Below are 115,343 nucleotides of genomic sequence, written 5' to 3' on the forward strand. Positions count from 1 at the left end.
GTAGTGGTTCGCCGTGCCCATCACCACGAACACGGTGACCAGCGGATAGAGGATCCCGATGGCCCGCACGGCCGGACGGCGGCCGTAGCGCCACAGCAGGATCCCGCACCACACGGCCCACCCGACGTGCAGGCTGGGCATCGCCGCGTACTGGTTGGTCATCCCGCTGAGCCCCCGCGGGGCGCTCGCGCCCGCGCCCCACCAGCCGTACTGGCTGTACTGGGCCATGGTGTCGACGAAGCCGTGCGGGGCGTCGAGCAGCCGGGGCGGGCACGTCGGCATCAGCGTGAAGCCGATCAGGCCGAGGAGCGTGGACGTCATCAGCCAGGTCCTGGCCGCCCGGTAGGCGCCCGGCCTGCGGCGGAAGAGCCACACCAGGACGGCGGGGGTGACCAGGTAGTGCAGGGAGGCGTAGGCGAAGTCGGCCGGTATCCCCAGCCAGGCGTGCTCGGTCAGCAGCCGGTTGAGGGGGTGCTCCGCGTTGAGGTGCAGCGCCTTCTCCAGGCGGAGGATGGCCAGGCCGTTCTCCACGGCCGCCGGGACGTTCTCGTGGACCAGGAGCCGGCCCAGCGAGTACAGCCCGTACACCACGGCGATCAGCGGCAGTTCCGTCCACCAGCGGGGCCGGGGGCCGGAAGAGCGGGTCGCGGCGGTGGCGTGCGGCATCCGGTGGCTCTCCCCTGTTCATGCGGTCGACGGCGGGCGTTCAACCGTACGGTGGACGTGGGCCTGGCGGCCCGGCGGGGCGGGCCGCCCGCGGACAGGCGCGGACCGTGCCCCGCTAAGGGACGTCGGCGGCGCCCCGTGGGTTGCCCGTGAGGGCGGTGAGAGATGATGGAACGGGCCGTGCCGCACCGGCGTCCCGGCCGGTGGCCGCCACGGCCGCCCCTCCTCGCAGTCCAGGACACCGCTGTCCCGGACCCACCAGATCCTAGGGTCCCCCGATTTTCGGATCTCAGTACTTTTCAGGGAGAGCCGTCATGGCACCGCGAATCCTGCTGGCCCGGCACGGCCAGACGCAGTGGTCGCTCCAGGGCAACCACACCGGCAGGACAGACATCCCCCTTCTCGACGCGGGCCGGGAGGGCGCGAAGCTCCTCGGCGAACGGCTGCACCGGGAGCCCTGGGCCGGGCTGACCGGGGTGGAGGTGCGGACCAGCCCCCTCGTCCGGGCGGCGGAGACCTGCGCCATCGCCGGTTTCGGCGACCGGGCCGAACCGTGGGACGCGCTGATGGAGTGGGACTACGGGGACTACGAGGGGCTGACCCCGGCGCAGATCAAGGACGGCCGGCCCGACTGGCTGATCTGGCGCGACGGGGTCCCCGGCGGGGAGTCCATGGCCGGCATCACCGCCCGGGCGGACGCGATCGTGGAATGGGCGCGCTCGGCCGACCGGGACGTCCTGGTCTTCGCCCACGGGCACATCCTGCGGGTGCTGGGGGCGCGCTGGCTCGGCGAGGACATCGCGTTCGGCGCCCGGCTCCGGCTCGACCCGACCTCGCTGTCGGTGCTGGGGTGGGCGTACGGCCTGCCGGCCCTGGAGCGCTGGAACGACACGGGACACCTGGACGGCTGAACGGGCGGGCCGCCCGGCGGGCGGCGCGGGGCACGCCGTCCCGCGCGCTCATCCGCCGGGCGCCGGCCGTCCCGGCCGTCCCGGCCGTCGCGGTGGTCACACCGGCACGGCCGCGTAGCGGTCCAGCAGCGCCGTCACCTGGGGGCCGCCCTGCGGGGCCAGTGCCCGCACCGTGTCCGCCAGCATGATCCGGATGCGCGAGGAGTGGACCCGTTCCAGCAGGTCCAGCACCTGGTGGCAGGCGTCCGCGGCCTCGTCCGCCGTCCCCGCGCGGGTGAGGTCCCCGGCCAGCTGGGCCTGGTACAGCGCGAGGTTCCGGGTGAAGTGCGGGTCCTGCAGACGGGCGGCCCGCCGCGCGTGCCAGCACGCCTTCGGCCAGTCGCCCAGCGCCGACCAGCACTGGGCGATCAGGAACTCCAGCTCCGCCTCCCGGAAGAAGCTCATCCACTCCAGGTCGGTGCCCGCGGCCCCCCGCTCGAACGCCGTACGCGCCCTGCCGATCGCCTGCTCGCAGCCCGAACGGTCCCCGAGCACCGCCCGGCCGCCCGCCTCCCGCAGCGAGAGCAGGGCCAGCAGCCTCGGCGAGCCCAGCGGACGGGCCACCCGCAGTCCGGCCTCCGCCGCCCGTACCGCCTCGCGGGCGCGCCCCATGTCCCGGGCCAGGAACGACGTGTTGCAGAAGGCGTGGGCCTCCAGCGCCGCGTCCCCGGCCAGCCGGGCCGTCGCGAGGGCTTCCGCGTAGTGCGAGCGGGCGTCGTCGAGGTGGCCCGAGTCGTGCGCGAGCCAGCCCACCGAGATCGCCAGCTCACCGGCGCTGGAGTACAGCCGGTCCACCGTGCTGCGGCGGGCCGTGGTGCCCGCGTCGAGCAGGGCGAAGGCGACCCGCAGCGGTTCGACCGCCTTGAGGTAGAGGCCGTCGGCACCGTGCCGGTCGTCCAGCAGCCGGATCTCCCGGACCGCCTTCTCCACCGCACCGACCTCGGCCTCACCCACCCGCCGCTGGACGGGCACGGTGAGCGGGCCGGCCGCGGCGGACGGCCCGCCCAGGCCCAGGGAAGCGGCCGCCACCGTGGCGGTTCCGCTGGTCATGAACACGCGACGCAGCACGTCGCACTCCTCGTCGGTATCGCTGTCGAGCGTGGGGGAAAGGGACAGCTCGTACGGGACCAGCCGGGCTGCCGTGCGCGCCCCCCGCCCGCGCACGCTCTCGCGGGCCGAGAATCCCAGGTCCACCAGGGTCGCCCCGGGGAACATGTGCAGGAACACCCGTTCGTACGCGTAGTTGGGGCAGCGGATCTCGCCGGCCTCCACGCGTCCGATGTACCGGGCGTCGCACGCGACCTGTTCACCGATCTCGCGCGCGGCTCTGCGGACGGCCGCCGCGAACTCCCCCGCGGAGCGCCGGCCGCGCAGCCGACGGAAGACGAGGTTGGGAACTGCCCGTGTCGACACCATGGCGGGGCCCTCTCTGGTGCAGCCGGGCTCCTGCTTCCGGTGTCCCGGCGGAGCAAGAACGTACCTGTCATGGCAGGACACACATACGGCAATTAGTCATAAAGGAGACATCTCTCCTGCAATCCGCCATGAACTGCCACCCTTTGCGGCGGTGTGCCGCCGTAGCCCTTGACGCGGCAGGCACGTTGGTCCATGCGGAGACGGGGTGCGGTTCCCGTCCCGAGACGAGAAGGAGGGGGTTCCCATGACGCACTTCGGACCGGACACCACCCCGTGCGACCTGGTGACCGTCCCGGCACGTCAGGGCCTGGAGGCCGTGGACATCCTGCGCAGGGGCGTCGACCACGCGGCCGTCGGGCCCGTCCTGCACGACGGTGCCTGCTCCACGCTCGGCTTCCTGGTGCCGCCGGGCACCGCGGACGGCTGGGACGTCCCCGGCAGCGCCTGTACGCGCACGGACGGCCGCGGGCTCCGCATCCCCGCCGAGCCGCCCGTCGCCGGGGGCGGCTGGCTCCTGCCCCCCGGAGCCGACGCCCCCGTCACCGACCCGGACGCGCTGCGGGCCGCGCTGGACCAGGCGGCCCTGCTCATCGAGGCGGCCGACAACCGGCGGTGAGGCGATAATGGCCGGGCAGGCGGAATCCCGCCGCCGGTCCGCCCCCGGGCGGTCCGTCCCACAGGAACACCGGCCGTACGGGCCCGGACGCACCGGCCGCGCCGGCCCCGGCGCACCGGCCGGCCCGGTCAGCGAGGACGAGCGCACGTGGCACGCCGAGAGACATCCGCCAAGGGCGCCGGAGCCCGTAAACGGTCCGAGCGGCCCTCCGCGCACACCCGGGAGACCGTCTCGGCCCCGGTGGACGGCGGCCTCGCCGAACTCGTCCCCGACCGCGAACGCCCCCGGGCCCGCACCCTGCTGCTGGACGGCGCCCCGCAGTCCCATGTGGACCTCGACGACCCGGCGTACCTCTCCTTCGAGTACCAGCGCAGGCTCGGCCACGTCATCGACCTCGCCGCACCCCCGAAGCAGCCGCTGCACGTCGTGCACCTGGGCGGCGGCGCCTTCACCCTCGCCCGCTACATCGCCGCGACCCGCCCCCGGTCCACCCAGCAGATCGTGGAACTCGACGCACCACTGGTCCAGTTCGTACGCCGGGAACTCCCGCTGGACCCACAGGCCCGGATACGCGTGCGTGCCGCCGACGCCCGCGAGGGCCTCGGCAGGATCCAGGACGGCTGGGCGGACCTGATCGTCGCCGACGTCTTCAGCGGGGCCCGTACGCCCGCGCACCTCACCTCCGCCGAATTCCTCGCCGAGGTCCGCCGGGTGCTCAAACCGGGCGGCCAGTACGCCGCCAACCTCGCCGACGGACCACCGCTCGCCCACCTCCGCGGCCAGATCGCCACCGCCGCCTCGCTCTTCCCCGAACTCGCGCTGGCCGCCGACCCCACCGTCTGGCGGGGCCGCCGCTTCGGCAACGCCGTCCTGGTCGCCTCCGACCTGCCGATCGCCGTCGCCGAGCTGACCCGGCGGGTGGCGGGCGATCCGCACCCCGGCCGTGTCGAACACGGGCGCGCCCTGGCCGACTTCACCGGCGGCGCCGCCGTCGTCACCGACGCGGACGCCCGGCCGTCCCCGCCCCCGCCGCCCGGCACCTTCGGCTGAACCCGCCGCCCGGTACCTGTCCGGTGCCCTCGCCCGGCACCACCGGCCGGGGCCGCCGCACGCGTCTGACCGCGCGCCCGGGTCCGTCACTGCTCGACCACCTCGGTCCGGGGCGGATGGCCGTTCCAGGTGCAGAAGACCGAGACCGTCGCCCCCCGACCCGTCACCGAAGTCCACCCGGATCCACCGGGTGTTCGGCCGCGCCCGCATCGACCAGCCGGGTTCCGGCGTGGCCGGGACGAGCTCCGCCGCGTCGTCCGACAGCTCCAGCACTACACACGTCCGCCCCGTGTCGCGACGCTGCGCACCGCCCCGGAGGGCACGGGCGGCGCGGGACGGGCGCCGTGGGGTCCACAGGGCTGGACCTGGACATCGTCCACCGGGTCGCCGAATCCACCGGCGGGGACCTGCGGATCGGACGCTCGGTGCTCGGCGGCACGGAGGTGCGTCTCCGGATCGCCCTGGACGGGGCGCGCCGGGAGGGGGACCGGCTGGGCCGGCGCGGTGGACGGCGGCGGTACCGGAACGCGGACGGCGCCTTCCGGAAAGGCCGTTCGAGGGCTCTGCGGGCCGCTCCGGGGCCCCCGGAGCCCCGTTGGAGCCGGGACGGCGGACCGAGGCGGAACCGGGCCGCTGAGCGGGTCTGCGCCGCTTTGCGCCCTCCCCGGCGAACCCTCCCCACCGGCGGCGGAGTTCGGGGAAAGAACGCGGAAGCGCTCCCGCACCCCCCAGGAAGCCCCCGGGACGGCTCACCCCGTTCATTTTCCGGCGGGCCTTCCGGCCCGGACCGAAACCTTTGCCGCACCTTGGAATCCGGCACCGCGATCGGCCACCGGACGCGTCCCTCCTGCGGCCCAGGAGCCCCGGTTCGGGCCCAATACCCCTCTGACCTGCGGAAATTGGGAGAACGGCTTCGACGGCATGCAGTATGTGCGCATGAACGCAAGACTGCGGTCGGACACGGTCGCGTGACTTGAAGGACACACTCGGGCAACGGAAGCGTCTTCAAGTCTTGACACCCACCCCCCTGAGGCAGCAATCTTCCGGCATCAGCGCATGGGAGCGCTCCCATATCGAACGAGGTTTTTCGCTCGTACGGGGACGACACCGCCCATGTCCTTCCCGTACCCCTGGCACCCGCACCCACCAGCGCGAATGCCGAGCAGATCGAACGCCAGTCCCACCTTGGAACAAGGAGTAGTGGAATGCGCATCACCCGCACCGTCGCAGGTAGAAGCCGCAGAACCGCCGTCATGGCCACCACCGGTCTCACCGCAGCGGCCCTGCTGCTGACCGGTTGCAGCGATTCGGGTTCGGACTCCGAGGAGGCCGCCGACGCGAACGGCAAGATCACCTTGACCCTGGCCGACTTCGGTCAGTTCGGGTACAAGGAGGCGGGCCTCTACGAGAAGTACGAGAAGGCCAACCCGAACATCAAGATCAAGGTCAACACCACGGCCGACGAGAAGATCTACTACCCCAAGTTCCTCCAGCAGCTCAACACGGGCAGCGGACTGGCCGACGTCCAGGGCATCGAGGTCGGCCGCGTCAAGGAGCTCGTCGACACCAAGGCCGACGCGTTCGCGGACCTGTCCGAGGCCATCGACACCAACCAGTGGGTCAACTGGAAGTCCCTGCAGGCCACCACCGACGAGGGCAAGGTGATCGGCGCCGGTACCGACATCGGCCCGATGTCGCTCTGCTACCGCCGTGACCTGTTCGAGCAGGCCGGTCTGCCGGCCGACCGCGAAGAGGTCGCCGCGAAGGTCGCCGGCGGCTGGGAGGACTACCTCAAGATGGGTGAGGAGTACCAGAAGAAGGCGCCGAAGGACACCTTCTTCATGGACTCCGCCAGCGCCATGTACAACGGCGTGGTCAGCTCCAACGAGGAGCAGTACTACTCCAAGGACGGCAAGGCGATCTACAAGGAGAGCGCCGGCGTCCAGGCGGGCTGGGACCTCGCCGCCGAGGCGGCCGAGAAGAAGCTGACCGCCGGTCTGCCGCAGTTCAGCGACAAGTGGCAGGCGGCCCTGCGCAAGGGCACCGTCGCCACCGTGGCCTGCCCCGCGTGGATGGCCGCGCAGATCTCCACGTACGCCGGTGACGCGTTCAAGGGCAAGTGGGACATCGCCCGCACCCCGGGCCAGACCGCTGCCAACTGGGGCGGCTCCTTCCTGGGTGTGCCCGCCAAGGGCAAGCACGTCAAGGAGGCCATGGCCTTCGTCAAGTGGCTGACCGCCCCCGAGCAGCAGGCCGCCGTGTTCAAGGCCGTCGGTGTCTTCCCGTCGAACAAGGGCGCCTACGAGCTTCCCGAGGTCAAGGAAGCCAAGCTCCCCTACTTCAACGACGCTCCCATCGGTGAGATCTACGCCGAGGAGTCCCAGGTGATCCCGGCCGCGGTGCTCGGCCCGAAGGACGGTGTCATCAAGGACACCATCTCGACCCAGATCAACAACATGGAGACGCGGGGCACCAGCTCCGACGACGCCTGGAAGGCCGCCACGGAGGCCATCGACAAGGTGATCGGCTGACCCTCTCCGCTGCGGGCGGACCCGGACGCCTACCGAGCGTCCCGGTCCGCCCGCACCGGCGCCGGTCCAGGGAAGTGTCCGGCAGATCTTGACCAGGGGTGCGACGCCTGACCCTGATCCACCGGACACCTCCAGCGGCCGACCCCGCGCATGGAACCCGACACCTCCGCCGGACCTGACCAGAATCCGGCCTGCCCCTGCGGTGTCGGCACACCCCAGGGAAGGACTCCCACCTGTGGCAACATCGACCCCCACCCGGGGCGCACACGGCTCGAAGCCGGACCGCCGCGCCCCGAAGGCCATCTCCCCCGGCCGCCAGGCATGGCGCAGCCGGCTGTGGCGCTTCGACGACAAGGCCTCGCCCTACGCGTACATCGCACCCTTCTTCCTCGTCTTCGGGGCCTTCGGGCTCTACCCGCTCATCTACACAGGCTGGATCGCCCTCCACAAGGTGGAGATGACCAACCTCGACCAGATGGAATGGGTCGGCTGGGAGAACTTCAGCACGATCCTCCAGGACTCCGAGTTCTGGACGGCCGTCAGCAACACCTTCATCATCGGTGTCATCTCCACCGTCCCGCAGCTGCTGGTCGCACTGGGCCTGGCCCACCTGCTCAACTACAAGCTGCGCGCCAGCACCTTCTGGCGGACGATCATCCTCACCCCGTACGCCACCTCCGTGGCCTCGGCGGCCCTCGTCTTCGCCCTGGTCTTCCGGGTCGACGGCGGTCTGCTGAACTGGCTGCTGAGCTTCGTCGGACTGGACGGCATCGACTGGGCCAGCGGACACTGGACGTCCAAGATCGCCATCGCGGTCATCGTGATCTGGCGCTGGACCGGCTACAACGCGCTGATCTACCTCGCCGCGATGCAGGCCGTCCCCTCCGACCTCTACGAGGCGGCCTCGATCGACGGAGCCTCGCGCTGGCAGCAGTTCCGCAACGTGACGATCCCCGCTCTGCGGCCCACGATCCTCTTCACGATCGTCATCTCCACCATCGGTTCGATGCAGCTGTTCGGTGAGCCGCTGCTCCTCGAAGGCGGTGCCAACGGAGCGCAGGGCGGCAGCGAGCACCAGTACGAGACACTCAGCATCTACCTCTACAACTACGGCTGGAACCTCCTGCACCTCGGTCCGGCCGCCGCCGTCGCCTGGGCCATGCTCGCCCTGCTGCTGCTGATTGCCGCGATCAACTGGCTCGTCGGGCGCGTCACGCGCAAGTCCGCGGCCTGACCGGGAGCGATAACCATGACCACGACCCATACCGTCACCGCCCCGGACCGCCGCAGCGTGTCCAAGAACGACGTCCCCGGCGCGCCTGCCCGGCGCAACCGGTTCAAGCAGGGCGCGGGCCGCCAGCACCACGCCGGCCCCTTCGCCTACATCGCCCTCGCCGTCGTCGGCTTCGGCTCGCTCTTCCCGCTCTACTGGACGCTCGTCGCGGCCTCCCGGAGCCAGGAGGAGATCCTCGACAGCACCCCGCCGCTCATCCCCGGCGGCAACCTGTTCAGCAACCTGGAAGCCGCCTGGGAACAGGCACAGCTCGGCAAGGCCATCTGGAACACGCTCATCGTCTCGGCCAGCATCACCGCCGCGACGCTGTTCTTCTGCACCCTGGCCGGCTACGCCTTCGCCAAGCTGCGCTTCAAGGGCCGCGGCGCCCTGATGACGATGGTCATCGCCACCCTGACGGTCCCCCCGCAGCTCAGCGTCGTCCCGCTGTTCATGATGATGTCGGACATCGGCTGGGGCGGTCAGCTGGAGTCGGTGATCTTCCCGACCCTGGTCAGCGCGTTCGGTGTGTTCTTCATGCGCCAGTACCTCCTGGAGGCGCTGCCGTACGAACTCATCGAGGCCGGCAAGGTGGACGGGGCGAACAACCTCCGGATCGTGTGGAGCATCGTGCTTCCGGTGGCCCGCCCGGCCATGATGGTGCTCGGTATGCTCACCTTCGTCCAGACGTGGAACGACTTCTTCTGGCCGTACCTCGCGCTGAACCAGGACAACCCCACCCTGCAGGTGGCACTCGGCCAGCTGAGCGCCTCCTACGTACCCGACCAGAGCATCGTGATGGCGGGCGCGCTCATCAGCACGCTCCCGCTGCTCATCGTGTTCGTGATCTTCGGCAAGCAGATCGTCGGAGGCATCATGTCCGGTGCCGTCAAGGGCTGAACCAGGCCCGCCTGTTCCGTCCTGTCCTTCCCGGTCCGACCCCGGCCGTCCCGTACGGCCTGTACCTGACCACAGGCCGTACGGGTACCGGGGTCCCCCGCTCTTCCCGTCCACGTTCGTCAATCCATGGGAGCGCTCCCGCATGACTGCAGTACGATCCGACGCAACCCCCCACCAGGCGCCCGAGGCAACGAACTTCCCCACGGGCTTCATCTGGGGGGCGGCCACCGCCTCCTACCAGGTGGAGGGTGCCGCCGCCGAGGACGGCCGTACGCCGTCCATCTGGGACACCTTCAGCCGCACCCCCGGCAAGGTCCGCAACGGCGACACCGGCGACATCGCCGCCGACCACTACCACCGCTACCGCGACGACGTCGCCCTGATGAAGGAACTCGGCCTCAAGGCCTACCGGTTCTCCATCTCCTGGTCGCGGGTCCAGCCCACCGGGCGCGGCCCCGCCGTCGAACGCGGCCTGGACTTCTACCGCAAGCTGGTCGACGAGCTGCTCGACGCGGGCATCATGCCCGTCGCGACCCTCTACCACTGGGACCTCCCCCAGGAGCTGGAGGACGCCGGCGGCTGGCCCGAGCGCGCCACCGCGGACCGTTTCGCCGACTACGCGGCGATCGTCTCCGGTGCGCTCGGCGACCGCGTCGGCATGTGGACCACCCTCAACGAGCCGTGGTGCTCGGCCTATCTCGGATACGGCTCCGGCGTGCACGCGCCCGGACGCACCGAGCCCGCAGCCGCGCTGCAGGCGGCCCATCACCTCAATCTCGCCCATGGCCGGGCGATCGAGGTTCTGCGCGCCCAACTCCCCGCTGCTGCGCAGACCTCGGTCACCCTCAATCTCCACCAGGTCCGCCCGCTCACCGACAGCCCCGCCGACGTCGACGCCGCCCGCCGCATCGACGCCGTGGGCAACCGCGTCTTCACCGGTCCGATGCTCCGCGGTGAGTACCCCGAGGACCTGATCGCCGACACCTCGCACCTGGTGGACTGGTCGAAGCTGGTCAAGGACGGCGACCTCGCCGCCATCTCCCGCCCGGTGGACGCGCTCGGCATCAACTACTACACGCCGACGCTCGTCTCCGACCCCGTCGAGGGGGCCGACTACGCGCGCAGCGACGCCCACGGCGCCAGCGACCACTCGCCGTGGCCCGGCTCCGAGCACATCGCCTTCCACCTCGCCGAGGGGAAGGAGCGCACCGCGATGGACTGGTCGATCGACCCCAACGGGCTCTACAACCTGCTCATGGACGTCCACCGCGACCACCCCGGCCTGCCGCTGATGGTCACCGAGAACGGTGCCGCCTTCGACGACTACGTCTCGCCCGAGGGCAAGGTCCAGGACCCCGAGCGCATCGCGTACCTGCACGGCCACCTCGACGCCGTACAGCGCGCCATCGCCGACGGCGCGGACGTCCGCGGCTACTTCCTGTGGTCGCTGATGGACAACTTCGAGTGGGCGTACGGCTACTCGAAGCGCTTCGGCGCGGTGTACGTGGACTACGCGTCGCAGCGCCGCATCCCCAAGGAGAGCGCCCACTGGTACGCGGACGTCATCCGCCGCCACGGCCTCCCGCAGGGCGGGGCCGTCTGACCGGAGAAGGAACCGGGGCCGCCTTGTCGGGGACGACGGGCGGCCCCGGGCGAGCGGGACCCGGTCGGGGGGCCGGGTCCCGCTTTTCCGTTCCCGCTCCTCCGCGTCGGCTCCTCCGCGTTCGCTTCTTCGCGCCTGCTTCCCCGCTCCCGCTTCCCCGCTCCCGCTTCTCCGCTTCCGCTTCTCCGCTTCCGCTTTTCCGTGCCCGCCTTACGTGTTCGTCATCCGGACACCGTAGTCTTGGGAGCGCTCCCAAGCGGGGTGGCGCTGCGGCGGGGCCGGTCGGGTCGCACCAGCGTCCAGGCATCGGACAAGCGGGACTTGGCTTGGGTAACCGGCTATGAGAAATTGACCGCGAACGGGAGGCAGCCATGGCGGCAGCGCGAGTACGGAGTGGCGGGCGGCCCACGCTCGAAGAAGTAGCGGCACGGGCCGGAGTGGGGCGTGGCACGGCCTCACGCGTCATCAACGGCTCGCCGCGTGTCAGTGCGCAGACCCGTGAGGCGGTGGAGGCGGCCGTCGCCGAGCTGGGGTACGTACCCAACCGGGCGGCTCGCGCGCTCGCGGGCAACCGCACGGACGCGATCGCCCTGGTCGTCCCCGAGTCGGAGACCCGGTTCTTCTCCGAGCCCTACTTCTCCGACATCGTGCGCGGCGTCGGAGCGGCCTTCGCCGACACGGAGATGCAGCTGCTGCTGACCCTCGCGGGCAACGACCGCGAGCGCCGCCGGCTGGCCCAGTACCTGACGGCGCACCGCGTCGACGGGGTGCTGCTGGTCTCCGTGCACGCCGACGACCCGCTGCCGGACCTGCTCGAACAGCTGGGCATGCCCTCCGTGATCAGCGGCCGGCGGCACGCGGCGGAGACCCTGGCCTCCGTCGACTCCGACAACTTCGAGGGTGCCCGCGCCGCCGTCGACCACTTCATCAGCCGGGGCCGTCGCACCATCGCCACCATCACCGGCCGCCTGGACGTCTACGGCGCCCAGCGCCGCCTCGACGGCTACCGCAAGGCGATCGCCTCGGCCGGCCTCGACCCGGACGAACGCCTCATCGCCCCGGCCGACTTCAGCGAGGAGGGCGGGGCGGCCGCCATGCGCGAGCTGCTGGCCCGGCGCCCGGACGTGGACGCGGTGTTCGCCGCCTCCGACGTCATGGCGGCGGGTGCCCGCCAGGTGCTGCGTGAATCGGGCCGGCGCATCCCGGACGACGTGGCGCTGATCGGCTTCGACGACTCGGCGGTGGCCCGCCACATGGACCCCCCGCTGACCAGCGTCCGGCAGCCGATCGAGGAAATGGGCCGTGTGATGGCCGGAGTCCTCCTCCAGGAGATCGCCGGCCGCCACGAGGGCCGCTCCGGGGAGCGCCCGCGCATCGTGCTGCCCACGGAGCTGGTGGTACGCGAGTCGTCCTGAGCGTGGAACCCCTCCCGGGCGGGTGCGGGCCGCGTTCTACGCGCCTCAACCCGCCTTCCGGGGAGGGGGCTTAGGGCTTTTGGGGCCGGGGCAGGGGCCCGTGTGCGGGCGGACGCGGGGCGCCGGCGGGTGCCAGGCGGTGCTGTCCGGGGCCGTCCGGCTCGTCGTGGTCCACCGGTGCATCCCGTACCCCCTGCCTCCTGTGTCTCGCGCCGTGTGCGGCGCCGTGTGCCGGGAGGCTTCGGGGGTGGTGGCCGGGCAACTCGGACGGGCCGTTGTATTGACAGTACGCCGTCATGTCGGTGTGATGAATGGGAGCGCTCCCACTGCTGAACTGCCCCTATGGTTCCCCCTCCGAGGAGACGCACATGCCGATTCCCTCCCCGCGATTACCGCGCAGAGCCTGGACAGCGGCCGGGGCCGCTCTCGCGCTGGCCCTGTCCCTCTTCGCCGCGGTGCCCGCCAGTGGCTCCGGTACGGCGGCCGGTTGCCAGGTCGACTACACCGTCAACGAATGGTCCGGCGGTTACACCGCCCAGGTGCGTGTCACCAACACCGGTCCCGCGCTCAGCGGCTGGCGGCTGACGTGGACGTACGGCGGCGACCAGCAGGTCACCTCCGCCTGGAACGCGACCGTCACGCAGACCGGCCGTTCCGTGTCCGCCGTCAACACGGACTGGAACGGAGCGCTGGCGGACGGCGGCACCGCCGACTTCGGTCTCCAGGGGACCTGGCGGACGGCCGACCCGGCGCCCACCGACTTCGCCCTCAACGGCGTGTCCTGCGGCGGTGACGGGACTTCACCCCCGACCACCCCGCCCCCGACCACCCCGCCCCCGACCACCCCGCCCCGACCACCCCGCCTCCCACCGCGGAGTGCGGCGACGCCGCCGTCTGCGAGGACTTCGAGGACCAGACCGGCCCGGCCCCCGCCGGGGACTGGAAGTTCACCGCCCCCGACTGCCAGGGCACGGGCACGGCCGCCGTCGACACGCAGATCGCGCACAGCGGTACACGGTCGCTGCGGCTGGACGGACGGGCCGGTTACTGCAACCACGCCTTCGTGGCCACCACCGCGGACCTGTCGACGGTCGGCCCGGTGCTGCACGTCCGTATGTGGGTCCGGCACACCACCGCGCTCCCGGCCGCGCACGTCACCTTCGTGTCGATGCCGGACAGTTCCCAGGGCGGCAAGGCGCTGCGGATCGGCGGACAGAACGGCGCCCTGCAGTGGAACCGGGAGAGCGACGACGCCACGCTCCCGGCACAGAGCCCGACCGGGGTGGGACTGAGCAGGCCGCTGCCGACGGACAGCTGGCAGTGCCTGCGGTTCGCGGTCGACACCTCGGCACCCGGACTCGACACCTGGCTGAACGACGAGCAGGTACCGGGGCTGCACGCCGACGGCGTACCGACGCAGGACATCGACCAGCAGTGGCTCTCCAGGACCACCCCGCCCAGGCCCACCGCCCTGCGGCTGGGCTGGGAGAGCTACGGAACCGGCGACGACACCCTGTGGTTCGACGACGTGGTCGTCGGCTCCTCACCGGTCGGCTGCTGACGGCCTGCCGGAGAGCGGGGGAGCACCGACGAGGCGGGCCGGCACCGGCCCCGCGGGAGCGGGGGCCGTCAGCCCGCCCGTGCCGGCGGGGGGCGAGGGGACGGGTACTCCGCCCCCTCGCCCCAGGGCTTCCTGCCCCTTCCGCTTCCGGTACGCGGTCCGGACGATTCGGCGACACGGTCAGGAGCCGCCCCCCGAGCGTTTCGCCGTCTCCCCTCATCCGTCGTGGACCGCCACCATGCGGTAGGACTTGAAGACGAAGGTGAGGGTGCTGCCGGGGGAGACCGGATTGGCGAGGAGGGCGCAGCTGGTGTCGGTGTAGAGGATGGCTGTGGCGTCGGTCTGGTTGCTGACGCTCGTGCCCAGGATGGACACGAGCTGGCAGGTGTCGAGGGTCGGGTTGACGGCCTGCTGGCTGCCGCCGAGGAGGTCGGTGTAGTAGAAGGTGCCGTTGGCCTGTGCGCTGGTCGTGGCGAACGCCTGTCCGGTGAGAAGCGCCGTGGCGGCCAAGGCCGCCGCTGCGGCCGTGACTCCGCCTCGTCTGGTGAGCATGGAGAACCTCTCTCATGGGTTGCGGACCGGAGGCGGCCGCCTCCCGGGTCGCTGATGCCGGAGCGGACGCGGGCATCTCACGGGGCGGGGCCTCGCAGGTCTCGGTGGGGTGGCGGACGCCTCGTATCCGTACTTCCCGTACAGCCGGAGCCGGGTGGCGCGGTGCGCGAGGAGCGGTGGACCGGTGGCGGCCGCCATGGATCTGTCCTTCACGGGCCGGACGGACCGGTGGCCTTTGGTGCGACCGACCCCGAGCCGGCCGCCGTGCCGCCCTGCGGACACGGCCGTGCCGACGGATCCCTGGATGGTGGAGAGCCCCCTGCCGGGAGCTGACACCAGCGAGACTGCGCCTCTTCGTCAGGCACGTACATAGCTCAGCCGGGGGGCTCGCACTCTCCTCCCGGGCGTACGCGCCCCATGCGGTCCCACACGCACACGTGTGAAGCCGGAGCGGACCGCCGTCCCGGGCGTTCGGCCGCCGGCCGGACAGGGCACCCGGCACCGCTGAATGCTGTGCCGTGGGCTCCCAGCAGGCGCTTCAGGTGTCCTGAGGTGGCCCGAAGGGGCCCGCCCCGGCCGGGGAGCCGCCGGCGCCGGTTCGTGGGCCGCCCCCGCGAGGCCGCACGGCCCACGGGCGCGCCCTGCGCGCTCCTGTGGACGCCGCTACGGCCCCCGCCTGCGGAGTACGCGGGCCTCTCGCGGCTGGAGCGCTGACGTCGGTACGTACAGGGCCACTTCACACGGGGCGCACTCCAGAAGGAGGGGCGCACACACCCTCCATCAGGGCTATGGCCCTCAGGCCGCGCACCGAAAGCAGATCTTGGGCTGTGAATGATCACGGTCCACGGGGCGGGAGCCGCCGGTCCGGCCCCGGCACGAGAAGGACCGGGCTTCCCACGGACACTTTCGGTACGCGCCCTGGACCCCGACAGGCGGAGGGCATCTGCGCCGGGCCGGCGCACAGGTGCCGGACCGGGACACCCTCGCGGCCCTGCCGCTCCGCCACGAGGACGACGAAGAAGCCCCTGATCAGCGTTTCCGCAGATCAGGGGCTTCCCCAGAGAGGGTGAGTAACGGGACTTGAACCCGCGACATCCTGGACCACAACCAGGTGCTCTACCAGCTGAGCTATACCCACCATGTCGTCCGGTCGTTTCCGACCGGCCGAGAAAAAGTGTACAGGGTCTGGGAGGGTGCTCGCGCACCTGTTTCCCCAGGGCCCGGCCACGGCGCCGGAAAGGGCCGTGACCAGGCAGGACGTGCTACTTCCCGGAAGGCCGCGACACGCGTGCCGCGATCTCCTTGGCGCGGGCCGAGTCCGGGCCGGGCTGCGGGACGAAGACCGCCTCCCGGTAGTACCGCAGCTCCGTGATGGAGTCACGGATGTCCGCGAGGGCCCGGTGGTTGCCGTTCTTGTCCGGACTGTTGAAGTACGCCCTCGGGTACCAGCGGCGCGCCAGCTCCTTGACCGAGGACACATCGACGATCCGGTAGTGGAGGTACCCCTCCAGCGACGGCATGTCCCGCGACAGGAAGCCGCGGTCGGTGCCGACCGAGTTCCCGCACAGCGGGGCCTTGCCCGGCTCCTTCACGTGCTCGCGCACATACGCCAGGACCTGCTCCTCGGCGTCCGCCAGGGTCGTGCCCCCGGCGAGCTCGTCGAGGAGGCCCGAGGCGGTGTGCATCTGCCGCACCACCTCGGGCATGGTCTCCAGGGACGCGTCCGGCGGGCGGATCACGATGTCCACCCCGTCACCGAGCACGTTCAGTTCCGAGTCGGTGACCAGTGCGGCCACCTCGATGAGTGCGTCGTCCGTCAGCGAGAGCCCGGTCATCTCGCAGTCGATCCACACCATGCGGTCGTTCATACGCCCCACCCTACGGGGCGCTCCGCTGTCCCGGCAGAGCCGGGCGACCGGCACCGTACGGCTCGGAGACGGGCTTCGGGGCCTGCCCCGGACCCCCGGACGGTGCGGAGGCCGTGATCCCCGCCAGTCCCTGGGAGGCGGCCGCCATCGGCGCCCTGCGGCCCGTGGCGGTGCCCTGTACGGGGACCGCCGTGGACTCCAGCACCGCGGTGACGCCCTCCGGCATCCCGCCCTGCGGGCGCCGGGCCCGGTAGACCGCCCGGTACGCGGCGGGGGAGGAGCCCAGCTGGCGGCGGAAGTGCCCGCGCAGCGCGACCGGCGAGCGGAACCCGCAGCGGCCGGCCACCTCGTCGACCGAGTAGTCGGAGGTCTCCAGCAGCCGCTGTGCCTGGAGCACCCGCTGGGTGATCAGCCACTGCAACGGCGCGCTGCCCGTCAGCGAACGGAACCTCCGGTCGAAGGTCCGCCTGCTCATGTAGGCACGCGCGGCCAGAGTCTCCACGTCGAACTGCTCGTGGAGGTGCTCCAGCGCCCAGGCCACGACCTCGGCGAGCGGGTCGGAGCCGATCTCCTCCGGTAAAGACCTGTCCAGGTAGCGCTCCTGACCACCGCTGCGGCGCGGCGGCACGACCAGCCTGCGGGCCAGGGCCCCGGCCGCTTCCGTGCCATGGTCGGTACGGACTATATGGAGGCACAGGTCGATTCCGGCCGCCGTCCCGGCCGAGGTGAGCACGTCGCCGTCGTCGACGAACAGCTCACGCGGATCGACGGATAGCGCTTGGCGAGCGTCGGCGCGTACATCCAGTGCGTGGTCGCCGGACGCCCGTCCAGCAGGCCGGCGGCCGCCAGTACGAAGGCGCCCGTGCAGAGGCCGACGATCCGCGCGCCCTCCTCGTGGGCGCGGCGCAGGGCGTCCAGCGCCTCGGCCGGCGGCGGCGAGGTGATGGACCGCCAGGCGGGCACCACCACGGTGCCGGCCCTGCTGATCGCCTCCAGGCCGTACGGCGTGGTCAGTTCGAGGCCGCCGGTGGTGCGCAGCGGTCCGTCCTCCCCGCCGCAGACCAGCAGCCGGTAGCGCGGAACTCCCGCGTCCTGGCGGTCGATTCCGAAAACGGAGAGCGGGATGGAGCTCTCGAAGATAGGGCCACCGCTGAACAGCAGCACGGCTACCACCTCCCGGCGTCGCCGGCCGGTCAGTTTCCGTGCAGCCTCCATCACGGTGGCGGAGTCCTGGCTCATGACGCTAAGCCCCCCTCGGTGTTCGCGTCTCCCTGATCCCTACGGGCCTGTCGCACCTGCACGTTTCCCCTCGGTCTCGCACGCGTCCCCAGTCCTCGGTACCCAAGATCGAAATCTACTGCGTTCCGCGGTGCCGGCGTGACACCTTCCCCCACGGCCGCTATGTCGACAAGGCCACTTGGCGCGAAGCATTCGATCACGAAGCGTTCCACCCGCGCGGCCCCCAGGGAAGAGCGCTAGATGATCATGGCGTGTCTCCATCGGTTCAAAGCGTACCGCGCGGTCTATTCCTGCCTGCCCGCACGTGGGTTGGTCGGCCATGACGCCAGGAATCAGAAGGGTCGGTGAAGTTGGCTGAAAACGAGCGGTTGCGTGCGCGGATTCCGGCCATGTGACCGGCGCACGACCTTGGGGGGTGAGAGCTTCAGTGCGCCCCTGCGTTCCCCTGGGCCCGGTATGTCTGCGCGGCGTGGACGAAGCGGAGTCGGACGATGGCGCGTTGTGACAGCCCCCGTGTTCCCCCGCGAAAGGCATTCAGCCGTGAGAACGGTGCCATGATCCCGGTCCGGGCCCCGGTTCGGCTCCGGGCCGGCGGCGGGAACCGGTCTCCGGACGGGTTTCCGGGATGATCGTCCGGTCGGGTTGTCCGTCCGCGGGGCCGTCCCGGCGACGTGATCCGGTCGGCCCGGCCGCCACGGTCCCCGAAACCGCCGGAGGGGCCGGCGGGCCCGGACGGAACGGTTCTTCACGCGGTGGGGGAGAGGGTCCGCGGCCGGGCGGCCGGACCCGAGCCGGATGTACGGCACAACCGGCATTGCCATACGGGGCTCTCTCCGGCATGCTCCCTGCAATGCCGCATGCGCTTCGCGAGGGATGGGCAGTGAAGGAGTGGCGCCGTACCCTTGGGGGTAAGGGGTGGGGAAGACGATTCCCGGACACAGCTTCACCGCACAGCGACACCTCCGAACCGCTCCCTCCTCACGAGGACTCTCTTCGCCGAGACATCGATGGCCGGTCACGAAATCCCTGAACCCGCAGACCGCAAGCAGGTAGCCGACCCCTGGTCGGAGCCCCAGCCGGTCAAAGAGTCGCGCCCGTCCTGCGATCCGGCCTTCCGGCACGGAGTCGTGGTCGGCTTCGACGGCTCCACCTCCAGTGAACGAGCTCTCGCCTACGCCATCGGAATGGCCAGCAGGCTGAGTTCCGGGCTGATCATCGTCCATGTCGCCAACCGGTTGCCCACCACCGTCTGGGCGGGCTGCGAGCCGCCCGTCTTCGTGGACGTGCCCGACCACCGCACCGAGGTGCTCGGGCTGGAGCTGGCCTGCGCGGACTACCTCTCCGAGGTGCCGTGGGTGCTCGTCGAGCGCGGCGGGGACATCTGCCACGAGCTGGAGGAGGTCGGCCGGGAGTACTCGGCGGACGCGATCGTCGTCGGCTCCACACACGGCATCGTGGGGCGCATCTTCGGATCGGTGGCCGGACGCCTCGCCCGGCGCGCCCAGCGCCCGGTCATCGTCATCCCCTGACGGCCCGTCAACACGGCCTGGAAGCCCTGCTGGTGCCCCTGGACGGGCCATCACGCCTTCCCGGCCTGAGGGCCTCACGGGCCTTATGGGAGCTTGGAGGGGCGGCCCCCGCGTCCGCGGTGCCCGTGGCGCGGTGACCGTGGACGCGGGGGCCGCCCCTCTCTTCGTGTGCGGGGCCGTGGGCTACTCGACGGTGACCGACTTCGCCAGGTTGCGCGGCTTGTCGATGTCCCGGCCCATGGCCAGCGCCGTGTGGTAGGCGAGCAGCTGGAGCGGGATGCCCATCAGGATCGGGTCCAGCTCGTTCTCGTTCTTCGGTACGACGATGGTGTGGTCGGCCTTCTCCTGCTCGCGGTGGGCCACGGCGAGGATCCGGCCGCTGCGTGCCTTGATCTCCTCCAGCGCCGCGCGGTTCTTCTCCAGCAGGTCGTCGTCGGGGACGATCGCGACCGTCGGCAGGGCGGGCTCGATCAGGGCCAGCGGGCCGTGCTTCAGCTCCGAGGCGGGGTAGGCCTCGGCGTGGATGTACGAGATCTCCTTGAGCTTCAGCGAGGCCTCCAGCGCGACGGGGTAACCCCGGACCCGGCCGATGAACATCATCGACTGGGCGCCCGCGTACTCCTCGGCCAGCTTCTTGATCTCGTCCTCGGACTCCAGGATCCGGCCGATCTGCTCGGGCAGCTTGCGCAGCCCCTCGATGATCCGCTTGCCGTCGGCGACCGACAGGTCGCGGATGCGGCCCAGGTGCAGGGCGAGCAGCGCGAAGGCGACGACGGTGTTGGTGAAGCACTTGGTGGAGACGACGCAGACCTCGGGCCCGGCGTGGACGTACATCCCGCCGTCCGCCTCGCGGGCGATCGCCGAGCCGACGACGTTCACGACGCCCAGGACGCGGGCGCCCTTGCGCTTGAGCTCCTGCACGGCGGCCAGCACGTCGTAGGTCTCGCCGGACTGCGAGACGGCGACGTACAGCGTGTCCGGGTCCACGACGGGGTTGCGGTAGCGGAACTCGGAGGCGGGCTCGGCGTCCGCGGGGATGCGGGCCAGCTCCTCGATGAGGCCGGCGCCGATCAGCCCCGCGTGGTAGGAGGTGCCGCAGCCGAGGATCTTGATCCGGCGGACCCCGCGGGCCTCGCGGGCGTCCAGGTTGAGGCCGCCCAGGTGGACGGTGGAGAACCGGTCGTCGATCCGGCCGCGCAGCACCCGGTCCACGGCGTCGGCCTGCTCGGAGATCTCCTTGTGCATGTACGTGTCGTGGCCGCCCATGTCGTACGACTCGGCCTCCCACTCCACCGTGGTCGGCGTGGCCGTCGTGGTCGAGCCCTCGGTGGTGTACGTACGGAAGTCGTCGGCCTTGAGGGTGGCCATCTCGCCGTCGTCCAGGGTGACGATCTGGCGGGTGTGCGCGACCAGCGCCGCCACGTCGGAGGCGACGAACATCTCCTTCTCGCCGATGCCCAGGACCACCGGGGAGCCGTTGCGGGCGACGACGATGCGGTCGTTGAAGTCGGCGTGCAGCACGGCGATGCCGTACGTGCCCTCGACGACCTTCAGCGCCTCGCGGACCTTCTCCTCCAGGGTCGCGGACTGCGCCCGGGCGATCAGGTGGACGAGCACCTCGGTGTCGGTCTCGGAGAGGAAGACGACGCCGTCCGCGACCAGCTTCGCGCGGAGCTCGGAGGCGTTGTCGATGATGCCGTTGTGGACGACGGCGACCTTGTTCTCCGTGTCCAGGTGCGGGTGGGCGTTCTCGTCGCTCGGGGCGCCGTGTGTGGCCCAGCGGGTGTGGGCGATGCCGGTGGTGCCGGCGAACCGCTTGGGCACCCGGGCCTCCAGGTCGCGGACCCGGCCCTTGGCCTTGACCGTCTTGAGGGTGCCCGGCCTGCCCGCCGCGGCCTTGCCGGTGATGACGATGCCCGCCGAGTCGTAACCGCGGTACTCCAGCCGCTGCAGGCCCTCCAGCAGCAGCGGAGCCACATCACGCCTGCCGATGTATCCGACGATCCCGCACATAGAGTCTCTGCCCCTTCGACGATGTCACTTCTTCTCCCGCGCTCCGGCCCGCACAGGCCGTTCAGCCGTAGACGATGCGGCGCAGCTGGCGGAGCGAGAGCTCCTGCGGCGCCACCGCGCGGTGCGGCAGCTCGGCCGCGATCCGCTCGAAGATCTCCGTGTTCACCAGGCCGCCGGACTGCAGTTCGCGGTGGCGGCGCCGGACGAAGGCCTCCGTCGTCTCGTTGAAGTACGCCAGCACGTCGAGGACCACCCTGGAGGCTTCCCCGCGCTGGAGCGAGGTGGAGCGTACGAGGTGATCGATCAGGTCGTCATAGGACGGGCGGCGTTCGAGCACCCGTCGATATTGCTCGGAGCGGACGACTTTCGCAAGAAATCTGCCCGATATCGGGCAGGAGTCGCCCGTATTTCATCGTGATCATGCTCAGAGGCGTTTCAGTACGGCCTGCTTGGCGGTGGTGAACTCCTCGTCGGTGAGGATGCCCGCCTCGCGCAGCTCGCCGAGCTCCCTGAGTCTGCGCAGCAGTGCGTCGTGGTCGTCGGCGGCCGAAGCGGCGGCGGGCGCGGGAGAGGCCGCGGCGGGGGCCGGCTCCGGCGCGGCGCCGAGGGCGGCGGGGGCGGCGGGGGCGGTGGGGGCGGTGGGGGCGGTGGGCTGCTCGGGCATCCGTACGAGGACGGCGGCGGCGACCAGCACCGCGGTCCACTCCCGCTTGGAGAGCCCCCACAGATCCAGGGAGTACGGGTCGAACTTCGGCGGGGCGGAGGAGACCGTGCCGAACCGGTCGAAGCGCAGGGAGCCGTTCTCCAGCCCGATGGAGGGCACCCAGCGGACCCCGGACACCTCGGTGACGGGGAACGAGACGGCGCCGCCCGCGGTCTTGGAATCCTCCGCCTTCCAGTTCCACACGAGGCGGATCGTTTCCCCGTCGAAGGAGGCGGTGCCGTCCCCGCCGCCCCCGGAGACCGGCACCGACGGGCCCGGCAGCAGATAGCCCTCCACCGGCCCGTCGGGGACCTGCTCGATCAGCAGGGCGTTCCGGATCTCGTCGACGAGGTACTCGGCCACACCGGTGCGGTCCTTCTCGACCAGCAGCTGATACGGATCGGACGCGTCCTTCAGCCGCCCGTCCGCGGCCCGCAGCACCGGGCACGCGCCCGCCCGCAGCCGCAGCCGGAGGCGGCCGCCCTTGCGGTCCGGCTCGAAGGAGGCCCCGGCCACCGCGCGCAGCGGGACGGCGATCTCGCCGAGCTGCTGCCGCACCGGGTGCACCTTGCTTCCGGGGACGACGCGAAGGGTGTCCCCGTCGAAGCTCCACGTTCCGTCACGCGTGATGATGTCCGCCATACGGCGGATTCTGCCAGCCCCTCCGGTACGGGCGGGGCGGGTCGCCGATGCCGGGCGGGGCGGGCCGCCCAGGCCGGGCGGCGGTGGGTCGCGGGCCGGGCTGCGGCGGTCGTCGGCCGGGCCCGGCACCCGACACGGCCGACCGGTCGTACGTAACCGACTGAACGGTTTGGTTGAACCACGTACGGCTGGTGTCTCCCGGCCGCCCCGGCCGGTTCCACCGCCTTCCGTGGCGCGATGCACCGGGGCCGTCCGGGGCGCCGGGGACGGGAGAGCCCCGGTGCGGGGAGGGGTGCGGTGCGGGGAGGGTCCCGGTACGGCGGCGGCCCCGCCCCCGAGTCGCACGGAGCGTGACTCGGGGACGGGGCCGCCGCAGGAGAGACCGGGCGCTCAGCTGACCTTCTTCGCCTTCTCGATGGCCTCGGCAAGGTCTTCCAGGATCGGGGCGCACTTGTCGTAGGAGTAGATGGGCTCCGTCGTACGCGGGACGACCTGGCCGGCCTTGACCGCGGGCAGCTGGGCCCAGGTCGGCTTGGAGGTCAGGGCGTCGGGCTGGAGGGCCGAGGAACGGTTGTCCATCATGATGATGTCCGCGTCGTACTTGTCGACGTTCTCCCAGCTCAGCTCCTCGAAGAAACCGGCCTCGTTGACCTTCGGCTCGACGAACCGCACGCCGAGCTCCTGGAAGTAGAGGGTGTCGGCCGACATCTTGGCGAGCGAGACGTAGAAGAGGTCCTGGCTGGCGGAGCCGACCATGACCTTGATGTTCGGCTGGGACTTCGCGGCGGCGCGCAGCCGGGCGGCGGCCTTCTCGAAGCGGGCCTTGGCGTCCGTGACCTTCTTGGCCTCGACGTCCGCGCCCAGGGAGGCCGCGAGGTCCTCGTGGCGCTGGATCGCCTTGGGCACGGTGGTCTCGGCCGCCCACAGGGCCACACTGGGGGCCAGCTGGAGGATCTTGTCCTTGGACTGGTCCGGCACGTACCACAGGGCGTCCTTCTCCCACATGGCGGTGACGAGCAGCTCCGGGGCGAGCGAGGTGTACTTCTCGACGTTGAACTCGCCCCAGACGTTGCCCAGCACCTCGACCTTGTCGATGTCGAGGTCGCCGGCCTGCACGTCCGGCTTGCCGTCGGCGGTCTTCGTCGGTCCGAAGACGCCCTTCACCTCGACGCCGTAGTCGTGGAGCGCGGCGGCGACGCCGATGAACGCCACGATGTTCTTCGGGACCGAGTCGGCCTCGGCGGTCCGGCCGCGGTCGTCCTCGAAGCTCCACGGGCCCGACTTCGCCGTACCCGAACCGGACTCCGTGGAGGAGTCGCCGCCGCCGTCACCGCAGGCGGCGAGCACGGCGCCGAGACCGACGGCCCCGCCCGCGGCCAGCAGACCGCGACGGGAGAGGGAGGGTATCCGGACGTGGGGCATGTCAGTCTGCTTTCCTGCGGGTCATGGCGGGCCGCCAACGATTCGAAGGAAAGGTTAGCCTAACCTCACATTCCGGTCTCGCGTGGCTGGAAAGGGCCGCCCTTTCGTTACCGAGGGCGGCCCTTTCCGGGTGAGACCGAGCGGTTGAGCGGTTGAGCGGTTGAGCGGCTGTGTGGCTGTGCCGCCGTGCGGCCGGACTGCCGTGCGGTCACCGCTCACTGTTCACCGCTCACTGTTCACCGGCCCTCCGGCCCCCGGCCCTCAGCCGCCGGTCCTCGGTCAGGCGTTCATCCCCAGCTCGCGGGCGATCAGCATCCGCTGGACCTCGCTGGTGCCCTCACCGATTTCGAGGATCTTGGAGTCGCGCCACATCCGGGCCACCGGGTACTCGTTCATGAAGCCGTACCCGCCGTGGATCTGGGTCGCCTCACGCGCGTTGTCCACGGCCACCGTCGAGGAGTACAGCTTGGCGATCGCGGCCTCCTTCTTGAACGGCTCGCCCGCCACCAGACGGGACGCGGCGTCCCGCCAGCCGACCCGGGCCATGTGCGCCCGCATCTCCATGTCGGCGATCTTGAACTGGATCGCCTGGTTGGCGCCGATCGGCTTCCCGAAAGCGTGACGTTCCTTCGCGTACTTCACGGACTCGTCCACACAGCCCTGGGCGAGCCCGGTGGCCAGTGCGGAGATCGCCACCCGGCCCTCGTCCAGGATCCGCAGGAACTGCGCGTACCCCCGGCCCTCCTGGCCGAGCAGGTTGGCCGCGGGGACGCGGACGTCCGAGAAGGACAGCTCGCGGGTGTCCGAGGCGTTCCAGCCGACCTTGGAGTACGGGGCGGCGACGGTGAAGCCGGGGGTGCCGGAGGGGACGATGATCGAGGAGATGAGCGGGGCGCCGTTCTCCTTGCGGCCGGTCACGGCGGTGACCGTGACCAGCTCGGTGATGTCCGTGCCCGAGTTGGTGATGAAGCACTTGGAGCCGTTGATCACCCACTCGTCCGTCGCCTCGTCCAGTACCGCGGTGGTGCGCGTGCCGCCCGCGTCGGAACCGCCGTCCGGTTCGGTCAGCCCGAAAGCGCCGAGCGCCTCACCCGAGCAGAGCCTCGGCAGCCACCGCCGCTTCTGCTCCTCCGTGCCGAAGAGGTGGACCGGCATGGCGCCCAGCGAGACACCTGCCTCCAGGGTGATCGCCACGGACGAGTCGACCCGGGCCAGCTCCTCCAGGGCGATGCCCAGGGCGAGGTAGTCGCCGCCCATCCCGCCGTACTCCTCCGGGAAGGGCAGCCCGAACAGGCCCATCCGCCCCATCTCGGCCACGATCTCGTACGGGAACTCGTGGCGCTCGTAGAAGTCACCGATCTTCGGGGCGATCACCTCGTGGGCGAACTCCTCGACGGTACGGCGCAGTTCCTCGTGCTCGGCGGTCAGCCGGTGGTCCAGGGACATGGGAGGGATCACTCCTTGTGAGAGAGGGCGCGGACGGTACGGGACGGGCTCGGCCGGCCCAGTTGTTCGGCCATCCACACGCTCGTGGCGGTGAGTGCGCCGAGATCGACCCCGGTCTCGATGCCGAGGCCGTCGAGCATCCACACAAGGTCCTCGGTGGCGAGGTTCCCGGTGGCGCTCCTGGCGTACGGGCAGCCGCCGAGGCCGCCCGCCGAGGCGTCCACCGTCGTCACCCCCTGCTGGAGCGCGGCCAGGGTGTTGGAGAGCGCCTGGCCGTACGTGTCGTGGAAGTGGACCCCGACCGCGGCGGTGGGCACACCCGCCTCGGCCAGCGCGGCGAGCAGGGCCGCCACCTGGCCGGGGGTGGCCACACCGATCGTGTCCCCGAGGGACAGCTCGTCGCAGCCGAGGTCCATCAGGGCCTTCGCGACCCGGACCACCTGGCCGAGCGGCACGGCGCCCTCCCACGGGTCGCCGAAGCACATCGACAGGTAGCCGCGCACCGCGACCCCGTCCGCCCTGGCACGGGCGACGACCGGTTCGAACATGGCCAGCGACTCGTCCACGGTGCGGTTGAGGTTGCGGGCCGCGAACGTCTCCGTCGCCGAGCCGAACACCGCGATACGGCGGACACCCAGCGCCAGCGCCCGGTCCAGGCCGCGCTCGTTGGGCACCAGGACGGGGAGCTCGACGTCCCCGATGTCCGCGATGTCACCGAGCAGGGGGAACAGCCGCTCCGCGTCCGCGAGTTGGGGCACCCACTTCGGGTGCACGAAACTGGTCGCCTCGATCGTGCCCAGCCCCGCTTCGGCGAGCCTGCGGATGAACTGCGCCTTCACCTCGGTCGGGACGACGGTGGACTCGTTCTGCAGGCCGTCGCGGGCCCCGACCTCATGGATACGGACCCGGGCGGGCAGCCCGGACGCGGGCACGGTCATGGGCAGGGCGGTGCCGGGCGTGCCGGTCATGCTTCCTCCGCGACGGTGGCGTTGACGGTGTTGGGGCCGGCGGCGGGGTCCGGGCCGGTGCCGGTGGGCGCCGGGGTGACCACGGCCAGGACCTGGTCCATGGCAACCGTGGTGCCGGCGGTGACGTCCAGCTCGGTGACGGTCCCGGCGTGCGGGGCGGAGATGACGTGCTCCATCTTCATCGCCTCGACCACCAGCAGGCTCTGCCCCGCCGCCACCTCGTCCCCGACGGCCACCTTCACCACGGTGACCGTCCCGGGCATGGGCGCGGCGAGCGTGTCGGCACCCGCGTGGGCCGCCCCGCTCAGCGAGGCCTCCACCGGGTCGTGGTCCTGCACGTGCCAGGCGTCGCCGTCCCGGCCGATCCAGACGCCCTCGGGGGAGCGGGCCAGGCTGAAGGTGTGGGTGACGGCGTCGAGTTCGACCGTGACACGGCGCCCCGGCGCCCCGACCAGGCGGGCGGCCCCGGGTGCGGGGAGCGAAGGCACCGGGCCGCACGCGTCCGCCGGGTCCTCCCGCTCCCCCGGATACCCGAAGTCCAGCTCGGCCGCACCGTCCGCGCCGGCCCGGACGCCGATCCGCACCGGATCGTGCCCCGGCACCCGGAAGTGGTGGAAGGTCCGGGCGGGAGTGCCTCCGAGCCGCCAGCCGCTCGGCACCGAGAACGGGTCCACCCAGCCGGGAGCACCCCCGGTGGCCGCGTCCGGCCCGGGTGCGGCCACCGGGGACGGCTGCCGCAGCAGCGCCGCCGCCGCGTACACCTCTTCCGGCACACCGTCCGGCACCAGGCCGTCCGCCTCGCGCTCCACCAGGCCCGTGTCCAGGTCGCCCGCCACGACCGCCGGGTGGGCCAGCAGCCGGCGCAGGAACCCGGCGTTGGTCGGGACGCCCAGCACCACCGTGTCCGCGAGCGCCGCTCGCAGCCGGCGCAGCGCCGTCGCCCGGTCGGGGCCGTAGGCGATGACCTTCGACAGCATCGGGTCGTAGGCGCTGCCCACGGGCACGCCCTCGCTCAGCCCGGAGTCCGTCCGCACCCCGCCGCCCTGCGGCTCGTGCAGGGCGAGCACGGTGCCGCCCGACGGCAGGAAGCCGCGCGCCGGGTCCTCGGCGCAGACCCGGGCCTCCACGGCGTGCCCGGTGAGCGTGATGTCCGCCTGGGTGTGGGACAGCGGCTCGCCGGAGGCGACCCGCAGCTGCCACTCCACCAGGTCCAGGCCGGTGACCAGCTCGGTGACCGGGTGTTCCACCTGGAGGCGGGTGTTCATCTCCATGAAGTAGTACGAGGACGGGTCGCTGCCCGGGACGATGAACTCGACGGTGCCCGCGCCGACGTAACCGCAGGAACGGGCCGCCTGGACGGCGGCCTCGCCCATCGCCGCCCTGGTCCGCTCGTCGAGCAGCACCGAGGGGGCCTCCTCGATGATCTTCTGGTGGCGGCGCTGGAGCGAGCACTCCCGCTCGCCGAGGTGGACGACGTTCCCGTGGGCGTCGGCGAGCACCTGGATCTCGATGTGGCGCGGCCGGTCGATCCACCGCTCGACCAGCAGGGTGTCGTCACCGAAGGACGCGCGCGCCTCACGCCGGGCCGCCGCGATCTCGTCGCCGAGCAGCGCTTCGTCGCGCACCAGCCGCATGCCCTTGCCGCCGCCGCCCGCGGACGGCTTGAGCAGGACCGGTACGCCGATCTCCCGGGCGGCCCCGGCCAGCTGGGCGTCGGTCAGCCCGCTGCCCGACGATCCGGGGACCACCGGCACCCCGGCCGCCGCGACCGTCTCCTTGGCGCGGATCTTGTCGCCCATCAGGGAGATGGCCGAGGCGGGCGGGCCGATGAAGACCAGCCCCGCCTCCTCGCAGGCGCGGGCGAAGTGGGCGTTCTCGGCGAGGAAGCCGTATCCCGGATGGACGGCCTCGGCGCCCGTACGGCGGGCGGCGTCCAGGAGCCGCTCCACCGAGAGGTAGCTCCCGGCCGCGGCCGCCGGGCCGATACGGACGGCCGTGTCCGCCTCGCGCACATGGCGGGCGTCGGCGTCCGCGTCGCTGAAGACGGCGACCGACCGGATGCCGAGCTCCCGCAGGGTCCGGATGACCCGGACCGCGATCTCGCCACGGTTGGCGACCAGAACAGTGCTGAACATGCGGGTCCTCACCTCACATCCGGAAGACGCCGAACTGGGGGTCTCCCAGCGGGGCGTTGGCACAGGCCGTCAGGGCGAGGCCCAGCACCTGGCGGGTCTCCGCCGGGTCGATCACGCCGTCGTCCCAGAGCCGCGCGGTGGCGTAGTAGGCGCTGCCCTGCTCTTCGTACTGGGCGCGGACGGGGGCCTTGAAGGCTTCCTCCTCCTCGGCGGGCCACTCCCCGCCACGCCCCTCGATCTGGTCCCGCTTGACCGTGGCCAGGACGGAGGCGGCCTGCTCACCGCCCATGACGGAGATCTTGGCGTTGGGCCACATCCACAGGAAGCGCGGCGAATAGGCGCGCCCGCACATGGAGTAGTTGCCCGCGCCGTAGGAGCCGCCGACCACGACCGTGAGCTTCGGGACCCTGGTGCAGGCCACGGCCGTCACCATCTTGGCGCCGTGCTTGGCGATGCCCCCGGCCTCGTAGTCGCGGCCGACCATGAAGCCGGAGATGTTCTGGAGGAACACCAGCGGAATGCCGCGCTGGTCGCACAGCTCGATGAAGTGCGCACCCTTCTGCGCCGATTCGGAGAACAGGATGCCGTTGTTGGCGACGATGCCGACCGGGTGGCCGTGGATCCGGGCGAAGCCGGTGACCAGGGTCTGGCCGTATTCCGCCTTGAACTCCTGGAAGCGCGAACCGTCGGTCACCCGGGCGATGACCTCTCGGACGTCGTAGGGCGTGCGCGAGTCGACCGGCACCGCGCCGTAGAGGCCGGCGGGGTCGGCCTTCGGCTCCTCCACGGCCTCCACGGACCAGGGGAGGGGGCCGCGGGCGGGGAGCGTCGCCACGATGTTCCGGACGATCCGCAGCGCGTGGGCGTCGTCCTCGGCGAGGTGGTCGGTGACCCCCGACGTCCGCGAGTGCACCTCGCCGCCGCCCAGCTCCTCGGCGGTGACGACCTCCCCCGTGGCCGCCTTCACCAGCGGCGGACCGCCGAGGAAGATCGTCCCCTGGCCGCGGACGATGACCGCCTCGTCGCTCATCGCGGGCACGTAGGCGCCACCGGCCGTGCACGACCCCATGACGGCGGCGATCTGCGGGATGCCGGCGCCGGACATCCGGGCCTGGTTGTAGAAGATCCGCCCGAAGTGCTCGCGGTCGGGGAACACCTCGTCCTGCATCGGCAGGAACGCGCCGCCCGAGTCGACCAGATACAGGCAGGGGAGGCGGTTCTCCAGGGCCACCTCCTGGGCCCGGAGGTGCTTCTTCACCGTCATCGGGTAGTAGGTGCCGCCCTTGACCGTGGCGTCGTTGGCGACGACCACGCACTCACGGCCGCTGACCCGCCCGATGCCCGCGATCACCCCGGCCGCCGGAGCGGCTCCGCCGTACAGTCCCTCGGCGGCCAGCGGGGCCAGCTCCAGGAAGGGCGAGCCCGCGTCGAGCAGGGCGTCCACCCGCTCCCGGGGCAGCAGCTTGCCGCGTGCCACATGCCGGGCCCGGGCCTTCTCACCCCCGCCGAGCCGTGCCGTGGCGAGCCGCGTCCGCAGCTCCTCGGCGAGCGCCCGATGCGCCGCCTCGTTGGCCTGCCAGGCCTCCGAGGCGGGATCGGCCGCGCTCGCCAGGACCGGTGCCTGCTGCATCGTGTCGAGCCCCCTTGCCCGTACCGCGGTAGTCGTTGAGCGTGCGCGCAGTGTTCCTGAGCGAGGTTAATGAGCGTTAACCCGCTTCTCTCAGGTTAACGAGCGCTAACGCCACTGTCTAGAATGAATCCTCATGAGCACCCACGCCTCCGACCGCTCCGCCGCCCGCGCCATCTCCCGCGTCGCGGCGCCGACCCGCCGGGAGCAGATCCTGAAGGAGGCCGCCCGCCTCTTCGCGGAGCGCGGCTTCCACGGGGTCGGGGTCGACGAGATAGGAGCCGCCGTCGGTATCAGCGGCCCCGGCCTGTACCGGCACTTCCCCGGCAAGGACGCGATGCTCGCCGAGCTGCTCGTCGGCATCAGTGAGCGCCTCCTCGACGGCGGCAGGCTGCGGGTCAGCGAGGACGCCGCCTCGCCCGGCGGCTCTCCCGAGGCGCTCCTGGACGCGCTCATCGCGGGCCACATCGACTTCGCCCTCGACGACCGTCCCCTGATCACCCTCCACGACCGCGAGCTGGACCGGCTGCGCGACACCGACCGCAAACGGGTACGGCGGCTCCAGCGCCAGTACGTCGAGGTCTGGGTCGACGCGGTCCGGGCCCTGTACCCCTCCCTCGCGGAGGACGAGGCGAGGGTCACCGTGCACGCGGTGTTCGGCCTGCTGAACTCCACGCCCCACCTGGCGCGCCCCGAGGCGCTCCCCGGCCGGGAGGCCACCGCGGCCCTGCTGCACCGCCTGGCCCGGGGCGCCTTCGAGGCGGCCGGCGGCCCGACGGGCTGACACCGGACGCCCGCCGCGCCCGGCCTCCGCCGCCCGGCCGCACCGGGACGTGACCATCCGTCCTGCGGAGACCAGGCGCACGGCGTGTCTCCGACGGCACAATGGGTGCATGCCGATACCCAGCCGCGCCGCCCTCGTCGAGCACCTCGTCCGCACGCGCATCGCGGGTGACGTCGCCACGCCCCGCGACAACAATCTCGATCACTACCGCAGGCTCGCCAACGGCGACCGCCACTACTGGCTGGGACTCGAACTCGGCGACCGGTGGCGGGACGAGCAGGACGTCCTGGCCGTGATGGCCGAGAGATGCGGTGTCAACGACGATCCGGAGCACCGGCGGGGCCAGGACACCATCGACCCCGAACTCACGGTCGACGCCCTGGAGCGGATGGCCGCCCGGCTGCGGAAGGCGGCCCTGGGCAGGGAGCGGGTGCTGTTCGCCACCGGCCACCCGGGCGGGCTGCTGGACGTGCACCGCAGGACGGCCGAGGCGCTCGGACGGGCCGGCTGCGAGATCGTGACCATCCCCGGGGGCCTGGTGGCCGACGAGTGCATGGTCTTCCAGTTCGCCGACGTGGCCGTCCTGGAGCGCGGGGCGAGTCTGTGGCACACCCACTCCCCGGCGCCGATGGCGGCGATCCTGGACGGCCTGGAGCGCGAGGGCAGGCCGCTGCCCGACCTGGTGGTGGCCGACCACGGCTGGGCCGGGTGCGCCGGGCAGCGCGGCCTGGACTCCGTCGGTTACGCCGACTGCAACGACCCGGCGCTGTTCATCGGGGAGGCCGAGGGCACCCTCCAGGTCACCGTGCCGCTGGACGACCACGTCACCGACCCGCGGTTCTACGACCCGATGACGGACTACCTGCTGGACGCGGCCGGACTGCTGCCGCCCGGGGACGCGGCGGACCCGGAGGGCGCGGCGGACCCGGACGGCGGGGTGGACCGGGTGTAACGCCGCGCCGGTTCCCGCATGCGGGCGACCGGTTCCGGCGGCTCGGTCACGGCCGCAGCCGCACCGGGAGCGTCCGGTGCCCGTTGCTGATCAGCGAGGGCAGCGGCCGCAGTTCCGCCGGGGCGACGGCCGCCCGCATGCCGGGGAACCGCTCGAACAGGACGCGCAGCGCGGTCTCGCCCTCCAGCCGGGCCAGTGCCGCGCCGAGGCAGAAGTGGATGCCGTGGCCGAAGGCCAGATGGTCCTTGGTGACGCGGGTGACGTCGAACTCGTCCGGGTTCCCGTGCCAGCCGGGGTGGCGGTTGGCGGCGGCGTACGAGGCGAGGATGCCCTCTCCCTTCAGGATCACCCGCCCGTCGGGCAGGGGGATGTCGCGGACGGCGAAACGCATCGGGAGGTGTTTGACGGGCGGTTCGTGGCGCAGCGTCTCCTCCACCACGTCGGACCAGGTGGCCCGTCCCGCCCTGACGTGGGCGAGCTGCCCGGGACGGGTCAGCAGGGTGGTCACGGCCTGGTCGATCAGGTTGACGGTGGTCTCGTAACCGGCGTTGATCATCAGCATCAGGGTGTCCCGCAGTTCCCTCTCGCCCAGGGCCGCCCCGCCGTCCTCGTCGCGCGTCTCGATCAGGGCGGACGCCAGGTCGTCACCGGGCTCCGCGCGTTTCACGGCGATGAGGGCGTCCAGCAGGCCGTACAGCGCCTGGGTGTTCGCGGCGGCCTCGCCGGGTGAGAGCGTGGTGTCGAAGACGCCGTCGACCAGCGCGCGGAACTCCTCCCAGCGGGGTTCGGGTACGCCCACGAGACGGCCGATGACGGCGATGGGCAGGGGGACGGCGAACCGTTCGCGCAGATCCGTGTCCGTCCCGGCCGGTGTGCTCTCCAGTGCGTCGGCGAGCCGGACCGTGATGTCCTCGACGACCGGCCGCAGCGCGGCCATCCGCCGGGCGCTGAACGCGGGGGCGATGATGCGCCGGAGCCGGCGGTGGTCGCCGCCGTACGCGGTGAACATGTTGGTGGCGGCGATCCAGAGGGCCAGGGGCCACGTCCGCACCGCCTCGTCGAACCCGGGCCAGTGCCTGCGCCCGTCCTTGGAGACGTCGGGGCTGGTGAGCAGCTCCTTGAGCAGCACCGGGTCCGACACCGACCAGGCGGGCACACCGAGGATGTCGATCCGGGTCGCGGGCCCCCGGGCGAGCAGCAGGCGGTTCTCCGCGGCCGCGTCGGTCGCGGCGGGGTCGAGCACGAGCGGGTCGGACGGCCGGGTCATGGGCGGTCTCCTGGGTGCGTCGTGGCGTACCGGGTGCCCGGGTCCTACCCCTGGCCGCCGGGGCCGACTCCACCCCGCGCCCATGTCCCGCACAGCGACCTGGCACCGCTCGTACGATCACATGGAGCCGCTTGGGGAGACGCCCCGTTCAGTCCGCTCCCGTCTCCGCCGACCGCCGCCTCTGCACCCGGCCCGGGGTCGGGTCCAGATAGACCCGCCGGATCGTGGGATACCGCTCCCGCAGCTGCGCCTCCGCCTCCTCGCAGGCCCACTCCACCTGCTCGGCGCTGGCCAGGTCCCGGAAGTCGATCTTCGCGGCGACGAGCATCTCGCGCGGTCCCTGGATGAGGGTGGTCAGCTCCAGCACGTCCACGATGTGCGGGACGGAGAGCAGCTCCTCGCGGACCCCCGCCCGTACCTCCGCGGGCAGCGGGCGGCCGATCAGCAGCTGGGCGTTGGACCGGCCCAGCACCCAGGCCACGTACGCCAGCAGCAGGCCGATCAGGACGGAGGCGACGCCGTCCCACGCCCCGGAACCGGTCAGCTGGCCGCCGAGCAGCCCTCCGGCGGCCAGCAGCAGCCCGATCAGCGCCGCCGAGTCCTCCATGACCACGGCCTTGACGGCGGTGTCCGGGGTGCGCCGCAGATAGCGCGGGGCCGGCATGCCGAGCAGTCGTGCCGTGCCGCGCACCTGCCGCAGGCCGGTGCGCAGCGAGAAGCCCTCCAGCAGGAAGGCCACGGCCAGGACCAGGTAGGAGACGAGCGGATCGCCGAGTTCCTCCCCGGCGACCAGGGTGTGGATGCCGTCGTAGAGGGAGAAGACCGAGCCGCCGACGAAGGTGGCGACGGAGGCGAGCATCGCCCAGATGTAGCGCTCCGCGCCGTGGCCGAGGGGGTGTTCCTCGTCGGCGGGCCGGGCGCCGCGCCGGAGCGCGGTGAGCAGCATGACCTCGGTGACGGTGTCGGCCACCGAGTGCGCCGCCTCCGACAGCATCGCGCTGGAACCGCTGATCAGCCCCGCGACCAGCTTCGCCAGGGCGATCCCGAGGTTGGCCGCCGCCGCGACGACCACCGTGAACGCGGACTCCCCGCCGGGGCTCCCCCCGGACGGCGCGCCGGAGCCGTCCGGGGCCGGTGCGCCGGGTCCGGGCCGGGTCTGCCCACCGGGCCCGGGCGGGGGCGGGGCGTCAGGTTCGTCGTGGCGCGGGGCGTCAGGTCCGTCGGGGAGCGGGGCGCCGGGCTGTCCGCCGGGCCGTGCGGGCTCCCCACCATGGTTCCGCTCGTCACTCATGGTGGGGAGTATGTCCGATGTGTCGCTTTCAGTCCCTCGGGACGCGGACCAGGCCCTCCTGGATGACCGTGATGGCGAGCTGTCCGTCCGCCGTGTAGATCCTGGCCTGGCCGAGACCGCGGCCGCCGGACGCCGAGGGCGACTCCTGGTCGTACAGCAGCCACTCGTCCGCCCGGAAGGGGCGGTGGAACCACATCGCGTGGTCCAGGCTGGCGCCCACCACGTCACCGACCGACCAGCCGCCGCGGCCGTGGGCCAGCAGCGCCGAGTCGAGCAGCGTCATGTCCGAGACGTACGTCGCCATGCACACGTGCAGCAGCGGGTCGTCGGCCAGCTTGCCGTGCGTACGGAACCACACCTGGGAGCGCGGTTCGCGCGGCTCGCCCGCGGTGGCGAACGGCGGGGCGTCCACATAGCGCAGGTCCACCGCCGCACGCGCCTCCAACAGCCGGTCCACCATGTCCGGACCGGCGAAGCGGTCCCCGTACCGGGCGAGCATCTCGGCGGACGTCGGCAGGGTCTCGGGGTCCACGGAGGCCGGCATGGGGGCCTGGTGGTCCATCCCCTCCTCGCGGACCTGGAAGGAGGCCGAGAGGTGGAAGACCGGTTTGCCGTGCTGGACGGCGACGACCCGGCGGGTGGTGAACGACCGGCCGTCGCGGATCCGGTCCACGCTGTAGACGATCGGCGCCCCCGGGTCCCCGGGCCGCAGGAAGTACGCGTGCAGCGAGTGCGCCGGGCGGTCCTCGGGCACGGTGCGGCCCGCGGCGACCAGGGCCTGGGCCGCGACCTGGCCGCCGAAGACGCGGGGCACCACCGCGCTGCGGCTCAGACCCCGGAAGATGTCCTGCTCGATCTGCTCCAGGTCGAGCAGATCGAGCAGGGATTCAAGTGCTGCGCTCATGGAGAGAAGGTATTCCCTCTACAGGCCCATGGACTTGGCGATGATCGACTTCATGACCTCGCTGGTGCCGCCGTAGATGCGGTTGACGCGGTTGTCCGCGTAGAGGCGGGCGATCGGGTACTCGTTCATGTAGCCGTAGCCGCCGTGCAGCTGGAGGCAGCGGTCGATCACGCGGTGCGCGACCTCGGTGCAGAACAGCTTCGCGGAGGCGGCCTCGGCGGGGGTGAGCTCGCCGGCGTCCAGGGCCTCGATCGCACGGTCGCAGACGGCCTCGGCCGCGTCGACCTCGGCCTTGCAGGCGGCCAGCTCGAACTTGGTGTTCTGGAACGAGGCGACGGTCTTGCCGAAGACCGTGCGGTCCTGCGTGTACTGCTGGGCGAACCGCACGGCGGCGGCGGCCTGCGCGTACGCGCCGACGGCGATGCCGAGACGTTCCTGCGGGAGGTTCTGGCCGAGGTAGGAGAAGCCCTTGTTCTCCTCGCCGAGCAGGTCGCCGACGGGCACCTTGACGTCCACGAAGGCCAGTTCGGCGGTGTCGGAGACCTTCAGGCCCATCTTGTCCAGCTTGCGGCCGACCGAGTAGCCCTCGGACTTGGTGTCGACGACGAAGAGCGAGATGCCGTGGCGGCGGTCGTCGGCCTTGGGGGCGTCGGTGCGGGCGCAGACGATGACCCGGTCGGCGTGCACACCGCCGGTGATGAAGGTCTTGGCGCCGTTGAGGACGTAGTGCGTGCCGTCCTCGGAGAGCTTGGCGGTCGTCTTCATGCCCGCCAGGTCCGAACCGGTGCCCGGCTCGGTCATGGCTATCGCGTACATCGTCTTCCCGGTGACGAAGTCCGGCAGCCAGCGCTTCTTCTGCTCCTCGGTGGCGTACGCCTTGAGGTAGGGCAGGCAGAGCAGGACGTGTACGCCGGAACCGCCGAAGGACACACCCGCGCGGGCGGTCTCCTCGTAGATGACGGCCTCGTACTTGAAGGACTCCTCGCCGGCGCCGCCGTACTCCTCCGGCACCTCGATGCCGAAGATGCCCAGCTCGGCGAGCTTGTAGTAGAAGTCGCGGGGCGCCTGGCCCGCCGCGAACCACTCGTCGTAGACGGGGACGACCTCGGCCTCGATGAAGGCGCGCAGGGTCTCCCGGAACGCCTCGTGGTCCTCGTTGTAAACCGTACGGCGCACGGGGTGCCTCCTGTGTCAGCTTCAGCTACAGCTTCGGTCGGAATGGGCTAAGCGCTTGCTCAGGCCACCTCAGAAGTTACCCGGCGGTCATCGCGGCTGTCCAGGGTGATGCCGAGCACTCCCGCGCCCGGGACCCGCACGTGCCCCCTCCCCGGGGGAGGGCGCGGACGCGTGCCACGGAAAGCTCCGGTCCGTACGCGTACGGAAGCGGCCGGGGCGGCCTCCCGGACCACTCTGCGGCCGACGCCGCGTTCGTGCCGTGTTCACGCGCCCCACAGCCGGCCCTCATGTCCCCGAAGCCTGCCTGCCCGAACATCTGTTGCCCTCGGGACCGGCCGCCCCCTCGGGCGCCGGCCGGTCCGAACCGGCGCTCATCCAGGGGGACATGAGATGTTCGAGACGATCGCCGATTTCTTCGGCGGGCTGAGCGACGGGCAGATGTGGGCGGCCACCCTGACGGCCGTCGTCTCCTCCGGGTTCGCGGCGTCCTGGCTGAACCGCTACCAGGGATGGCGGCGCATCAGCTGGAGCGAGGTCTACAACGGTCCGATCAACAAGCACATCAACAGCCGTCCCCCGCACGGCATGTGGCAGATCCACTGGGAAGGCCGGCAGATCAGCGAGGGCAGCCTGATCATCCTGGAGGTGCGCAACTCCGGGGTGCAGACCCTCGAACCGGAACACTTCGCGACGCCTCTCGTCTTCACCTTCACCGGCAAGAAGGTCGTCCACTTCAAGGTCCGGGACGCCAACGAGCCCCTGGAGGCGGCCCTGCGCCCGGCCCAGCGCCCGAGGCTCGTGTCCGACGCCCCCGGAGGCGGCCACGGCCCGCAGGCCGCCGGGAGAGGCCCCTCCGACACGATCGTCCTGCCCCTGTTCACCCTCAACCGGCGCGAGTACTTCCGGCTCCTGGTGCTGCTGGAGGACGACGGAACGGGGAACTCGCCGAAACCCCTCAAGATCACTTCGGGCGGGACGCTGAAGGGCGGCCGCATCAAGCGGACGGCGGGGCGGGCCAGACGCCGCTGGGCGACCGCCGTCGCCGTGGCACTCGTCGCCGCGACGAGCCTGGGCGCGGGCATGTACGCCAACGCCAGGAGCCTCAGGCTGGACGCCACCTGCTCCCAGGGCACGCTCACCCTCGCCGGCTCCACCGCCTTCTCACCCGTCGCCCACCAGGTCAAGGAGAGGTACGAGGAGCGGTGCCCCGACGCCACCGTGGTGCTGGAGGCGACCAACAGCGGCGAAGGGGTGGACCGGCTGCGCCGGTACCCGACCGGAGCGCGGATCGCGATGGTGGACACCGTGCCCGGCCAGGAACCGGAAGAGGGCCTCGACGCCCACCACGCCGGTGTCATCGTCTACGCGGTGGTCGCCCACCGGGCCCTGGAGGACGACCTGGGCGAAGAGGTCTGGGACGAGGGCCTGAGCCACGACCGGCTCCGGCGGGTGTTCACCGGGGGCGGCCTCGGCCAGGACGGCGGGCGCCCCGCCCATCCGTCCGTGGCGGTGGTCCGCGCCGACGGATCGGGCACCCGCAACGCCTTCGAGAAGAGGGTGCTGGGCGCGAAGAGCCCCAGGAGGACCGCACCCTGCGGGACCGGCTCGACGGGGGTCTGCTCCGTGACCTCCACGATGGAACTGCTCCGCTACGTCAACCGGACGCCGGGCGCCATCGGGTACGCGGAGGCCGACGCGCTGCCGTTCTTCCCCAACGTGCGGAGCGTGCCGATCGACAGCAACACCCCCACCGGGGAGAACGTCCTCAACGGCGACTACGACTTCTGGGCCAGGGAAGTCCTCTACACCCGGCAGGGGGCGACCGGGCTCGCGGGGAACTTCCTGGACTTCCTCAGCAGCCGGGGCATGTCGAAGGTCCTCGAAGGCCGGGGGTTTCTGACCTGCCGGGAGCTGGAGGACGCCAGGAACACGGAGGCGAGGTGCGGCGCGGCCCGGCAGGGCCGCCTGCCGGGCCGCGCCACCGCACAGGGGGCCCGGCTCCGGGCACGCCCATGATGGGATGGGGCTGTGAGCCGCGCCGCAGAAGAGACCAACCGCCGAATGCTCCGGGCGCGGGACGCGATGGACCGTGACTACGCGCAGCCGCTGGACATCCCCGCGCTGGCCCGTATCGCACATGTCTCACCGGCACATTTCATCCGGACCTTCCGGAGCACGTTCGGGGAGACCCCTCACCGTTACCTGCAACGACGCCGGGTGGAACGGGCGATGTTCCTGCTGCGCGAGACGAGCCGCAGTATCACGGACATCGGCTTCGAGGTCGGCTACACCAGCCCCGGCACCTTCAGCCGCACGTTCCGCGACATCACCGGCCGGCCGCCTCGGACCTACCGCAAGGAAGCCGTGGCCGTCGGTGTGCCGACGTGCTTCACGATGGCCTGGACCCGGCCGGGCGGCTGACCGTGCCGCGGGGACGCGCGGGGGAGGGGCCGCCCCGGAGACCGAGCACTTCTGGATAAGTTTTCGCCGCGGCCGCTCGGTAGCGTGAACGCCATGTTCAACGCCATCACGCAGTCGCAGATATACGTCCTCGACCAGGACCAGGCCCACGAGTTCTACGTCGGAAAGCTGGGGCTGGAGGTCGTCGCGGACATCGACATGGGGTTCATGCGCTGGCTGACCGTCAGCGTCCCCGGCCACCCCGAACGGCAGATCCTTCTGGAGAAGCCCGGTGCGCCGGCGATGTCCGAGGAGACAGCCGAGCAGGTGCGCGAGCTGGTGACCAAGGGGGCCATGGGCGGCTGGCTCATCTTCACCACGGACGACTGCCGTAAGACCTACGAAACCCTGCTGGACAAGGGGGTGGAGTTCACCGAGGAGCCCACCGAGCGTCCGTACGGCACGGACTGCGGTCTGCGCGACCCCTTCGGCAACCGGATCCGTTTCACCCAGCCGAAGGCCTGAAAAGCGTTCCGGGAGCCCCGCCCGGGGCATGCCCGAAGCACGGCTCCGGCGTGGGACACCCCCGCCGGAGCCGTGCCGCACGCTCTGTCGCTCCGGCCCCTACTGGGGCTGGAAGGAGCGGATCTGGTAGTTGCCCTGGAGGTTGCCGCCGTTGCCGTTCGGCGTCGAACCGACCCGGGAGTTGTAGTTGGTGCCGGTGTAGTACTGCACACGGTGACCGGCGGAGTTCCACACGGACCGGACGTTCTGGCCGCGCTGGATGAAGGAGCAGTCGTCGGCGGTGTTCGCCTTCCGGTCCTGGGACCACTGACAGCGGGTACCGCCGCCGTTCCAGTCGCTGTAGATGCAGAAGTAACCGGCGGAGCAGCTGTACGCGGGGGCGGGCGCGGACTCTGCGGCGGTCGCGGGGCCGGAGCCCAGTCCGAAGGTCAGGGCGAGGGCGGTGGCGGCCAGTGCGGTGAGGCGGTTCAAGGCGGGACCCTTCCTCTGGCGGGCGGACCCGGGCGCGGTCGGAGGACCCGGGCCCGCCCTGTTCTGCGGTGATCGGCATCAGAGTGGCACCCCGCCCGGCCGCCCCGACAGCGCCCGAACGGGGGGCGCCCGGGGTTCGTGTGATGAGAGAAGTCGCGCCCCCGCGCACCGGGGCACCCGGGTGTCCGAGCGCCGGGACCGGGTGTCAGTGGCGTGGTGCAGGATCGGACCGGACAGACGGAGCACCGGTCGGAGCAGTCGGAACAGGGGGTGGGTCGTGACCGTCACGAACCCGCGTATGAGGGAACACGCGTTTCTGCACGGGCTGTACGAGGACGCGTACTTCCCGGACCACGTCGTGGACAAGGGCCGGGACATCCTGGTCCGGCTCTGCGAACGCATCGAGGCGGACCGCCCCGCCGACCTGGCCGCCCTGTACGCGCTCACGCACGCGGCGACCGAGGAGTTCAACGACCTGGAAGCCGAGTTCGAGGCGGCCGGGAGCGAGATCGAGACCACCGCGCGCGAAGAGATAGGCGAGGACTTCTGGTCCGTCGCGGTCGCGTACGGCTTCGAGGACGCCGATCACGAAGAGCTGATAGCCCCCCGGGACTGGTGACGGCGCGCATGGTGGACGAGGGCGACCTGTGGCGAAGACTGGCGGGACTCCTCCCGCCGGCGGACACCGAATCGGTCCTGGAGTGCCGGGAGATCGGCGAGCAGGAGGCGGGGATCCATCTGCTCGTCTCCCGGCTGTTCGACCAGTGCGTGCCCATCGGCGAGACAGCACGCGCCGAACTCGCGATGCTGGCCGAGGTCTGGGGCGTACGGGAGGAACTCGCCCCGGACCTGACGCGCATCGCGAGCGGCCCGGAGGGCGAGCCGTCGCCGCTGGAGCTGATCGAGACGGCGGACATGGAGCCGTTGCGGGGCGCCTCCGTGGGGGGCGGGAAGGCGCTGGACGGCCTCCTGGTCGTCCCATGGATCGCCTGCCCGAGCCGGATCCGCGTACTCGCCCGCGCCCATCGGCTCGAATGGTGGGGCGGCCTTTCCTGGCTCACCGCGTACTACGTGCTGTTCACACCCGGCGACCCCGCCCACACCCGGGTGTTCGAGACGGACGCGGCCTGGGAGGCGCTGGGGGAGCTGCGGTACGGGCCGTCAGGGGGTGAGGAGGCCGTCCTTGAGGGCGATGACGAATGACGTCCAGCTCGCGGCGGGGATGAGGAGCGCGGGGCCGTGGGGGGCCTTGGAGTCGCGTACGGGGACGGCGGTGGGGTGGTGGTCGATGACCTCTACGCAGCTGCCGGACTCACTGTTACTGAAGGACGACTTGCGCCAGCCGTTGAGTGAAGAGGCGCTGGGAATGATGCGCTCAGTCATGCTCTTCGAAGCCCTTCGCTGTCGCCTTGAGCAGTGCCAGCGATTCCTTCAGTGGCAATGCGTCGCTCAGGGCGAGATTGTAGCGGCCTTGCAGTGCCTCAACCACGGACGGGGCGTCATGCAACTTGCCCATGTGCAGGCCCTCGCTGTATGCGACCGGCGGTTGATCTTCGAACCACATGAGAGTCAGCATGTTCTCAAGCAATGGGTGATATCCGAGTGAGAACGGAATGATGTGTGCTCGGATGCGTGTGCTCTCTACCAGTTCCACGATGTGATTGAGCTGTTCGGCCATGAGTTGCGGATTCCCGATCGGACGTCGCAGGACAGCCTCGTCCAGAAGGGCCCAGACCACTGGTGCCGTCGGATTGCGGAGGATCTGGGATCGGTCGAGTCGTGCGACGACAGCCTTGTCACGCTCGATTTGGTCCAGTGGAGGGAACCCCATGCCCAGCACGGCACGTGCGTACTTCTCGGTCTGGAGAATCCCCGGCACGAAGGAGAGGGCGAACTCGCGGATCACTGTTGCTTGCTGTTCGAGCTGCCTGGCTGCCTCGAAGTAGTCGGCGACTGCCGCGTTCTGCTCGGGCAGGAAGCTGCTCAACACGTTCCCCGTGTTCAGGGCCATGTCCAGCCGCCGGGCATCTTCCTGGGAGGGGATTCGGCGGCCCGCCTCGATGTGCGAGATGTGCGAGCGCGTCATGATCGCCATGTCGGCCAGCTGCTGCTGCGTCAGTCCCGCCGCTTCGCGCTGTGCCCGTAGCCAGTCCCCATAGGTGTTACTCAACGTCAGCTCCCGTGCGACGAATCGCCTGTCACCAGCAAACCTCTGGCGAGCCTAGCTCTCCCGGTCTCACTCTGTGTACAGATCGCTACAGAGCGACAGATTCGATCGCACCCTCACACAACGGAGCTGATGACGTGCAAGACCAGACACCAGGAATCCCACGGCTGCTCCCCTGGGCAGGCCCGGACGGCAAACCCGCCTTCGTGCTCGGGGACGGGACCGGTCCCGTGTCCCGTATGGCGGACAACATCGAGAGCGTGCAGTTGGGGATGGCCGCCGATCTGCTGGGCCACGCGGAGGACATGCTGGACGACCTGGACGTCACCCCGGTCCAACTCCGTTTCGTGACCGCCCGCATGGCGGAGGCGCTGCGCGATGTGCACCGGATCGCGGAGATCCGGGGCGATCGCCTGGCCGCGCTGCTGGGTGGTCCAAAGGGCTGAGCGGACCGGGGGCCGAGCGGGAAGGGCGGCCCGGGGTTGTGCGGGCCGCCGGGGGCCGGTGTGGCGGTCAGGCGTCGAGTACGGCCGCCACGGCCTCGATCTCCACGAGCTGGTCGTAGTACCCGAGGACGGTGACTCCCATCAGGGTGCTCGGCACGTCATGGTCACCGAAGCCGGCCCGGACCACGTCCCAGGCGGTCACCAGGTCCTCCTGGCGGGTGGTGGCGACGAGGACCCGGGTGCTGATGACGTCCTCCAGACCGGCGCCCGCGTCGGCGAGCGCGGTCCGCATGTTCTCCAGGGCCTTGGCCGCCTGGCCGGCGTAGTCGCCGACGGCCGCCGTCGTGCCGTCCTCGTTCAGCGGGCACGCCCCGGCGAGGAAGATCAGCCGGGCGTCGGCGGGGGCGGTGGCGGCGTAGGCGTAATCGGCCACGTCGGACAGGGTGGAGGAACGGATGAGCGTGACGGCGCGGGGCATGGCGGGTCGGGCCTCTTTCCTGGGGCGGTTTTCCATGTTCGCAGGGCCGGGGAACGCGGGCAGGGGATTTTTTCCGCCCGGCCCCGCCCGGTCCCACCGGGGCGGGTATCGAGACGGATCTTGAGCTGCGAACCGCGAGAAGCCCGGTTCCCTCGGCGGACGGCCGGGTTCAACGCCGAGGACCACAAGGCCCGGCATGCCGTCGAGTGCGGCATCAACCGCCTCGACAAGGAATCGGGTTGTGGCCACGGGACACGACGAGCTCGCGGGCCGCCACGAGGCCACTGTCCTCGTAGCGGCCGTCAGCGAATGGCGGTGACCAGCTCAATCAGGGGCGACGGACGGACGTCCGTGGAGTGGTGGAGGTTCAGGCGTTGATGGCGTGTTCGATGAACTGGCCGCAGGCGCGGAACCCCAGGCGGCGGTACACGGGTTCGCCGTCGGCAGACGCCTGCAGGACCGCGGTGTGGTGGTCTCGCTCGCGGGCAGCGTGAAGGGCCGCGAGCGTGATGGCTCCGCCGTAGCCGCGTCGGCGGTGGGCGGCCAGGGTGGAGATGTTGTAGATGCCGGCGACTCCCGCGTGGTGGAACACCTCGGCAGAGCAGACCGGACGGTTCTCCACGTAGCCGACCAGGTACCGGGCCGGACAGGTGGCGGCCAGCGCCTGGGAAGCGGCCCGGGCGAAGAAGTCACGGACGGTTTCAGCGGGTGGATTCCAGTTCGCGGCGAGGACCGTGGCGTAGTCGGCGAGCTGCTCGGGCGTGGTCACCGTTCGGATGTCCAGACCCGGGACAGAGGGAATCGGCAGGGTGGCGTCCAGCTCGGCCCACATCGCCGTCTCACGCTCGGACACAGGCAGGCCGGCCGTGGCCAGGCGGGTGGTGAGGTCTGCCGGTGTCGAGGCAGGCCCCACCCACCAGGAGAAACCGCGGCCGGTGCCGGCCAGCGACCTGACGGTCCCGGAGATGCGGGCCGCGGCATCGTCGGCGGTGAAGCGGGCCGCGGCGACGATGTTGAACGTGTCGTCGTCCAGGCCGCTGTCCGCGACCAGGAGGTCACCGCTCTCCGCGACAGTCGCACCGGACATGTCCCTGTGCAGATGGCAGGCGTGTTCCGCCAGGTTCCGCTCCATCCTGTCCGTCAAGTCGGCTTCATTGGGAAAGTAATCATTCATAGGGGTTGATCCCAGCACGACCGAGTGAAGACCGCATGCCATTTCAGGCGGTGCCACGCCGACGACCAGCACTTTCGCTACCCGCCCTGGCCCCGTCCGGTGGGGCCGGGGTGCCGCACGGCAGGCGTTCTGTGCCGGGCGTCGCGCGGATGGCTCTGCTCTTCCCCGCCACGCCGTCGCCGCCGGTAACCATGAACTTCGGCGGCTCCGGCGGTTCCTGACGGGTCGACGGCGATCGGGTCATTCCCCGCCCGAGGAGGCGGCGGCGGCAGCGGCTTCGGCCAGCTGGTCGAACGTGCGGTTCAGCACCGAGCGCCGCGCCTCCTTGAAGGCCGGTGACGGCTCCAGATCGTCGATGCTCCTGTCCCAGACGGCCATGAAGCGCCCCTTCCACCCGTCGATCACCTCGGCGCGCGGCAGGCGGCCGGCGTCGTGACCGGCCCGGGCGAGGACGTACAGCAGTTCCAGATGGCAGGGGACGGCTACCCCCCAGTACTCGTCGGCCTCGATGCCGGCCGGGTCGCCGTCCATGACCTCGGTGACCTCGGTGACGAGCCTGTCGATGACCGACGACAGGTGGTCCGCAGCCGTGTCACTGTCGAAGTTCCCGCTTCCCCACGTGCCCATGGGCCCTCCCTCGCGTGGTGGTGCCGTGCCGACGGGGTCCACTGAACCAGGAGGCACTGACACACCGGGCGCGCGCCGGGGGCCGGGGCACCGCGGCCGGGGTCAACGGCGGTAGACGCGTGCCTCCTGGAGTTCGGTCAGCCGCCGGATGACGGAGATGGTCAGCACCGCGCCCGGGATGCAGAGCAGGTGCAGGAAGACGGCCCAGCGGATGGCCGTGAGCATCTGGCCGAAGTCGATGTACTCCGGGTAGTGGACGGCCGACGCCAGCACGTCGGGGAGGAAGACGAGGACGGCGGCGGCGATGCTGAAGACGATGGTGGACACCCACCACCAGGCGAGCCGGGTACGCCCCGGCCAGTACAGGCCCGTTCCCCAGCCCTGCTCGCCCGGCCTGCCCCGATAGCGGTCCTGGAGCGACGCGTACCAGATGTCGAAGGTGATCCTCCCCGGGATGATCCAGCTCGCCACCGGGATGAACCAGCTGCCGATCGCCATGCCGGGGGAGTACCGGTGCTCGCCCGGGGCGAAGACCTCCGCGTTGCCGCGCACCCGCCAGAACCACACCAGCGTGGGAATGCCCACCGCGAGGCCGATGAGGGCTTCCGCGGTGACCAGCAGATCGGCGTCGCCCACCAGTTCCTCGGTGTCGGTCCACAGCGCGTAGTCCGCTTCCCGCCAGCCGGAGACGTCGCTGCCGAAACCGATGTGCATCGCGACGGCCACGCACTTGAAGGCGATGTAGAAGCCGTAGAGCCAGGTCAGGGCGGTGGCCAGACTCTCCGGGGAGCGCAGTTCGCTCTGCCGTGCGGCCCAGGGCGAGGGCGGCAGGGCCGGGTGGCTGCGGGAGGAGGTGGAAGGGGCGGGAGCGGAAGGGGAGGGAGTGGGGGAAGCGGGAGCGGAAGCGGCGGGGGCGGGGCTCTCCTCCCGCCGTACGTAGTGGGGGCGCCGGGCGGGGGCGGGCTCGGCGGGAGGGCGTGCGGCCGGTACGGGCCCGGCGGGCGGCGGAGCGGCGGCTGCCGGGGGCGCGGGGTGCGGAGCCTGCGGTGCGGCCGGGGGAGCGGGGTGCGGAGCCTGCGGTGCGGCCGGTGCGGGGCCGGGGGCGTGCGGGGGCCGCCGGGGTGAGGACGGGGTGGCGGGCCCCGGAGGTGCGGTGATCGTCGGGACGTAGGACAGGCCGTCGGGCGGGGGTGGCGGCGAGGCCGGGACGGGCGAGGCGGCGGGGGTGGCGGGGGTGGTGGGGGCGGCAGGAGGAGCCGGGATGCCAGGGGTGGGGGAGGCGGAGGGGGCGGCCGGGGCGAGAGGGGCGGGAGCCGGGGCGGCGGGCCGCGCCGGGGGTGCGCCGGTGGGCTCACCGTCCGTCACGCGGTCCTCGTCACCCCCGCCGCCCTCGCCGTCCCCGTTCCGCCCGCTCCCGGCGCCCCGTACCCGCCATTCGCCCTGGGTGACGGCACGGCCGGAGATACGGGCCACCTCGGCGAGTGCGCGCGCCGGCAGCCAGGGCTCGGGGTCCCGCGCCCCGGTGCCGCCGTCCAGCGCGGTGGCGTACTCCTCCAGGAGTCCGGCCAGCGCGGCGGCGTCCGGACGGCCGGCCTGGTCCTTGGCCAGGCACGCCGCGACCATGTCGCGCAGCCCGGCGGGGACCCGGTCCAGCATCGGGTCCTGCTGGACCACGGCGAACATCAGCGCGTGCTGGTTGGTGGTGTCCTCCACGGGGAAGGGCAGTTCACCGGTGGTCGCGAACACCAGGACACCGCCCAGCCCGAACACGTCACCGGCCGACGAGGGGGCACGGCCGAGCACCTGTTCCGGCGACATGTAGCCCGGCGAACCCACGGAGGCGCCGGTGCGGGTCAGCCCCCCGCCGGTCGAGGCGTCGACGAGCCGGGCCACACCGAAGTCGATCAGCCGGGGGCCTTCGACGGTGAGCATGATGTTCGACGGCTTGATGTCGCGGTGCACCAGTCCCGCCGCGTGGACCGCCTCCAGGGACCGGGCCAGCCCGAGGGCGAGCGCCCCCGCGCTGCGCGTGGGCAGCGGCCCCTGCGTGGCCACCAGCTGCTGGAGGGAGAGCCCCGGCACGAACTCGGTCGCCACCCAGGGCTGTTGCCCGTCGTCGCCCGGTTCCGACTCCACGACCCGGGCGACACCCTCGGCCCGGATCATGCCCGCGGTCTCGATCTCCCGTACGAAACGGGCGCGGAACCCCGGTTCATGGGCGTAACCCTGCCGGATGCACTTCAGGGCGACCCGCTCGCCCCTGCGGCCCTCCGCGAGGAACACCGTCCCCATGCCGCCCTCGCCCAGCCGTGCCAGCAGCCGGTACGGCCCTATCCGGAGCGGGTCCACCCGGTCCAGCGGCCACATAACGGTCCTCCCCCGTAGAGCCTCGCGGGCCCGCGCCGTCCGCGCCTGTGCCCCTGATCCAGGACGGGCACCCGGCCCGCGGTCCCGTCGCGGTCCCGGTGGCGCCCGCCCTCCCATGATCGCCGGACCAGCCTGCCCGACACCGTGGTGTCCGCGCCAGGGCCCCCGTCGTACGGACCCCGGCCGCGGGGCCGGTCACCCCTGGCCGGGCCGCGGCCCGGCGGTGTCGTCCGCGGCCGTCACGGGCTTCGCACGGAGGATGTCACGGGCCTGTTCCGCGGCACGGGCGATGCTCTCGGAGACGAAGTCGAGGAAACGGGCGATGTTCTCCAGGCGTTCGGCGGCCGGGGTGCCGGAGTGGAGGATGCCGACACCCTGGCGTGCGACCGCGGCGACCTGGAGGGTGGTGCGGACGCTCGCCACCATCGACCGGTACCAGACGTCGTCGTCGACGACATAACGCTCACGGCGGCGTTCGTCCTGTTCCCGGCGGACCATGCCCTGGCTTTCGAGGAACGCGACCGCCTTGGAGATGGACGCCGGGCTGACCTGGAGGCGCTGGGCGAGCTCGGACGCGGTGAGGCTGCCGGAGTCGGTCAGGGTCAGACAGGCCATCACCCGGGACATCATCTTCGGCACGCCCGATTCCATCATGACGGTGGTGAACAGCTCCTCGTACGCGCGCACCGCCTCGGCGTCGCGTCCGTAGGGCTGCGGGGACGCCCCCGTCCCCCGGGGGGCGGACTGCCTGCGGCGTTGCGCGCGGTGTTCGGTGGCGCGGTGGGCGAGGTCGGCGCGGTAGCCGGCGGGGCCGCCGTTGCGCATCACCTCGCGCGTGATCGTCGAGGTCGGGCGGTCCAGGCCTCTGGCGATCTCGGCGTAGGAGAGGTCGTCAGCCAGTCCCAGCGCGATCTGCCGGCGTTCCTGCTGGGTGAGCCTGCCTCCCGGCATCGCGGTCTCCTTCACGCTCCAGGGCGGGCCCGGACCCCTGGCGGTCCGGGCCCCGGTGGCCCTGCGGGGTCGAGTATAGCGTTCAGTTCCAGCTCATTGCAATGGACGGCATGGCTGACGTTGCGTTACTTTTAGGGTCATCGCAACGATTGGGCAACTCTGAGCTGCGATTATGAGAGTTTACTGCAATAAACGTGTTGCCTGATCTGGAAACGCAACGTAGCTTTTCCTTCATCGGAAACAGCGAGTCCAAGGAGGGCGCGATGCAGAAGTTCGACACCCCCGCCCCCGTCTCCACCGTCCTCGACATCCCCGCCGGACGCGTCCGGTTCATCGCCGCCGACCGGGCCGACACCACGGTGGAGGTCCTGCCCGCGGACGCCTCGAAGAGCCGGGACGTGAAGGCGGCGGAGCGGACCGGGATCGCCTACGAGGGCGGGGTCCTGCGGATCACGGCCCCGGAGGCGAAGAACCAGTACTTCGGCTCCACCGGATCCGTCGAGGTGACCGTCCAGCTGCCCGCCGGCTCCCGGGTCGAGGCGAAGGCGGCCGCCGCCGAACTCCGGGGCGTCGGACGGCTCGGCGACGTCACCTTCGAAGCCGCGCAGGGCGACGTCAAGCTGGACGAGGCCGCGAGCGCCCATCTCACCGCCCAGGCCGGCGAGATCACGATCGGACGTCTGGGCGGCCCCGCCCGGATCAGCACCCGGAAGGGCGGCATCCGCATCGACGAGGCCATGGGCGGCACCCTCACGCTGGCCACCGAGATGGGCGACGTCTCGGTCTGCGCCGCCCGCGGGGTGTCCGCGTCCCTGGACGCCGGCACCGGCCACGGCCGTGTCCGCAACACCCTCAGGAACACCGGCGGCGCCGACGCCGGCCTGACCATCCACGCGACCACCGCCTACGGCGACATCACCGCCCGCAGCCTGTGACCCGCCAAACCGGAAGGAGCTTTCCCATGAACGACCTGGCCATCGCGGCGAACGGGCTGCGCAAGTCCTACGGGGACAAGACCGTCCTCGACGGTGTGGACCTCGCCGTCCCCACCGGCACGGTCTTCTCCCTGCTCGGCCCGAACGGCGCCGGCAAGACCACCGTCGTGAAGATCCTCTCCACCCTCGTCACCGCCGACGCCGGTGCGATACGGATCGGCGGGCACGACCCGGCCGCCGACCCCCGGGCGGTGCGTGCCGCGATCGGCGTCACGGGGCAGTTCTCCGCCGTCGACGGGCTGATCACCGGCGAGGAGAACATGCTGCTGATGGCGGACCTGCACCACCTGTCCCGGAGCGAGGGGCGGCGGGTGGCGGCCGGACTGCTGGAGCGGTTCGACCTGGTGGAGGCCGCGAAGAAGCCCGCTTCCACCTACTCCGGCGGTATGAAGCGCCGCCTGGACATCGCCATGACACTGGTGGGCGACCCGCGGATCATCTTCCTCGACGAACCGACCACCGGCCTCGACCCCCGCTCCCGGCACAACATGTGGCAGATCATCCGCGAGCTGGTCACGGGCGGTGTCACCGTCTTCCTCACCACGCAGTACCTGGAGGAGGCCGACCAGCTCGCCGACCGCATCGCCGTACTCAACAACGGCAGGATCGTCGCCCAGGGCACCGCCGACGAGCTGAAGCGGCTCGTACCCGGCGGCCACATCCGGCTCCGCTTCACCGACCCGGCCGCCCACCGGTCCGCCGCCGCCGCGCTGCGCGAGGTCGTCCTCACCGAGCCCCGGCTCCCCTCGGACGGAGGCGACCCCGCGGAGGAGGCGCTGTCCCTGCGGATCCCCAGCGACGGCAGCCAGCGCGAACTGCGCTCCGTCCTCGACCTGCTGGACTCCGCCGGCGTCGAGGCGGACGAACTGACCGTGCACACCCCCGACCTCGACGACGTCTTCTTCGCCCTCACCGACACCACCGACATCCCCGGCCAGGCCGGGCAGCCCAAGGAGACCGTCCGATGAGCTCCCTCTCCCTCGCCGTGCGAGACTCGTCCACGATGCTGCGCCGCAACCTGCTGCACGCCCGGCGCTACCCCTCCCTCACGCTGAACCTGCTGCTCACGCCGATCATGCTGCTGCTGCTCTTCGTCTACATCTTCGGCGACGTGATGGGCTCGGGCATCGGCGGCGGCGGGGGCCGCTCCGACTACATCGCGTACATCGTCCCGGGCCTGCTCCTGATGACCATCGGCTCCACCGTGATCGGGACCGCGGTATCCGTCTCCAACGACATGACCGAGGGCATCATCGCCCGCTTCCGCACCATGGCGATCCACCGCGGTTCGGTCCTCGTCGGGCACGTCGTCGGCAGCGTCCTGCAGTCGGTCCTGAGCGTGGTCCTGGTCGGCGCGGTCGCCGTGGCCATCGGCTTCCGGTCCACCGACGCCACCGTCCTGGAGTGGCTGGCCGCGTTCGGACTGCTCGTGCTCTTCGCCCTGGCGCTCACCTGGATCGCGGTCGGTATGGGCCTGGTCAGCCCCAACGCCGAGGCCGCCAGCAACAACGCGACGCCTATGATCCTGCTGCCCCTGCTGTCCAGCGCCTTCATCCCGGTCGACACCATGCCCGGCTGGTTCCGGCCCATCGCCGAGTACCAGCCGTTCACCCCCGCCATCGAGACCCTCCGGGGGCTGCTGCTCGGCAGCGGGATCGGCCACAACGGATGGCTCGCCGTCGCCTGGTGCCTGGGTCTCGTCGTACTCGGCTACTTCTGGTCCACCTCGAAGTTCAACGGCGACCCGAAGTAGCGGCCGTGCCGACGCGGGGCCCCCGCCCGCATCCGCCCGCCGCTCCGTCCCGCACCGCCCCACGGCGGCGTACCCCGGCCTCCACACGCCGGAGTGCGCCGCCGCTTCCGTGCGCGGGCCGCACGAGCGGGCCCGCCCGCCGCTCCCCGCCCGCTTCCCCCGGTCCGCTTCCCCGGCCGGTCTTCCTCAGCCGGCCCGTTCCGCCGCCGGTCCGGAGGCGGCGGAGGGCCCGGGGGCGGAGGGCCCGGCGGCGGAGGGCCGAGGCGCCGGTTCCGGTCCGGCCGGCCGGACCAGGCGGTGCTGGAAGAGGCAGGCGGCCGCCAGGCTCACGCCCAGGACCGGCCAGGCGAGCGGGCCCGCGCCGACGGCCGCGCCGACGACCACCGGGCCGAGGCTGCGCTGGGCCGACTGGGCCAGGCCGTGCACGCCGACGTAGGCGCCCTGGGCCTCACCGGGAGCGAGGGCGACCGAGAGTTCCCAGGAGGAGAGGGAGTGCAGGATCTCCGCCAGGGTGAAGGCGGTGGCCGCGAGAAGGAGGGCGCAGGTCGCGAACCAGGGGCCGCCGGCCGCCGAGACGGCGAGCGCCGCACCACCCGTCAGGAAGGCGGCGGCCAGCGGCAGGAGCAGACGGCGGGCGGCGGCGGAGGTCCCGGCGAAGCGGGAGAGCGGCACCTGGAGCGCGACGACCAGCACGCTGTTGAGGACGAGGAGCAGAGGGACCAGCCCCACCGGGGCGGTGGTCGCGTGGACGATCCAGAGCGGGAACCCGACCTGGAACACACTGTCGTCCAGGAACAGCCACACCTCCGTACCGGTGAACGCCAGATACCGGCGGTCGCGCCACGGGGACGGCCCCTTGCCGGCCCTCCGCGCCTTGCCCGCCCTCCCCGCCTTCCCGGTTCCCGGGCGCGCGGCACCCTCGGGGGAGGCGGCCCGGCGGGCCACCACGCGGCTGGGGGAGGGGGGTTCCGCGCACCGGAGGGTCAGGGCCGCGATCACCGCGTACGAGGCGACGTCGGCGAGCAGCAGGGCCTGGTAGGCGGCGGTGGTGCCGATCGCGAGCACTCCCGCGGCCCCGAGCCCGCCGACGGCCCAGCCGATGTTGACCGCCGTGCGCTGGACGGCCTGGTACCGGACGCGCTGCGGCCCCGCCACGCGGGCGGCGAACAGCTTCGTCAGCACGCTCGACGCGCGGTCGGGCAGAGCGCCGAGGGCCGAGAAGAGCATCAGCGCCAGGAACTCATGAGTGGTCAGCAGGGCCAGCAGGGCAGCCCCGCGCGCCAGTTGGGTCACGACCAGGAGACGGGTCACCGGGAAGCGGTCGGCCAGGCGCCCGGCGAGCGGCGGACCGACGAGTCCGAAGGCGCCCGCCGCCCCCACCAGGGTGCCGATCTGAGCCACCGACAGATGGGCGACCTGGATGAAGTAGAGCGTCGACACCCCTGCCCACAGGCCGGTGCCGATCTTGTCGACGACCGCGACCACCAGCATCAGCCGGCCGTCCCGGCCGCCCGGCACGACGAAGCGCCGTACGGGAGGGACGCGGCCGGGCACCCTCCCCGCGCGGCCGGACGTCCTGCGCATCGTTCCCCCTTGACAGTTCTTTTGTATCGGTACAAACTTGAATCTGTGGCAGAACAATATGTGACGACCGGGCGGACCGCCAGGGAGATTTCCGCATCCGTCGAAAGCCGGGTCGCCGACGGCACCCTCCAGCCGGGCGCCTCGCTGCCTCCGGTGCGCCGGCTGGCCGAGGAGCTGGGGGTGAGTCCCGGCACGGTCGCGGCGGCGTACAAGGAGCTGCGGGCGCGCGGGGTGGTGAAGACCCTCGGGCGCGGCGGCACCGTGATCGCCGCCGCGCCCGCCGTCACCTCCCGGCGGCCCCCCAAGGTGCCCGAGGGGCTGCGCGACCTCGCCGGCGGGCACCCCGACCCCGCCTTCCTGCCCGTGCTCCACCCGCCCGCCCGGGTGGAACCCCTCCCCGGCTCGCACCGCGCCTCGCCCCGGCTCGCCGCGCTGGAGGACGCCGCCCGCGCCTGGTTCGACCGGGACGGCGTGCCCACCGGATCGGTGACGTTCGCCCACGGGGCCCTGGACTGCGTCGCCCGGCTCCTGTCCGCCGAGCTGAGGCCGGGCGACGCCGTCGCCGTCGAGGACCCCGGCTTCCACCACCTGCTCGACCTGGTCCCCGCCCTCGGGCTGCGCATGCTGCCGGTCCTCGTGGACGACGAGGGCATCCGGCCGGAGGCGCTGCGGTCGGCCCTGCGAGGAGGGGCCCGTGCCCTGGTGTGCAGTCCCCGGGGGCAGAGTCCGCTCGGCGGGCGCTTCACCCCCGGGCGGCTGGACGCGCTCCTGGCGGTGCTGCGCGACTTCCCCGACGTGCTGGTCGTGGAGGACGACCACAACGCCGACATCGCCGGGGCCGGGGCGGTGACCCTCGCCTCCGGCGGCCTGCCCCGCTGGGCCCAGGTGCGTACCGTCTCCAAGCACCTCGGGATCGACCTGCGCTGGGCCGCCCTCGCCTGCGACCGGGCGACCCTGGCCCGCCACGACGGGCGGATGCTGCTGACCTCCGGCTGGGTCAGCCACATCCTCCAGGCGACGGTGGCCGACCTGTTCGCCGACCCCGGGGCGGGCCGGCTGGTGGCCAGGGCCGCCACGGAGTACACCACCCGCCGTGAGGCCCTGCGCACCGCGCTGGAGCGGCACGGCATCGCCTCGCACGGAATGAGCGGCCTCAGCGTGTGGGTCCCGGTCGCCGACGAGTCCGCCGTCGTCAACGGCCTGCGCACCCGGGGCTGGTGGACGGCGGCCGGCGCCCGCTTCCGGATCGCCTCGCCGCCGGGGGTGCGGATCACCGTCGCCACCCTCACCCCGGACGAGGGCCGCCGCCTCGCGCGCGACCTCGCGGACACGCTGGGGGAGTCGGAGCCGGTGTACGGAGGGTGAGGCCGCGCGGACAGCGGTGGCGACGGGGCGGGCGTACGGACGGTGCGGGCGTACGGGCGGTGCGGGCGCGCGGGCGGTAGGGGTACGGGCGTACGGGCGGTGCGGGTGCGCGGGCGGTCGGGGCACGCCGGTGGTACGGGCAGTGCGGGCACGCCGGCGGTACGGGCGGGCGGGGCGGCGGAAACGTACACTTCGGCGTCGCGGCCACCCGCCGCCCGGCGATCCCCCGGACCGTGCCACCGCACGCGCCCCGGGCGCCGCAGACACCCGTGAGCACCGGGACCCGTGTCCCGCGCGGGAACGCCCACGAGGCGCCCGCCCGAACGAAAGGCACCCGCACCCATGAGCAGCACCGACTCGCCGCGCGGCCCCGTCGACTCCTCCCGCGTCCCGAGGTATGCCGGGCCCGCCACGTTCGCCCGGCTGCCCCGGCTCGACGAGGTCGCCACCACCGACGTCGCCGTGGTCGGCGTGCCCTTCGACAGCGGGGTCTCCTACCGCCCCGGCGCCCGCTTCGGCGGCAACGCCGTCCGTGAGGCGTCCCGGCTCCTGCGCCCGTACAACCCCGCCCAGGACGCCTCGCCCTTCGCGCTGGCCCAGGTCGCCGACGCGGGCGACATCGCGGTGAACCCGTTCGACATCAACGAGGCCGTCGAGACCGTCGAAGGCGCCGCCGACAGCCTGCTCGCCACCGGGGCCCGGCTGATGACACTCGGCGGCGACCACACCATCGCGCTGCCGCTGCTGCGGTCCGTCGCCAAGAAGCACGGGCCGGTCGCCCTGCTCCACTTCGACGCCCACCTGGACACCTGGGACACCTACTTCGGCGCCGAGTACACCCACGGCACCCCGTTCCGGCGGGCCGTCGAGGAGGGCATCCTCGACACCGAGGCGCTGTCCCACGTCGGCACCCGGGGCCCGCTCTACGGCAAGCAGGACTTCACCGACGACGCCAGGATGGGCTTCGGCATCGTGACCTCCGCCGACGTCATGCGGCGCGGCGTCGACGAGGTCGCCGACCAGCTGCGGCAGCGCATCGGCGACCGGCCGCTCTACATCTCCATCGACATCGACGTCCTGGACCCGGCCCACGCCCCCGGCACCGGCACCCCCGAAGCGGGCGGCCTCACCTCCCGCGAACTCCTGGAGATCCTGCGCGGGCTCGCCTCCTGCCACCTGGTCTCCGCCGACCTGGTGGAGGTGGCCCCGGCGTACGACCACGCGGAGATCACCTCCGTCGCCGCCTCCCACACCGCCTACGAACTGACGACGATCATGGCCCGACAGATCGCGGAGAGCCGCACCTCATGAGCCACGACCACGACGACCGCCCCCGGCTGACCGCCGCCCAGGCCGAGGCCGCCCTGAACCCTCCGCCCGGCCGGCTCGGCGGCGATCTCGTGGTGGAGACCCTCCAGGGCCTCGGCGCCACCACCGTGTTCGGCGTGCCCGGCGCCCCCGTGCCCGGCACCGCCGACGCACTGGACCGCTCCCCGCTGACCTACGCCGGCCTGGCCACCGAGAGCGGCGCGGGCTTCGCCGCCGACGCCTACGGCCGGATCACCGGCGAGGTCGCCACGCTGCTGCTCACCGCCGGGCCCGGCGCGCTGGCGGCCCTGCCCGCCCTCCAGGAGGCGGCGGCCGCCTCCGCGCCGGTACTCGCCGTCTGCGCCCAGGTACCGGCCGCCGGACTCGGCGGCGGACGGCACGGATACCGGCGCGAGCTCCGCGACCAGCAGGCGTCGTTCCGGGACGTCGTCAAGTCCGTGCACACCGTACGCACGGCCTCGCAGATCCCCTCCGCGATCGCCGCCGCCTGGGAATCGGCCCTGACCGCACCGCATGGCCCCGTCTGGGTCGAGATCCCCGAGGACGTCCTGAGCGCCGGGACCGCCCTGCCCCCGGTCAGCGCACTCGACGCCACCCCGAGGGAGCTCTACCCGCGCCCCGAACTCACCCTCGTCGCCGCGGACCTGCTCACCCGCGCCGAGCGCCCCGCGGTCATCGCGGGCGGCGGAGTCGTACGCGCGGACGCGAGCGGCAAGCTGCGCGCGCTCGCGGAACGGATCAGCGCCCCCGTCGCCACCACCTACGGCGGCAAGGGGGCCTTCCCCTGGACCCACCCGCTGTCCCTGCGGTCCTGGCCGGCCGGCCCGCACACCACCGAACTGCTGGAGTCCGCCGACGTACTGCTCGTCGTCGGTACCGGGCTCGGCGAACTCACCACCGAGGGGCGGACGTTCGCGCCCCGCGGCCGGATCGTCCACATCGAGGCCGACGCCGGGAAGCTGGAGGCCAACCACCCCGCGCTCGGCATCCACTCCGACGCCCGCGAAGCCCTCGACGACCTGCTGGACACGGTGGACCGGCGCGAGGACCCCACCGCCGCGGAACGCGTACGCGCGGCGCTGGACCAGCACCGGGGGCCCGGCCAGGAGCCCGGCCCGGAACAGCGGACGCTGGACGCCGTCCGTGCCGCGCTGCCCGCCGCCTCGCCCGGCTTCTGGGACCTCACCCCCCTCACCACCTGGGCCTGGGCGGTCTTCGACGCCCGACGCCCGAACACCATGCACTCCGCCCAGGGCGCCGGCGGCCCCGGCTACGCCCTCCCGGCCGCCATCGGCGCGGCCTTCGCGGACCGGGGCACCCCGGTGCTCGCCGTCTCGGGAAGGGACGACGCCCTCCGCTCGGCCGCCGAGCTCTCCACCGCGGCCCGCCAGGGACTGCCGGTCACCTGGCTGATCACCGACGACGGCGGGCACGAGCCGCCACCGGAGGAACAGGGAGCCGGACCGGCCGCCCCCGACCTCGTCGCCCTCGCCGCCGCCTTCGGCGTCCCGGCGCTCCGTACGGCCCCCGAGTCGCTCACCGCCGACCTGACCGGGGCACTGCGCGCCCCCGGCCCGTCGGTACTCGTGCTGCCGGGCCGGATCAGAAGCCGCACCCCGGGGCGGGACTGAGCGCACGCCGGAGCGGGACTGGGAGCCGGCCGGGACTCCCCCCGGGGAGGGACTGGGCGCCGGCCGGGACCCCTCGGGGCGCCCGTCCCCTGCTCGGTAGAGTGCCGGGTATGGGTGCGACGTCCGCCCGGCCCGCCGGGCGCCCCGCTTCGTGGTGGCGCGAACAGTGCCTCCGGCTGCTCGACGCGGATGAGGGTACGAGCTGTACCGCGCGGCGAAGTCCTGGCGCGTCGCAGGCGGGGGGTCGTCCACCCCGGACGCCTGGCTGATGGACGTGTGCGCGGCCCTGCTGCTCCACCGGCCGAAGACCGCGCTGCACTGCTGCGACATGGCGCTGAGCACCTGGGTCGAACGGCCCGGCGACCGGGCCGTGCTCCGCTTCGTCCGCGGTCTGGTGATCGCCGACCACCTCAGGGATCCGCGGCGCGCCCTGGACGACCTGGAGTCCGCACTGCACGGGCCGGACTGGCTGGCGGCGCGGGCCGCACACGAGCTGGACCGGGTGTCGGCGGAGGCGCGGCGTTCACGGGTGCGCGTGCCCCGTGCCACTCCGGCACCCGAGCTGGACACGGACTACCGGGAGCTGATCTCCTCCCGGGCTTCGTCCTCCGCTCCGGCCCGGACGGCTCCCCTGCCGCCGGACGGAGCGGTCCCCTCGCTCTGGAGCCCGGCCATGACCCGCCTCCGGCGTCCCTGACCCGCCTCCGGCGTCCCCGACCTCCGCGCGGCTCACCGCCCCGGATCCCCTCGACCGCGCCTGCGGCCATCGGCCGGGAATTGTTACGGCGGGATGAAATCCGCAGCTCGCCACGTTGGTGAGTTGCGGCAGAGCAGGTGGACGGCGCGGCTGGAACGGAGGCGTACGGGTGGCGGGCGCGAGGAAACAGGCATCGGAGCGCGAGGCCGGGGGAGGGCCCCCGGCCGGACGACAGGGCGGCGGACGGCAGGGCGACGGCCGGCAGGACGGCGGCGGGCAGCAGGCGGGCTGGGCCCGGCGGCTGACCGGGTACGCGTGGCGCTACCGGCGCAACGTCGTGCTGGCCCTCGGCTCCTCGCTTTTCGGCATGGGTGTGATGGCGCTCGTCCCGCTGATCACCAAGGTGATCATCGACGACGTCGTCACCGACCACACGCGCTCCCTCGCCCTCTGGACCGGCCTGCTGGTCGTGGCGGCCGTGATCGTCTACATCGCCACCTACATCCGCCGCTACTACGGCGGCCGGCTCGCCCTCGACGTCCAGCACGACCTGCGCACCGAGATGTACACGACGCTTACCCGGCTCGACGGGAAGCGGCAGGACGAACTGTCCACGGGGCAGGTCGTCGGGCGCGCGACCAGTGACCTCCAGCTGATCCAGAGCCTCCTGTTCATGCTCCCGATGACCATCGGGAACATCCTGCTCTTCCTCATCTCCCTGGTGATCATGGCGTGGCTCTCACTGCCGCTCACCCTGATCGCCCTGGCCGTCGCCCCCGCCCTCTGGTACATCGCCCGCCGCTCCCGCGCCCGGCTCTTCCCCGCCACCTGGTACGCCCAGAGCCAGGCCGCCGCCGTCGCCGGGGTCGTCGACGGTGCCGTGTCCGGCGTCCGGGTCGTCAAGGGCTTCGGACAGGAGGAGCAGGAGACCGGCAAACTGCGCGAGGTCAGCCGGAAGCTCTTCGCCGGCCGGCTCCGCACCATCCGGCTGAACTCCCGCTACACCCCGGCCCTCCAGGCCGTCCCCTCGCTCGGACAGGTCGCGATGCTGGCCCTCGGCGGCTGGCTGGCGACCCGGGGCGAGATCACCCTCGGCACGTTCGTCGCCTTCTCCACCTACCTCGCCCAGCTCGTCGGCCCGGTCCGGATGCTCGCCATGGTCCTCACCGTCGGCCAGCAGGCCCGTGCCGGTGTGGAGCGCGTCCTGGAGCTCATCGACACCGAGCCCTCGATGCGGGACGGCGTGAAGGAACTGCCCGCCGACGCCCCCGCGAGCGTCGAGTTCGACGACGTCCGCTTCGGTTACGCCGAGGAACGCCCCGTCCTGGACGGCTTCTCCCTGACCATCGAGCCCGGCGAGACGGTCGCCCTCGTCGGCGCCTCCGGCAGCGGCAAGTCGACGGTCTCCCTGCTGCTGCCCCGCTTCTACGACGTGACCCACGGCGCGGTCCTGGTCGGCGGCCACGACGTACGCGAACTGACCCAGGAATCCCTGCGCGCCGCCATCGGGCTCGTACCGGAGGACAGCTTCCTCTTCTCCCAGTCGGTCCGCGAGAACATCGCCTACGGGCACCCCGGCGCCACCGGGGAGCAGATCGAACAGGCGGCACGGGCCGCCCAGGCGCACGGCTTCATCTCCGAACTGCCCGAGGGGTACGACACCAAGGTCGGCGAGCACGGGCTCACCCTCTCCGGCGGCCAGCGCCAGCGCGTCGCCCTGGCCCGCGCCATCCTCACCGACCCCCGGCTGCTCCTCCTCGACGACGCCACCTCCGCCGTCGACGCCCGGGTCGAGCACGAGATCCACGAAGCCCTGGCCCAGGTCATGGCCGGGCGCACCACCCTGCTGATAGCGCACCGGCGCTCCACCCTCGGCCTCGCCGACCGCATCGCCGTACTCGACCAGGGGCGGCTCGCCGACATCGGTACGCACGCCGAACTGGAGGGGCGCTCCGCGCTCTACCGCCGGCTGCTCACCGACCCCGACGAACTGGGCGGCACCTCACCGGGCCACCGGCGGACACCGCCCCCGGAGCCCGAGGACGGCCGCGCGCTCCAGGAAGAGCTGGACGCGGAGTTCGACGCCGAGCGGGGCATCACCCCGCAGCTGTGGATCCGCGGGAAGGAGGAGCGGCGCGACCCGGCCGCGGCCGGCATGCCCGCCACACCCGAGCTGCTCGCCCAGGTCGAGGCGCTGCCGCCCGCCACCGACGTCCCCGCCGTGGACGAGGCGGCGGCCGTCCGGCCCGAGGAGTCCTACGGGCTGCGCCGGCTGCTGCGCGGCTTCGGCCTCCCGCTGCTGGTCAGCCTGGGCCTGGTCGCCGTGGACGCGGGCATGGGCCTGCTCCTGCCCATCCTGATCCGGCACGGCATCGACGAGGGCGTCACCCGGCTGGCGCTCGGCGCGGTCTGGGCGGCGGCCGGACTCGGCCTGCTCACCGTCCTCCTCCAGTGGGCGGCGCAGATCGGCGAGACCCGGATGACCGGGCGCACCGGCGAGCGGGTGCTCTACTCCCTGCGGATCAAGATCTTCGCCCAGCTCCAGCGGCTCGGCCTCGACTACTACGAGCGCGAGCTGACCGGCCGGATCATGACCCGGATGACCACGGACGTGGACGCCCTGTCGACGTTCCTGCAGACCGGGCTGGTCACCGCCTTCGTCTCCGTCGTCACCTTCGTCGGCATCGCGGTCGTGCTGCTGGTCCTCGACATCCAGCTGGCCCTGGTGGTCTTCGCGACGCTGCCGGTGCTGATCGTCGGCACGTTCTTCTTCCGCCGCAGGAGTGTGAAGGCATACGAACTCGCCCGGGAGCGCATCGGCGTCGTCAACGCCGACCTCCAGGAGTCGGTCTCCGGACTGCGGATCGTGCAGGCGTTCCGCCGCGAGCACGACGGCGCCGAGCGGTTCGCGGCGCGCAGCGACCACTACCGCGAGGCCCGGGTACGCGGCCAGTGGCTGATCTCCGTCTACTTCCCCTTCGTCCAGCTGCTGGCCTCGGTCGCGGCTGCCGCCGTGCTGATCGTCGGCGCGGGCCGGGTGGACGACGGCACCCTCACCACCGGCGCGCTGGTCGCCTACCTGCTCTACATCGACCTGTTCTTCGCCCCGGTGCAGCAGCTCTCCCAGGTCTTCGACGGCTACCAGCAGGCCACCGTCTCGCTCGGCCGGATCCAGGAACTGCTGCGCGAACCCACCTCCACCGCCGACCACGAGCAGGCCCGCACGGTGACCTCGCTGCGCGGCGACATCGCCTTCGAGGACGTGTCCTTCGCGTACGGGGCCGGCGAGGGCGAGGAGGCGGCGCTGAGCGGCATCGACCTGCGTATCCCGGCCGGCCAGACCGTCGCCTTCGTCGGCGAGACCGGGGCCGGCAAGTCCACGCTGGTGAAGCTGGTCGCCCGGTTCTACGACCCGACGAGCGGCCGGGTGACGGCGGACGGCACCGATCTGCGCGCGCTGGACATGACGGCCTACCGCCACCGCCTCGGCGTCGTACCGCAGGAGGCGTACCTCTTCGCCGGTACGGTCCGTGACGCCATCGCCTACGGGCGCCCCGAGGCGAGCGACGCCCAGGTGGAGGCGGCGGCCAGGGCGGTCGGCGCGCACGACATGATCGCCACGCTGGAGGGCGGCTATCTGCACGAGGTGGCCGAACGGGGCCGCAACCTGTCCGCCGGGCAGCGTCAGCTGATCGCGCTGGCCAGGGCCGAGCTGGTCGACCCCGACGTCCTGCTGCTCGACGAGGCCACCGCCTCCCTGGACCTGGCCAGCGAGGCCCAGGTCAACCAGGCCACCGACCGGCTCGCCGGCCGGCGCACCACGCTGGTGGTCGCCCACCGGCTGACCACGGCGGCCCGCGCCGACCGGGTCGTGGTGATGGACCACGGGCGGGTCGCCGAGGACGGCACGCACGAGGAACTGCTCGCCCGGGGCGGGACCTACGCCCGGCTGTGGCGCACCTTCATAGGGGAGGACCTGGGGGAGGGCGCCCCGGCGGGGGTCTGACCGGGCGGAAGCCCCACCGGGCGGAAGCCCCACCGGGCGGGGCCCGGCGGGGCGGCCCGGCGCTCCGGGGCGGGGCGACGGGCGGCGCGGGGGACGGGCGAGCCCGGCCGTGCCGGCGGTCCGGTGCCGGTGCCGGGGCTGCCCGGGGCGGAACCTTTCGGCCCGCCCCCGACGTCGTACTCAGATACGCACATGTGTCTGATGGCGATTGAAACGTTCGATGAGGTGGGGCGGATGGGACGGCTGGGGCGGATGCGCAGGGCGGCGGAGCCGCTGCCGACCGAGGGGCGGTCGCGGGAGGAGCGCCGGGGCTTCGGCAGACGCCTTGCCGCGTCCCTGCTCGTCCTGCCGATGCTCGGGACGGCGGGCCTGGTGCTGGGCACCGCCGGGGCCGGCAGCGCCGAGGCCGCGTCCGCCTGCTCCGGACGGCTGGTCAAGACCGTGCCGTTCTCCACCGGATCGCTGCGCGTCTACAAGACCCGTTCCTACGCCTGCGCCATGACCGTCGCGAAGAAACCGGGCCCCCGCCGTGTGATGAGGGTGTCGCTGCAACCGCGCGGAGGCAAGGCGGTCGTGGACAGCGGCAGCTACACGAAATGGGCCGGCCCGGTCCGGGTGCACGCCCTGAACCGGTGCGTCCGCGCCTCCGGTTCCGTCGCCGGGGCGTCGGGTTCGACCGGGTGGATCGAGTGCTGAGATCCGAGCCGACACGCAACCGGGTCTGGCGTGAGGGGTGTTGCCCCCGCTAGGTTCACGGCGTCTGTCGTGAATCAAGGGGAGGGTGCATGCGCAAGACGCTCAGAGGGGTTCTCTCGCTCGCGGTGCTCATCGGCACGGTGAGTGCGACGGGAGCCTCGGCCGGTGCGGCCACCGCCGCACAGCCGGCCACCACGTGGAGCGGCTCGACCAGCAGCAGCGAGAGCGGCGCCGAGGACATCAAGGACCGCATCCTGGCCATCCCGGGAATGAGCCTGATCGAGGAGAAGCCCTACCCCGGGTACCGCTTCTTCGTCCTGGAGTACACACAGCCCGTCGACCACAAGAAGCCGTCCAAGGGCACCTTCCAGCAGCGCATCACCCTGCTGCACAAGGATGTCAGCCGCCCCACCGTCTTCTTCACCAGTGGCTACAACGTCTCGGTCAACCCGAGCCGCAGTGAGCCGACGCAGATCGTCGACGGTAACCAGGTCTCCCTGGAGTACCGTTTCTTCACCCCGTCCCGCCCGGAGCCGGCCGACTGGTCGAAGCTGGACATCTGGCAGGCGGCCAGCGACCAGCACCGCGTGTACAAGGCGCTGAAGAAGATCTACTCCAAGAACTGGCTGAGCACCGGCGGTTCCAAGGGCGGGATGACCGCCACCTACTTCGAGCGCTTCTACCCCGAGGACATGGACGGCGTCGTCGCCTATGTCGCGCCCAACGACGTGGTGAACGACGAGGACTCGGCGTACGACCGGTTCTTCGCCCGCGTCGGCACGAAGGAGTGCCGCGACCGGCTGGGCGGGGTCCAGCGCGAGGCGCTCGTCCGCCGTGACGCGCTGGAGAAGAAGTACGCGGCCTACGCCGCCGAGAACAAGCTCACCTTCACCACCGTCGGCAACCTCGACAGGGCGTACGAGGCCGTGGTGATGGACTACGTCTGGGCGTTCTGGCAGTACAGCCTGCTGGCCGACTGCGAGGCCATCCCGGCCGACGCCCGCAAGGCCACCGACCAGGAGATCTGGGACTCCGTCGACGGCATCTCCGGCTTCTCGGCCTACGCCGACCAGGGGCTCGCGCAGTACACGCCGTACTACTACCAGGCGGGCACCCAGCTCGGTTCGCCCGACATCCGGCAGCCCTGGCTGGGCAACCTCAGCCGTTACGGCTACCAGCCGCCGCGCAACTTCGTGCCGCGCTCCATCCCGATGAAGTTCGACCGCTCCGCGATGCGGGACGTGGACCGCTGGGTCAGGAACAACGCCCGGCAGATGATGTACGTCTACGGCGAGAACGACCCGTGGGGCGCCGAACCGTTCCGCCTCGGCCGGGGTGCCAGGGACAGCTACGTCTACACCGTCCCCGGCGGCAACCACGGCTCCAAGGTCGCCGGACTCGTCGCCGGTGAGAAGGCGAAGGCCACCGCCGCCATCCTGCGGTGGGCGGGCGTCGCCCCGGCCGCCGTACAGGCCGACCCGGCCAAGGCCGAGCCGCTCGCGAAGTTCGACGCGCGCCTCGACAAGAGGGACGCGGAGCTGGAGCGGAACCAGGGCACCCTGCGCCCGTGAGGCACACCGCCCCCGGTCCGTCCGCGCTTCACGGACGGACCGGGGGCGGTGCCGCCTTCCGGGAAGGACCTCAGTACGACAGGCCGTAACCCACCGGGTAGAGCGCCTGGGCCGGGGCGTCGGCGCGCTGCACCGGCACCGGCAGCCTGCCCCGGGGCTCGGCGCGGCCCGCGATCACCCGTACCGCGGCCCGCAGTTCGACATCGGTCCAGGAGTACGCGGCCAGGCTCGCCCGGTACCCCGTACCGGCCAGGTGCGCGATGTCGTACGGGTTGCGGACGGCCAGGGTGATCACCGGGACCCCGGTCGCCGCCAGCGCGGTGACCAGGGCGCGCTGCGCACTCGTCGCGGTGACGTTGTACGTCCCCACCAGCACCGCGTCCTTGCCGGCGGCGGCGGCCACCGCCTCGGCGATCTTCGCCTGCGAGGGCGCCGTCCCGGTGGACAGGGCGCTCGCCGTGAACCCCAGCTCCGTGAAGGCCTCGGCGAGGGTCCTGGTCGGCGGGCCCGTCGTGCCCGACGGGGACGCGGGATCGGCGCCGACCACGAGGACGTTCCCGTGGGTGCGGCGGGAGAGGGGCAGCAGCCGGCCCTCGTTGGCGAGCAGGGTGGTCGTCCGCTCGGCGATGCGGTCGGCGGTGGCCAGATGTGCCGCGGTGCCGACGGTGCGGTCCACGCCCCGGCGGGTGACGTAGGGATCGCGGAAGAGGCCCAGCTTCGCCTTCAGCCGCAGGATGCGCAGAACCGATTCCTCGACGCGGGCCTCGCTGAGTTCACCGCTCTTCACCGCCTCCAGCACGGCGTTCCAGGCGACCCGCAGGTCCGGCGGGTTCAGCAGCTGGTCCACACCGGCCAGGAGCGCGAGCACCGGCACCCGTTCGTCGCCGTACTTGGTGCGGACCCCCTCCATGCCCAGCGAGTCGGTGACCACGACCCCGTCGTAGCCCAGCTCCTCGCGGAGGATGCCGGTGAGGATGGGGCGGGAGAGGGTGGCGGGGTCCTCGGAGGGATCGAGGGCGGGGACCACGATGTGCGCGGTCATGATCGAGTCGATGCCCGCGGCGATGGCCGCCCGGAAGGACGGGGCGTCCAGTTCCTCCCACTCCTCGCGGGTGTGGTGGATGTAGGGCAGACCGGTGTGGCTGTCCGTACTGGTGTCCCCGTGGCCCGGGAAGTGCTTGGCCGCGGAGGCGATCCCGGCGCTCTGGTACCCCTTCACCTGGGCCGCCACCATCCCGGCCACGGCCTCGGGGTCCGAACCGAAGGACCGTACGCCGATGACCGGGTTGGCCGGGTTGACGTTCACGTCGGCGACCGGGGCGTAGTTCTGGTTGATCCCGAGCGCGGCCAGCTCGGCCCCCGCCACCCGGCCCGCGGTACGCGCGTCGGAACGGGAACCGCCCGCGCCCAGGGCCATCGCCCCCGGCATCAGCGTCGCCGGCTCGCCGACGCGGCAGACGATGCCGTGCTCCTGGTCCGTGGAGACGATGAGCGGCAGCGGAGTGGGCCCGGCGAGCCCGGCGCGCTGGATGCCGTTGGACAGGTCCGCGATCTGGTGCGGGTCGCGGGTGTTGTGCGCCCAGGCGAAGTAGATGATCCCGCCGACGTGGTAGGTGGAGATCAGCTCGGCCGCCGTACGCACCCCGATCTCGGAGAGGTTGGCGTCGATGTCCGCCTGGTCGGGGGCGGTGGCGGAGTGCCCGTACACCCGCATCACGAAGAGCTGGCCGACCTTCTCCTCCAGGCTCATCCGGGAGATGAGCCGCTTGAGGCGGCTGTCCGTGGACACGCCGGACGTGCCGGAGGCCTGCGCCGCGCCACCGACGGCGACGGTGCCGGCCGCCGCCGCGACGGCGGTGGCCGCGGTGGCGGTGAGGAGGGTGCGTCTGGAGGTGCGGTAGTGCACGTGAGCCCCTTCCGGTGCTGAAAGAAACTTCCAAGAAGGTACGGATATACGGAAAGTAACTACCAGTCAAGAGGGTGATCCGATAAACGACTGGGGCGTGTTCCGAAAGTCCCGCCTGTCCGGCGATGCCCGGCGCACCACGCTCCCGCACGCCGCCACGCGGGCACTCGTCCTCCCGGCCGCACCGCCCGGCCGTGCGCCGGAACGGGTGAATCCCGCCCGCCCGGGAATAGCGGGCGCGGGACGCTGTTGGCCCGGTCATGACTTCTCAGAAGCACGAGACATTCGGACGGGTCGGTATCTGGAGCAGTGCCCTGCACATGTCGCGGACGGACGACGCGGGAGGGAAGGCGATCGCCGAGGCGGCCAGGGAGCTGGAGGAGCTGGGTTTCGGCACGATCTGGCTCGGCGGCAGCCCCTCGCCCGAGGACGCCGCGGCCCTCGTCGAAGCCACCCGCACCGCCACCGTCGCCACCGGCATCCTGAGCATCTGGGACCACACGGCCGAGGCGGTCGCGGCACGGATCGCGGCGATCGACGCGGACGCGCGCGGGCGGTTCGTCCTCGGCCTGGGTGTCAGCCACGGCCCGATGGTGCCGCAGTACTCCAAGCCGTACAGCGCGATGGTCGCCTACCTCGACGCCCTCGACGCCGCCGCCCCGCCGGTGGAACCCGGACGCCGGGTCCTCGCCGCGCTCGGCCCGAAGATGCTGGAGCTGGCGGCCGGCCGGGCGCTCGGCGCCCACCCCTACCTCGTCACCACCGAGCACACCGCCGAGGCCCGTGAGGCGCTCGGCTCCGACGCGCTGCTCGCCCCGGAGCTGACGGTGGTGCTCGACACCGACCCCGACCGGGCCCGCACCACCGCGCGGAACATGCTGGGGATGTACCTCCAGCTGCCCAACTACACCGACAACCTGTTGCGGCTGGGGTTCGCGGAGAGCGACTTCGACGGCGGCGGCAGCGTCCGCCTCCTCGACGCCCTCTTCGCCCTGGGCGACGCCGAGCGGGTGAAGGACAGGACCCGGGCGTACCTCGACGCCGGGGCCGACCACGTCGCGCTCCAGGTCCTCACCGCCGCCGAGGGCGGTGGCGGGCTGCCGCTCGCCGAATGGCGCGAACTGGCCGCGGTGTTCGGCGACGAACTGTAGGAGCGGGTCAGGGTCCGCTGTCGGTCAGGTCCGCTGCCGGGCCGGGTGCCACCCGGGTCCGGCAGCGGAACCGGCTCAGCTCAGCCCGGCCTCCGCGCCCCGCTCCCGCAACGCCTCCACCGCCGCGGTGATCGCGGGCCGGCGCGCGGCGCGGGCGCGCCAGAGCGCGTACAGCCGCCGTACCGGCACGGGGTCGAGCCGCACCGCCACCACCCCCGGCGGCAGCGGCCCACGGCCCAGCCGGGGGACCATCGCCACCCCGAGCCCGGCCTCGACCAGGGCGAGCTGGGTGTGGTTCTCCTCGGCCTGATGCCGGATGTCGGGCTCGCACCCGGCCGCCCGCAGCGTGCGTACGAGCCAGTCGTGGCAGACCGTGCCGGGCGGCTGGCACACCCAGCGCTCCTGGGCGAGGTCCTCTCTGCGTACCGCCCGGCGGCCGGCGAAGGGGTGCCCCGCCGGGACCAGGAGATCGCACTGGTCGTCCCCGATCACCGCCTGCGCCACCCCCTGCGGAGCGGGCAGCGGGGCGATGTCCCAGTCGTGCGCGACGGCCAGGTCGATGACGCCCTTCGCCACCAGGTCCACCGAGAGGTGCGGGTCGACCTCCGTCAGCCGGACGTCCAGCGCGGGGTGGGCCCGCTCCAGACCGGCCAGCACCCCGGGCAGCAGCCCGCGCGCCGCCGACGCGAACGCGCCGATCGACAGCCGCCCGGTCGGCAGGCCCCGGCGCTCCTCCAGCGTGGTCTCCGCCTGTTCCACGATCGCCAGCAACCGCTGGGCGGTGGAAGCCAGGTGCAGGGCCTCCTCGGTGAGCGCCACCCCGCGCCCGCGGCGCTCCAGCAGCGTCGTACGGGTCTCCCGCTCCAGCTTGGTGATCTGCTGGGAGACCGCCGAGGCGGTGTAGCCCAGCGCCGAGGCGGCACCCGCCACCGAGCCGTGGACGGACACGGCATGCAGGGCGCGCAGCCGGGAAAGGTCGAGCACCGGAACCTCCCGGAGGGGCGGGCGAGGCGGAACGGACAGCAGCACTTAATCCAACCATGTAGAAATCCGCGCTGGTGCTACATGGTCTCTGCACCTGATCCTCGGTGCATGCGTCCCCTCCACATCGCCCTGGCCGTGCTCGTCACCGCCGTCTGGGGTGTGAACTTCGTCGTCATCGAGCTCGGTCTCGACCACTTCCCGCCCCTGCTCTTCTCCGCGCTGCGCTTCCTCGTCGCCGCCCTGCCCGCCGTGTTCTTCGTCGGCCGCCCCAAGGTCGCCTGGAAGTGGATCGTCGGTGTGGGCCTCGCCCTGGGGGTGGCCAAGTTCGGGCTGCTGTTCATCGGGATGGACCGGGGGATGCCCGCCGGGCTCTCCTCCCTCGTCCTCCAGGTCCAGGCGGTCTTCACCGCGCTCTTCGCGGCACTGGTCCTGTCCGAACGCCCGGGGAGGACCAGGGTCCTGGGGATGTGCGTGGCGCTCGCCGGCATCGGGCTGGCCGCCGTGGACGAGGGCGCGAGCGGGCCCGTGCTCGCCTTCGTCCTGGTCGTCGCGGCGGCGGCCTGCTGGGGCGTCTCCAACATCCTCACCCGCAGGGCCGCCCCGCCCGACTCCCTCAACTTCATGGTGTGGGTCTCGACCGTCCCCGTACTGCCGCTGCTCGGCCTGTCCCTGCTGTTCGAGGGCTGGGACCGCGACACGGAGGCGCTCGCCTCGCTGGACCCGGGCGGCGCGGGCGCCCTCCTCTACGTCGCCTGGGTCGCCACCGTCTTCGGTTTCGGGGCCTGGGGCTTCCTGCTCCGCCACCATCCGGCGTCCTCGGTGGCGCCGTTCAGCCTGCTCGTACCGGTCTTCGGGATGTCCTCGGCCGCCCTGTTCCTCGGCGAGACGGTCAGCCCGCTGCGCTGGTGCGCGGCCGGCCTCCTGGTCGGCGGGGTGGCCCTGACCTCACTGGCCCGCCCCCGGCCGGCGGCCGTACCAAGGCCCGGGTCCGTACCGGGGTCCGGGTCCGTGCCGGGGCCGGGGCCGGGGCAGGAGCGGGTGCCGGAACCGCGGCCGGAGACGGTGAAGGGCTGAGCCGCTCCCCGGGTGCCGGACTGTCCCCCGGGCGTGCGGGGCCGCCTCCGGGGTGCGCGGGGCCGTCCCCCGGGCTGCGGGGCTACTCCTTGGGGGCGCCGAGGCGCAGCAGGTGTTCCCGCCCCGCGGACAGCATCCGCGGCAGCTCCGCCGCGTCCGGGTACCACCGCTTCTCGTACTCCCAGCAGACCCAGTCACCCGGGTCCAGCAGGTCCAGGCAGGTCTTCAGCGGCAGCACCCCGGCGCCCAGGGCCAGCGGGGTGGTGTCCTCGGGCGACGCGATGTCCTTGACCTGGACGTATCCCAGGTGCGGGGCCAGCACCGCGTGGGAGGCCACCGGTTCCTCACCGGCCAGCCAGGTGTGCATCACATCCCAGACCGCCCCGATCTGCCGGTGTCCGACCGTCCCCGCCACCCGGGCCACGTCGGCTCCCGCGGGGTGCGAGTCATGGGTCTCCAGGAGGATGCGTACGCCCTGGTCGGCGGCGTGCGGTGCGGCGGCTCCCAGCCGCCGGGCGGCGATCGGGCCGGCCTCGGCCGGGTCCTGGTCGCCGCCGCCGGGGAACACCCGGACATAGGGCGCGCCCAGGTCGTGGGCCAGGTCCACCAGCCCCGCCAGTGCGGCCAGTACGGGTCCGTCCTCACCCGGGGCGGCCACGCGCGTGTATCCGGCGACGGCCAGGATCTCCACCCCGGCCCGCCCGAACTCCTCGGCCACCGAAGCCCGTTCGACCGGTCCGAGACCGGGGTGGACCGGTTCCTCGGGGTGGGCGCGCAGCTCCACCCCCTGGTATCCGTGTGCGGCGGCCAGCCGTGCCACCTCGGTCACCGGCACACCCGGCACTCCGAGGGTCGAGAAAGCGAGCTTCACGGTCCGTCCTTCCGTCGGTGCCTTCGACGCGGCCGGGACGTGCCCGGCGTTCCCGTACCGGCCGTCACCTGGGGGAACGGCCGGTCCCGGGCTCCTGCCCACCGGACCGGCCGCCAATCCCGTACGCCCGTCAGCGTACGGCCCGTCAGCCCGTCAGCCCGTCAGCCCGTAACCCGACAGCCGTCGGCCCAGGCCGTCAGCCCGTGCCCCGCAGCAGCCGCTCCAGGCTTCCGAGCAGTTGCAGCGCGTCCTCGCGGCGCTCGTCGTCCAGGGGGCCGGCGGCCGGGGCGCCCGGGAAGGCGGGCGGCCGGGAGACCACCCGCAGGGCGGCCGCCGCCTGCCGGGCGAACATCGCCAGCAGATCCAGCTCGCCCAGCTGCGACCGTGCCTGGGGCGAGGGGTCCAGCACCTCCAGCACCCCCAGCACCCGGGAGTCGCTGATCAGCGGGGCCGCCATCAACGCGTCCGGTACGTAGCGGGTGGACTCCGCCAGTGAGCGGTCGAAGGCGGTGTCGTGGCTGAGGTCGTCGACGACCATCGGCTCGCCCGAGGTCGCCACCCAGCCGGCGATACCGCGCCCCGCGGGGAACCGGCGGCCCACCAGGAACTCCTCGCCCTCGCCGGAGACCGCCTGGAAGACCAGCTCGCCCGCCTCCTCGTCGAGCAGGCAGACCGAACTCGCCGCCGCCCCGAAGATCGCACGGGCCACGTCGACGACCGACTGGAGCAGTTCGCGCCGGGCGACGTCGGCCGGGGCGAGAGCGAGGGTGACGTCAGTTCTCGGAGTCATCACGGATATCTCCTGCCGCTGGGGAGGGACGCGGACCGGCGTGCACATTGGCCGCGGAGAGATAGAGGGCGTTCTTGAGCTGGAAGGCCGTCATCCTGGGGTGCCCGGACAGCACCCGGGCGCAGAGCCCGGCGACGTACGGGGTGGCGAAGCTGTTCCCGGTCGTGCGGATCGTCCTGCCGCCCAGCCAGGGCACCGACACGTTCTGCCCCGGCCCGAAGAACTCCACCGGGGGGTCCGGGTTGTACAGGTGCAGTTCGGGGTCGTCCTCCTGGTGGCTGCCCACCGAGATCACCGAGGCGAACCGCCAGGGGAAGCTCTCCACCGGGGTGTTGTGCGCCGACGCCACGAGCACCGTACGGCCGAAGTAGGCGCGGTCGGCGAGGCTGTGCAGCTCCTCGGCGAACCGGGTCCTGGTGGTCGACAGACTGAGGTTCACCACGTCGAAGCGCTGCTCCACGGCCCACCGCAGCCCCGCCATCAGCACGTCGCCCGTCCCGGAGAAACGCTCCCCGAGGACCCGGACACTGTGGATCTCGCAGTCCGGCGCGGTACGGCGGATGATGCCCGCGCACGCGGTGCCGTGCCCGCAGGTGTCCCCGGTGGTGGTCGGCTCGACCGTGATCGTGCCGCTGGTCCCGTCCTTGACCACCACCCAGGAGCCGGCCACCTCGCCGACCAGCGGATGGTCGCGTTCCACCCCCGAATCCACCACACACACCCGCACACCGCGCCCCCGGGCGTGCGGCGCGGGACGGCCGCCCGCCGGTCCCGGGTCCGCGGGCACCGGCACGTCGTCCGGTCCCCGGCCCCGCAGACTCCAGGTCAGGCCCTGCCCCGGCGCCGTACCCGTCACGGTTCCGCCCATCGGTCAGCTCCTCTCCGTCGTGGTCGCCATGGCCTGCTCCGGCAGCAGACCGGCCGCCCGGCGGACCCCGGGCAGATGGCCCTTGCCCGCGAAGTACTCCCCGGCGGTGCGCGCCCGGGCCAGTGCCTCCGCCCGCCGCCCCAGCAGCGCCAGCGTGCGGGCCCGGTCCAGCTCGGCCGTCGCCTGGACCAGCGGGGAGTCGGTCAGCAGGGACGCCCGGACCGCGCGGTCGGCGTGCGCCCCGGCCTCGGCGGACCTGCCGTCCGCGGCGGCCAGCCGGCCCCGCATCCCCTCCAGGTCCACCGCGTCCGCGTGGCTCAGATCCACCGGGTCGCCGATGCCGCCGAGCCAGGCGGCGGCCCTCTCCGGCCGGTCCTCGTCCAGCTCGATCCGGGCCGCGTCCAGTGCCACCGCCGTCCGCATCCCCACCGCACCGGCCCGCCGGGCCGCCGCGTCGGCGCGCCCGAGCAGTTCCAGCGCCGGGCCGCTACGGCCCGACAGCGACTCCACCGCGGCCCGGAACACCGGCAGGAAGACCTCCGCCTCGGCGAACCGGAGCTTTTGGGCCAGCGCCTCGGCCTCGGACAGGCAGGCGTGGGCCCGGCCGGGCCGGTCGTCGAGCGCGTACAGCACGGCCAGCGGGCAGTTCAGGGTCAGCCGGACCGTCGGGCGGCCGTGGCCGTGCGCCTCCAGCAGGGCACGGCAGCGGGCCACCGCCTCCGGCACCGGCAGCGGCCCGCGCCACAGGGAGATGCCGATGGCCCCCAGCGCCCCGGCGCGCTCGGGCTCGGCCCCGGCCAGCACCGCCTGCTCCAGGGCCCGTGCCTGGTCGCGTTCCGCCTCCTCGTGCCGCCCGGCCTGCTGGAGGCGCTGGGCGAGCCGCAGATGGGCGCGGGCCAGGCCCACCGCGTCCCCGGCCGCCTCGAAGACCGGCAGCACCGCGCGGGCCGTGGCGGCGAGACCGGGCCCCGGGCCGCCGGGGTCCAGCACCACCAGGGCCAGCCGCGCGTGGGCGGCCTCCACCGGCGCGGACTCCAGGTCCCGTACGCGCCGCAGCAGCCGGGCCCCGCCCTCGGTATCCCCGAGCGCGACACGGACCTCACCGAGCCGGCGCAGCGAACCCGCGTCCTCGGGGTCCAGAGCGGAGGCCCGCTCCAGCAGGCTCTCGGCCCAGGACAGGTCGGAGCGGGCGGCGGCCTGGGCCCCGGCCCGGCCGAGCGCCCGTGCCGCCCGGACGCGCAGCCGCCCGGTCAGGTCGTCGAGCAGTCCCAGCTCGGCGCGGAAGCGGTAGGCGCGCTCCAGATGGCCGCCGACGGCGCCGTCCCCGGCCCGCAGCACGCTGGGCAGCTCCGCCGCCCAGGCGTGGCGGTCCGCCTTGGCACGCTTGGACAGCGAGTCGTAGGTCACCTCGTGGACCAGGCCGCTGCTGAAGCGGTACCCCGAGAGCTCCTGCGGCCGCGGCGGCACCGGCGGTACCGGCGGTTCCGGTGTCCCTGAGGCCCCCTGCGGTCGCGGGGCCCCTGGGGTTCCCAGGTCTCCCGGGGCTCCTGGAGGCCCCGGGGCTCCTGGGGGTCGCGGGGCCTCCGGGCCCCTGGGCGGCGCCCACTCGACCAGGCGCCGCCGGCTCAGTGCCGCCAGGGTCTCCTCGACCCGCCGCAGGTGCGGTCCACGGCCGGCCGGTGAGGCGGCCCCGCCGGGGGGCGTGCGGTGCTCGGCGTACCGGGCGGCGTCCTCCAGCAGTACCAGTTCCGCCGCGGTGAACTCCCGGCCGATCACGGCGGCCAGATCCACCAGGGTGCGTTCCGTCCTGGCCAGCGCCCCGAGGCGGGCACCCAGCAGCGCCTGCAGGGTGGGCGGCAGACCGGCCGCCGTGCCACCGGCCCCCGCCCCGTCGCCCCGGTCCGTGACCAGCAGCTGCTCCAGATAGAGCGGATTGCCCTCCGCGCGGGCCAGCAGCCGTTCGTCGACCGGCGCGGTACGTCCGTCGAGCCGGGCCAGACGCGAGGCGAGCAGGGCGGCCTGCTTTGGGGGCAGCCCGGTGAGCTGGAGGCAGTCCGCGTTCCCGGCCGACCCGTCCGGGCGGCCCACACAGAGCACCAGCACCCCCGCGGGCCCCGGATGCTCCGTCAGCCGCTCCAGGGTGCGCGTGAGCAGAGGCGCCGCCGCGTGCGCGTCGTCCAGCACCAGCACGACCGGCCGCTCCCGGGCGGCCCTGGCCAGCACCGTCGTCAGGGCGGCGCACATGTCCTCGAAGGAGGCGTTCGGCGTCCCGTCGTACAGCAGCCCCGCCGAGAGCAGGGCCATCGCGTCGTCGGCCGCCTCCCCGGTCCCGGCCGCCTCCCCGGTCCCGGGCTCGGATCCGGTCCCGGGCATGGATCCGGACCCTGGAATGGACCCGGACCCGGACCCGGACATGGTTCCGCTTCCGGCCCCGTGGCCCCCGCCGTCCTCGCCGGCCCGGCCGCTCCCGTCGTCCTCCGTACGGGGGCCGGCCGCGCGCACGGCCGAGGACGGCAGGGCGCGCAGCGCGTCGGCGAGCGGGGTGAGTGTTCCCTGGTCCCCGTGGTCGCGGCAGCGCCCGGCCCCGTAGGAGAGTGCGCCCGAGGCGGACCGGCGCGCCAGCCACTCACGTACCAGCCGGGTCTTCCCGGTGCCCGCCTCCCCGGTGATCCGGAGCAGTCCCGCGCCCCCGTCCCCGACGGTCTTCGCCAACGCCGCGTCCAGGGCGCGCTGTTCACCCTCACGCCCGACGAAGGGGACGTCGAAGCGGCGCATCAGCGCCGGGTCGTCCGCGCCCAGCGCGATCAGCCGGTAGGCGTCCACACGGTCCTGCTTGCCCTTGAGGAGGAGCGGCCCGGTGGGTTCCGCCGACACCGTCGGCCCGGCGGCCAGCAGGGTTTCCGGTCCGATGAGGATCTCGCCGGCGGCGGCGTTCTGCTCCAGCCGGGCGGCGATGTTGACGGTCTCACCCGACACCAGGGCCTGACGGGCCGTCGCGTCGCCACCGGCCACCACCTGGCCGGTGTTGACCCCGATCCGGACCGCCAGCCGGACCCCGAGCGTGGCGTGCAGCTCCTCGTTGAGCCCGGCCAGCGCCTCCCGCATGGCGAGCGCCGCGGCCAGCGCGCGCCGGGCGTCGTCCTCGCGGACCACGGGGACCCCGAACACCGCCATCACGGCGTCGCCGATGAACTTCTCCGGGGTGCCCCCGTGGGCGGTGATCCGGCCGCTCATCGCCTCGAAGTACCGCAGGGTCACCGTGCGCAGGGTCTCCGGGTCCAGCACCCCCGACAACGCGGTCGACCCGACGAGATCGCAGAAGAGCACCGTCACCGGCTTGCGCTCGTCCTCGACGGGGGCGGGGACGGCCGCGGGGGCCCCGGCGCACGGGGCGCCGCAGGACATGCAGAACCGGGCCTCGGGCGGCAGGTCCTGACGGCATGAGGAACAGGTCATGAGGGGGGTTCCTTCTCTCGGGGCCGGGCGGTACGCGACGGCGGGCCGGACCGCGCGGACCGGACCGGCCCGGCCCGGTCCGCGCGGACACCGGCCCGTGACCGCACCCGGGCGCGGTCTCAGAACAGGGCGCCGCCGGCTATCTCGCCGTGCGCCCGCACCTCGGGTTCGACCGCGTCCAGCCGGCTCTTGATGTCGAGCAGCACCGCCAGTTCCGCCGGGGTGAGTTCGCTGAGTACCTGACGCTGTTCCTCGCTGAGCAGATCGACGGGCAGGCCCGCCTCGTACAGCGCGGCGGACAGCTCGGCCGGGCCGCTGCCGCCGGGCTGCGGGGGTCCGCTGCCGGGTGGTCGGGTCATGGTGTGACTCCCATCGGTGAGGAGGGTCCGGCTCCCCGGAGCGACGGCGCCGCAACGGGGCGCCCGAGCCGGACGAACAGCCGGGTGAGCGCGTCGAGGGAGTGCATGGCGCTGACCGTCACGTCCGCCTCCTGGGCGCGGGTCAGCGGCAGCCGGTCCAGCAGCGTGTACAGCTCGTCGAGATGACCGGTGTCGAGCACCGCGTGCTCCCGTACGGTCCGCAGAGCGGTCTCGGGGAGGCCGGTCGCGGCGGTGATCCGGGACGTCAGGCCGGGTGCGGGGGCGTAGCCCTCCAGGACGGCGATGTACCCGAGCAGCGCGACGGGGTGGTGGTGCTCGATCCAGTAGTACTGGGGGCCGGCGAGCGCGGCGACGGCCGGCGGGGGCATCGGCAGGAGCGCGTCCTCGCCCGCCGCACCGGCCGCGGCCAGGTCCTCCAGCAGCCAGGCGTCGTGCCCCTCCTCCTCCCGGATGTGCTCGGCCAGGTACCCGGCCAGCGGCCCGGCCACCGGGTCGCCGCAGGACTCCAGCAGCAGCGCGCGCTCCCGGGCCCGCAGCATCAGGGGTACGGAGGCCCGCACCACCGCGTGCATGGCGCACAGATACGTGCGGTAGCGCGGCAGCAGGTCCTCCGGGCGCCACAGGCGGTCCATGGCCCCGCGCAGACCGCCGTCCAGCAGCCGCAGCGCCACCCGCAACCGGGCGGAGGCACGCGGCGGGGCGCTCGCCGGGGCGCCCGGGGGAGCGCCGCCCGTCGCGGCGCTCCCCGGTGACCTCCCCGGCGCCGCCTCCGGAGCGTTCCCCCGCGCGCCCACCGGCGCCTTCCCCGGCGCGCCCGCCCGCGCGTCCGCCTCCACGCCTGCCCACGCGTTCACCGGGAGCCGCCCGGCACACCGTCCGGGGCGCCCGCCGCGACCAGCGGTGCGTACGCGGCGCAGCCGTGGCGCCGCACCACCCCCACCGCGCCCTCCGCGGCTCCCTGCCGGGCCGCGGCCAGGTCCAGCAGCGCACCGGCCGGTCCCGCCGCCACCGACCGGGCGTCGGCGGCCACCCGCGCGTCCCCGCCCAGTGACCGGCAGCCCTCGCAGTACCCGCCGGCGGCGGGGACGCCGGAGCGTGCGGCCAGATGGGCGGGGCCGACGGTACGGATCATGCGCAGTACCGGGGACTCCACCGCCCGGCGGCGTACGGCCGCCCAGTCGTCGGTGGCGATATGGCCCAGCCGCAGATGGGCGGGCGCGGGCCGCCGGTCCACGGTGTCCTGGTTGCAGCAGGCGAGCACCGTGCCGTCGAAGGCCACCACGGGCCAGGCGGCCATCGCGCACGGCGACACCGCGTCCCCGGCCGGTCCGGTACGGGCGGGGGCGGCCCAGGAGGCCGCACGGCCGAACGCCCGCACCTCGTTCACCAGGGACGGCACCCGGCCGCCGAACTCCTCCTCGACGGCCCGGGTCACCTCCGCGAGATAGGGATCGTCCGCACCGGTGCCGGTGAGGTGGAAACTCACCGCGACCCCCAGCTCCCGGATCCGGTGCACGGCCCGGAAGACGTCCGCGCGCGGCACCTCCCGCTCGTGGTGGAGGTCGAGACTGGCGGAGAAGTGGTCCACTTCCCCGATCGCCCGCAGGAGAGGCGCGGGAATGTGCCGGGAACGGGCGAAGAACATGCCGCTGAGCAGGGCCGTACGCGATCCGGCCGCACGGGCCGCCGCGCTCAGCTCCCGTACGAGGCCGGGCAGCAGCAGCGGTTCACCACCGGTCAGCATGACCACGTCGGGCCGGTCCGTCCCGGTGAACGACCGGACGAAGCGCACCAGGCTTGCCGCTTCTGGTTCCTGACGTGCCGTCATGTTCGAGCCGGTCGAGCAGTGGGCGCACGTCAGGGGGCAGCGCCGGGTCAGGGAGAGCAGCAGGCCGGCGGCCGGGAAGGGCCGCCGGCCGACGAGTTCGCCGAGTTCCATGCGGGCCGCCTCCATCTCGGGACCGGGAGCGCGGGTACCGTGGGGGCCGCTTCCTGCGGACCCACCGGCGTGCGCGGAAGTCTTCCCAGGGTGTGACCCGCCGGTTCGGCGGCGGTCCACCCGCGCTTCAAAAGCGGTATGGGCCCAGCTCGGCCGGGGTCAGGGCCCACCGCGGGGCCCGCCTGCCGGCGGTCACAACCCCGGTGGGCTGGGCCGATACCGGAGCCATACCGCCGCCGAAGCGTTCGCCAGGCCGGCCCTCCTAACTTTCTCGGCAACGGCAGGCAACAGCCCGCCGCACCGGAACCCCGGCACCTCAGGGCCCCCGGCACCAGCGCAGTGACGAGTGGACGGAGACCACCATGTCCGAGAACACCAAGCCCGCGGCCGACGACAACAACGAGACCGAGACCCCCGAGGTCGAGGCGCACTCCGTGCTGGACCTCCAGGAGACGGCCGTCGACAAGGTCGTGGTCCCGGGCAGCTGTGTCAGCGTGATCAGCGTCGTCATGGAGAACTGACCGGACGCACCGGGACGGCGCCACGGAGGCCCACCTCCCGCCGTGGCGCCCGGCCGGCCGGTGATGTGGGGCGGTTCCGTCACGGCGGAACCGCCCCGCCGTCGCTTCCGGCCCGACAGCCCGGCCCGACAGCCCGGCCCGGCCGAACGGTCCGGCCGGACGGCCCGGACCGACGCGGCCCACCCGGCCCGACCGCCCCTCGCAGTACCCCCGGGGACCCCGTCCCCGGCCGGCGGCCCGGACCGGGCCGCGCCCTTCGTCACGGCCCCGACCGACACCGGGAGTTCACGATGACCAAGCCGCTGCGCGACAACAGGGACTTCCGGCTGCTCTGGCTGAGCGGCCTCTTCGCGGTCCTGGGGGCGCAGATGAGCGCCCTCGCCCTTCCCCTGCTGGTACTCAAGGAGACCGGTTCCGCGGTGCAGGCCGGTGCCGTCGGAACGGTGTCCGTGGGGGCCGTCCTGATCACCATGCTGCCCGGCGGGGTGATGGCGGACCGTGTCGAACGCCGCCGGCTGATGAGGCTGTGCGACGTCGGCAGCCTGACCGTCGTCACCGCTCTCACCGTGGCCGTCTGGTCCGGGCACGCCCCCATGCCGCTCGTCCTGCTCGTCGCCGCGGCGGGCGCGATCCTCAGCAGTATCTACGGACCGGCCGTCTTCGGCCTGATGCGCGCGGTGGTCCCGGCCGACCAGATGGGCACCGCCACCGCACGCCTCCAGGCCCGCACCCACACGGCCCGGCTGGTCGGACCGCTCCTCGGGGGAGCCCTGTTCGGTATCCACCCGGCCCTGCCGTTCGCGGCCGAGGCGCTGGGCCTGCTGCTCTCGACCGTCTGCGTGACCCTCGTACGCACCCGCTCCCGGGCGAGGAAGACGGCGGGCGCGGTGTTCAGCAGACGCGAACTGCTGGCGGGCCTGACGTTCCTGTGGAAGATCCCCTACCTGCGGACGGTCCTCCTCGTCTTCGGCCTGGGCATGAACTTCGCGTTCGGGGCGCTCACCTTCACCGCGCTGACCGCGTTCTCCGAAGGGGGACGCTCCGGCGTCGGCGGCGGATTCGTCATCACCTGTGTCTCCGCCGGGGCGCTGGCCGGGGCACTGCTCGCGCCGAGGATCGGCCCCGACCGGCACTCCCGGGCCCTGATCCTCGCCACCTGCTGGGCCTGTGTGACGGCCGCCGGGGTGATGGCCTGGACCGAGCAGTCCCTGGTGGCCGGGATCATGTGCGCGCTCTGCATGTGCCTGTCGACGATCGCCAGCATCGGATTCCTCTCCAAGCTGCTGATCGTGACCCCGGACGAACGGGTGGGCCGGGTACAGAGCGCGGCGGGCTTCCTCTCCTCCATGGTCCAGCCGTTCGGCCCGCTGGCCGGCGGTGCCCTGCTGTCCGCCTTCGGCGCCCGCTGGGCCTTCGTCCTGACCGGCTGTGTGCTGGCGGGGTCCGCCCTGGTGGTCACCTTCGCCCCCTCGGCGCGGACCGTACCGGAACCGCACGACGACGCGGCGGAACCCTCCGGCCCGCCCGGGGCCGCCCCGCCCGGGGCCGGTGCCGACCGCGCGGCGGCCGGCGCGCCCCGCGCCGACCTCGGGGACTGATCCGCGGTCCGTGGCCCTCCGGGCCCCACCGCCCCACCGCCCCCGCCACCGTCCGTGCCCCGGGCGGGCCCCGGAAAGTCCGGAGAAGCCCCGAGAACTTCCGAGAACTTACGAGAACTTCCGAGAAGTTCCGAGCAGAGAGAGCCGAACGTGCCAGGCATCCAGGAAATGCAGCTGTACTGCCTCGCCGACCGTACGTACTACGACACCCCGGACCGGCTGCCCGACGCGGAGTCCCGGTACCGGCTCGACACCGACCCGCCGCCCGAGGGATGGCGCCGCGAGGCCGTGGGACTGTGGACCTCGCTGGTGCCCGAGCACGCCGCACCGGCCGAACAGGGCTGGAAGATCCACGTGTCCGCCGTCCCCGGCGAGGCCGAGGCCACCCTGAGGGACACCGCCCGGATCTGCCTCCGCCACGGCGTACCGTTCAAGTTCCTGCGCAGCGAACGGGCGTTGCTGCTGATGGCGGACAAGTACATGAACCGCAGCGGGGCGGGCAAGTTCATCGCGGTCTACCCGCCCGACGAGACGGTGTTCCTGGCCCTGGCCGACGAACTCTCCCGGGCCCTGGCCGGGCGCAGCGGCCCCTACATCCTCAGCGACCTGCGGATCGGTGACGCACCGGTCCACACACGCTACGGGGCCTTCGTCCCCCGCTGGTGCACCGATGCCGAGGGCCGCCGGGTCCTCGCCCTGCGGGACCCCTCCGGGAAGCTGGTACCGGACGAACGCGGAGTGGTCTTCCGGGTGCCCGCGTGGGTCGAGGTGCCCGCGGCCCTGCGGCCGCACCTCGCGGCGCGCGCCGCCGCCCGCGACGACACCTTCCCCTACACGGTCACCAAGGCCCTCCAGTTCTCCAACGCGGGCGGGATCTACCTGGCCACCCACCGGGAGACGGGCCGGCGGGTGGTGCTGCGCGAGGCGCGTCCGCACTGCGGCCTCGACAGTGCGGGCGACGACGCCGTCACCCGTCTGCACCGCGAGTACCGGGCGCTGACCGCACTGGCCGGACTGGACTGCGTGCCCGAGGTCCACGGGGTACGGACCGTCTGGGAGCACCACTTCCTGATCGAGGAGCACATCGAGGGGCACACCCTGCTGGAGGAGATCACCGCCCGCTTCTCCCTCGTACGCGGGGCGCGGACGGTGGAAGACCTCGCCCCCTACGTCGCCTGGGCCGACTCGGTGGTGGACGGGCTCGCCCGGGCACTGGAGGCGATCCACGCACGCGGACTGCGCTTCGGCGACCTGCACCCCTCCAACATCATCGTCCGGCCCGACGGACGCGTCGCCCTCGTCGACTTCGAGTACGCCACCGCGCTCGACGACGAGGACACCCCGCTGGCCGGGGCCCAGGGCCTCCAGGCACCCCCGGGGACCCCGGGGGCGGAGGCCGACGCCTACGCGTTGTGGGCGACCTGGCTCACCCTCCTGGTGCCGGTCACAGAGATGGCCGGACTGGAACGGGCGAAGGCCCTCACCCTGGAACGCTGGGCCCGGCGGCGCTACGGGCTGCCGGCCGACGCGGGCCCGCCCCGGCCCCGGCTGCTCGACGGCATCGACGCCTCACGGCGGCGCGAGGCCGGGGTGGCCGCCCTGTTCGAAGGGCCGGACGTGGACTGGGCGGGCATCCGTACCCGCCTGCTGTCCGGTATCCACGCCGGAGCCACCCCCGCACGGAAGGACCGCCTCTTCCCCGGCGCCCCGGGCCTCTTCGCCACCGGCGGGACGGACCTCGCCAACGGGGCGGCCGGAGTCCTGTACGCCCTGCACCGGGTGGGCGCCCCCGTCCCCGGCGAGTGGACCGACTGGCTGGCGGCGGCGGCGCTCCGCAGGGACCCCGCCGGTGCGGGCGGGCTCTTCGACGGACTGCCGGGCACCGCCCTGGTGCTCACGCTCCTGGGCCGTACCGAGCAGGGACGGGAACTGTGGGACCGCGCCCTGTCCGCCGCCCCGCCCGTCTCGGCGGACCTGCTCACCGGGCGCGCGGGCATCGCGCTCGCCGCACTGCGGATGGCCCGGACCGGTGGAGCGGCCCCCGACAGCCGGCTGACCGACACCGCCCTGGCCACCGCCCGGGACCTGGACCGGCTGGCACGGGACGGCGGACCGGTGGACGGCATGCGCCTCCCGGAGTCCGCGGGACTGCTGCGCGGGCTGAGCGGAGCCGCCCTCCTCCACCTGGAACTGCACGCCCTGACCGGCGAACCGTGGCTGCGCGAGGCCGCGCGCACCGCCCTGGCACGCGAGACCGGACACATCGTCACCATGCCCGACGGCACACGCCAGGTACGCGAGGGCCAGCGCCACCTGCTCTACCTCGGCCAGGGGAGCTCAGGGGTCGCGCTGGTGGCCCAGGCGTACACCGACCGGTACGAGGACGAGGCCCTGAGCGCCCTGATCCCGGGGGTACGCCAGGGATGCGCCGTGGAGTTCGTCCGCGAACCGGGCCTGTTCACCGGACGCGCGGGCCTCGCCGCCGCCGCCGGCCAGCTCGACCCCGTGACCCGGACCGGGCCCGGCGTCCTGACCTCCGTACGCAACCTCGCCTGGCACCTCGTCGCCGACGGGGACCACCTGCTCGTCCCGGGCTCGGCGCTGCGGCGCTTCTCCGCCGACCTCGCCACCGGAGCGGCGGGGCTGCTGCTCGCCCTGCACTTCCTGTCCGGGGGGCGGGACGTGGCGGGGCAGGAGCAGGCCGGGGGAGGGACCCCCGGCCTGCTGGACCTGCTCACCCTCGGCTGAGCCCCGGGAGCCTGAGAGCCCCTGGGGGCTGACCGGCCCCGGGGACCCGAAGCCCCCGGGGACCCGAAGCCCCCGGGGCCGGTCAGACCCCGCCCCGGCCCGCGCTCTCACGGGCGTACAGACAGAGCAGGCGGGGCACTTCGTACAGCGCGGCGTGGGCGGTGACCTCACCGGCGGGCGAGGTCACCGCACCGGTGTCGATGAGGGCCTCGACCGCCCGGATGGCCTCCCGCGCGTCGCAGCCCAGCGCCGCCATCGCCCCGTCCAGGGTGAAACCGCCCTCCTCCCACGCGGCCCCGGCGAGCCGCGCCAGCGCACGGCGGTGGGAGGCGCCGAGGTCCTGCCAGCCCGCCGCGATCCGGGAGCGTACGGACACGTCCCCGGCCACCAGTTCGTCCAGTGCGACCGCCGGATCGTCGAGCCGGGCGGCGTACTCCGCCAGCGGAAGGTGCCGCAGCACCGCCAGCCGCATGCCGCTCACCGTCACCGCCAGCGGCAGGCACCCACAGGCCCGTACGATCCGCAGCGCCGCCACCGGATCGGTGCGCAGGCGGTCCGGCCCGGTCAGCCGCCCCAGTACCTCCAGCGCCTCCTCCTCCGAGAACGGGTCCAGCGCGATCCGGTGGACCGGCGCGAGCCCGGCCAGCTGACCACGGGCGGTGAGGACCGCGGAGGACGCCCCCGACCGGGGCAGCAGCCCGCGCACCGACGCCTCGTCCGCCACATCGTCCAGGACGACCAGGGCCCGGTGCCCCGACAGCCAGTCCTGCCACGCGTTCTCGGCCTGCGCCGGATCCGGCCGGACCGGCCCGGACACCCCGCACAGCCGGACCAGCTCCTCCAGCATGTCGTTACGGGCACGCGCCGCCCCGTCGTCCCGGCGGGCCCGGACGTGCACCCGGCCGTCGGGGAAACGATCCGCCAGCAGCCGGGCCGCCCGCACGGCCAGTGCCGACTTGCCCGACCCGGCCGGGCCCGTGACGACGAGCACACCCCCCTCCTCGCCCCCGCAGACCTCCCGCAGCCGCGCCAGTTCGTCCTCACGGCCGGTGAAGTCCCGGGCGTGCGCGGGCAGCGACGCCCCCAGGACGGCGGCCCGCGCGCCGGCCGGCCGGGACGCCGGGCCCCGGCCGAGCACCTTCCCGTAGAGCGCGGTCATCGCCGCACTCGGGTCCAGGCCCAGCTCCCTCGCCAGCAACTGCCGGTAGTCGTCGTACGCCGCCAGCGCCTCGGCCTGCCGGCCGGACTGGTGCAGCGCGTTCATCCAGGCCGCCCGTAACCGTTCGCGCAGCGGATGCCGCTCCACCAGGTCCCGCAGCCCGTCCACCGTGACGGCCGCCCGGCCCGTCTCGATCTCCGCCTCCGCCCAGTCCTCGTAGACCGTCAGGCAACGCGCCTCCAGCCGCTCCGCCTCCTCCGCCACCCCGGCCGAGTCCCGCAGGTCGTGCAGCGGCGGCCGCTCGCCCCACAGGTCCAGCGCCTCCCGCAACAGCCGCGCCGCGCCCCGCAGGTCACCCCGCTCACCGGCCGCCCGGCCCGCCCGGGCCAGCGCACCGAACCGCAGGGTGTCCAGCTCGCCCTCGGCGATCCGCAGCCGGTAGCCGCCGCAGTCGTGCACCAGCCGCTCCCGCGCCCCCTCCTCCGCCGCCCCGAACAGCGCCCGCGCGGCACTGACGTAGACCTGGAGGTTCTTGCGGGCCGTACGCGGCGGATCCTCCGGCCACACCACATCGGTCAGCACATCGACCGGTACGGGGGTGTTGGGGCGGGACAGCAGCGTGGCCAGCACCAGCCGCTGTTTACGCGGACCGAGCGGCAGCGGACTCCCGCCGGCCACGGCCGAGAGCGGACCGAGCAGCGAGAAGTACACCGGGCCGGTGGAGCCAGGGCTTCTGACGGGGGCGGGGCGGGGCATCAGCGCCTCCTGGGCGGGGGACGGGCGACAGGCTGCCGTACGCCGCGATCCTGCCGCGCACCCCGGAACCCCCACATCGGTACCGCCCCCGCATCTTCCGCCCCGCACCCCCGCCCCCTACGGGCCCGGGCCCCCATACGGGGGGCGCGGTGCCCCCATTCCGGAGTGGCGCCACGGTGGGAGGCAGTGGCCCGTCGTACGCCGTGCAGCGTCCCGGGTTCCGAGTCCCGGGTTCCGGGGGCGGCGGCTCACTCTTTCGTGGGTGCGGGGGAGGGGTGTGGGCCCGGGGCTTGAGTGTCGGGATTCGGGGGCCGGGATCCGGGTTCCGGGGTTCGAGCGGTGTGGGTTTCCGGGAGGGGAAAGAAGAAAGAGGGAGGGAGACCTTCCGCCCTCCCACCCCGTCACGGCCAGCAAGTATGACTATTCGTGAGCGAGTTGCGGCGGAGTGTCACGGCTGTTTACGGTGCCCCCAACGAATCGACCCCGACGCGGTGCTGACAACACCGGCCGGGGTCTCACCCCACGATCGAACGAGAGCGATCCTGTGGCTACCGAGCACCTTAGCCCTGCCCTGTCCGCGCCCGCAGTCTCGCGCCCTTATGCCAGGGCCCACGCCGGTTACGGCAAGCGCACGGCCCCGGAACAACGTCCGGCCCGCGCCGATGACTTCGCGCTGCTGCCGGAGCGGGAGCGGTACATCGCCGGGTATGTGGACCGGTTGCCCGACGGTGGTGCGATGGATGTGAAGACGCTGGCCAAGTCCCTTCCGCCGTACGGGCAGATGGCTGTCGGCAGTGCGCTGCGGGCCCTGGGGGTGGCCGGTCATCTGCGGCGCGTACGCTGCCGGGTCGTCGGCGGGGACGGGCAGAGCCGCTGGGTGACCCGTACCTACTGGTCCCATCAGGTACCCCGTCGGGATATGCCTACCGGGGCACCGTACACCGGTGGTTGGCGCGCGTGCTGAGAGTCGCCCAGACAGCACGAAGCCCCGCCCGGCGGCTGCCAGACGGGGCAGAGGACGGGCAGCGCGTCACTCCGGCGGGCTGCTGTATCGCTCCAACGTCGCCTTGCTGGTGGACCGATCGACTAGACGCAGCTCCCAAGGTCCTGTGTTCACGTCGAAGTCCTTCCCGAACCCGACCCACTTCCCGGCCATGCGGCGGCCGGTCGGCTCTACGAGGAGCTGAACTGCTCCGTGGTACCGGGCGCCGTTGTAGTAGCCGTCCGAAGCGGTCTGCTCGACCCACGACCCGGTGACCACGTTGCGGTCAACGGTCAGATCCAGCGTGAGCGGGCTGTCCGGGTTGCTGCTGGCCCCGGGCAGGCTCTGAGCGGTCAGCCGGTTCCCGTGCTGGACGATCACGACGTAGTGCTTGCCCTCGTACGTATCCGCCCGGCTGGATGAGTAGAACTCATAGCGGCTGAGCCACACACCCGAGAACGTCTCGTCAGTCGCCTGTACGGCCTTCTGCGCGCCTACGGAGGCGGAGGTGACCCCGCCTGCTCCTGCGTCCATGTCGTGCCCTCCCTTGCCGTCAGTGCGGACTCTTGCCATCGGTACCGGGAGCGTGAAGCCCAGAGCCTCCACCGGGCGACCGGTGACCCGCTCCAACGCCCTGGAGTACACACCCCGGGGTGTCTTGCTTGTTCCGGATTCCCAGCGCTGCACCAGGCGTTTCGAAGCCTCGTTGGGCTCTCCCAGTTCTTCGCCCGCTCGGCGGATGGCCTTGGCGAAGTCGTCTTGGCTTAAGCGCAGGCCGATACGAACGGCCCGCAGCACATCATTCGGCACCACGGCGGTCGTCGTCATGACGTCAAAGCTAGACCGAACCGACGTTCAATGACACCCAATTGACGCCCTTGGAGGCGTCATTGACGCCCCTCCGAGTGACACCCCGGCGACGCCCTTTCCGTCGTCGCTCTGCCCTACCTCCTGGCAGGAACATCAAGGCGAACCGAGGGCAGCCACGTGGGAGGCAAGCGGATGACGATGACCATGCGGGTATCCCGCGACGGCGGACGGACGTACGGCGGCGAAGTCGTCTACCCGTCCGACCGGACCGTGAAGCCGCTGACCCCCATGGCTTCCGCCATGTGGCCCGCCTGCGAATGCCCTCGGTGCACCAGCCCCGCTCACGCACCATCCGCAGGGAACGGCTACCGCCATCCCTTGACGAGGAAGGCACAGACGTGACGATCACGCAGTACAGCCCCACCGAAGTTCAGAGCCTCATCAGCCCGGAACTTCGGGCGCTGCTCATCAAGGACGTACGCAAGACCTGGCCCGACCTCACCGACGACCTCGGCGAGCGCGGTGTGAACCAGACGGTGGCCTTCCTGGCCACCAGCACCCGGAGCGATGAGCCGCTCACCCCGTCCCTTCGGGTGGACCTGTTCTGGCACGCCTTCGTGCAGCGCACCGTGCCCTACGTCGCCTTCTCCCGTTCCCTCGGCGTGGACTACATCCACCACGTCCCCGACGAGGACGAGGGCGGCTCGGACCCCGAGGCCGGCCGCTCCGCCATGGCCCTGACCACGGCTGCCATCCGTGCGGCCGGGTTCACGATCGACTCCGAGTTCTGGCCGAACGAGGGCGCGGCGGACTGCTCGCAGTGCCACGCTGGCTGCACCGACAGCCCCGTCGGCGGGAAGTAGCTCCACCCAGTCGGCCAGCCGCCCGGTTCCCCACGCCGGGCGGCTGTGCCCGTGAACGAGAACGGAAGCGAAGTGTCTGACACCCGTAGTGCTGCCTGGGATGAGTACGCGCAGACCAAGCCCCAGAGGCGCACGACGAACGCACGTGGCGAGTCCACATGGTTCAACTGGACGCAGTACGCCGACCACGGCCCCGGGGCTGAGGTACTTGCCCTGAAGCTGGGTGAGACCGCGCTTGACCTTGGCTGTGGCGCGGGCGGGAACGCGGCCCACCTCGCCAGCCTCGGCATGCGGGCCGTGGGCATCGACCTCTCCCCCAAGCAGCTCGCGAAGGCGCGGGACCGGTGGTCCGATGTGGACGGGATGGAGCTGCACCAGGGCGACGCACTCACATACCTGGGAGAGACCTACACAGTCTTCGATGCGATCTACAGCGTGTTTGGGGCGGGCTGGTTCTCGGACCCCGGCCTGTTGCTCCCGATCGTTCACGCGAACCTCAAGCCTGGCGGTGTGTTCGCCATGTCCCAGCGTCCCCCGGTCGAAGGGTGCTACGGCTGTCAGGCGTCGTACATCCCGCGCGGGCCTGATGAGGACCCCGCCGTCGTCAAGCGGTGGGACTACGAACCTGATCTGTGGGCGCTGATCCTCAAGGAACACGGCTACGTCGATGTATCAGCCTCCGTGATCGCCCCGCCCCCGGGGAGTCGGCGCACGGGCACCCTGTTCGTCCGGGGCGTCCGAGGAGACTAGGACTTGGTGGCATCAGCCGGAACCGACGAAGGCCCCCGACAGCCACCCATCAGGGCAGCCGCCGGGGGCGGTGTCGTCAGAAATGCTCCGGGCAGTCGCAGACGACTCCCAGGGCCGCCGGGTCCGGGGCGGTTCCGGCTTCGGCGTGGAACAGCGATGCGAAGAGTGGCCACAGCGGATGCACGCCGATCTCCCTGGGCTCCTCATCGGCCAACACGCAAGCCAGTTCCCTAAGACCGTGTCCTATGTGGTGATCCGGAGGAGTCGTTTGTAGCAGCAGAGTGCTGCGGCGAGGCCGAGGAAGGCCAGGTAGTTGCGGGGGTGGCGTTCGTAGCGGTGGTTGAGGCGGCGGTAGCCGGTCAGCCAGGACATGGTGCGCTCGATGACCCATCTGCGGCGTCCTAGCCGTTCGCTGGACTCGACTCCCTTGCGGGCGATACGGACCCCGATGTGCTTGCCCCATAGCCATTTCCGCAGGTGAGGGACGTCGTACGCTTTGTCCGCATGTAGACGCTGGGGCTTGAAGTAGCGGCCGCGGTGGGGGTTGTGTCTCGTTTGGTGGCCCTCGATCATGGGCTTCAGGGCGAGGCTGTCGTGGGTGTTCGCCGCGGTGAGGCCGACGAGGAGGGGCAGTCCGTTCGCGTCCGACAGGACGTGCATCTTGGAGCCCGGCTTGCCCCTGTCCACGGGGCTCGGACCTGTGAGTTCGCCCCCTTTTTAGCCCTCACGTGGGCGGAGTCGAGGACTGCCCGGGAGAGGTCGAGGAGGCCGGCGTCGTCCAGGCGGTGCAGGATCTCCTCGTGGAGCCGACCCCAGACACCGGCTCTCGACCAGATGAGGAATCTGCGGTGGGCTGTCGACTTCGATATCCCGAAGCACGGCGGCAGGGCCCGCCAGGCGCATCCGCTGACCAGGACGTAGATGATCGCGGCGAACAGCGTCTCATCAGGCGTGTCCTGCGTCCCGCCGCCCTGCGGCCTCACCCTCGACGGCGGGATCAGCGGCTCCGCGATCTCCCACAGCCCGTCCGGAACAATCCAACTCCACGTACCCCGCCCCATACCGAGCCCAACGAGCAAAGCCCACATAGGACACGGTCTAAGAAGCCATCTCATTTGGGCGACTCGGTAGTCTGTGAGTCATGGTGGGGATCGTTGAGCGGCTGGTGCCGGACGAGTTGTGGGCGTTGTTCCAGCGGGTGGTGCCGGAGGCGCCGTCGCGGCCGCAGGGTGGTGGTCGGCGTCGGTACGGCGACCGGGAAGTACTGGCGGCGATCGTCTTCGTGGCCACGTCAGGTTGTACCTGGCAGCAGCTGCCTTCGGCGTCGTTCGGCCCGTCCGGAGCGACCGCCCACCGGCGGTTCTCGGAATGGTCGAAGGCCAGGGTGTGGGCCAGGCTGCACCGCCTGGTCCTCGACGAACTCGGTGCCCGCGGCGAGCTTGACTGGTCAAGGTGCGCGATCGACTCGGTGAACATGCGAGCCCTGAAAAGGGGGACCTGACAGGTCCGAATCCTGTCGACCGGGGCACGTACGGCTCGAAGATCCACCTGATCACCGAACGGACCGGTCTGCCCGTATCCGTCGGCATCTCCGGGGCCAACCTGCACGACAGCCAAGCCCTGATACCCCTCGTGAAGGGCATCCCGCCGATCCGCTCACGCCGCGGACGGCGCCGGCGCAAGCCCGCCAAACTCCACGCCGACAAAGGATACGACTACGTCCACCTGCGGCGATGGCTACGCGAACGCGGCATCACCCACCGCATCGCACGCAAGGGAGTCGAGCCCTCCCAACGGCTGGGCCGCCACCGCTGGACCGTGGAACGCACCATGGCCTGGCTCGCCGGCTTCCGCCGACTCCACCGACGCTACGAACACAAGGCCGACCACTTCTTCGCCTTCACCAGCATCGCCTGCACCCTCATCTGCTACCGCCGACTCACCAAATGAGATGACTTCTTATCTGCGAGCGCACCAGAGCGAACGCTTTCGGGTCCTCAGCGAGGTACGCCTTTCCGTCCCGGCGTTCCATCACGTACGGGAAGGGTGCGCGACCGGCGATCCAGCGGCCCTGTTCCCGCCGCTCTGCGTGTGCCGCCGTAACGCGATCCTGGATCATCTCCCGTTCCCACTGAGCGAGAGCGGCCAGGATGGTGGCCACAAGGTGACCGCCGGGCGTGGACGTGTTCAGGGCCCCGTCAGCAGTCGCCAGGGTGACGCCGTGTTCCTCGGACCACGTGACCAGCTTCAGGAACTCCGACACGGAGCGTGCGAAGCGATCGAGCTTCCACGCGATCACGACGCGCGGGCGGTCCACGAGGATGCGGGCCATGCCTTCGGTGCGGGACTCCAGCGCGGACGCGCCGGACACGTCTTCGTCGATGTACTCAACGGCGGTGTCGGGGTCGAGTCCCAGGGCGACCGCCTGAGCGCGGCAGGCTCGGCGCTGGACCGCGAGGGATGAGGATTCATCCGAGGAGATCGACAGGCGGAGGCTGAAGGCAAGCTCAGGCCGGACGGGCGTGGGGTTCGCAAGGGCTGTCACATCAGCGCCGGAGCGGGTGACGTGCCTCTTGACGGGCGCAGACGGCTTCGGGGTGGTCATGCCCGGCGTCTGGGGTGCCGATTGCTTAGGCGTGCTGAGCTGCACGGATGCGCTGGGAGCGAGGGTCTTCGTCGTCATGCGTGTGCTGGAGCGCAAGGGTGTCCCCTGGATGTCCTAGGGGGGTACCCATTGGTCCCGTACCGCCCGCGACAGCGAGTGGTGGAACACCTTCACCCAGGGTGTCGCCCAGGCTGCCCCGGAGGCCGTTGCCCCGCAGCCCCGGGTGGTCGCGGGGTCTCCGGCGCCGGAAGTCCCCGCCGATCAGGAGGGGGCCGCTGTGCCGTCCCGCCCTGTCGTTCCGCGGCAGCGGCATGAGCAGCGGCAGGAGCAGGGGCCCGGAGCCGTCCTGCCGGGCGCCGTTGAGGCATCACCCGCTTACCTTGCCCTGGCCGGGCTGGGGCGTGCGGACGCGCGCCTGGGGTTGCCGGAGGAGGACTGCGCGGTGCTCGAAGGGCTGGCCGCCCGGTGGCTGGAGCGGGGTGTGGGCGCTGACTACCTCACCCGCGCCCTCACCGCCGGACTGCCCCCGCAGGTCGGCTCACCCGTCGGCTTCGTGCGTCGCCGCCTCACCGACAAGATGCCCCCGCGGCTGCCGGCCGCACCGCAGACGCCCGTGACGGGCACGGCTGTCCGGCGCGTGATGATGGAATGCACCGAGTGCGGTGTTCCCGGCCCGCCCGGAGCGCTGCCTGACGGCCTCTGCCGCGCCTGCCGCACCCCCGCACCGGGCACCGCCCCCGTGACTCCCGTCGAGGTGCCCGCCGGACGCGATGTGCACGCCCTCGTCGGCAGCCTCCGCGACCTGATGCGGAAACCCTGAGGGTCCGGTAGCCGCCTTGCGGGGGCGGGGCGGTGTCAGAAGTGGGTTCCGCCGTCGATGCGGATCTCGGTGCCGGTGACGAAGGCGCCGTCCTCGGACGCGAGCATCGCGACGACACCCGCCACCGCCTCGGGGCCGGCGAAACCGTTCCCGAGTGCGGGGGAGAGCTTCGCGAACAGGCTCATGTCGGCGTCCTGGGGCAGGCCGGGACCCTGGCTCTGCTTGCTCTCGCCGGAGGCGTCGGTCATGCCCGAGGAGATGGAGCCGGGCTGCACGGCGGTGAAGCGGATGCCCTGCTTGCCGTACTCGGAGGCCAGGGCGTGCGTCATGGACTGGATGCCGCCCTTGCTCGCCGCGTAGGCCGCCATGTAGGGGTGGGCGAACATCGCGGACGTGGAGCTGAAGTTGACCACGGCGGGGGCGTGGCCCTCCAGGAGTGCGGGTATCGCCTCGCGGACCATCAGGAAGGTGCCGGTGAGGTTGACCGAGATCACCTTGGTGAAGTCGGCGAGCGACGTCTCGTGGGTGTGTGAGGAGCGCAGGATGCCCGCCGCGTTGACCAGGACGTCCAGGCCGCCCAGAGCCGCGAGCGCGGAGGCGACGCCCGAGCGGACGGACGCCTCGTCGGCGATGTCCACCACCACCGTGGTCAGCCTGCCCGCGTCGGCGCCCGCCTTCGCGTAGGTGTCCTTCAGGCCCGCCTCGCTCACGTCGGCGGCGACGACCTGGCCGCCCTCGGCCAGGATGCGCAGCACGGTGGCCTGCCCGATGCCGGAGCCGCCGCCGGTGACCAGGGCGCGACGTCCTTCGTATCGGTTCATCTCGATCTTCCTTCGGTGGGTGTGTCGTGCGGGCCGAGCGGCCTGCCTATGTCACCGTACGCCCAGGTGGCACGTTTTGCCATCATGGCGATTCGCGCCTTCGCTCTCCTCCGGCGCGTACCCTTTCCCCATGAACCGTCCCCGGACCTCCTCCCCCGCCCCGGCGTCGCTGACCGAGCGCCGCAAGGCGGCCACCCAGCTGGACATCGCCCGTGCGGCGGCCGAGCTGTTCACGGAGAAGGGGCCCGACGGCACGACCGCGGAGGAGATCGCGGCCCGCGCGGGAGTCGCGCTGCGCACGTTCTACCGGTACTTCCGCAGCAAGCAGGACGCGGTCGGGCCGCTTCTCTCGGCCGGCGGTGACCGCTGGCGCGCACTGCTCGCGGAGACCGGCCCGGACGTGGACCTCGCCCGGGCCCTGGAATCCGCGGCGGTCGCCTCGCTGAGGCCGGCCGGAGGCATGGGGGAGGAGGAAGGGCTGCGCTGGACCCGCGGCCTGCTGCGGGCAGCCCAGGACGATCCCGCCCTGCGGGCCGTCTGGTACCGGGTGAACCAGGAGTCCGAGGAACAGCTCCTGCCGGTGGTGAGCCGTCTCGTGGGACCGGAGGCCGATCCGCTGGAGGTCCGGCTGGTCGCCGCCGCGGCGACCGACGCGATCCGGGTGGCGCTGGAGGTGTGGGCGGTGACGGCCCCGGACTCGGCCGACTCCACCTCGCCGGCCGACCTCGTGACCCGGTGCCTGCGTGAACTGACGCGTGGGCTGGGCCTGTTGGAGCGCTGAGGGCTTTCCCGTGATCCCCGGCGGGCACGGTGGGTACGGCGGGTACGCGGCGGGCCGGTGCGGTGCGGTGGGGTGCGGTGGAGTGCGGTGGAGTGCGGTGCAGTGGGGTGTGGCGCGGTGCGGTGCGGTGTGGCGCGGTGCGGTGTGTCCGGCCCGTGGGCCCGCCCGCACGGAGCGCGTCGCTCAGTCCTGCTCGGGGGCGCACTCCGCGGCGAACTCGCACAGGGCCGCCCGGTTCACCCGGCCCGTCTTGCTGAGCAGACTGGCCAGGTGCTTCTCCACCGTCCGGGGCGAGATGGACAGCCGCCGGGCTATCTGCTGGTTGCCCGGCCGCTCCGCCAGCAGGACGAACACCTCGTACTCGCGCGGTGTCACCCCGCTGGTCCGCAACGGGGAAGGGATCCGGTCACGGCCGTCGCGGTGCTGCGTCACGCTCACCCCGGCCTGCCGCAGGGTGGCCCGGCACGCCGCGGCCACCGGCTGCACCCCCACTCCGTGGAAGTACTCCTCCGCCGTACGCAGCCACACCACCGGTTCCCCCCACCCGTCGGCCAGGGCGGCGTCCGCCACCAGCCGCAGACCGAGGTGGCGGGCCACCGGGAAGGCCGTGGAGCGGACGTCGAAGGCGGACATCCGGCGGGCGGCCCCGGGGCCGTCGCCCGCCCTGCCCAGCAGGACGGCCAGAGCCAGTTCCAGGAACTGCCGGTTCCACGCCAGGGCGGCGCCCGGCGACGCGGCCACCGCCTCGTACTCCTCCCGGTCCGCCGTGCCCGCCAGCGTCCTCAGCAGGGTGCGCAGCCCGAAACGCCCGCTCAGGTAGTAGTAACTGGGATGGTCCCGCTCCCACTCCAGGGCGGCGTCCAGGTCCCCGAGGGCCCGCTCGCGGTCCTCCTCCAGCAGCGCGCCGATCGCCTCGCAGAAACCCAGCTGGAGAGGGACCAGCGGGGAGCGCGCGCCGCCCGCCCGGCGGAAGGCGGCGAGCGCCCGGTCCATGTCACGCCGGCGGCCCCGGTGGGCGGCCGTCGTGGCCCGGGCCAGCAGCAGATAGCGGTGGGCGGCCAGGTTGCCGATCCTGGCGCTGACCTCCACCGACCGTTCGACGGTCTCCTCCGCCTCGGCCCATCTGGCGCACATCACCGCGTTCATCGCGAGCAGCCCGTCGATGGTCTGGGTCAGCAGCAGCGACCCCAGCTCGGTGGCGGCCGCCCGCGCGGCGTGCAGCCGGGCCGCGTCACCGGTCTGCATGAAGCCGTTCGCCCCCAGCCGTACCAGCGCCTCCACCCGCCACAGCGGCAGCGTGTGCTCGCTCGACAGGGCGAGCATCCGTTCCAGGCAGGCGTCCGCCGCGTCGAAGCCCTTCTCCCGGGAGAGGAGCGCCAGTAACTGCCATGCCTGGCAGGCGACGACCCAGAGCCCTTCGGCCTCGGCGGTTTCCGCCGCCTCACGGGCCGCCCGTTCGACGGCCTCCGGTTCCGGGCGGTCCTCCCCCGGCAGCAGCGAGAGATGCCCGTCCACGACGGTGAGCGAAGCGCGCCGGGCCGGTGAGGGGGACGGGCCCAGCAGGGTGCGTGCCGCCGTGATCTGACGGGCCGTGTCGGCGGCGCGCTCCGCCATGACCGCCACCCAGGCGATCTTGACGTGGGTGTCACCGCGCCGTGTCGCCGCCGGGGACCGTGCCGGGACCGGGGGGAGTACGTCCATCAGCTCCAGGGCGCCGTCCAGGTCACCGCTCTCGGCCCGTGCCACCGCCAGCGACTCGGCCACGGCCGCCCGGTCGGCGTCGGAGGCCAGGGCATGGGCCCGTTCCAGCAGCACCACGGCCGACCCGTGCGAACCCGCCGCCAGCATCCGCCGCCCGGCCTCCGCGAACTGGAGCGCGGCCCCCGCCTTGTTGCCGGCCGCGAGCTGGAGGGACGCGACGAGCTGCCTGCGGTCCTCGTCCAGCGGCTCCCCGGAGGACTCGACGGCCGCGGCCGCCCGCCGGGCCAGCGCCGCGCGTTCCGCGGGCACGAGCGAGGAGACCAGCGCCTCAGCGGTCAGCGTGTGCCGGAAGGCGTAACGGTCGGGGGCCGCACCGTCAGGGGCGATCACCCCCGTCTCCACGGCGGACCGCAGATGGGTGAAGAGCGCCCGGTCCTCCAGACCGGTCACCGTCTGGAGCACCGTCACGGAGAATTCGCTGCCCAGCGTCGCCGCCGTCAGCAGCAGGTCCCGTACCGGCTCGTCCAGCCGGTCGAGCCTGCGGGCCCAGCCCTGGAGGAAGCGGGAGGGGAGGGCGCCGTCCGGCTGGTCCGTGGCCTCCCAGCCGTCTTCGGTGCGTCTGAGACGTCCTGTGTCGAGCAGATCGGCGAGCAGCACCTCGACCAGGTAGGGGTTGCCCGCGGCCCGTTCGGCCAGGCGTCGCCCCACCGCCGCCGGTATCCGCTCGGGTGGCGCCTGGAGGCAGGCCCCGACGAGCGTCCGCACCTGGCCGTCGTCCAGCGGGGCCAGCTCGCGCAGGGCCGCGGTGTGCCGCTGTTCCGCGGAGCGTACGAGGTCCAGCGCGGTCCCCGGCTCGGGACGCAGGGTGCCCAGCAGCAGGACCGGCAGGCCCTCCAGGTTGTCCACGACGTACTCGACGACCGCGAGGGTCTCCGTGTCGCAGTCGTGCAGGTCCTCCAGCAGGATCACGCAGCCGCGGTCCCGGCCCAGCAGCGACAGCAGCCGCAGCAGTGCCTCGGCCAGTTCGACCACGGTCTCCGTGTAACCCGACGAGGACCCGCTCCGTAACTCCGGCACCAGCCTGGCCAACGCCGGGTGGTACGGGACCAGTTCCGGATCGGTGGGGATGCCCGCCGCCCGGACGTGCGACGAGAGGGCCTCCACCAGCGGACGGAAAGGTACGACGAGACCGGTGGAACCCGCGCGTCCGCGCAGCACCGGCATGCCCGATCCGTAAGCCCGGTAGGCGCATTCACCCGCCAGCCGGGACTTGCCGATCCCCGCCTCACCGAGGAGGAAGACCGCGCTCCCCGAGCGTCGTCGCGCGGCGTCCAGGGCACCGGTCAGGAGACCGATCTCGTCGTCCCTGCCGACGGTGACCGGGGAAGTGGCTCGCATGGCCGCAGGCTACTTCAGCCGGACACCGGGCGGCAGTGGGCCGGGAGGTCCTCACGGCGGCGGGGCCGACCCGGGCGGGACAGCCCCGGGAGCCCCGGACGGGAGGGAGGCCGGACACCGCGATCCGGGTGCCTCTTCCGTCCGGGGCTCCCATGAGGCCCTCGGTCGAGGCCCCTTGGTTCCGAAGCGGCGGGAGCAGCCAACGGCCAACGGCTACCGGTCACATGGGAGCGGACGGTCCTTGCGGGAGGCCGCTCAGCAACCGGCTGTCACGTTCCCGCAGTAGATCCATCCGCGGGAACCCGGCCTCCGGGCGGTGTCCACCGCCGGTGACCGGGTTCCCGCGACCGGGAGCGGGTCAGAGCACGATGGTGAAGGTGGTCAGCGGCAGGTCGGGGTCGTGGCCCGCGTCGCCGTCCGCCAGGCTGAGCAGCCGGCCGCGCAGGCCCAGGGCACCGGCGGAACCGAGTGTGACCCGCCCCGCCGGGTGCTCGGAGGAGATCTCCGGTGCCGCGGCGGCGTTCGCGTACAGGCCGGTCTCGCTGATCTGGGTCATCTCTGCCTCACTCGGTGTGTGGTCCAGTGGTGGGGTCCAGCGATCTTCGTGCGGTGCGGTGCGGTGCAGTGCGGTGCGGTGTGGTCTTCGCGTGCTCTGCGGTCTTCGTGCGGTGCGGTTTTCGGGATTTCGCGTGGTGCGGTTCCCGGGGACACGGACCGGGACCGGCCCCCCGTCGGGAAGGGGTACCGGTGGCCGTTCCGGTTCAGCGGTCCTCGGCCGACAGGGAGAAAGGCGGCCGGGACGGGTGTGCGCCGGTGGGCGCCCGGGTGGAGCCGCGCATCAGCAGCACGGAGCCGATGTGGTCGGGGAACCCCGCCCGCAGCAGCCCGTGTCCGATTCCCGACAGCCCGGTGAGCAGCCCCGGGTGCGGTGTCCGGCCGGGCGTCCCGCAGAGCGCCTCGGCCCGGTCGGCGGCGGCGAGCAAGGCGCCGGTACGGCGCAGCCAGTGGGGGCGGGCCCGGGGGAGGGCGCTGTGGCCCAGCAGCTCCAGTACGCCCGGTTCGCCGTGGCAGAGGCTGTCGTCCGCGGTCGGGCGGACCACGGCCGGCTCACCGGAACGGGCCGCCAGCCAGGTGGACAGGTCGGGTTCGGACAGTGCCTGGGCGCTGTCGGCCACCGCGAGAGCGATGCCCGCCGTGCCCTCGCACCACCCCTGCCCCTGCCCGGAGTCCCGGGTCGCCCGGCGCAGGGCCCGCAGCCCGGCGGCGCGGTGCCGTGGCCCGCCACCCGCCTCGGCGAACCGCAGCAGCGCCCAGCCGATGCCCGCCGCACCGTCGGCGAACCCCCCGCCCGCCGGCAGCGGTGCCGTGACGAGCCGCTCGGCGCATCGCTCGGCCCCCCGCCATGCCTCCGGCCTTCCGGTCGTCCGGTGCACCGCCAGCAGCGAGACCAGTCCGCCCGCCGCCCCGCCCCGTATCCCGAGCCCTTCCTCGGCCGAACCGGCCGCGCAGCACAGCCGGGTGGCAGGCCCCGCCCAGTCCCGGACCTGGCGGTCGTCCAGCAGGGTGCCCACCTCCGTCAGGGCGTAGGCGATGCCGCCGAGACCGGCGTACGCGCCGGAGCCGAGCAGCCCGAGATCGTCCACCCGGTGGTGCAGGGCGTCCAGCAGGCCGGGCACGGGGGCCAGAGCGGCACGGGCCGCCTCGGCATACCTGGCCGCCCCGGTCAGGGACGCCAGCTGGGCCAGGAAGAGAGCGGGGCCGGTGTAGCCGGAACCCAGGTCGGCCGCCAACGGCGCGAGCCGCCAGTAGCGTTCACCGAGGAGCTCCAGACCGATCCAGTTGGCCCGGCCCGCGTCGCGGTAGGCGAGCGACACCAGCTGGTCGCCCACCGAACGCGCGGCCGAGAGCAGATGTTCCGGCTCCGGTGCGGTGGCCCCCGTACGCCGTCCCGCCGGGCCCGCTCCGGTGCGGTGCGGCGGCTCGGTCGAGGTGCTCACCATCGCGGTACGGATGATCCGCTCCTGGTCCTGCCGGTCGACCGTGTCCAGGGCGCGTACCTTCGCCTCCACCCGGGCGAGACCGGTGGCCGCGTCGGAGGGAGACGGTGAACCGCCTGACGCATCAGGCCCGTTCGCCCGCATCCCGTGTCCGGGGGCGGAGCCCGGGGACCCCGGAGCATGGCCCCCGAAGCCCGGTACCTCGCGCCCGCTGCCGCTCCACAGCCGGGTGGTCCCCGGCCGGGTGGTGAAGACGGGCACGTCCCCCCGCCACAGCTCCGCGATCTCCTCGTCCTCCAGGCCGGGCAGCGCCGGTGTGCCCAGCCCCCCGGTGCGCAGCAGCCCGAACACCTGCTGCCGCTCGGCCGCGTCCCGCATCAGGTCGGGGTGCGTCGACTCGTGGAGCAGCGTGGCGTACGCCCAGGTCGGACGGGCCACGAAGCGGATCTCGTCCTCGGCGAACAGCCTCAGCAGGCCGTTCGGGCCCAGCAGTTCGTCACGCGCCTCACCGATCGCGGTGTACGCGGCGCGGAACCCGTCGCACAGTGCGTCGGTGAACACGAAGGGGTCCACCGGACTCCCCTCGACCCGGGGCCGGTTGGCTGACTCGGTGAAGCGCCCTGTGCCGCGTACCAGGCGCATGGTGTCGGTTCCCGCGTCCGCCCAGCAGGCCGTCTCCAGCGGCGAGCGGGCGGCCGCGCCCCCGCCGACGGCGGACACGTCCAGTGCGCTGGTGTCACCCACCAGCAACTGCGGCAGCAGCCCGACCCGGTGGACCGAGGCGTGCAGGGCACGGGCGGCCGGGTCGTCGGAGCGCGTCGCTGCCGACGGGGGGTGGAACAAGGTCTCCACATCGACCAGGACCGGATAGGGGCCGTGGGCGATCAGGTTCTCGTGGTGCAGGTCGGTCCCGTCTAGTACGTGCAGCAGCCCGAGCAGCGCGCCGAGGCGCCGGTAGAAGTGCGCGGTGTCGTCGGCCGAGCCGCAGGGCGCCTCCTCGACGAACTCGGCCCAGCCGTACTCCCCTCGGTCCAGGACCCGTGGGATACGCAGGTCCGGCGTACCGGCAAGGGAGTTGAACCAGTCGACCAGCGTGCCGAAGTGCCGGTGCAGGGCGAGCGGGCGCGGCTTGTGGACCAGGCGGGTACCGTCCGCGAACCGCAGCAGCATCACCGAACGGCCGCCCCGGTGGGTGTCACCGGCGCCGGACGTGACCCGCACCAGATGCTCCGGACCGTGGCCCGCGGGCACCCCGGCGCCCGCTTCACCGAGCAGCCCGGAGGCGGCCAGGGACTCCCGGTCGGCCGAGAGCCTGCCGAGCATCTCACCGAAGGCGTCAGCCGCGTTCATGGCGGCACAGGCCAGCACCCTGGCGAGCACCGGATACCGGGCGACCAGGGAGGTGAGCCCGGCCCGGCCCCCCGTGGTGCGGAGGAAGTCCCGGAAACGCTCGCGGGTCCCCTCGCCCCTCAGCCGGCCCTCCTGACGCGCCTGGTGCAGTTCCAGCACCAGGGTCCGGGCAGCGAGCCCGGCCAGCCGGCGTGCCACGTCCCGTCGGAAGCCCTCCAGCACCGGGGCCGGGCACCCGGCGGCCCACGGCCCGCCGCCCGTTCCCGCCAGGTCTCCCGTCCTCGCCGGTTCCCCCGCCCCCGCCCGGACGCCCACCGACCGTGCGGCCCGGACGGCGAACGGCATCACGACCGTCTCGAAGCCGGTCGTGCCGGGATGGTCCCGGCCGGTGACCCGCGCCTCGTCCGGAGCGTCCGCCACGGCCTGCCGGACGAAGGCCGCCCAGTCGGGCTCCCGTCCGGGCCGCCCGTCGAGCACGCCGGGCAGCCACCACGGGTCACCGGCCGACTGGGCCCGAAGACCGGGGGACGCCACCGTGTCGGGCATCCGGGAGTGTTCCGGGGTGCCGGGCCCGGCGGGCTCGGCGGGGCCGCGGGCCGCAGCGGCCCGGGAGCCGGACCGCGCCGAGGCCGGTCCCTCCAGGTCAGTCGTTCTCCGCTCCGTCACCCCGCGCACCTCCCCGCTCCGGAAAGACCTCAGCCGGTCTGCCGCGTCCCATCCTGGGGGCGGCCCCCGTACGGCACATGGGGGAGCGGCCCCCATCTTTCGGCGCTCCCGCCCCGAGACCCTGCCCTCCTGGGGGCGGGGGTGTGCCGGGCACTCTCGTGACAGCAGTGCCACGGGGCTCTTCCGGTATGCGCGCCCAGGTGGCTGGGCAAGGGGCGCCCGGCCCCCGGGCAGCCGGGATCAGGGTACGAATGCGAGGTAGCTCGCGGTGGCCAGTCCGGAGAAGGCGACGAGCTGGACCGGCTTGAGGCAGAGGAACGCCGTGTGGGTGGCGATGCCGGTGGCTGCGGCGCAGGGCAAGGTCTCGGGAAGGAGCAGTCCGGCAGGCAGCGCGAGTTCCACCACGATGACGGTGACGGACAGCGCGCGCCAGAACCGGAGGTCGCGGGCGGTCAGGTTGCCGGGGCGTTGCTGGACGAGTCCGGGGATCGCGAACTGGTGCCGATGAGCGAGGCCGTTCTTGACGTGGACATCGGTGTGGACGAACTGCGTGAGGCAGAGACCGCCGGAAGCAGCGGCCGGGGCGGCGGGTGAAGCCGACGCCCATCCAGGCGGCCAGAGCGACAGTCAGGCCGAGTTCGGCGACGACGGGTGATGAGGGCATGGCAGATCGGCCTGCGGGCAGGGAAGGGGCGGTGCGGCGGTCAGCGCTCGGACCTGGTGGGCCGCTGCATGAGCGCGGCAGTGGCCTCATCCAGGGTGAGTGCCCCGCGCAGCAGTGAGGCGACGGTCTCGGTGAGGGGCATCTCGATGCCATGGGCATGAGAAAGGGTGAGGATGGCGGCATCGGTCTGTCCCTCGGAGCGGATCCGCTGGAGACTCTGATACCGATCTGGAGGGGCGATTTGAACCGACGGGGATTTCTGTCCGGAGCCGCGTACTCGGCCGCGGCCGCCGTGCTGCCGCTGGAATACGTCGCTGACATCGCCTCCCGCGCGGGGAAAGCCCGCACCGGCGCCCGGGTCGGGCCGGCGGACGTCACAGCGGTACGCGACATGATCGCGATGTTCGCGGTGATGGACGAACGCCACGGCGGCCAGCACGGCCGCTCCGCTCTCGTGCAGTACCTGATGTCGGATGTCGCAGCCCTGTGCCGAGGCCGGTTCGGCTCCGAGGCCGACCACCGTCACATGCTTTCCGTGGCCGCCGTCGGTGTCCACCAGGCCGGCTGGCGGGCGTATGACGGCGGAGAACAGGGCCTCGCCCAGAGGTACTACTTGCAGTCATTTGCGTTGGCGCGGGAGTCCGGTGTCCCCGGGCATGACGCGTTCGTCATGAGAACCATGTCCCAGCAGGGCATGAAGGTGCACCGCCCCGAGCACTGCCTGGCGCTGGCCGAGAGCGCCGTCGACAAGGTGCATGGGCGGGTGGACGCCCAGACCGAGGCGCTGTTCGCCGTCACCCACGCGCACGCCCTCGCCAAGGCGGGCCGACGGCGGAAAGCCGTGCAGGAGGTCGAGCGGGCCCGCACCGCCCTGAGTTCGGCGAAAGGTGACGACGTACCGTTCTGGGCCCTGTCGTGGGGGCCGCCCGCGGCCACTGTCCGCAGCCGGACCGCCAAGGTCTTCGAGACGCTCGGCGACCGGCGTCGGGCCGCGGCGATGTACGGGGCGGCGGCAGCGAGCCGCCTGCCGGATACCTATGCACGGATCGTCGCCCTGGATCTGGTCGCACAGGCCGAGATGCAGGCCGCCGGCGGCAACATCGAGCAGGCATGCACCACCTGGGGCCGGGCCATCGACCACATGGAGGGCGTGCGGTCGAGCCGCACCCGTAAGGCCGTGGGCAATATGCGCCGCGACCTGTCCAGCTTCCGTGCGCGCGGCCTGCGGTGCGCAGCCGAAATCGACGAACGGGCACGTGACTTCCTCAGGGACCGCCGCTGACGCCGCGCTTCGGACCCGATCCCGCGGGCGGGCCTCGGTGCCGCCGCGGTACCGGGGGCCGCCCGGCCCCCGCCCCGTTCCGGCAGCCGGGCCCGCCCCCGCAGGCTCAGCCGCGCGGTGCGGCCGTCGACCCCCGCACCATCAGCTCCGCCTCGATCGTCAGGATGCCGCCGGCCGGGGGCTTCTCCTTGCCCATCGCCAGGCGGCCCGCCTGCGCGCCCGCCTCGGCCAGCGGCAGCCGTACGGTCGTCAGCGCGGGCACCGCGTCCACGGAGAACGGCAGGTCGTCGAAGCCCGCCACCGAGATGTCCTCGGGGATACGCAGCCCGTGGTCCCGGATCGCCGCGCAGGCACCCAGCGCCACCGTGTCGTTGGCCGCGACCACCGCCGTCACCTCCCCCTCCCGGGACAGGAGTTCGCGGGTCGCGTCGTAACCGGAGGCGCGGTCGTACCAGCCGTGCACGGTGAGGCGGTCCTGGTCCCCGTCCAGACCGGCGGCCCGCATCGCTTCACGGTGGCCCTCCAGCCGGTGCCGGGTCGTGGTGCGTTCCAGCGGCCCGGCGACGTAACCGATCCGGCGGTGGCCGAGCTCCAGCAGATGCTCCGTCAGCGCCCGTGCGCCGCCCCGGTTGTCGAAGGCCAGCGCGGCGAGGACGGCGTCCGAGTCGGGCAGCGGGGGGCGGCCGCAGAAGACGACGGTGGTCCCGGCGTCGGCCAGTTTCGCCAGCTTCGCGGCCATCGCCGCCTGGTGGGCGGGGTCCTCGACCGCGCCGCCGGTGAGGACGACGGCGGCGGCGCGCTGCCGCTGGAGCAGGGTGAGATAGGTGAGTTCACGCTCGGGGGAGCCGCCGGTGTTGCAGACCACGGCCAGCTTCTCGCCGCCCGCCCGGCCCGATCCGTCACCCGGGCCGCCGATCTGGCTCTGCGCCGCCCCGGCCATGATCCCGAAGAAGGGGTCGGCGATGTCGTTGACGAGGATCCCCACCAGGTCGGACGTGGCCGCCGCGAGGGAGCTGGCCGGGCCGTTGAGGACGTAGTCCAGATCGTTCACCGCGCGTAGTACCCGGTCGCGGGTGGACGTGGCCACCGGGTAGTTGCCGTTCAGCACGCGGGACACCGTGGCCGGGGAGACCCGGGCGCGGGCCGCCACGTCCGCCAGCGTGACTGTCATCGCTCTCCTCCGAGGAGTTGTGGAGCGGCCCCCCTTGTCCGGGCCGCTGTCGGCAGGCTAGCGTCATACCGCATAGAAAGCGCTTGCTACGGCTGTATGGAGGGAACTTTCGTGACACGCAGGACAGTGCGCATCGCCATGAACGGCGTCACGGGACGCATGGGATACCGGCAGCACCTGGTGCGCTCGATCCTCGCGATCCGCGAGCAGGGCGGCCTCGACCTCGGCGGCGGCGAGGTGCTGTGGCCCGAGCCCGTGCTCGTCGGCCGGCGCGCCCACGCGCTCCAGGCACTCGCCGAGCAGCACGGCCTGACCGAGTGGTCCACCGACCTGGACGCGGTGCTCGCCGACGAGACCATCGACATCTACTTCGACGCCCAGGTCACCTCGGCCCGCGTCGACGCGATCAAGAAGGCCATCGCGGCCGGCAAGCACATCTACACCGAGAAGCCCACCGCCACCGACGTCGAGGGCGCCCTCGAACTCGCCCGGCTCGCGCGGGACGCCGGCATCAAGCACGGAGTCGTCCAGGACAAGATCTTCCTCCCCGGCCTGCTGAAGCTGAAGCGCCTCATCGACGGCGGCTTCTTCGGCGAGATCCTCTCCGTGCGCGGCGAGTTCGGCTACTGGGTCTTCGAGGGCGACTGGCAGGAGGCCCAGCGGCCGTCCTGGAACTACCGCGCGGAGGACGGCGGCGGCATCGTCGTCGACATGTTCCCGCACTGGGAGTACGTCCTGCACGAGCTGTTCGGCCAGGTCACCAGCGTCTCCGCGCACGTCCAGACGCACATCCCGCAGCGCTGGGACGAACAGGGCAAGCCCTACACCGCCACCGCCGACGACGCCGCCTACGGCACCTTCCAGCTGGCCGGCGGCGCCGTCGCCCAGATCAACTCCTCCTGGGCGGTCCGCGTCAACCGCGACGAGCTGGTCGAGTTCCAGGTCGACGGCACCCACGGCTCCGCCGTCGCCGGGCTGCGCAACTGCCGTGTCCAGCACCGCTCCGCCACCCCGAAGCCGGTCTGGAACCCGGACCTCCCGGTCACCGAGTCCTTCCGCGACCAGTGGCAGGAAGTCCCCGACAACGCCGTCTTCGACAACGGCTTCAAGGCCCAGTGGGAGCTCTTCCTGCGCCACATCGTCCTGGACGAGCCCTACACCTGGGACCTGATGGCCGGCGCCCGGGGCGTCCAGCTGGCCGAGCTCGGCCTCAAGTCCGCGGCCGAGGGCCGGCGTTTCGACGTACCGGAGCTGTCGCTGTGACACGCCGCCTGACCACCCGGCCCGCCGCCTCCTCCTCCTGCTACGGGAGCTGACGCCGTGACCGACCGCACCACGGCACGCGCGACGGACCGCACCACGGCACGCGCGACGGACCGCACCACGACGCACGCGACGGTCCGCACCCCCGGTGCCGGACGCGCGACGAACCGCACCACCGACACCGGACGGGGGCCGACCGCATGACCATCCACCTCCCGCAGGGGCCGTACGAGCCGCGCACCACACCGCTCGACCTCACCCCGGACGGCACGGGGCTCGCCTCCCGTACGGTTTTCTCCGCCGCCCACGTCGTCGCCGACCCCTACGCCGACATCAGCCCGGACGACCCCGCCGCCGTCGACTGGGACGCCACCCTCGCCTTCCGCCGCCACCTGTGGTCGCACGGGCTCGGGGTCGCCGAGGCCATGGACACCGCCCAGCGAGGCATGGGCCTCGACTGGGCCGGCGCCGCCGAACTGATCCGCCGCTCCGGCGCCGAGGCGAAGGCCGTCGGCGGACGCATCGCCTGCGGTGTCGGCACCGACCAGCTCACCGGCCCCGCCACCCTGGCCGACGTGCGCGCGGCGTACGAGGAACAGCTCGCCGTCGTCGAGGAGAGCGGCGCCCAGGCCATCCTGATGGCCTCCCGCGCCCTGGCCGCGGTGGCGCGCGGCCCCGAGGACTACCTGGAGACCTACGCCCACCTCCTGCGCCAGGCCGCCGAACCCGTCGTCCTGCACTGGCTCGGCCCGATGTTCGACCCCGCCCTGGAGGGGTACTGGGGCTCCGCCGGCCTCGACGCCGCCACCGACACCTTCCTGAAGGTCGTCGCGGAACACCCGGACAAGGTCGACGGCATCAAGATGTCGCTCCTGGACGCCGAACGCGAGATCGACGTCCGCCGCCGCCTCCCGAGCGGGGTCCGCTGCTACACCGGCGACGACTTCAACTACCCCGAGCTGATCGCGGGGGACGACCGGGGCTTCAGCCACGCACTGCTCGGCATCTTCGACCCGCTGGGGCCGCTCGCCGCCCACGCGGTCCGTGTCCTGGACACCGGTGACGTGGCGGGTTTCCGGGCCCTCCTCGACCCCACGGTCGAGCTGTCCCGGCACCTCTTCCAGGCGCCCACCCGCTTCTACAAGACCGGGGTGGTCTTCCTGGCCTGGCTCTCCGGGCACCAGGACCACTTCACGATGGTCGGCGGCCTCCAGTCCGCCCGGTCCCTGCCGCATCTGGCGAAGGCATACGAACTGGCCGACCGGCTCGGCCTGTTCCCCGACCCCGAACTGGCCGAAGCCCGTATGCGCGGACTGCTGGCCGTCCACGGAGGAGCACGATGAGCACCGAGGCATCCGGCCTCTCCCGGCTGTCGGTCAACCAGGAGACCGTGCGCCAGTGGTCCCTGCCCCAGCTCGCCGAAGGGTGCGCGAAGGCCGGTCTCTCCCAGGTCGGCCTGTGGCGGGCCCCCGTGCAGGAGTACGGCGTCGAACGCGCCGGGCAGCTGATGAAGGACACCGGCCTCACCGTCACCAGCCTCTGTCGGGGCGGCTTCCTCACCGCGAGCGACCCCGCCGGACGCGCCCGCGCGCTGGACGACAACCGGGCGGCCGTCGACGAGGCGGTGGGCGTGAACACCGACACCCTGGTCCTGGTCTCCGGCGGGCTCCCCGAGGGCGACAAGGACCTCTACGGTGCCCGTGAGCGCATCGCGGACGCCCTGGCCGAACTCGCCCCGTACGCGGCCGAGCGCGGTGTCCGCCTCGCGATCGAACCGCTGCACCCGATGTTCGCCTCGGACCGCTGCGTGGTCTCCACCCTGTCCCAGGCCCTGGACATCGCGGAACGTTTCCCGGCCGAGCAGGTCGGCGTGGTCGTCGACACCTACCACGTCTGGTGGGACGACCGGGCGCCCGAGCAGATCGCCCGGGCCGGGGCGGCCGGCCGGATCCACTCCTTCCAGCTCGCCGACTGGATCACCCCGCTCCCGGCGGGCGTCCTGGTGGGCCGGGGACAGCTGGGTGACGGGAGCGTGGACTTCCGGGCCATCCGGCGGCACGTCGAGGCGACGGGCTTCGACGGTCCGATCGAGGTGGAGATCTTCAACGAGGGACTCTGGGCGCGGGACGGCGGCGACGTGGTGGCCGAGGTGGCCGCCCGGTACCTGGAACACGCCTGCTGAGAGAGCCGTACCGCACCTGCTGAAAGGGCCGGAACGCGCCTGCTGAGAAAGCCGGAACGAGCCTGCTGAGAAGCTGGAACGCGCCTGCTGGGAGCCGGTCGCACCGGCGAATGCAAAGAGATCGCAAAGGCGTGCAACCTTTGCGTACCTTCCCCGGTCGTATGTTGCGTCGGGACTTCCGGGGAGGGGTCCGGGGGGAACGGGAAGACCCGACGGGAGGGGAAAGCGAGGGGGGTCCGGCCTGACGGCCGGGCCCCATTCCGCTGTCCGGGCCCGCCGCCTCCGCCCGGGGCCGTGGCCTTCGCCCTGACCCGGCGCCCCTGGGTCTCCAGGAGCTTCAAGAGATTCAGGAACTCCAGGGACGGCAGCGGCGCCGGCCGGCTGCCGCCGGTCAGCCGGCGCCGTCGAAACCGCGCCGGGCGGCCTCGATGTGGCCGAGGTTCCGATGGGTCCACTCGCACATGACGTCGACCGTCTTCCGCAGCGCTCGCCCCGGCCCGGTCAGGGTGTACTCGACCTTCGGCGGAACCGTGGGATACACGGTCCGCTCCACCAGGCCGTTGCGCTCCAGCATGCGCAGGTTCTGGGTGAGCATCTTGTGGCTGATGCCCTCGACCTCACCGCGCACCTCGCTGAAGCGCAGGGTGCGGTCCCCCAGCGCCTCGATGATCAGCAGCGCCCACTTGTTGGCGACGTCCGAGAAGATCTCCCGCGCCAGCGAGTCCGCGCGCCTCAGGTCGGCCTGTTCCTCGGGCGTACCGGTGAATTGCTTGGTCACTTCGATGTCACCCAGTCACTTAAAAGTGCGTTCTTCCATGTCAGCGCACACTCTCCTACGGTTTCCGAGTAACCACAAGAGAGCGAACGCGAGCCCTCAGGGCTCGTGTCCGGACGCATGCCGAGCATGCTGGCAAGGAGAGTGAACGACATGGCCGTCACCCTGGTGGACCCGCCCGGACTGCCCGCGACCGGCATCTACCGGCAAGTGTCCGTCGCGACCGGCTCGAAGCTGGTGCACATCGCCGGCCAGGTCGCCTGGGGCGCCGACGGGGCCACGGTCGGCGTGGACGACCTGGCCGCCCAGGTCGAGCAGTGTTACCTCAACGTCGCCACCGCCCTGGCCGGGGTCGGCGGCACCCCCGACGACCTCGCGCGGCTGACCGTCTACGTCGTCGACTGGACGCCGGACAAGATGCCCCGGCTCATGGAGGGCATCGCCCGTGCCGCAGCGAGGCTGGGGCGGTCCCCGCTGCTGCCGCCGGCCACCCTCCTGGGCGTCGCGGCCCTGGACGTCCCCGAGCACCTGGTCGAAGTGGAGGCCACGGCGATGCTCGACTGACAGGAGCGGCGGGCGACCACGCCGAAGGCGCCGGGCGGGCAGGACGGGCCGAGCGGGGCGGGCGGTGAGGGGCGGGGCCGGGCTCACACGAGCAGCGGCGGTGAGGGCAGCCGGAAGTGGTCGGCGATGATCCGGAGGGTGAGCGCTCCGTCGGCGTTGAACCCGGGGTCGGCTTCGTACGCCGGTGTGTCCCGGCCGACGATTCCGGCATCGAGCAGCTCACGTACCAACAGGTCCCCGCTCCGCCGTGATTCGCGGCGGCCGCCCATGTTGAAGTACGTCTGCTCGAACCCGCCCCGGCTGTGGACGAACTGGAACGGGTGGGCGTCACAGTGCGGAACCATGTAGTTCTGCCCGTGCGCGCACGCGCAGGCGGGCGTGGAGGCCAGGAATACGGTCTCCACCGGCTCGGAGAGGTCCGCGCGGTCCGCGTAGCGGAAGCCGGTGACGTAGGTCGCCAGAGCCACGACGGAGAACCCGTCCGGGTCGGAGCCCGGGCCCGGACCCGCGTCGTGGGTGACCCATGTCCAGCCGGACGACCGGCCGCCGGCGGACACGGGATGCCCGGCCTCGGCGAAGACGGCGGACAGCGTGGGCAGGCTCATGCCCTTGCAGAAGGTGGCGTACGTGCTCGGGGGGAGCCGGATCATTCCGCTACCACCTCCGCCGACAAGGGGGGAGAGGGCAGCAGGAAGTGGTCCGCGATCGTCCGTACGAGACGGTCCTCGTCGTCGTCCGCGTGGTCGAAGCAGTCGTGGCCGCCGCTCTCCCCCTCCTCGCAGGAGGCGCCGGGGCCTATCAGATTCGCGGCCAGCAGCTCGGCGGAGAGATGATCCGGATTCTCACCCACCCGGGACCCCACGTCCTCGAAGCTGAAGCCGAGGACCAGCCAGCCGTCACGGAAGTACGAGAAGTCCGGACCGTGCGCCTTCGGGCTGCACGGCTCGGTCACGAAGACGGCGATCTCCCCGCCGTCCCGGCAGATGCCGGTGTAGTCGACCAGGCCGTAGTCACCGGCTTCGTCGTCGAGCATGTCGTGCACGGCCCAGGACCAGCCCCTCGCCTCACCGTCGGCGAGGGGCTCGCGCAGTCGGCTGCGCAACCGCTCCGTGAGCGCGCCGGGAGGCAGCCCCCGGGCGAAGACGATGTTCATCTCGTGCCCGGGGAACGCGTGGTCCGTCCAGCCTGTCATCGCTCTCATGCCGGGGACCCTATGTCCGGGCACCGACAGCCGGGAGAGACCGACAGCCGGGAGAGACTGACCGCCTGACCGCCTGACCGCCTGACTGCCTGACTGCCTGACTGCCTGACTGCCTGACCGCCTGACCGCCTGACCGCCCGACCGCCCGACCGCCCGACCGCCCGACCGCCCGACCGCCCGACCGCCCGACCGCCCGGCCGACCGCCCGGCTGTCAGCCGAGGCCGACGGTGCCGTCCGCACGCCTGCGGAACAGCGCCGCCCACATGAAGTCCTCGCCGAACCAGGGGGAGTCGGCAGGTTCGTCCCGCATCCTGCGCAGCTCCACCTCCTCCAGACCCTGCGGCCCGCCGAAGATCCAGCGCAACGACTCGGCCGTGTACGCCACACCGCCGTGGAGCCGGGCCGTCCGGTACAGCTCCACGTCCGACAGCTCCGACCCCATCGCCCCGGAGGCGAAGGCACCCAACGACAGATGTCCACCGGGCGCCAAGGCCCGCTCCACATAGGCGAGATAGGTGATCCGCCGGTGCGGCGGCAGATGGTGGAAGCACCCCGAGTCATGGATCAGGTCGTACGGCCCGGCCGGCGCCCCCTCGGCGAAGGCGTCCCCGCAGTGGAACCGGATGTCCGCACCCGCCTCCCGGGCCCGCTCCTCTGCCCAGGCGACAGCCCCGGGCGACAGATCGACCGCGTCCACCTCGTAGCCGAGCGACGCGAGATACAGCGCGTTGCGCCCCGGCCCGCAGCCCAGATCGAGCGCCCGCCCCGGGGTGACCAGCCCGCGTTCCACATACGACACGAGTGTCTCGTCGGGCTTCGCCGCGAAGAACGGCACCGGCTTCGACCGGTCCTCGTAGAACCCGTCCCACCAGTCGGCCCCGCCCTTCGTCCACCGGTCCGCGTCCGGCGCGAACAGGTCGTCCATGAGCCGCAGCAGATCCTCGACCGAGCGCACGTTCCGGTCCATCCCAAGCCCCCTTCGTCAGACCGGAATTCTAGCGAGAAACGAGACATCATCGCAGGTCAGAGCCGTATCGCGAAGCTCTTCCGGGGCCGCTGAGAGCCTGCCGCGACCAAGGCGGGCCCGAGGGGCCGCGCCCGGGACGGAACAGCCCCCGGCAGCCCGCCGGAGGCTTCACAGGGGCTCCTGAGCGGTACGCCCGGACAGCTTTTCCCGGCACTTCCGCGACCGCGCCCCGGGCCCGCCGTCCCGGGTGAGATCGTCCGGCACCCGAAGGCCGGTCCAGGCAGAATCATCGACCGGGGCCGAGGCGTCGAGACCGAGGCCGTTCGGGCGGGACCACCGACCGCACACCACCGACCGCGCACCACCCGGAACGACGAGGAGAGCCATGCTGACGAGCGGCGACGGGACCGGCACACGGGAGCAGGCCGTACACGGAGACGTACACACCGGATTCGAAGGGGTCCGTGAGGTCTTCACGCAACTGACCCGGCAGCAACCACAGCCCACCGGGCTGCAGTTGGCGGTGTACCGCAACGGCACACGCCTGGTGGACCTCTGGTCCGGGCCGGGGGTGGACGGGGACACCATGACCGGCGTGTTCTCGGTGAGCAAGGGCGCGGCCCACATCGTCGTGGCCCTGCTCGTCCAGGACGGCGTACTCGACCTGGACCGCGAAGTGGCCTCCTACTGGCCGGAGTTCGCACAGGCCGGCAAGGAGCGCGTCACCCTGCGGCAACTCCTGGCCCACCAGGCCGGGGTGATCGGCGTCGACGAGGTGTTCACCGTCGAGGAACTGGCCGACGACCGCCTGATGGCCGAGCGGCTCGCCGCACAGGCCCCCTACTGGGAGCCCGGCACGGCCTTCGGCTACCACGGCCTCGTCATCGCCGCCCTCACCGGGGAGGTCGTGTACCGGGCCACCGGACGCACCCTCCACGACTGGTGGGAGCAGCGCGTACGCCGCCCGTACGGTGTCGACTTCTACCTGGGGCTGCCCGAGGAACTGGAGCCCCGCTACCTGCCCGTACAGCCCGAAGTCACCGATCCGGGCCAGGTCCCGCCGGCCGAGGACAAGCTGGTGGCCATAGCCTTCAGCACCGAGCACATGCCGGACCTGTCGGTCTTCCCCAACACGCGGCGCGTCAGGGAGCTGGGGCAGGCGTCGGCGGGCGGGGTGGCCTCCGCCCGGGGCGTGGCCGGCGCCTACGCGGCCGTCATCGGCGGCCTGGACGACAGGCCCGCGCTGCTCACCCCCGGTACCGTCACCGCCTTCAGCCAGGTCCACTCCGAGGGCATCGACCTGGTGGGCGGCGGCGAGTCCCGTTTCGCCCTGGGGTTCCAGGTCTTCCACCAGCGCTACCCCGCCGCGCCCCCGGACGCCTTCGGCCACGGGGGAGCGGCCGGCGCCCTCGCCTTCGCGAGCCCGGGCCAGGGCCTGGCGTTCGCCTACCTCCGCGACCGGTTCGCGGACGGGGACCAGACGGACAGGGAGCGCGCCCTGCTGGTCGAGGCGGTGACAGAAGCGGCGGCCCGCACCGACGGTTAGGGACGGGGCCCGGCCCGGGACTGCACGGAAACAGGCACCGGGCCGGGCACGCACAGCCGCACCCCGTGGGACAGAGGGTCCCTATAGGGTGACCTGGTGATTTCACACATAGGTCCCCTGGAGCTGCTGGTCCTGGTGCTCGTAGGACTGCTCTTCCTCGCCGTACCGCCGTTCATCGCCCACCGCAGGGGGGTGCGGCGCCTGTGGCTGGTCGTCGTGGTCAGCGTGATCGGTGCCTTCACCGGCCTGTTCTGGTTCGTGGCCCTGTTCATGGCGCTGGCGATGCCTGCCCGCGATTCCGGTCCGGTGCCGCTGCCGGAGAGGTGACCGGCCCGCGACCGTACCCCCGCCTCCGGCCGGCCGACGCGCCTGCCCGCCCGCAACGCCATGAACGCCCCGGACGGTCCGGACAGTCCGGCCACCGTGCCGACCGCCGGGCGACAGGTTCAGCCGCGCCCCGTCCCGGGCCGCCGTGCGACGAAGACGAACTCCCTGCCCGGACGGTCGGGCGCGTCACGGACGTCCTCGACCTCGAACCCCTGGGCGGCGAGGTCGTTCTCGACCTCCTGCCGCTCCCGGAAACGCAGCGTCGAGTCCGAGGTCAGAACCTGCCCGTCGGCCGCGAACACGAAGGTCCACCGGAACGACACCAGCGGCAGAGCCACCCCGGTGACCTCGACCCAGCTCTCCACCGCGCCCACACCGGGAATCTCCGCCACCCCGTACGAGGCATTCCGGTTCCACTCCTCCCAGGCCCGCCGTCCCGGCACCCGCGTCTCGAACACCAGCCGCCCGCCCGGCCGGAGGGCCTCGTACGCCGATCGCAGGGTCGTCCGCCACATCTCCGGCCCGGTGATCGCCTGCGCGACGTTCGCCGTCATCGTCACCAGGCCGACCCGGAGCGGCAGAGCCGCCGAGGCGTCCCCGCAGATCCACCGCACCCGCTCGCCGCCGGGTTTGGCCCGCGCCACCTCGACGGAGGCGCGGGCCGGATCCACCCCGGTGACCTCCACACCCCGTGCGGCCAGCAGCAGCGCGAACACACCCGTCCCGCACCCGATGTCGAGCACCTGCCGTGCCCCGAACTCCTCGGTCATCGCGAGATAGGCGTCGAGATCACCACGCCCGGGGTCGAGCGGATCGTAGATCGCGGCCAGGCGGGGATGGCGGAACTCGGCGTCGTCCATGCGGCTGAAGGATAGGTGCCGCAGCCTCGGGTGATCACCCGTTTCCCCACCTGCCTCTCCGCTCGCCCGGGACGCCGTCCCGGGCCCCGGCGACCTCTCACCGGCACGGGGGAAGCGGTCCACCTGCCCCGCACCGGCGGCAGGAAAAGGGTGCGGCGCCGCGCGGACGACAAAGGCCCACGGGCCGTCCGCGGAGAGGGCGGACGGCCTGTGGGCCCTGCGTTCAGTACTCAGCTGATGGCCTGGAAGTCGAGCCAGCCGCTGGTGCCGGCGGCAACCCGCTGCCGGGTCTGTCAAACGAGCGGTGTAACTCGGGTTGTTGAGGGCTGCTGAGCCTCTTTCATCCTGAGTAGTCGCAGGTCAGGAGTGTGTGGATGGCCTGGGCGATGGTGCCGGTGCGTCGAGTGGAGCATCTGGCCCGCCGGAGGATCCGCCAGGATTTCAGCTGTGCGAAGGCGCGTTCTCCGGGGCCCTCAGCCGGGCGTGGTCGCGGTTGAACTGCTGGTATTGGGCGGGTTGTCCGTGGTGGTGGTGGTACGGGGTGCGGACGGTGGCGCCGGCGCCCTGGTAGGCCCGGTCGGTGAGGACGGGGATCTGCCTCATGGGACAGGCTTGGATGATGCCGTGGGAGCGGGCCGCTGTCAGATCGTGGGTACGGCCCGCTGTCGCGTGGGAGAACCAGAGCGGTGTGCCGTCCGGGCGTGCGATGACCTGGACGTTCATGCCGTGTTGCTTGCGCTTTTGGCTGTAGTACGGCTGGTCGGCGGCGACGCGGTCGGTGGGGATTAGGGTGCCGTCGACGATGACGGAGTCTCCCTCGCCCAGCCCGGCCAGCGCCTCCTGCAGGCCGGGCGCCGGGCAAGCCGGATCTGAAGGGTCTCGTCGACGTGGCGCCAGGCCGTGGTCTCAAAGACGCCGAACCCGGCGCCCACCTGTGCGAACGTCTCGTTCTTGCGCAAGTGCGCCAGGGTCGGCAGGGCCTGCTTGAAGCAGCTCAACCGCCGCCAGGTCGAGCGCGGTTAACGCCTTCGGGCGTAGATGAGCCATGAGACATGCTCGACCAGCTCGTGCGGGACGTCGAGCATGCAAGGATACGGAACCAACGAAGCCCCCCCGGCCGTCGGCGTGTTGAGTGAGATCACCACACCGACGACGAGGGGCTTCGCCATGTCACCACCCGCGCTGGCCAGCCCGTTTCACCCCCCAGACCCCAGGATGAAAGAGGCTTACTGGCCGTTTCAGAATGAGTCGAGCCGTGGTCTTGCGTTTGACGATCTTGGTCGGCAGGGTGTGCGGGGTGCGTGCTGATCTTGTTCCTGACGACCTGTGGGAGCGGGTGGCCCCGCTGCTGCCGCCTGCTCCGGAACGGCGCCGCCGGTATCCCGGCCGGCTTCGCGTTCCAGACCGGGCGGCACTTGCTGGCGTCCTGTACGTGCTGCGGACCGGTGTCGCCTGGCGCGACGTTCCTGCGGAGACCGTGGGCTGCTCCGGGGTGACGGCCTGGCGCCGGCTACGGGACTGGACCGAGGCCGGCGTCTGGCCACGCCTGCACGCTGCCCTGCTGACCGAGCTGCGCCGCGCCGACCTGCTGGACCTGGACGACTGCGCGGTGGACGGGTCGCACGTCCGGGCCCTCAAAGGGGGGATCGTGTCGGCCCCTCGCCCGTCGACCGCGCCCGCCCCGGCTCCAAGCACCACGTGATCGTCGACCGGCACGGAACCCCGCTCGCCGTCACCCTCACCGGCGGCAACCGGCACGACGTCACCCAGCTCCTGCCACTGCTCGACGCCGTCCCGCCGATCCGGGGCCTGCGAGGACGCCCCCGCCGCAAACCCCGGCGGCTGTACGCCGACCGAGGCTACGACTTCGACAAGTACCGCCGCCTGCTGTGGAAGCGAGGCATCAAACCGCTGATCGCCCGGCGCGGCGTCGCCCACGGCTCCGGACTGGGCCAGGTCCGCTGGGTGGTCGAGCGCACCTTCGCCTGGCTGCACCAGTTCAAACGGCTCCGCATCCGCTACGAGCGCCGAGCTGACCTTCACCACGGCCTGCTCGAGCTTGCTTGCAGCATCATCTGCCTGCGGAAACTTCGACTGCAGACCTGAGCAGGTTCAGCGGAAATCACTAATTGAACATATTCAAAACGTGTGGAAGGCTGGCTCCGGCCGTGCTCGGCTCTTCCCGCAGAAGCGGCTACCGGGCGTAAGCAGCGAGCAGTCTCGAACGGGCAGGGCGGCATGGACTCGGCAAGCAGGAATCTGGCCCCAAACCAAGAGGGCCGAGGCAGCCGGTCCACGCTGATGCCAGACGGCTGGATGCGTCGCCCTCTCATCAGGCCCTTCGGACAGTTGGCCACGGTCCTCGGATTTCTGCTTCTTGCGTGCACAGCATGCGCTGGAGCCGGCGGCGATGCCGCCGTGATCCAGCAGGCCGAGCTCGTCGGGGACTGGAGTAACGCCAACGGCGCCAAAGTGCATGTGTCAGCTGGACATAACTTCTCGGCAAGTGGAACTAAGCATGCCGTCCCCGACTACGAGTGCCCTACGGAAACAGCTGGTACGTGGCGGTTCTGGGCACAGGGCGGCCCGCCGTCGAGCTTCGTAGCCTCGGACTCGGCGACCGAAGGAGAGTCGTTCGTCGTGTCGGTGAACGCTGACAGTTCGGCCAGCTGGTGCGACCTCCAAGGTCAGGTCCAGCGTGATGACCAAGGCTTCAGCATCTGTCTTGTCCTGGATCTTGACCAGTCCTGCACTGCAGATGAGCTCCTCCGCAAGGACTCGACGCGATCCCGGTAAGCGTGAGTGCAGCCCGATCCGACGCGCCAATGAGCAGGGTCGCATGTCGCCATTCTGAAACGATCAGTTAGTGACGGAGGTTCGCTGGAGGTGCACCTCGACGGAGGTCGCGTCGTCGGGGTGACTGCCTTCGGTGGGTCGGTGATCGATCACTTTGTAGGATCGAGCGCCAAGGCGGAACGGAGGGCCGGCGCGTGGTTGGGACTCGCGCGTACAGAGGGCCCCTCATCGGCCGTCGCTACCGCGCAGACCCGCTGGACACGATGC

Annotated in this window: 95 protein-coding genes, 1 tRNA gene and 6 pseudogenes (1 of these 102 only partly in view); 50 read left to right on the forward strand and 52 right to left on the reverse strand. The window is 72.5% G+C overall.

Annotated features, from left to right (window positions below; translation table 11 throughout):
- On the reverse strand, positions 1-666 hold the 5' portion of the coding sequence (locus CP967_RS22075) for a phosphatase PAP2 family protein (RefSeq protein ID WP_150489633.1). 294 nt of this gene lie to the left of the window's left edge; the window shows 666 of its 960 coding nt (coding positions 1-666); it begins with the start codon at positions 664-666; its stop codon lies beyond the left edge, outside the window.
- 314 nt (positions 667-980) lie between these two features.
- On the opposite strand from CP967_RS22075, the gene CP967_RS22080 reads away from it, so the two are divergent.
- Positions 981-1,577, forward strand: coding sequence for a histidine phosphatase family protein (locus CP967_RS22080; protein WP_150489634.1), 597 nt, complete (start codon positions 981-983; stop codon positions 1,575-1,577).
- Positions 1,578-1,673: 96 nt separating this feature from the next.
- Here CP967_RS22080 and CP967_RS22085 read toward each other — a convergent pair whose 3' ends face one another.
- Positions 1,674-3,032 carry an NsdA family TPR-like regulatory protein gene (locus CP967_RS22085; RefSeq protein WP_150489635.1) on the reverse strand — a complete coding sequence of 453 codons (1,359 nt, stop codon included), beginning with the start codon at positions 3,030-3,032 and terminating at the stop codon, positions 1,674-1,676.
- A gap of 244 nt (positions 3,033-3,276) precedes the next feature.
- Between CP967_RS22085 and CP967_RS22090 the strand changes: the two genes are divergently transcribed.
- From CP967_RS22090 to CP967_RS22135, 9 genes and pseudogenes are all read left to right on the forward strand, one after another.
- Positions 3,277-3,648 (forward strand): hypothetical protein, encoded by a 372-nt coding sequence (locus CP967_RS22090; protein ID WP_150489636.1) that lies wholly within the window; start codon positions 3,277-3,279, stop codon positions 3,646-3,648.
- 147 nt (positions 3,649-3,795) lie between these two features.
- Positions 3,796-4,698, forward strand: a complete 903-nt coding sequence (locus CP967_RS22095; protein WP_150489637.1) for a spermidine synthase — start codon at positions 3,796-3,798, stop codon at positions 4,696-4,698.
- Between the two features lie 296 nt (positions 4,699-4,994).
- Positions 4,995-5,267: pseudogene (locus CP967_RS34770) on the forward strand (ATP-binding protein); the annotation flags it as partial.
- A 636-nt stretch (positions 5,268-5,903) separates the two neighbouring features.
- Positions 5,904-7,229 carry an ABC transporter substrate-binding protein gene (locus CP967_RS22110; protein ID WP_150489638.1) on the forward strand — a complete coding sequence of 442 codons (1,326 nt, stop codon included), beginning with the start codon at positions 5,904-5,906 and terminating at the stop codon, positions 7,227-7,229.
- Between the two features lie 235 nt (positions 7,230-7,464).
- Positions 7,465-8,463, forward strand: coding sequence for a carbohydrate ABC transporter permease (locus tag CP967_RS22115; RefSeq protein ID WP_150489639.1), 999 nt, complete (start codon positions 7,465-7,467; stop codon positions 8,461-8,463).
- Between the two features lie 15 nt (positions 8,464-8,478).
- Complete coding sequence (locus tag CP967_RS22120) at positions 8,479-9,402, forward strand: carbohydrate ABC transporter permease (protein WP_150489640.1); 924 nt, start codon at positions 8,479-8,481, stop codon at positions 9,400-9,402.
- A 142-nt stretch (positions 9,403-9,544) separates the two neighbouring features.
- Positions 9,545-11,005, forward strand: coding sequence for a GH1 family beta-glucosidase (locus CP967_RS22125; RefSeq protein WP_150489641.1), 1,461 nt, complete (start codon positions 9,545-9,547; stop codon positions 11,003-11,005).
- A 371-nt stretch (positions 11,006-11,376) separates the two neighbouring features.
- Entirely contained in the window at positions 11,377-12,420 is a 1,044-nt protein-coding gene (locus CP967_RS22130; protein ID WP_150489642.1) for a LacI family DNA-binding transcriptional regulator, read from the forward strand.
- A gap of 368 nt (positions 12,421-12,788) precedes the next feature.
- Positions 12,789-13,981 (forward strand): annotated as a pseudogene (locus tag CP967_RS22135) (cellulose-binding domain-containing protein).
- Positions 13,982-14,197: 216 nt separating this feature from the next.
- Here the strand turns inward: CP967_RS22135 and CP967_RS22140 are convergent.
- The 4 genes and pseudogenes from CP967_RS22140 to CP967_RS22155 all read right to left on the reverse strand — a co-directional run bounded on the left by CP967_RS22140 (position 14,198) and on the right by CP967_RS22155 (position 17,640).
- Positions 14,198-14,533, reverse strand: a complete 336-nt coding sequence (locus tag CP967_RS22140; protein ID WP_150489643.1) for a hypothetical protein — start codon at positions 14,531-14,533, stop codon at positions 14,198-14,200.
- Between the two features lie 1,065 nt (positions 14,534-15,598).
- Positions 15,599-15,671: transfer RNA gene (locus tag CP967_RS22145), tRNA-His, on the reverse strand.
- Between the two features lie 124 nt (positions 15,672-15,795).
- The gene (gene orn, locus CP967_RS22150; RefSeq protein WP_150489644.1) at positions 15,796-16,401 is read right to left on the reverse strand and encodes an oligoribonuclease; all 606 of its coding nucleotides are present in this window, start codon (positions 16,399-16,401) and stop codon (positions 15,796-15,798) included.
- A gap of 10 nt (positions 16,402-16,411) precedes the next feature.
- A pseudogene (locus tag CP967_RS22155) lies at positions 16,412-17,640 on the reverse strand (helix-turn-helix domain-containing protein).
- 1,007 nt (positions 17,641-18,647) lie between these two features.
- Here CP967_RS22155 and CP967_RS22160 point away from each other — a divergent pair.
- Positions 18,648-19,169 (forward strand): universal stress protein, encoded by a 522-nt coding sequence (locus CP967_RS22160; RefSeq protein WP_150489645.1) that lies wholly within the window; start codon positions 18,648-18,650, stop codon positions 19,167-19,169.
- 183 nt (positions 19,170-19,352) lie between these two features.
- On the opposite strand, the gene glmS is transcribed toward CP967_RS22160, so the two are convergent.
- From glmS to CP967_RS22200, 8 genes are all read right to left on the reverse strand, one after another.
- Positions 19,353-21,182, reverse strand: coding sequence for a glutamine--fructose-6-phosphate transaminase (isomerizing) (glmS, locus tag CP967_RS22165; protein WP_150489646.1), 1,830 nt, complete (start codon positions 21,180-21,182; stop codon positions 19,353-19,355).
- 61 nt (positions 21,183-21,243) lie between these two features.
- Positions 21,244-21,519 (reverse strand): hypothetical protein, encoded by a 276-nt coding sequence (locus tag CP967_RS22170; protein WP_150489647.1) that lies wholly within the window; start codon positions 21,517-21,519, stop codon positions 21,244-21,246.
- An 87-nt stretch (positions 21,520-21,606) separates the two neighbouring features.
- The gene (locus CP967_RS22175; RefSeq protein WP_150489648.1) at positions 21,607-22,527 is read right to left on the reverse strand and encodes a DUF4429 domain-containing protein; all 921 of its coding nucleotides are present in this window, start codon (positions 22,525-22,527) and stop codon (positions 21,607-21,609) included.
- A gap of 390 nt (positions 22,528-22,917) precedes the next feature.
- Positions 22,918-23,949: an ABC transporter substrate-binding protein gene (locus CP967_RS22180; RefSeq protein ID WP_150489649.1), complete on the reverse strand. Its 1,032-nt coding sequence runs from the start codon at positions 23,947-23,949 to the stop codon at positions 22,918-22,920.
- A 279-nt stretch (positions 23,950-24,228) separates the two neighbouring features.
- The gene (locus CP967_RS22185) at positions 24,229-25,395 is read right to left on the reverse strand and encodes an acyl-CoA dehydrogenase family protein (protein WP_150489650.1); all 1,167 of its coding nucleotides are present in this window, start codon (positions 25,393-25,395) and stop codon (positions 24,229-24,231) included.
- A gap of 8 nt (positions 25,396-25,403) precedes the next feature.
- Entirely contained in the window at positions 25,404-26,333 is a 930-nt protein-coding gene (locus CP967_RS22190; RefSeq protein ID WP_190175080.1) for a hydroxymethylglutaryl-CoA lyase, read from the reverse strand.
- Positions 26,334-26,359: 26 nt separating this feature from the next.
- Positions 26,360-28,498 (reverse strand): acetyl-CoA carboxylase biotin carboxylase subunit, encoded by a 2,139-nt coding sequence (locus CP967_RS22195; protein ID WP_229888356.1) that lies wholly within the window; start codon positions 28,496-28,498, stop codon positions 26,360-26,362.
- Positions 28,499-28,511: 13 nt separating this feature from the next.
- Positions 28,512-30,128 carry a carboxyl transferase domain-containing protein gene (locus tag CP967_RS22200; protein WP_150489652.1) on the reverse strand — a complete coding sequence of 539 codons (1,617 nt, stop codon included), beginning with the start codon at positions 30,126-30,128 and terminating at the stop codon, positions 28,512-28,514.
- 133 nt (positions 30,129-30,261) lie between these two features.
- Between CP967_RS22200 and CP967_RS22205 the strand changes: the two genes are divergently transcribed.
- Together CP967_RS22205 and CP967_RS22210 are read left to right on the forward strand one after the other, a co-directional pair.
- Complete coding sequence (locus tag CP967_RS22205) at positions 30,262-30,909, forward strand: SACE_7040 family transcriptional regulator (RefSeq protein ID WP_150489653.1); 648 nt, start codon at positions 30,262-30,264, stop codon at positions 30,907-30,909.
- Positions 30,910-31,018: 109 nt separating this feature from the next.
- The gene (locus CP967_RS22210) at positions 31,019-31,861 is read left to right on the forward strand and encodes a phosphatase (protein WP_150489654.1); all 843 of its coding nucleotides are present in this window, start codon (positions 31,019-31,021) and stop codon (positions 31,859-31,861) included.
- 46 nt (positions 31,862-31,907) lie between these two features.
- Here CP967_RS22210 and CP967_RS22215 read toward each other — a convergent pair whose 3' ends face one another.
- The 4 genes from CP967_RS22215 to CP967_RS22230 all read right to left on the reverse strand — a co-directional run bounded on the left by CP967_RS22215 (position 31,908) and on the right by CP967_RS22230 (position 36,499).
- On the reverse strand, positions 31,908-33,128 hold the full coding sequence (locus CP967_RS22215) for a cytochrome P450 family protein (protein WP_150489655.1): 1,221 nt from the start codon (positions 33,126-33,128) through the stop codon (positions 31,908-31,910).
- A 148-nt stretch (positions 33,129-33,276) separates the two neighbouring features.
- Entirely contained in the window at positions 33,277-34,419 is a 1,143-nt protein-coding gene (locus CP967_RS22220; RefSeq protein ID WP_229888355.1) for a cation diffusion facilitator family transporter, read from the reverse strand.
- A gap of 28 nt (positions 34,420-34,447) precedes the next feature.
- The gene (locus CP967_RS22225) at positions 34,448-35,323 is read right to left on the reverse strand and encodes an acyl-CoA thioesterase (protein WP_150489656.1); all 876 of its coding nucleotides are present in this window, start codon (positions 35,321-35,323) and stop codon (positions 34,448-34,450) included.
- Between the two features lie 18 nt (positions 35,324-35,341).
- A complete protein-coding gene (locus CP967_RS22230) occupies positions 35,342-36,499 on the reverse strand; it encodes an acyl-CoA dehydrogenase family protein (RefSeq protein WP_150489657.1) in 1,158 nt (385 codons plus the stop codon).
- A gap of 390 nt (positions 36,500-36,889) precedes the next feature.
- On the opposite strand from CP967_RS22230, the gene CP967_RS22235 reads away from it, so the two are divergent.
- The 3 genes from CP967_RS22235 (at position 36,890) to CP967_RS22245 (ending at position 39,424) form a co-directional block, all read left to right on the forward strand.
- The gene (locus CP967_RS22235; RefSeq protein ID WP_167535417.1) at positions 36,890-38,515 is read left to right on the forward strand and encodes a substrate-binding domain-containing protein; all 1,626 of its coding nucleotides are present in this window, start codon (positions 36,890-36,892) and stop codon (positions 38,513-38,515) included.
- Positions 38,516-38,527: 12 nt separating this feature from the next.
- Positions 38,528-38,920, forward strand: coding sequence for a helix-turn-helix domain-containing protein (locus CP967_RS22240; RefSeq protein WP_190175070.1), 393 nt, complete (start codon positions 38,528-38,530; stop codon positions 38,918-38,920).
- A 93-nt stretch (positions 38,921-39,013) separates the two neighbouring features.
- Positions 39,014-39,424 (forward strand): VOC family protein, encoded by a 411-nt coding sequence (locus CP967_RS22245; RefSeq protein ID WP_150489659.1) that lies wholly within the window; start codon positions 39,014-39,016, stop codon positions 39,422-39,424.
- A 99-nt stretch (positions 39,425-39,523) separates the two neighbouring features.
- Here the strand turns inward: CP967_RS22245 and CP967_RS22250 are convergent, their stop codons facing one another.
- Positions 39,524-39,895: a peptidase inhibitor family I36 protein gene (locus CP967_RS22250; RefSeq protein WP_150489660.1), complete on the reverse strand. Its 372-nt coding sequence runs from the start codon at positions 39,893-39,895 to the stop codon at positions 39,524-39,526.
- Positions 39,896-40,193: 298 nt separating this feature from the next.
- Here CP967_RS22250 and CP967_RS22255 point away from each other — a divergent pair, with 298 nt between their 5' ends.
- Both CP967_RS22255 and CP967_RS22260 read left to right on the forward strand, forming a co-directional pair.
- The gene (locus tag CP967_RS22255; protein WP_425281759.1) at positions 40,194-40,514 is read left to right on the forward strand and encodes a DUF5713 family protein; all 321 of its coding nucleotides are present in this window, start codon (positions 40,194-40,196) and stop codon (positions 40,512-40,514) included.
- A gap of 8 nt (positions 40,515-40,522) precedes the next feature.
- Positions 40,523-41,098 carry a hypothetical protein gene (locus CP967_RS22260; protein ID WP_150489662.1) on the forward strand — a complete coding sequence of 192 codons (576 nt, stop codon included), beginning with the start codon at positions 40,523-40,525 and terminating at the stop codon, positions 41,096-41,098.
- Here CP967_RS22260 and CP967_RS22265 read toward each other — a convergent pair.
- Positions 41,057-41,278: a DUF397 domain-containing protein gene (locus CP967_RS22265; protein ID WP_150489663.1), complete on the reverse strand. Its 222-nt coding sequence runs from the start codon at positions 41,276-41,278 to the stop codon at positions 41,057-41,059. The genes CP967_RS22260 and CP967_RS22265 overlap by 42 nt on opposite strands.
- On the reverse strand, positions 41,271-42,065 hold the full coding sequence (locus CP967_RS22270; protein ID WP_150489664.1) for a helix-turn-helix domain-containing protein: 795 nt from the start codon (positions 42,063-42,065) through the stop codon (positions 41,271-41,273). The genes CP967_RS22265 and CP967_RS22270 overlap by 8 nt, the downstream gene beginning before the upstream one ends.
- 134 nt (positions 42,066-42,199) lie before the next feature.
- Here CP967_RS22270 and CP967_RS22275 point away from each other — a divergent pair, with 134 nt between their 5' ends.
- Positions 42,200-42,508, forward strand: a complete 309-nt coding sequence (locus tag CP967_RS22275; protein ID WP_150489665.1) for a hypothetical protein — start codon at positions 42,200-42,202, stop codon at positions 42,506-42,508.
- Positions 42,509-42,575: 67 nt separating this feature from the next.
- On the opposite strand, the gene CP967_RS22280 is transcribed toward CP967_RS22275, so the two are convergent.
- The 5 genes from CP967_RS22280 to CP967_RS22315 all read right to left on the reverse strand — a co-directional run bounded on the left by CP967_RS22280 (position 42,576) and on the right by CP967_RS22315 (position 48,105).
- Positions 42,576-42,986 carry a RidA family protein gene (locus CP967_RS22280; protein WP_150489666.1) on the reverse strand — a complete coding sequence of 137 codons (411 nt, stop codon included), beginning with the start codon at positions 42,984-42,986 and terminating at the stop codon, positions 42,576-42,578.
- Positions 42,987-43,353: 367 nt separating this feature from the next.
- Positions 43,354-44,118 (reverse strand): GNAT family N-acetyltransferase, encoded by a 765-nt coding sequence (locus CP967_RS22290; protein ID WP_150491987.1) that lies wholly within the window; start codon positions 44,116-44,118, stop codon positions 43,354-43,356.
- Positions 44,119-44,400: 282 nt separating this feature from the next.
- The gene (locus CP967_RS22295) at positions 44,401-44,787 is read right to left on the reverse strand and encodes a DUF4259 domain-containing protein (RefSeq protein WP_150489667.1); all 387 of its coding nucleotides are present in this window, start codon (positions 44,785-44,787) and stop codon (positions 44,401-44,403) included.
- 102 nt (positions 44,788-44,889) lie between these two features.
- Positions 44,890-47,154, reverse strand: a complete 2,265-nt coding sequence (locus CP967_RS35145; protein ID WP_190175069.1) for a protein kinase domain-containing protein — start codon at positions 47,152-47,154, stop codon at positions 44,890-44,892.
- Positions 47,155-47,349: 195 nt separating this feature from the next.
- Positions 47,350-48,105 carry a GbsR/MarR family transcriptional regulator gene (locus CP967_RS22315; protein ID WP_150489668.1) on the reverse strand — a complete coding sequence of 252 codons (756 nt, stop codon included), beginning with the start codon at positions 48,103-48,105 and terminating at the stop codon, positions 47,350-47,352.
- Between the two features lie 263 nt (positions 48,106-48,368).
- Between CP967_RS22315 and CP967_RS22320 the strand changes: the two genes are divergently transcribed.
- The 3 genes from CP967_RS22320 to CP967_RS22330 are packed head-to-tail and all read left to right on the forward strand — an operon-like array spanning position 48,369 to position 50,853.
- Positions 48,369-49,040, forward strand: coding sequence for a DUF4097 family beta strand repeat-containing protein (locus CP967_RS22320; protein ID WP_150489669.1), 672 nt, complete (start codon positions 48,369-48,371; stop codon positions 49,038-49,040).
- A gap of 26 nt (positions 49,041-49,066) precedes the next feature.
- A complete protein-coding gene (locus CP967_RS22325) occupies positions 49,067-50,068 on the forward strand; it encodes an ABC transporter ATP-binding protein (RefSeq protein WP_150489670.1) in 1,002 nt (333 codons plus the stop codon).
- Positions 50,065-50,853, forward strand: a complete 789-nt coding sequence (locus tag CP967_RS22330) for an ABC transporter permease (RefSeq protein WP_150489671.1) — start codon at positions 50,065-50,067, stop codon at positions 50,851-50,853. Before CP967_RS22325 ends, CP967_RS22330 begins: the two co-directional genes overlap by 4 nt.
- 186 nt (positions 50,854-51,039) lie before the next feature.
- Here CP967_RS22330 and CP967_RS22335 read toward each other — a convergent pair whose 3' ends face one another.
- Entirely contained in the window at positions 51,040-52,437 is a 1,398-nt protein-coding gene (locus CP967_RS22335) for an MFS transporter (protein WP_280116537.1), read from the reverse strand.
- A gap of 45 nt (positions 52,438-52,482) precedes the next feature.
- Here CP967_RS22335 and CP967_RS22340 point away from each other — a divergent pair, with 45 nt between their 5' ends.
- The 7 genes and pseudogenes from CP967_RS22340 to CP967_RS22370 all read left to right on the forward strand — a co-directional run bounded on the left by CP967_RS22340 (position 52,483) and on the right by CP967_RS22370 (position 63,732).
- Positions 52,483-53,802, forward strand: coding sequence for an aminotransferase class I/II-fold pyridoxal phosphate-dependent enzyme (locus CP967_RS22340; protein WP_150489672.1), 1,320 nt, complete (start codon positions 52,483-52,485; stop codon positions 53,800-53,802).
- Positions 53,803-54,144: 342 nt separating this feature from the next.
- Entirely contained in the window at positions 54,145-55,113 is a 969-nt protein-coding gene (gene speB, locus CP967_RS22345) for an agmatinase (RefSeq protein WP_150489673.1), read from the forward strand.
- The gene (locus tag CP967_RS22350; protein ID WP_150489674.1) at positions 55,110-56,762 is read left to right on the forward strand and encodes a thiamine pyrophosphate-binding protein; all 1,653 of its coding nucleotides are present in this window, start codon (positions 55,110-55,112) and stop codon (positions 56,760-56,762) included. The genes speB and CP967_RS22350 overlap by 4 nt, the downstream gene beginning before the upstream one ends.
- A 268-nt stretch (positions 56,763-57,030) precedes the next feature.
- Positions 57,031-57,459 carry a hypothetical protein gene (locus tag CP967_RS22355; RefSeq protein WP_150489675.1) on the forward strand — a complete coding sequence of 143 codons (429 nt, stop codon included), beginning with the start codon at positions 57,031-57,033 and terminating at the stop codon, positions 57,457-57,459.
- Between the two features lie 301 nt (positions 57,460-57,760).
- A pseudogene (locus tag CP967_RS22360) lies at positions 57,761-61,462 on the forward strand (ABC transporter ATP-binding protein); the annotation flags it as partial.
- Positions 61,463-61,666: 204 nt separating this feature from the next.
- Positions 61,667-62,161 carry a hypothetical protein gene (locus CP967_RS22365; RefSeq protein WP_229888354.1) on the forward strand — a complete coding sequence of 165 codons (495 nt, stop codon included), beginning with the start codon at positions 61,667-61,669 and terminating at the stop codon, positions 62,159-62,161.
- 89 nt (positions 62,162-62,250) lie between these two features.
- Positions 62,251-63,732: a S28 family serine protease gene (locus CP967_RS22370; protein ID WP_150489676.1), complete on the forward strand. Its 1,482-nt coding sequence runs from the start codon at positions 62,251-62,253 to the stop codon at positions 63,730-63,732.
- Between the two features lie 70 nt (positions 63,733-63,802).
- On the opposite strand, the gene CP967_RS22375 is transcribed toward CP967_RS22370, so the two are convergent.
- Positions 63,803-65,638, reverse strand: coding sequence for a glycoside hydrolase family 3 protein (locus tag CP967_RS22375; protein ID WP_150489677.1), 1,836 nt, complete (start codon positions 65,636-65,638; stop codon positions 63,803-63,805).
- A gap of 260 nt (positions 65,639-65,898) precedes the next feature.
- Between CP967_RS22375 and CP967_RS22380 the strand changes: the two genes are divergently transcribed.
- Entirely contained in the window at positions 65,899-66,789 is an 891-nt protein-coding gene (locus CP967_RS22380) for a TIGR03620 family F420-dependent LLM class oxidoreductase (RefSeq protein WP_150489678.1), read from the forward strand.
- 75 nt (positions 66,790-66,864) lie between these two features.
- On the opposite strand, the gene CP967_RS22385 is transcribed toward CP967_RS22380, so the two are convergent.
- Entirely contained in the window at positions 66,865-67,773 is a 909-nt protein-coding gene (locus CP967_RS22385) for a LysR family transcriptional regulator (protein WP_150489679.1), read from the reverse strand.
- A gap of 108 nt (positions 67,774-67,881) precedes the next feature.
- On the opposite strand from CP967_RS22385, the gene CP967_RS22390 reads away from it, so the two are divergent.
- Positions 67,882-68,847 carry an EamA family transporter gene (locus tag CP967_RS22390; RefSeq protein WP_150489680.1) on the forward strand — a complete coding sequence of 322 codons (966 nt, stop codon included), beginning with the start codon at positions 67,882-67,884 and terminating at the stop codon, positions 68,845-68,847.
- 82 nt (positions 68,848-68,929) lie between these two features.
- On the opposite strand, the gene CP967_RS22395 is transcribed toward CP967_RS22390, so the two are convergent.
- The 7 genes from CP967_RS22395 to CP967_RS22425 form a co-directional block, all read right to left on the reverse strand.
- Positions 68,930-69,718, reverse strand: a complete 789-nt coding sequence (locus CP967_RS22395) for a sugar phosphate isomerase/epimerase family protein (RefSeq protein WP_150489681.1) — start codon at positions 69,716-69,718, stop codon at positions 68,930-68,932.
- A gap of 196 nt (positions 69,719-69,914) precedes the next feature.
- Positions 69,915-70,508 (reverse strand): GAF domain-containing protein, encoded by a 594-nt coding sequence (locus CP967_RS22400; protein ID WP_150489682.1) that lies wholly within the window; start codon positions 70,506-70,508, stop codon positions 69,915-69,917.
- On the reverse strand, positions 70,492-71,376 hold the full coding sequence (locus CP967_RS22405) for a S8 family peptidase (RefSeq protein ID WP_150489683.1): 885 nt from the start codon (positions 71,374-71,376) through the stop codon (positions 70,492-70,494). The genes CP967_RS22400 and CP967_RS22405 overlap by 17 nt, the downstream gene beginning before the upstream one ends.
- Before the next feature lie 3 nt (positions 71,377-71,379).
- Positions 71,380-74,832, reverse strand: a complete 3,453-nt coding sequence (locus tag CP967_RS22410; protein ID WP_150489684.1) for an adenylate/guanylate cyclase domain-containing protein — start codon at positions 74,830-74,832, stop codon at positions 71,380-71,382.
- 119 nt (positions 74,833-74,951) lie between these two features.
- Entirely contained in the window at positions 74,952-75,191 is a 240-nt protein-coding gene (locus tag CP967_RS22415) for an aroma-sacti cluster domain-containing protein (RefSeq protein WP_229888353.1), read from the reverse strand.
- Positions 75,188-75,889, reverse strand: a complete 702-nt coding sequence (locus tag CP967_RS22420; protein WP_229888365.1) for an iron-containing redox enzyme family protein — start codon at positions 75,887-75,889, stop codon at positions 75,188-75,190. The genes CP967_RS22415 and CP967_RS22420 overlap by 4 nt, the downstream gene beginning before the upstream one ends.
- 173 nt (positions 75,890-76,062) lie before the next feature.
- Positions 76,063-77,151 carry a radical SAM family protein gene (locus CP967_RS22425; protein WP_150489685.1) on the reverse strand — a complete coding sequence of 363 codons (1,089 nt, stop codon included), beginning with the start codon at positions 77,149-77,151 and terminating at the stop codon, positions 76,063-76,065.
- Positions 77,152-77,513: 362 nt separating this feature from the next.
- On the opposite strand from CP967_RS22425, the gene CP967_RS34100 reads away from it, so the two are divergent.
- The 3 genes from CP967_RS34100 (at position 77,514) to lanKC (ending at position 82,018) form a co-directional block, all read left to right on the forward strand.
- Positions 77,514-77,672: a hypothetical protein gene (locus tag CP967_RS34100; RefSeq protein ID WP_167535418.1), complete on the forward strand. Its 159-nt coding sequence runs from the start codon at positions 77,514-77,516 to the stop codon at positions 77,670-77,672.
- Between the two features lie 290 nt (positions 77,673-77,962).
- Positions 77,963-79,270 carry an MFS transporter gene (locus CP967_RS22430; RefSeq protein ID WP_150489686.1) on the forward strand — a complete coding sequence of 436 codons (1,308 nt, stop codon included), beginning with the start codon at positions 77,963-77,965 and terminating at the stop codon, positions 79,268-79,270.
- Positions 79,271-79,420: 150 nt separating this feature from the next.
- Complete coding sequence (gene lanKC / locus CP967_RS22435; RefSeq protein WP_150489687.1) at positions 79,421-82,018, forward strand: class III lanthionine synthetase LanKC; 2,598 nt, start codon at positions 79,421-79,423, stop codon at positions 82,016-82,018.
- 82 nt (positions 82,019-82,100) lie between these two features.
- Here the strand turns inward: lanKC and CP967_RS22440 are convergent, their stop codons facing one another.
- Positions 82,101-83,933: an AfsR/SARP family transcriptional regulator gene (locus CP967_RS22440; RefSeq protein WP_150489688.1), complete on the reverse strand. Its 1,833-nt coding sequence runs from the start codon at positions 83,931-83,933 to the stop codon at positions 82,101-82,103.
- Between the two features lie 544 nt (positions 83,934-84,477).
- Here CP967_RS22440 and CP967_RS22445 point away from each other — a divergent pair.
- A pseudogene (locus CP967_RS22445) lies at positions 84,478-84,831 on the forward strand (MarR family transcriptional regulator); the annotation flags it as partial.
- Positions 84,832-84,963: 132 nt separating this feature from the next.
- On the opposite strand, the gene CP967_RS22450 reads toward CP967_RS22445, so the two are convergent.
- Entirely contained in the window at positions 84,964-85,743 is a 780-nt protein-coding gene (locus CP967_RS22450; protein WP_150489689.1) for a helix-turn-helix domain-containing protein, read from the reverse strand.
- A 380-nt stretch (positions 85,744-86,123) separates the two neighbouring features.
- Between CP967_RS22450 and CP967_RS22460 the strand changes: the two genes are divergently transcribed.
- Both CP967_RS22460 and CP967_RS22465 read left to right on the forward strand, forming a co-directional pair.
- On the forward strand, positions 86,124-86,588 hold the full coding sequence (locus CP967_RS22460; protein ID WP_150489690.1) for a glycine-rich domain-containing protein: 465 nt from the start codon (positions 86,124-86,126) through the stop codon (positions 86,586-86,588).
- A 51-nt stretch (positions 86,589-86,639) separates the two neighbouring features.
- Positions 86,640-87,338, forward strand: a complete 699-nt coding sequence (locus CP967_RS22465) for a class I SAM-dependent methyltransferase (protein ID WP_229888352.1) — start codon at positions 86,640-86,642, stop codon at positions 87,336-87,338.
- A gap of 243 nt (positions 87,339-87,581) precedes the next feature.
- On the opposite strand, the gene CP967_RS22470 is transcribed toward CP967_RS22465, so the two are convergent.
- Positions 87,582-88,399, reverse strand: a protein-coding gene (locus CP967_RS22470) for an IS5 family transposase (protein ID WP_150491928.1) whose coding sequence is annotated in 2 segments (ribosomal slippage) — positions 87,582-88,057 and positions 88,057-88,399 — 819 coding nt in all. Because the reading frame shifts where the segments join, the coding sequence is not laid out codon by codon here.
- Between the two features lie 80 nt (positions 88,400-88,479).
- Here CP967_RS22470 and CP967_RS22475 point away from each other — a divergent pair.
- Positions 88,480-89,288, forward strand: a protein-coding gene (locus CP967_RS22475; protein WP_373300327.1) for an IS5 family transposase whose coding sequence is annotated in 2 segments (ribosomal slippage) — positions 88,480-88,828 and positions 88,828-89,288 — 810 coding nt in all. Because the reading frame shifts where the segments join, the coding sequence is not laid out codon by codon here.
- Here CP967_RS22475 and CP967_RS22480 read toward each other — a convergent pair.
- Positions 89,278-90,021 carry a recombinase family protein gene (locus CP967_RS22480; RefSeq protein ID WP_150489692.1) on the reverse strand — a complete coding sequence of 248 codons (744 nt, stop codon included), beginning with the start codon at positions 90,019-90,021 and terminating at the stop codon, positions 89,278-89,280. The genes CP967_RS22475 and CP967_RS22480 overlap by 11 nt on opposite strands.
- A gap of 199 nt (positions 90,022-90,220) precedes the next feature.
- Here CP967_RS22480 and CP967_RS22485 point away from each other — a divergent pair, with 199 nt between their 5' ends.
- Positions 90,221-90,763 carry a hypothetical protein gene (locus tag CP967_RS22485; RefSeq protein ID WP_150489693.1) on the forward strand — a complete coding sequence of 181 codons (543 nt, stop codon included), beginning with the start codon at positions 90,221-90,223 and terminating at the stop codon, positions 90,761-90,763.
- 35 nt (positions 90,764-90,798) lie between these two features.
- Here CP967_RS22485 and CP967_RS22490 read toward each other — a convergent pair whose 3' ends face one another.
- Complete coding sequence (locus CP967_RS22490) at positions 90,799-91,584, reverse strand: SDR family NAD(P)-dependent oxidoreductase (RefSeq protein WP_150489694.1); 786 nt, start codon at positions 91,582-91,584, stop codon at positions 90,799-90,801.
- Positions 91,585-91,714: 130 nt separating this feature from the next.
- Between CP967_RS22490 and CP967_RS22495 the strand changes: the two genes are divergently transcribed.
- Entirely contained in the window at positions 91,715-92,365 is a 651-nt protein-coding gene (locus tag CP967_RS22495) for a TetR family transcriptional regulator (protein WP_150489695.1), read from the forward strand.
- Between the two features lie 183 nt (positions 92,366-92,548).
- Here the strand turns inward: CP967_RS22495 and CP967_RS22500 are convergent, their stop codons facing one another.
- The 4 genes from CP967_RS22500 to CP967_RS34105 form a co-directional block, all read right to left on the reverse strand.
- On the reverse strand, positions 92,549-95,464 hold the full coding sequence (locus CP967_RS22500; protein ID WP_150489696.1) for a helix-turn-helix transcriptional regulator: 2,916 nt from the start codon (positions 95,462-95,464) through the stop codon (positions 92,549-92,551).
- Between the two features lie 358 nt (positions 95,465-95,822).
- Complete coding sequence (locus tag CP967_RS22505) at positions 95,823-96,020, reverse strand: hypothetical protein (protein ID WP_150489697.1); 198 nt, start codon at positions 96,018-96,020, stop codon at positions 95,823-95,825.
- A gap of 205 nt (positions 96,021-96,225) precedes the next feature.
- Complete coding sequence (locus CP967_RS22510; RefSeq protein ID WP_373300339.1) at positions 96,226-99,453, reverse strand: type 2 lanthipeptide synthetase LanM family protein; 3,228 nt, start codon at positions 99,451-99,453, stop codon at positions 96,226-96,228.
- A gap of 264 nt (positions 99,454-99,717) precedes the next feature.
- Positions 99,718-99,879: a hypothetical protein gene (locus tag CP967_RS34105; protein WP_167535420.1), complete on the reverse strand. Its 162-nt coding sequence runs from the start codon at positions 99,877-99,879 to the stop codon at positions 99,718-99,720.
- Positions 99,880-99,945: 66 nt separating this feature from the next.
- Between CP967_RS34105 and CP967_RS35150 the strand changes: the two genes are divergently transcribed.
- Together CP967_RS35150 and CP967_RS22515 are read left to right on the forward strand one after the other, a co-directional pair.
- Positions 99,946-100,071, forward strand: a complete 126-nt coding sequence (locus CP967_RS35150) for a hypothetical protein (protein WP_268253015.1) — start codon at positions 99,946-99,948, stop codon at positions 100,069-100,071.
- Positions 100,072-100,298: 227 nt separating this feature from the next.
- Positions 100,299-101,423 (forward strand): NsdA family TPR-like regulatory protein, encoded by a 1,125-nt coding sequence (locus CP967_RS22515; RefSeq protein ID WP_483030206.1) that lies wholly within the window; start codon positions 100,299-100,301, stop codon positions 101,421-101,423.
- 106 nt (positions 101,424-101,529) lie between these two features.
- Here CP967_RS22515 and CP967_RS22520 read toward each other — a convergent pair whose 3' ends face one another.
- Positions 101,530-102,594: a LacI family DNA-binding transcriptional regulator gene (locus tag CP967_RS22520; RefSeq protein ID WP_150489700.1), complete on the reverse strand. Its 1,065-nt coding sequence runs from the start codon at positions 102,592-102,594 to the stop codon at positions 101,530-101,532.
- A 111-nt stretch (positions 102,595-102,705) separates the two neighbouring features.
- Here CP967_RS22520 and CP967_RS22525 point away from each other — a divergent pair, with 111 nt between their 5' ends.
- From CP967_RS22525 to CP967_RS22535, 4 genes are read left to right on the forward strand one after another with little or no spacing between them, the layout of a single operon-like run.
- Entirely contained in the window at positions 102,706-103,857 is a 1,152-nt protein-coding gene (locus CP967_RS22525; protein ID WP_150489701.1) for a Gfo/Idh/MocA family protein, read from the forward strand.
- Positions 103,858-103,914: 57 nt separating this feature from the next.
- Positions 103,915-104,061: a hypothetical protein gene (locus CP967_RS34110; RefSeq protein ID WP_167535421.1), complete on the forward strand. Its 147-nt coding sequence runs from the start codon at positions 103,915-103,917 to the stop codon at positions 104,059-104,061.
- Positions 104,058-105,200, forward strand: coding sequence for a dihydrodipicolinate synthase family protein (locus CP967_RS22530; RefSeq protein ID WP_150489702.1), 1,143 nt, complete (start codon positions 104,058-104,060; stop codon positions 105,198-105,200). Before CP967_RS34110 ends, CP967_RS22530 begins: the two co-directional genes overlap by 4 nt.
- Positions 105,197-106,039: a sugar phosphate isomerase/epimerase family protein gene (locus CP967_RS22535; protein ID WP_150489703.1), complete on the forward strand. Its 843-nt coding sequence runs from the start codon at positions 105,197-105,199 to the stop codon at positions 106,037-106,039. Before CP967_RS22530 ends, CP967_RS22535 begins: the two co-directional genes overlap by 4 nt.
- 391 nt (positions 106,040-106,430) lie before the next feature.
- Here the strand turns inward: CP967_RS22535 and CP967_RS22540 are convergent, their stop codons facing one another.
- Entirely contained in the window at positions 106,431-106,817 is a 387-nt protein-coding gene (locus CP967_RS22540; protein WP_150489704.1) for a winged helix-turn-helix transcriptional regulator, read from the reverse strand.
- 150 nt (positions 106,818-106,967) lie between these two features.
- Here CP967_RS22540 and CP967_RS22545 point away from each other — a divergent pair, with 150 nt between their 5' ends.
- Positions 106,968-107,378, forward strand: a complete 411-nt coding sequence (locus tag CP967_RS22545) for a RidA family protein (RefSeq protein ID WP_150489705.1) — start codon at positions 106,968-106,970, stop codon at positions 107,376-107,378.
- An 83-nt stretch (positions 107,379-107,461) separates the two neighbouring features.
- Here the strand turns inward: CP967_RS22545 and CP967_RS34785 are convergent, their stop codons facing one another.
- From CP967_RS34785 to CP967_RS22560, 3 genes are all read right to left on the reverse strand, one after another.
- Positions 107,462-108,028 (reverse strand): hypothetical protein, encoded by a 567-nt coding sequence (locus CP967_RS34785; RefSeq protein WP_150489706.1) that lies wholly within the window; start codon positions 108,026-108,028, stop codon positions 107,462-107,464.
- On the reverse strand, positions 108,025-108,579 hold the full coding sequence (locus tag CP967_RS22555) for a hypothetical protein (protein ID WP_229888223.1): 555 nt from the start codon (positions 108,577-108,579) through the stop codon (positions 108,025-108,027). The genes CP967_RS34785 and CP967_RS22555 overlap by 4 nt, the downstream gene beginning before the upstream one ends.
- Before the next feature lie 212 nt (positions 108,580-108,791).
- The gene (locus CP967_RS22560) at positions 108,792-109,547 is read right to left on the reverse strand and encodes a class I SAM-dependent methyltransferase (RefSeq protein ID WP_150489707.1); all 756 of its coding nucleotides are present in this window, start codon (positions 109,545-109,547) and stop codon (positions 108,792-108,794) included.
- A gap of 385 nt (positions 109,548-109,932) precedes the next feature.
- Here CP967_RS22560 and CP967_RS22565 point away from each other — a divergent pair, with 385 nt between their 5' ends.
- Both CP967_RS22565 and CP967_RS22570 read left to right on the forward strand, forming a co-directional pair.
- Positions 109,933-111,093: a serine hydrolase domain-containing protein gene (locus CP967_RS22565; protein ID WP_150489708.1), complete on the forward strand. Its 1,161-nt coding sequence runs from the start codon at positions 109,933-109,935 to the stop codon at positions 111,091-111,093.
- A gap of 96 nt (positions 111,094-111,189) precedes the next feature.
- Entirely contained in the window at positions 111,190-111,420 is a 231-nt protein-coding gene (locus tag CP967_RS22570) for a superinfection immunity protein (protein ID WP_167535422.1), read from the forward strand.
- 119 nt (positions 111,421-111,539) lie between these two features.
- Here the strand turns inward: CP967_RS22570 and CP967_RS22575 are convergent, their stop codons facing one another.
- Entirely contained in the window at positions 111,540-112,280 is a 741-nt protein-coding gene (locus CP967_RS22575; protein ID WP_150489710.1) for a class I SAM-dependent methyltransferase, read from the reverse strand.
- Positions 112,281-112,620: 340 nt separating this feature from the next.
- Positions 112,621-113,425, reverse strand: a pseudogene (locus CP967_RS22580) (transposase family protein).
- A 152-nt stretch (positions 113,426-113,577) separates the two neighbouring features.
- On the opposite strand from CP967_RS22580, the gene CP967_RS22585 reads away from it, so the two are divergent.
- Positions 113,578-114,386, forward strand: a protein-coding gene (locus CP967_RS22585; protein WP_167535423.1) for an IS5 family transposase whose coding sequence is annotated in 2 segments (ribosomal slippage) — positions 113,578-113,917 and positions 113,917-114,386 — 810 coding nt in all. Because the reading frame shifts where the segments join, the coding sequence is not laid out codon by codon here.
- Positions 114,387-115,343: the final 957 nt, after the last annotated feature.

The sequence above is a fragment of the Streptomyces nitrosporeus genome (assembly GCF_008704555.1).
Taxonomy (GTDB): Bacteria; Actinomycetota; Actinomycetes; order Streptomycetales; family Streptomycetaceae; genus Streptomyces; species Streptomyces nitrosporeus.

Coding starts and splice junctions, on each gene's coding strand:
- CP967_RS22080 (WP_150489634.1), top strand. CDS start 981: ATGGCACCGCGAATCCTGCTGGCCCGGCACGGCCAGACGCAGTGGTCG.
- CP967_RS22085 (WP_150489635.1), bottom strand. CDS start 3,032: ATGGTGTCGACACGGGCAGTTCCCAACCTCGTCTTCCGTCGGCTGCGC.
- CP967_RS22090 (WP_150489636.1), top strand. CDS start 3,277: ATGACGCACTTCGGACCGGACACCACCCCGTGCGACCTGGTGACCGTC.
- CP967_RS22110 (WP_150489638.1), top strand. CDS start 5,904: ATGCGCATCACCCGCACCGTCGCAGGTAGAAGCCGCAGAACCGCCGTC.
- CP967_RS22120 (WP_150489640.1), top strand. CDS start 8,479: ATGACCACGACCCATACCGTCACCGCCCCGGACCGCCGCAGCGTGTCC.
- CP967_RS22125 (WP_150489641.1), top strand. CDS start 9,545: ATGACTGCAGTACGATCCGACGCAACCCCCCACCAGGCGCCCGAGGCA.
- CP967_RS22130 (WP_150489642.1), top strand. CDS start 11,377: ATGGCGGCAGCGCGAGTACGGAGTGGCGGGCGGCCCACGCTCGAAGAA.
- CP967_RS22140 (WP_150489643.1), bottom strand. CDS start 14,533: ATGCTCACCAGACGAGGCGGAGTCACGGCCGCAGCGGCGGCCTTGGCC.
- orn (WP_150489644.1), bottom strand. CDS start 16,401: ATGAACGACCGCATGGTGTGGATCGACTGCGAGATGACCGGGCTCTCG.
- CP967_RS22160 (WP_150489645.1), top strand. CDS start 18,648: ATGGCCGGTCACGAAATCCCTGAACCCGCAGACCGCAAGCAGGTAGCC.
- glmS (WP_150489646.1), bottom strand. CDS start 21,182: ATGTGCGGGATCGTCGGATACATCGGCAGGCGTGATGTGGCTCCGCTG.
- CP967_RS22175 (WP_150489648.1), bottom strand. CDS start 22,527: ATGGCGGACATCATCACGCGTGACGGAACGTGGAGCTTCGACGGGGAC.
- CP967_RS22180 (WP_150489649.1), bottom strand. CDS start 23,949: ATGCCCCACGTCCGGATACCCTCCCTCTCCCGTCGCGGTCTGCTGGCC.
- CP967_RS22185 (WP_150489650.1), bottom strand. CDS start 25,395: ATGTCCCTGGACCACCGGCTGACCGCCGAGCACGAGGAACTGCGCCGT.
- CP967_RS22190 (WP_190175080.1), bottom strand. CDS start 26,333: ATGACCGTGCCCGCGTCCGGGCTGCCCGCCCGGGTCCGTATCCATGAG.
- CP967_RS22195 (WP_229888356.1), bottom strand. CDS start 28,498: ATGTTCAGCACTGTTCTGGTCGCCAACCGTGGCGAGATCGCGGTCCGG.
- CP967_RS22200 (WP_150489652.1), bottom strand. CDS start 30,128: ATGCAGCAGGCACCGGTCCTGGCGAGCGCGGCCGATCCCGCCTCGGAG.
- CP967_RS22205 (WP_150489653.1), top strand. CDS start 30,262: ATGAGCACCCACGCCTCCGACCGCTCCGCCGCCCGCGCCATCTCCCGC.
- CP967_RS22210 (WP_150489654.1), top strand. CDS start 31,019: ATGCCGATACCCAGCCGCGCCGCCCTCGTCGAGCACCTCGTCCGCACG.
- CP967_RS22215 (WP_150489655.1), bottom strand. CDS start 33,128: ATGACCCGGCCGTCCGACCCGCTCGTGCTCGACCCCGCCGCGACCGAC.
- CP967_RS22220 (WP_229888355.1), bottom strand. CDS start 34,419: ATGAGTGACGAGCGGAACCATGGTGGGGAGCCCGCACGGCCCGGCGGA.
- CP967_RS22225 (WP_150489656.1), bottom strand. CDS start 35,323: ATGAGCGCAGCACTTGAATCCCTGCTCGATCTGCTCGACCTGGAGCAG.
- CP967_RS22235 (WP_167535417.1), top strand. CDS start 36,890: ATGTTCGAGACGATCGCCGATTTCTTCGGCGGGCTGAGCGACGGGCAG.
- CP967_RS22245 (WP_150489659.1), top strand. CDS start 39,014: ATGTTCAACGCCATCACGCAGTCGCAGATATACGTCCTCGACCAGGAC.
- CP967_RS22255 (WP_425281759.1), top strand. CDS start 40,194: ATGAGGGAACACGCGTTTCTGCACGGGCTGTACGAGGACGCGTACTTC.
- CP967_RS22260 (WP_150489662.1), top strand. CDS start 40,523: ATGGTGGACGAGGGCGACCTGTGGCGAAGACTGGCGGGACTCCTCCCG.
- CP967_RS22265 (WP_150489663.1), bottom strand. CDS start 41,278: ATGACTGAGCGCATCATTCCCAGCGCCTCTTCACTCAACGGCTGGCGC.
- CP967_RS22280 (WP_150489666.1), bottom strand. CDS start 42,986: ATGCCCCGCGCCGTCACGCTCATCCGTTCCTCCACCCTGTCCGACGTG.
- CP967_RS22290 (WP_150491987.1), bottom strand. CDS start 44,118: ATGGAGCGGAACCTGGCGGAACACGCCTGCCATCTGCACAGGGACATG.
- CP967_RS22295 (WP_150489667.1), bottom strand. CDS start 44,787: ATGGGCACGTGGGGAAGCGGGAACTTCGACAGTGACACGGCTGCGGAC.
- CP967_RS35145 (WP_190175069.1), bottom strand. CDS start 47,154: ATGTGGCCGCTGGACCGGGTGGACCCGCTCCGGATAGGGCCGTACCGG.
- CP967_RS22315 (WP_150489668.1), bottom strand. CDS start 48,105: ATGCCGGGAGGCAGGCTCACCCAGCAGGAACGCCGGCAGATCGCGCTG.
- CP967_RS22320 (WP_150489669.1), top strand. CDS start 48,369: ATGCAGAAGTTCGACACCCCCGCCCCCGTCTCCACCGTCCTCGACATC.
- CP967_RS22325 (WP_150489670.1), top strand. CDS start 49,067: ATGAACGACCTGGCCATCGCGGCGAACGGGCTGCGCAAGTCCTACGGG.
- CP967_RS22330 (WP_150489671.1), top strand. CDS start 50,065: ATGAGCTCCCTCTCCCTCGCCGTGCGAGACTCGTCCACGATGCTGCGC.
- CP967_RS22335 (WP_280116537.1), bottom strand. CDS start 52,437: ATGCGCAGGACGTCCGGCCGCGCGGGGAGGGTGCCCGGCCGCGTCCCT.
- speB (WP_150489673.1), top strand. CDS start 54,145: ATGAGCAGCACCGACTCGCCGCGCGGCCCCGTCGACTCCTCCCGCGTC.
- CP967_RS22350 (WP_150489674.1), top strand. CDS start 55,110: ATGAGCCACGACCACGACGACCGCCCCCGGCTGACCGCCGCCCAGGCC.
- CP967_RS22355 (WP_150489675.1), top strand. CDS start 57,031: ATGGACGTGTGCGCGGCCCTGCTGCTCCACCGGCCGAAGACCGCGCTG.
- CP967_RS22365 (WP_229888354.1), top strand. CDS start 61,667: ATGGCGATTGAAACGTTCGATGAGGTGGGGCGGATGGGACGGCTGGGG.
- CP967_RS22370 (WP_150489676.1), top strand. CDS start 62,251: ATGCGCAAGACGCTCAGAGGGGTTCTCTCGCTCGCGGTGCTCATCGGC.
- CP967_RS22380 (WP_150489678.1), top strand. CDS start 65,899: ATGACTTCTCAGAAGCACGAGACATTCGGACGGGTCGGTATCTGGAGC.
- CP967_RS22390 (WP_150489680.1), top strand. CDS start 67,882: ATGCGTCCCCTCCACATCGCCCTGGCCGTGCTCGTCACCGCCGTCTGG.
- CP967_RS22400 (WP_150489682.1), bottom strand. CDS start 70,508: ATGACTCCGAGAACTGACGTCACCCTCGCTCTCGCCCCGGCCGACGTC.
- CP967_RS22405 (WP_150489683.1), bottom strand. CDS start 71,376: ATGGGCGGAACCGTGACGGGTACGGCGCCGGGGCAGGGCCTGACCTGG.
- CP967_RS22410 (WP_150489684.1), bottom strand. CDS start 74,832: ATGACCTGTTCCTCATGCCGTCAGGACCTGCCGCCCGAGGCCCGGTTC.
- CP967_RS22415 (WP_229888353.1), bottom strand. CDS start 75,191: ATGACCCGACCACCCGGCAGCGGACCCCCGCAGCCCGGCGGCAGCGGC.
- CP967_RS22425 (WP_150489685.1), bottom strand. CDS start 77,151: ATGGAACTCGGCGAACTCGTCGGCCGGCGGCCCTTCCCGGCCGCCGGC.
- CP967_RS34100 (WP_167535418.1), top strand. CDS start 77,514: ATGTCCGAGAACACCAAGCCCGCGGCCGACGACAACAACGAGACCGAG.
- CP967_RS22430 (WP_150489686.1), top strand. CDS start 77,963: ATGACCAAGCCGCTGCGCGACAACAGGGACTTCCGGCTGCTCTGGCTG.
- CP967_RS22440 (WP_150489688.1), bottom strand. CDS start 83,933: ATGCCCCGCCCCGCCCCCGTCAGAAGCCCTGGCTCCACCGGCCCGGTG.
- CP967_RS22450 (WP_150489689.1), bottom strand. CDS start 85,743: ATGACGACGACCGCCGTGGTGCCGAATGATGTGCTGCGGGCCGTTCGT.
- CP967_RS22480 (WP_150489692.1), bottom strand. CDS start 90,021: ATGACGACGAAGACCCTCGCTCCCAGCGCATCCGTGCAGCTCAGCACG.
- CP967_RS22490 (WP_150489694.1), bottom strand. CDS start 91,584: ATGAACCGATACGAAGGACGTCGCGCCCTGGTCACCGGCGGCGGCTCC.
- CP967_RS22495 (WP_150489695.1), top strand. CDS start 91,715: ATGAACCGTCCCCGGACCTCCTCCCCCGCCCCGGCGTCGCTGACCGAG.
- CP967_RS22500 (WP_150489696.1), bottom strand. CDS start 95,464: ATGCGAGCCACTTCCCCGGTCACCGTCGGCAGGGACGACGAGATCGGT.
- CP967_RS22505 (WP_150489697.1), bottom strand. CDS start 96,020: ATGACCCAGATCAGCGAGACCGGCCTGTACGCGAACGCCGCCGCGGCA.
- CP967_RS22515 (WP_483030206.1), top strand. CDS start 100,299: ATGAGAAAGGGTGAGGATGGCGGCATCGGTCTGTCCCTCGGAGCGGAT.
- CP967_RS22520 (WP_150489700.1), bottom strand. CDS start 102,594: ATGACAGTCACGCTGGCGGACGTGGCGGCCCGCGCCCGGGTCTCCCCG.
- CP967_RS22530 (WP_150489702.1), top strand. CDS start 104,058: ATGACCATCCACCTCCCGCAGGGGCCGTACGAGCCGCGCACCACACCG.
- CP967_RS22535 (WP_150489703.1), top strand. CDS start 105,197: ATGAGCACCGAGGCATCCGGCCTCTCCCGGCTGTCGGTCAACCAGGAG.
- CP967_RS22545 (WP_150489705.1), top strand. CDS start 106,968: ATGGCCGTCACCCTGGTGGACCCGCCCGGACTGCCCGCGACCGGCATC.
- CP967_RS34785 (WP_150489706.1), bottom strand. CDS start 108,028: ATGATCCGGCTCCCCCCGAGCACGTACGCCACCTTCTGCAAGGGCATG.
- CP967_RS22555 (WP_229888223.1), bottom strand. CDS start 108,579: ATGAGAGCGATGACAGGCTGGACGGACCACGCGTTCCCCGGGCACGAG.
- CP967_RS22560 (WP_150489707.1), bottom strand. CDS start 109,547: ATGGACCGGAACGTGCGCTCGGTCGAGGATCTGCTGCGGCTCATGGAC.
- CP967_RS22565 (WP_150489708.1), top strand. CDS start 109,933: ATGCTGACGAGCGGCGACGGGACCGGCACACGGGAGCAGGCCGTACAC.
- CP967_RS22575 (WP_150489710.1), bottom strand. CDS start 112,280: ATGGACGACGCCGAGTTCCGCCATCCCCGCCTGGCCGCGATCTACGAT.